The organism is Halomonas sp. B23F22_3 (assembly GCF_043496965.1).
In the GTDB taxonomy this organism is placed as follows: Bacteria; Pseudomonadota; Gammaproteobacteria; order Pseudomonadales; family Halomonadaceae; genus Halomonas.
On record NZ_JBIEKG010000006.1, the window covers coordinates 167334 to 277062 of the forward strand.

108 protein-coding genes, 4 tRNA genes and 1 riboswitch (1 of these 113 running past the window's edge) are annotated in these 109729 nt (G+C 67.7%); of the genes, 55 read left to right on the top strand and 57 right to left on the bottom strand.

The window, feature by feature from the left end:
- From ACGTNG_RS15090 to ACGTNG_RS15110, 5 genes are all read right to left on the bottom strand, one after another.
- A partial coding sequence (locus ACGTNG_RS15090; RefSeq protein ID WP_394797348.1) for a retention module-containing protein occupies positions 1-1321 on the bottom strand: 1321 nt, incomplete at its 3' end.
- A 180-nt stretch (positions 1322-1501) separates the two neighbouring features.
- A complete protein-coding gene (locus ACGTNG_RS15095) occupies positions 1502-2107 on the bottom strand; it encodes a response regulator transcription factor (protein WP_394797349.1) in 606 nt (201 codons plus the stop codon).
- Complete coding sequence (locus ACGTNG_RS15100) at positions 2107-3534, bottom strand: HlyD family type I secretion periplasmic adaptor subunit (RefSeq protein WP_394797350.1); 1428 nt, start codon at positions 3532-3534, stop codon at positions 2107-2109. Before ACGTNG_RS15100 ends, ACGTNG_RS15095 begins: the two co-directional genes overlap by 1 nt.
- Entirely contained in the window at positions 3534-5705 is a 2172-nt protein-coding gene (locus tag ACGTNG_RS15105) for a type I secretion system permease/ATPase (protein ID WP_394797351.1), read from the bottom strand. Before ACGTNG_RS15105 ends, ACGTNG_RS15100 begins: the two co-directional genes overlap by 1 nt.
- An 86-nt stretch (positions 5706-5791) precedes the next feature.
- Positions 5792-8017: a TolC family outer membrane protein gene (locus tag ACGTNG_RS15110; RefSeq protein ID WP_394797352.1), complete on the bottom strand. Its 2226-nt coding sequence runs from the start codon at positions 8015-8017 to the stop codon at positions 5792-5794.
- 433 nt (positions 8018-8450) lie between these two features.
- On the opposite strand from ACGTNG_RS15110, the gene ACGTNG_RS15115 reads away from it, so the two are divergent.
- A complete protein-coding gene (locus ACGTNG_RS15115) occupies positions 8451-8732 on the top strand; it encodes a hypothetical protein (protein WP_138179719.1) in 282 nt (93 codons plus the stop codon).
- Positions 8733-8880: 148 nt separating this feature from the next.
- Positions 8881-10362 carry a tRNA uracil 4-sulfurtransferase ThiI gene (gene thiI / locus ACGTNG_RS15120; RefSeq protein ID WP_394797353.1) on the top strand — a complete coding sequence of 494 codons (1482 nt, stop codon included), beginning with the start codon at positions 8881-8883 and terminating at the stop codon, positions 10360-10362.
- Positions 10363-10442: 80 nt separating this feature from the next.
- On the opposite strand, the gene ACGTNG_RS15125 is transcribed toward thiI, so the two are convergent.
- Both ACGTNG_RS15125 and ACGTNG_RS15130 read right to left on the bottom strand, forming a co-directional pair.
- On the bottom strand, positions 10443-11141 hold the full coding sequence (locus ACGTNG_RS15125) for a TVP38/TMEM64 family protein (RefSeq protein WP_394797354.1): 699 nt from the start codon (positions 11139-11141) through the stop codon (positions 10443-10445).
- A 350-nt stretch (positions 11142-11491) separates the two neighbouring features.
- Positions 11492-11761, bottom strand: a complete 270-nt coding sequence (locus ACGTNG_RS15130; protein WP_394797355.1) for a hypothetical protein — start codon at positions 11759-11761, stop codon at positions 11492-11494.
- A gap of 357 nt (positions 11762-12118) precedes the next feature.
- Between ACGTNG_RS15130 and metG the strand changes: the two genes are divergently transcribed.
- The 5 genes from metG (at position 12119) to ACGTNG_RS15155 (ending at position 16815) form a co-directional block, all read left to right on the top strand.
- Entirely contained in the window at positions 12119-14155 is a 2037-nt protein-coding gene (metG, locus tag ACGTNG_RS15135; RefSeq protein WP_394797356.1) for a methionine--tRNA ligase, read from the top strand.
- A 9-nt stretch (positions 14156-14164) separates the two neighbouring features.
- Positions 14165-14965 carry an electron transport complex subunit RsxB gene (rsxB, locus tag ACGTNG_RS15140; protein WP_394797357.1) on the top strand — a complete coding sequence of 267 codons (801 nt, stop codon included), beginning with the start codon at positions 14165-14167 and terminating at the stop codon, positions 14963-14965.
- A 76-nt stretch (positions 14966-15041) separates the two neighbouring features.
- A complete protein-coding gene (nth, locus tag ACGTNG_RS15145; RefSeq protein WP_394797358.1) occupies positions 15042-15677 on the top strand; it encodes an endonuclease III in 636 nt (211 codons plus the stop codon).
- Between the two features lie 57 nt (positions 15678-15734).
- The gene (locus ACGTNG_RS15150) at positions 15735-16493 is read left to right on the top strand and encodes a YdcF family protein (protein ID WP_394797359.1); all 759 of its coding nucleotides are present in this window, start codon (positions 15735-15737) and stop codon (positions 16491-16493) included.
- A gap of 52 nt (positions 16494-16545) precedes the next feature.
- The gene (locus ACGTNG_RS15155) at positions 16546-16815 is read left to right on the top strand and encodes a hypothetical protein (protein WP_394797360.1); all 270 of its coding nucleotides are present in this window, start codon (positions 16546-16548) and stop codon (positions 16813-16815) included.
- A 101-nt stretch (positions 16816-16916) separates the two neighbouring features.
- Here the strand turns inward: ACGTNG_RS15155 and ACGTNG_RS15160 are convergent, their stop codons facing one another.
- Positions 16917-17840 (bottom strand): sulfurtransferase, encoded by a 924-nt coding sequence (locus tag ACGTNG_RS15160; protein WP_394797361.1) that lies wholly within the window; start codon positions 17838-17840, stop codon positions 16917-16919.
- Positions 17841-17958: 118 nt separating this feature from the next.
- Positions 17959-18636 (bottom strand): glutathione S-transferase, encoded by a 678-nt coding sequence (locus ACGTNG_RS15165; protein ID WP_394797362.1) that lies wholly within the window; start codon positions 18634-18636, stop codon positions 17959-17961.
- Between the two features lie 208 nt (positions 18637-18844).
- Between ACGTNG_RS15165 and ACGTNG_RS15170 the strand changes: the two genes are divergently transcribed.
- The 4 genes from ACGTNG_RS15170 to ACGTNG_RS15185 are packed head-to-tail and all read left to right on the top strand — an operon-like array spanning position 18845 to position 24278.
- A complete protein-coding gene (locus ACGTNG_RS15170; RefSeq protein ID WP_394797363.1) occupies positions 18845-19216 on the top strand; it encodes a response regulator transcription factor in 372 nt (123 codons plus the stop codon).
- Positions 19216-21285, top strand: coding sequence for a 3'-5' exonuclease (locus tag ACGTNG_RS15175; RefSeq protein ID WP_394797364.1), 2070 nt, complete (start codon positions 19216-19218; stop codon positions 21283-21285). Before ACGTNG_RS15170 ends, ACGTNG_RS15175 begins: the two co-directional genes overlap by 1 nt.
- Positions 21282-21476, top strand: a complete 195-nt coding sequence (locus ACGTNG_RS15180; protein WP_394797365.1) for a hypothetical protein — start codon at positions 21282-21284, stop codon at positions 21474-21476. Before ACGTNG_RS15175 ends, ACGTNG_RS15180 begins: the two co-directional genes overlap by 4 nt.
- 6 nt (positions 21477-21482) lie before the next feature.
- Entirely contained in the window at positions 21483-24278 is a 2796-nt protein-coding gene (locus ACGTNG_RS15185) for an ATP-binding protein (protein ID WP_394797366.1), read from the top strand.
- 31 nt (positions 24279-24309) lie between these two features.
- On the opposite strand, the gene ACGTNG_RS15190 is transcribed toward ACGTNG_RS15185, so the two are convergent.
- From ACGTNG_RS15190 to ACGTNG_RS15200, 3 genes are all read right to left on the bottom strand, one after another.
- Entirely contained in the window at positions 24310-25440 is a 1131-nt protein-coding gene (locus ACGTNG_RS15190) for a DUF294 nucleotidyltransferase-like domain-containing protein (protein WP_394797367.1), read from the bottom strand.
- A gap of 224 nt (positions 25441-25664) precedes the next feature.
- Positions 25665-25979 carry an HlyU family transcriptional regulator gene (locus ACGTNG_RS15195; protein WP_394797368.1) on the bottom strand — a complete coding sequence of 105 codons (315 nt, stop codon included), beginning with the start codon at positions 25977-25979 and terminating at the stop codon, positions 25665-25667.
- Between the two features lie 49 nt (positions 25980-26028).
- Positions 26029-27249, bottom strand: a complete 1221-nt coding sequence (locus ACGTNG_RS15200) for an argininosuccinate synthase (RefSeq protein ID WP_394797369.1) — start codon at positions 27247-27249, stop codon at positions 26029-26031.
- Positions 27250-27395: 146 nt separating this feature from the next.
- Here ACGTNG_RS15200 and rnt point away from each other — a divergent pair, with 146 nt between their 5' ends.
- Positions 27396-28061, top strand: a complete 666-nt coding sequence (gene rnt, locus ACGTNG_RS15205) for a ribonuclease T (RefSeq protein ID WP_394797370.1) — start codon at positions 27396-27398, stop codon at positions 28059-28061.
- 104 nt (positions 28062-28165) lie between these two features.
- On the opposite strand, the gene grxD is transcribed toward rnt, so the two are convergent.
- Positions 28166-28516: a Grx4 family monothiol glutaredoxin gene (gene grxD / locus ACGTNG_RS15210; protein WP_394797371.1), complete on the bottom strand. Its 351-nt coding sequence runs from the start codon at positions 28514-28516 to the stop codon at positions 28166-28168.
- Positions 28517-28690: 174 nt separating this feature from the next.
- Between grxD and argF the strand changes: the two genes are divergently transcribed.
- From argF to ACGTNG_RS15245, 7 genes are all read left to right on the top strand, one after another.
- Positions 28691-29611 (top strand): ornithine carbamoyltransferase, encoded by a 921-nt coding sequence (gene argF, locus ACGTNG_RS15215; RefSeq protein ID WP_394797372.1) that lies wholly within the window; start codon positions 28691-28693, stop codon positions 29609-29611.
- A 98-nt stretch (positions 29612-29709) separates the two neighbouring features.
- A complete protein-coding gene (locus ACGTNG_RS15220) occupies positions 29710-30009 on the top strand; it encodes a hypothetical protein (RefSeq protein ID WP_394797373.1) in 300 nt (99 codons plus the stop codon).
- A gap of 90 nt (positions 30010-30099) precedes the next feature.
- A riboswitch (TPP riboswitch) is annotated at positions 30100-30222 on the top strand.
- A 62-nt stretch (positions 30223-30284) separates the two neighbouring features.
- Positions 30285-31385: a glycine oxidase ThiO gene (gene thiO / locus ACGTNG_RS15225; protein WP_394797374.1), complete on the top strand. Its 1101-nt coding sequence runs from the start codon at positions 30285-30287 to the stop codon at positions 31383-31385.
- Positions 31382-31591: a sulfur carrier protein ThiS gene (gene thiS, locus ACGTNG_RS15230; protein WP_394797375.1), complete on the top strand. Its 210-nt coding sequence runs from the start codon at positions 31382-31384 to the stop codon at positions 31589-31591. Before thiO ends, thiS begins: the two co-directional genes overlap by 4 nt.
- On the top strand, positions 31591-32391 hold the full coding sequence (locus tag ACGTNG_RS15235) for a thiazole synthase (protein ID WP_394797376.1): 801 nt from the start codon (positions 31591-31593) through the stop codon (positions 32389-32391). Before thiS ends, ACGTNG_RS15235 begins: the two co-directional genes overlap by 1 nt.
- Positions 32392-32532: 141 nt before the next feature.
- Positions 32533-33669, top strand: a complete 1137-nt coding sequence (locus tag ACGTNG_RS15240) for an alcohol dehydrogenase catalytic domain-containing protein (protein ID WP_394797528.1) — start codon at positions 32533-32535, stop codon at positions 33667-33669.
- A complete protein-coding gene (locus ACGTNG_RS15245) occupies positions 33666-34718 on the top strand; it encodes a proline racemase family protein (protein WP_394797377.1) in 1053 nt (350 codons plus the stop codon). Before ACGTNG_RS15240 ends, ACGTNG_RS15245 begins: the two co-directional genes overlap by 4 nt.
- A gap of 35 nt (positions 34719-34753) precedes the next feature.
- Here the strand turns inward: ACGTNG_RS15245 and ACGTNG_RS15250 are convergent, their stop codons facing one another.
- The gene (locus ACGTNG_RS15250; protein ID WP_394797378.1) at positions 34754-35857 is read right to left on the bottom strand and encodes a DUF4236 domain-containing protein; all 1104 of its coding nucleotides are present in this window, start codon (positions 35855-35857) and stop codon (positions 34754-34756) included.
- Positions 35858-36164: 307 nt separating this feature from the next.
- Positions 36165-36240: transfer RNA gene (locus ACGTNG_RS15255), tRNA-Ala, on the bottom strand.
- 225 nt (positions 36241-36465) lie between these two features.
- Here ACGTNG_RS15255 and uvrY point away from each other — a divergent pair.
- From uvrY to nadB, 8 genes are all read left to right on the top strand, one after another.
- Entirely contained in the window at positions 36466-37113 is a 648-nt protein-coding gene (gene uvrY / locus ACGTNG_RS15260; RefSeq protein WP_138182138.1) for a UvrY/SirA/GacA family response regulator transcription factor, read from the top strand.
- A 67-nt stretch (positions 37114-37180) separates the two neighbouring features.
- The gene (gene uvrC, locus ACGTNG_RS15265) at positions 37181-38995 is read left to right on the top strand and encodes an excinuclease ABC subunit UvrC (RefSeq protein ID WP_394797379.1); all 1815 of its coding nucleotides are present in this window, start codon (positions 37181-37183) and stop codon (positions 38993-38995) included.
- 65 nt (positions 38996-39060) lie between these two features.
- Positions 39061-39612 carry a CDP-diacylglycerol--glycerol-3-phosphate 3-phosphatidyltransferase gene (gene pgsA / locus ACGTNG_RS15270; protein ID WP_394797380.1) on the top strand — a complete coding sequence of 184 codons (552 nt, stop codon included), beginning with the start codon at positions 39061-39063 and terminating at the stop codon, positions 39610-39612.
- A 73-nt stretch (positions 39613-39685) separates the two neighbouring features.
- A tRNA-Gly gene (locus ACGTNG_RS15275) sits at positions 39686-39760 on the top strand.
- A gap of 125 nt (positions 39761-39885) precedes the next feature.
- A tRNA-Cys gene (locus ACGTNG_RS15280) sits at positions 39886-39959 on the top strand.
- A gap of 32 nt (positions 39960-39991) precedes the next feature.
- Positions 39992-40078: transfer RNA gene (locus ACGTNG_RS15285), tRNA-Leu, on the top strand.
- Between the two features lie 57 nt (positions 40079-40135).
- Entirely contained in the window at positions 40136-41278 is a 1143-nt protein-coding gene (locus ACGTNG_RS15290; RefSeq protein ID WP_394797381.1) for an FUSC family protein, read from the top strand.
- Positions 41275-42855 (top strand): L-aspartate oxidase, encoded by a 1581-nt coding sequence (nadB, locus tag ACGTNG_RS15295; protein WP_394797382.1) that lies wholly within the window; start codon positions 41275-41277, stop codon positions 42853-42855. Before ACGTNG_RS15290 ends, nadB begins: the two co-directional genes overlap by 4 nt.
- A gap of 27 nt (positions 42856-42882) precedes the next feature.
- On the opposite strand, the gene ACGTNG_RS15300 is transcribed toward nadB, so the two are convergent.
- Positions 42883-43182 (bottom strand): hypothetical protein, encoded by a 300-nt coding sequence (locus ACGTNG_RS15300; protein WP_394797383.1) that lies wholly within the window; start codon positions 43180-43182, stop codon positions 42883-42885.
- A 58-nt stretch (positions 43183-43240) separates the two neighbouring features.
- Positions 43241-43534: an FAD assembly factor SdhE gene (locus ACGTNG_RS15305; RefSeq protein WP_394797384.1), complete on the bottom strand. Its 294-nt coding sequence runs from the start codon at positions 43532-43534 to the stop codon at positions 43241-43243.
- Positions 43535-43671: 137 nt separating this feature from the next.
- Here ACGTNG_RS15305 and ACGTNG_RS15310 point away from each other — a divergent pair, with 137 nt between their 5' ends.
- From ACGTNG_RS15310 to lapB, 3 genes are read left to right on the top strand one after another with little or no spacing between them, the layout of a single operon-like run.
- Positions 43672-44034, top strand: coding sequence for an integration host factor subunit beta (locus ACGTNG_RS15310; protein WP_275668753.1), 363 nt, complete (start codon positions 43672-43674; stop codon positions 44032-44034).
- A gap of 52 nt (positions 44035-44086) precedes the next feature.
- Positions 44087-44392 (top strand): lipopolysaccharide assembly protein LapA domain-containing protein, encoded by a 306-nt coding sequence (locus tag ACGTNG_RS15315; protein ID WP_394797385.1) that lies wholly within the window; start codon positions 44087-44089, stop codon positions 44390-44392.
- Positions 44393-45568, top strand: a complete 1176-nt coding sequence (lapB, locus tag ACGTNG_RS15320) for a lipopolysaccharide assembly protein LapB (RefSeq protein ID WP_394797386.1) — start codon at positions 44393-44395, stop codon at positions 45566-45568.
- 7 nt (positions 45569-45575) lie between these two features.
- On the opposite strand, the gene pyrF is transcribed toward lapB, so the two are convergent.
- Positions 45576-46277 (bottom strand): orotidine-5'-phosphate decarboxylase, encoded by a 702-nt coding sequence (gene pyrF / locus ACGTNG_RS15325; protein ID WP_394797387.1) that lies wholly within the window; start codon positions 46275-46277, stop codon positions 45576-45578.
- A gap of 213 nt (positions 46278-46490) precedes the next feature.
- Between pyrF and ACGTNG_RS15330 the strand changes: the two genes are divergently transcribed.
- Positions 46491-46781 (top strand): ComEA family DNA-binding protein, encoded by a 291-nt coding sequence (locus ACGTNG_RS15330; RefSeq protein ID WP_394797388.1) that lies wholly within the window; start codon positions 46491-46493, stop codon positions 46779-46781.
- Between the two features lie 182 nt (positions 46782-46963).
- Here ACGTNG_RS15330 and ACGTNG_RS15335 read toward each other — a convergent pair whose 3' ends face one another.
- A complete protein-coding gene (locus ACGTNG_RS15335) occupies positions 46964-47725 on the bottom strand; it encodes an SDR family oxidoreductase (RefSeq protein ID WP_394797389.1) in 762 nt (253 codons plus the stop codon).
- 211 nt (positions 47726-47936) lie between these two features.
- On the opposite strand from ACGTNG_RS15335, the gene ACGTNG_RS15340 reads away from it, so the two are divergent.
- The 4 genes from ACGTNG_RS15340 to ACGTNG_RS15355 all read left to right on the top strand — a co-directional run bounded on the left by ACGTNG_RS15340 (position 47937) and on the right by ACGTNG_RS15355 (position 51621).
- Positions 47937-48461 (top strand): FxsA family protein, encoded by a 525-nt coding sequence (locus ACGTNG_RS15340; RefSeq protein ID WP_394797390.1) that lies wholly within the window; start codon positions 47937-47939, stop codon positions 48459-48461.
- Between the two features lie 209 nt (positions 48462-48670).
- Positions 48671-48964, top strand: a complete 294-nt coding sequence (locus ACGTNG_RS15345; RefSeq protein ID WP_394797391.1) for a co-chaperone GroES — start codon at positions 48671-48673, stop codon at positions 48962-48964.
- Positions 48965-49026: 62 nt separating this feature from the next.
- Positions 49027-50673: a chaperonin GroEL gene (gene groL, locus ACGTNG_RS15350; RefSeq protein WP_394797392.1), complete on the top strand. Its 1647-nt coding sequence runs from the start codon at positions 49027-49029 to the stop codon at positions 50671-50673.
- Between the two features lie 168 nt (positions 50674-50841).
- Positions 50842-51621: an RNA methyltransferase gene (locus tag ACGTNG_RS15355; RefSeq protein ID WP_394797393.1), complete on the top strand. Its 780-nt coding sequence runs from the start codon at positions 50842-50844 to the stop codon at positions 51619-51621.
- 84 nt (positions 51622-51705) lie between these two features.
- Here ACGTNG_RS15355 and ACGTNG_RS15360 read toward each other — a convergent pair whose 3' ends face one another.
- From ACGTNG_RS15360 to ACGTNG_RS15460, 21 genes are all read right to left on the bottom strand, one after another.
- A complete protein-coding gene (locus tag ACGTNG_RS15360; protein WP_394797394.1) occupies positions 51706-53055 on the bottom strand; it encodes a Na+/H+ antiporter family protein in 1350 nt (449 codons plus the stop codon).
- A 284-nt stretch (positions 53056-53339) separates the two neighbouring features.
- Positions 53340-53972, bottom strand: coding sequence for a PASTA domain-containing protein (locus tag ACGTNG_RS15365; protein WP_394797395.1), 633 nt, complete (start codon positions 53970-53972; stop codon positions 53340-53342).
- Positions 53965-55095 (bottom strand): PASTA domain-containing protein, encoded by a 1131-nt coding sequence (locus tag ACGTNG_RS15370; RefSeq protein WP_394797396.1) that lies wholly within the window; start codon positions 55093-55095, stop codon positions 53965-53967. Before ACGTNG_RS15370 ends, ACGTNG_RS15365 begins: the two co-directional genes overlap by 8 nt.
- Positions 55092-55739, bottom strand: coding sequence for a hypothetical protein (locus tag ACGTNG_RS15375; RefSeq protein ID WP_394797397.1), 648 nt, complete (start codon positions 55737-55739; stop codon positions 55092-55094). Before ACGTNG_RS15375 ends, ACGTNG_RS15370 begins: the two co-directional genes overlap by 4 nt.
- Positions 55736-56470 carry a hypothetical protein gene (locus ACGTNG_RS15380; protein WP_394797398.1) on the bottom strand — a complete coding sequence of 245 codons (735 nt, stop codon included), beginning with the start codon at positions 56468-56470 and terminating at the stop codon, positions 55736-55738. The genes ACGTNG_RS15375 and ACGTNG_RS15380 overlap by 4 nt, the downstream gene beginning before the upstream one ends.
- 4 nt (positions 56471-56474) lie before the next feature.
- Positions 56475-57017: a hypothetical protein gene (locus ACGTNG_RS15385; RefSeq protein WP_394797399.1), complete on the bottom strand. Its 543-nt coding sequence runs from the start codon at positions 57015-57017 to the stop codon at positions 56475-56477.
- The gene (locus tag ACGTNG_RS15390; protein WP_394797400.1) at positions 57017-57925 is read right to left on the bottom strand and encodes a hypothetical protein; all 909 of its coding nucleotides are present in this window, start codon (positions 57923-57925) and stop codon (positions 57017-57019) included. The genes ACGTNG_RS15385 and ACGTNG_RS15390 overlap by 1 nt, the downstream gene beginning before the upstream one ends.
- Before the next feature lie 35 nt (positions 57926-57960).
- A complete protein-coding gene (locus ACGTNG_RS15395; protein ID WP_394797401.1) occupies positions 57961-58428 on the bottom strand; it encodes a hypothetical protein in 468 nt (155 codons plus the stop codon).
- On the bottom strand, positions 58425-60161 hold the full coding sequence (locus tag ACGTNG_RS15400) for an OmpA family protein (RefSeq protein ID WP_394797402.1): 1737 nt from the start codon (positions 60159-60161) through the stop codon (positions 58425-58427). The genes ACGTNG_RS15395 and ACGTNG_RS15400 overlap by 4 nt, the downstream gene beginning before the upstream one ends.
- Position 60162: 1 nt before the next feature.
- The gene (locus tag ACGTNG_RS15405) at positions 60163-60747 is read right to left on the bottom strand and encodes a hypothetical protein (RefSeq protein ID WP_394797403.1); all 585 of its coding nucleotides are present in this window, start codon (positions 60745-60747) and stop codon (positions 60163-60165) included.
- A complete protein-coding gene (locus ACGTNG_RS15410; protein ID WP_394797404.1) occupies positions 60744-61844 on the bottom strand; it encodes a hypothetical protein in 1101 nt (366 codons plus the stop codon). The genes ACGTNG_RS15405 and ACGTNG_RS15410 overlap by 4 nt, the downstream gene beginning before the upstream one ends.
- Positions 61845-62029: 185 nt before the next feature.
- A complete protein-coding gene (locus ACGTNG_RS15415; protein ID WP_394797405.1) occupies positions 62030-63028 on the bottom strand; it encodes an Lnb N-terminal periplasmic domain-containing protein in 999 nt (332 codons plus the stop codon).
- 76 nt (positions 63029-63104) lie between these two features.
- Positions 63105-64073 carry a branched-chain amino acid transaminase gene (locus ACGTNG_RS15420; protein ID WP_394797406.1) on the bottom strand — a complete coding sequence of 323 codons (969 nt, stop codon included), beginning with the start codon at positions 64071-64073 and terminating at the stop codon, positions 63105-63107.
- Between the two features lie 57 nt (positions 64074-64130).
- Positions 64131-65264, bottom strand: coding sequence for a histone deacetylase-like amidohydrolase (locus ACGTNG_RS15425; protein ID WP_394797407.1), 1134 nt, complete (start codon positions 65262-65264; stop codon positions 64131-64133).
- Positions 65261-66202 carry a bifunctional Delta(1)-pyrroline-2-carboxylate/Delta(1)-piperideine-2-carboxylate reductase gene (gene lhpI, locus ACGTNG_RS15430; protein WP_394797408.1) on the bottom strand — a complete coding sequence of 314 codons (942 nt, stop codon included), beginning with the start codon at positions 66200-66202 and terminating at the stop codon, positions 65261-65263. Before lhpI ends, ACGTNG_RS15425 begins: the two co-directional genes overlap by 4 nt.
- Before the next feature lies 1 nt (position 66203).
- Positions 66204-66560 carry a RidA family protein gene (locus ACGTNG_RS15435; protein ID WP_394797409.1) on the bottom strand — a complete coding sequence of 119 codons (357 nt, stop codon included), beginning with the start codon at positions 66558-66560 and terminating at the stop codon, positions 66204-66206.
- Positions 66561-66586: 26 nt separating this feature from the next.
- Positions 66587-67621, bottom strand: a complete 1035-nt coding sequence (locus ACGTNG_RS15440) for a histone deacetylase family protein (protein WP_394797410.1) — start codon at positions 67619-67621, stop codon at positions 66587-66589.
- A gap of 12 nt (positions 67622-67633) precedes the next feature.
- On the bottom strand, positions 67634-68911 hold the full coding sequence (locus ACGTNG_RS15445; RefSeq protein WP_394797411.1) for a TRAP transporter large permease: 1278 nt from the start codon (positions 68909-68911) through the stop codon (positions 67634-67636).
- Positions 68908-69453, bottom strand: a complete 546-nt coding sequence (locus ACGTNG_RS15450; RefSeq protein WP_394797412.1) for a TRAP transporter small permease — start codon at positions 69451-69453, stop codon at positions 68908-68910. The genes ACGTNG_RS15445 and ACGTNG_RS15450 overlap by 4 nt, the downstream gene beginning before the upstream one ends.
- Positions 69454-69556: 103 nt before the next feature.
- Complete coding sequence (locus ACGTNG_RS15455) at positions 69557-70633, bottom strand: TRAP transporter substrate-binding protein (protein ID WP_394797413.1); 1077 nt, start codon at positions 70631-70633, stop codon at positions 69557-69559.
- Positions 70634-70802: 169 nt separating this feature from the next.
- Positions 70803-71582 carry a helix-turn-helix transcriptional regulator gene (locus tag ACGTNG_RS15460; RefSeq protein WP_394797414.1) on the bottom strand — a complete coding sequence of 260 codons (780 nt, stop codon included), beginning with the start codon at positions 71580-71582 and terminating at the stop codon, positions 70803-70805.
- 239 nt (positions 71583-71821) lie between these two features.
- On the opposite strand from ACGTNG_RS15460, the gene ACGTNG_RS15465 reads away from it, so the two are divergent.
- The 4 genes from ACGTNG_RS15465 (at position 71822) to ACGTNG_RS15480 (ending at position 74987) form a co-directional block, all read left to right on the top strand.
- On the top strand, positions 71822-72928 hold the full coding sequence (locus tag ACGTNG_RS15465; protein ID WP_394797415.1) for a pyridoxal phosphate-dependent aminotransferase: 1107 nt from the start codon (positions 71822-71824) through the stop codon (positions 72926-72928).
- 51 nt (positions 72929-72979) lie between these two features.
- A complete protein-coding gene (locus tag ACGTNG_RS15470) occupies positions 72980-73405 on the top strand; it encodes a DUF2784 domain-containing protein (protein WP_394797416.1) in 426 nt (141 codons plus the stop codon).
- Positions 73406-74012: 607 nt separating this feature from the next.
- Positions 74013-74603: a VOC family protein gene (locus ACGTNG_RS15475; RefSeq protein ID WP_394797417.1), complete on the top strand. Its 591-nt coding sequence runs from the start codon at positions 74013-74015 to the stop codon at positions 74601-74603.
- A gap of 72 nt (positions 74604-74675) precedes the next feature.
- A complete protein-coding gene (locus tag ACGTNG_RS15480) occupies positions 74676-74987 on the top strand; it encodes a hypothetical protein (RefSeq protein ID WP_394797418.1) in 312 nt (103 codons plus the stop codon).
- Positions 74988-75097: 110 nt separating this feature from the next.
- On the opposite strand, the gene ACGTNG_RS15485 is transcribed toward ACGTNG_RS15480, so the two are convergent.
- The 8 genes from ACGTNG_RS15485 to ACGTNG_RS15520 are packed head-to-tail and all read right to left on the bottom strand — an operon-like array spanning position 75098 to position 82152.
- A complete protein-coding gene (locus ACGTNG_RS15485; RefSeq protein WP_394797419.1) occupies positions 75098-75778 on the bottom strand; it encodes a lipoyl protein ligase domain-containing protein in 681 nt (226 codons plus the stop codon).
- Between the two features lie 39 nt (positions 75779-75817).
- On the bottom strand, positions 75818-76588 hold the full coding sequence (locus ACGTNG_RS15490) for a 2-oxo acid dehydrogenase subunit E2 (RefSeq protein WP_394797420.1): 771 nt from the start codon (positions 76586-76588) through the stop codon (positions 75818-75820).
- Between the two features lie 11 nt (positions 76589-76599).
- Positions 76600-76836, bottom strand: a complete 237-nt coding sequence (locus ACGTNG_RS15495; protein WP_315584999.1) for a biotin/lipoyl-containing protein — start codon at positions 76834-76836, stop codon at positions 76600-76602.
- 14 nt (positions 76837-76850) lie between these two features.
- Positions 76851-77873 carry an alpha-ketoacid dehydrogenase subunit beta gene (locus ACGTNG_RS15500; protein WP_394797421.1) on the bottom strand — a complete coding sequence of 341 codons (1023 nt, stop codon included), beginning with the start codon at positions 77871-77873 and terminating at the stop codon, positions 76851-76853.
- Positions 77870-78958 carry a 2,3-butanediol dehydrogenase gene (locus tag ACGTNG_RS15505; RefSeq protein WP_444875024.1) on the bottom strand — a complete coding sequence of 363 codons (1089 nt, stop codon included), beginning with the start codon at positions 78956-78958 and terminating at the stop codon, positions 77870-77872. Before ACGTNG_RS15505 ends, ACGTNG_RS15500 begins: the two co-directional genes overlap by 4 nt.
- Positions 78959-78998: 40 nt before the next feature.
- The gene (locus tag ACGTNG_RS15510) at positions 78999-79985 is read right to left on the bottom strand and encodes a thiamine pyrophosphate-dependent dehydrogenase E1 component subunit alpha (protein WP_394797422.1); all 987 of its coding nucleotides are present in this window, start codon (positions 79983-79985) and stop codon (positions 78999-79001) included.
- Between the two features lie 14 nt (positions 79986-79999).
- Positions 80000-81580 carry a GMC family oxidoreductase gene (locus ACGTNG_RS15515; protein WP_394797423.1) on the bottom strand — a complete coding sequence of 527 codons (1581 nt, stop codon included), beginning with the start codon at positions 81578-81580 and terminating at the stop codon, positions 80000-80002.
- 56 nt (positions 81581-81636) lie between these two features.
- Entirely contained in the window at positions 81637-82152 is a 516-nt protein-coding gene (locus ACGTNG_RS15520; RefSeq protein ID WP_394797424.1) for a gluconate 2-dehydrogenase subunit 3 family protein, read from the bottom strand.
- Positions 82153-82505: 353 nt separating this feature from the next.
- Between ACGTNG_RS15520 and ACGTNG_RS15525 the strand changes: the two genes are divergently transcribed.
- Complete coding sequence (locus ACGTNG_RS15525) at positions 82506-84494, top strand: sigma-54-dependent Fis family transcriptional regulator (RefSeq protein WP_394797425.1); 1989 nt, start codon at positions 82506-82508, stop codon at positions 84492-84494.
- Between the two features lie 170 nt (positions 84495-84664).
- On the opposite strand, the gene ACGTNG_RS15530 is transcribed toward ACGTNG_RS15525, so the two are convergent.
- Positions 84665-84976, bottom strand: a complete 312-nt coding sequence (locus ACGTNG_RS15530) for a hypothetical protein (RefSeq protein WP_394797426.1) — start codon at positions 84974-84976, stop codon at positions 84665-84667.
- Positions 84977-85014: 38 nt separating this feature from the next.
- Positions 85015-85212, bottom strand: a complete 198-nt coding sequence (locus ACGTNG_RS15535; protein ID WP_089849084.1) for a hypothetical protein — start codon at positions 85210-85212, stop codon at positions 85015-85017.
- A gap of 377 nt (positions 85213-85589) precedes the next feature.
- On the opposite strand from ACGTNG_RS15535, the gene ACGTNG_RS15540 reads away from it, so the two are divergent.
- From ACGTNG_RS15540 to ACGTNG_RS15570, 7 genes are all read left to right on the top strand, one after another.
- Entirely contained in the window at positions 85590-88382 is a 2793-nt protein-coding gene (locus ACGTNG_RS15540; protein WP_394797427.1) for a monovalent cation/H+ antiporter subunit A, read from the top strand.
- Positions 88382-88720 (top strand): Na+/H+ antiporter subunit C, encoded by a 339-nt coding sequence (locus tag ACGTNG_RS15545; protein WP_089849080.1) that lies wholly within the window; start codon positions 88382-88384, stop codon positions 88718-88720. The genes ACGTNG_RS15540 and ACGTNG_RS15545 overlap by 1 nt, the downstream gene beginning before the upstream one ends.
- Positions 88717-90246, top strand: coding sequence for a monovalent cation/H+ antiporter subunit D (locus ACGTNG_RS15550; RefSeq protein WP_394797428.1), 1530 nt, complete (start codon positions 88717-88719; stop codon positions 90244-90246). Before ACGTNG_RS15545 ends, ACGTNG_RS15550 begins: the two co-directional genes overlap by 4 nt.
- A complete protein-coding gene (locus tag ACGTNG_RS15555; protein ID WP_394797429.1) occupies positions 90243-90749 on the top strand; it encodes a Na+/H+ antiporter subunit E in 507 nt (168 codons plus the stop codon). Before ACGTNG_RS15550 ends, ACGTNG_RS15555 begins: the two co-directional genes overlap by 4 nt.
- Entirely contained in the window at positions 90746-91015 is a 270-nt protein-coding gene (locus tag ACGTNG_RS15560) for a K+/H+ antiporter subunit F (RefSeq protein WP_394797430.1), read from the top strand. The genes ACGTNG_RS15555 and ACGTNG_RS15560 overlap by 4 nt, the downstream gene beginning before the upstream one ends.
- Complete coding sequence (locus tag ACGTNG_RS15565) at positions 91012-91356, top strand: Na+/H+ antiporter subunit G (protein ID WP_394797431.1); 345 nt, start codon at positions 91012-91014, stop codon at positions 91354-91356. The genes ACGTNG_RS15560 and ACGTNG_RS15565 overlap by 4 nt, the downstream gene beginning before the upstream one ends.
- A gap of 78 nt (positions 91357-91434) precedes the next feature.
- Positions 91435-91839, top strand: a complete 405-nt coding sequence (locus ACGTNG_RS15570) for a hypothetical protein (RefSeq protein WP_394797432.1) — start codon at positions 91435-91437, stop codon at positions 91837-91839.
- Between the two features lie 22 nt (positions 91840-91861).
- On the opposite strand, the gene ACGTNG_RS15575 is transcribed toward ACGTNG_RS15570, so the two are convergent.
- On the bottom strand, positions 91862-92755 hold the full coding sequence (locus ACGTNG_RS15575; RefSeq protein ID WP_394797433.1) for a substrate-binding domain-containing protein: 894 nt from the start codon (positions 92753-92755) through the stop codon (positions 91862-91864).
- A gap of 144 nt (positions 92756-92899) precedes the next feature.
- Here ACGTNG_RS15575 and ACGTNG_RS15580 point away from each other — a divergent pair, with 144 nt between their 5' ends.
- From ACGTNG_RS15580 to ACGTNG_RS15590, 3 genes are all read left to right on the top strand, one after another.
- On the top strand, positions 92900-93604 hold the full coding sequence (locus tag ACGTNG_RS15580) for an ABC transporter permease (RefSeq protein WP_394797434.1): 705 nt from the start codon (positions 92900-92902) through the stop codon (positions 93602-93604).
- Positions 93601-94326: an ATP-binding cassette domain-containing protein gene (locus ACGTNG_RS15585; RefSeq protein ID WP_394797435.1), complete on the top strand. Its 726-nt coding sequence runs from the start codon at positions 93601-93603 to the stop codon at positions 94324-94326. Before ACGTNG_RS15580 ends, ACGTNG_RS15585 begins: the two co-directional genes overlap by 4 nt.
- Positions 94327-94401: 75 nt before the next feature.
- Positions 94402-95220, top strand: a complete 819-nt coding sequence (locus tag ACGTNG_RS15590; protein WP_394797436.1) for an ABC transporter substrate-binding protein — start codon at positions 94402-94404, stop codon at positions 95218-95220.
- Positions 95221-95339: 119 nt separating this feature from the next.
- Here ACGTNG_RS15590 and idi read toward each other — a convergent pair whose 3' ends face one another.
- The 3 genes from idi to ACGTNG_RS15605 form a co-directional block, all read right to left on the bottom strand.
- On the bottom strand, positions 95340-95888 hold the full coding sequence (gene idi / locus ACGTNG_RS15595; protein WP_394797437.1) for an isopentenyl-diphosphate Delta-isomerase: 549 nt from the start codon (positions 95886-95888) through the stop codon (positions 95340-95342).
- 64 nt (positions 95889-95952) lie between these two features.
- Complete coding sequence (locus ACGTNG_RS15600) at positions 95953-97101, bottom strand: phytoene/squalene synthase family protein (RefSeq protein WP_394797438.1); 1149 nt, start codon at positions 97099-97101, stop codon at positions 95953-95955.
- 176 nt (positions 97102-97277) lie between these two features.
- Positions 97278-99242, bottom strand: a complete 1965-nt coding sequence (locus tag ACGTNG_RS15605; RefSeq protein WP_394797439.1) for a serine hydrolase domain-containing protein — start codon at positions 99240-99242, stop codon at positions 97278-97280.
- Positions 99243-99521: 279 nt separating this feature from the next.
- On the opposite strand from ACGTNG_RS15605, the gene ACGTNG_RS15610 reads away from it, so the two are divergent.
- From ACGTNG_RS15610 to ACGTNG_RS15630, 5 genes are all read left to right on the top strand, one after another.
- A complete protein-coding gene (locus ACGTNG_RS15610) occupies positions 99522-100691 on the top strand; it encodes an isovaleryl-CoA dehydrogenase (RefSeq protein WP_394797440.1) in 1170 nt (389 codons plus the stop codon).
- Between the two features lie 12 nt (positions 100692-100703).
- Positions 100704-102311: a carboxyl transferase domain-containing protein gene (locus ACGTNG_RS15615; protein ID WP_089849054.1), complete on the top strand. Its 1608-nt coding sequence runs from the start codon at positions 100704-100706 to the stop codon at positions 102309-102311.
- A gap of 7 nt (positions 102312-102318) precedes the next feature.
- The gene (locus tag ACGTNG_RS15620) at positions 102319-103164 is read left to right on the top strand and encodes an enoyl-CoA hydratase/isomerase family protein (protein ID WP_394797441.1); all 846 of its coding nucleotides are present in this window, start codon (positions 102319-102321) and stop codon (positions 103162-103164) included.
- Entirely contained in the window at positions 103161-105197 is a 2037-nt protein-coding gene (locus ACGTNG_RS15625) for an acetyl/propionyl/methylcrotonyl-CoA carboxylase subunit alpha (protein WP_394797442.1), read from the top strand. Before ACGTNG_RS15620 ends, ACGTNG_RS15625 begins: the two co-directional genes overlap by 4 nt.
- 150 nt (positions 105198-105347) lie before the next feature.
- Positions 105348-106247 carry a hydroxymethylglutaryl-CoA lyase gene (locus ACGTNG_RS15630; RefSeq protein WP_394797443.1) on the top strand — a complete coding sequence of 300 codons (900 nt, stop codon included), beginning with the start codon at positions 105348-105350 and terminating at the stop codon, positions 106245-106247.
- Positions 106248-106382: 135 nt separating this feature from the next.
- On the opposite strand, the gene ACGTNG_RS15635 is transcribed toward ACGTNG_RS15630, so the two are convergent.
- The 3 genes in view from ACGTNG_RS15635 to ACGTNG_RS15645 are tightly spaced (each overlapping or abutting the next) and all read right to left on the bottom strand, a layout consistent with a single transcriptional unit that may run on beyond the window.
- Entirely contained in the window at positions 106383-108404 is a 2022-nt protein-coding gene (locus ACGTNG_RS15635) for a DUF3732 domain-containing protein (RefSeq protein ID WP_394797444.1), read from the bottom strand.
- Positions 108401-108853 carry a three component ABC system middle component gene (locus ACGTNG_RS15640; RefSeq protein ID WP_394797445.1) on the bottom strand — a complete coding sequence of 151 codons (453 nt, stop codon included), beginning with the start codon at positions 108851-108853 and terminating at the stop codon, positions 108401-108403. Before ACGTNG_RS15640 ends, ACGTNG_RS15635 begins: the two co-directional genes overlap by 4 nt.
- Positions 108850-109729: the 3' portion of an adenylate cyclase gene (locus tag ACGTNG_RS15645; RefSeq protein ID WP_394797446.1), read on the bottom strand. It continues 248 nt past the right edge of the window; the window shows 880 of its 1128 coding nt (coding positions 249-1128); the start codon falls outside the window, past its right edge; it ends in the stop codon at positions 108850-108852. Before ACGTNG_RS15645 ends, ACGTNG_RS15640 begins: the two co-directional genes overlap by 4 nt.

Here is a 109729-nt window from a genome sequence, read left to right on the forward strand (position 1 = left end):
CCAGGGTGCTGCCCACCGCCGCTTCGGTGACGTTGACGGTGAAGATGGCTTGGTCGCCTTCGTCGACGACCTCGCCCTGGGCGTCAACCGCCGGATCCACCGACACGCCCGGCTCATCATTGTCCACGATCGTCGCCGTACCGGTGTCGCTGACCGTGCTGGTGCCGTCGCTCAGCTCGGCGGTCAGCTGGTAGGTCTCGTTCGGCTCGTCGACGTTGTCGTCGAGGGTCTGAGTACGGACCTGCACTTGCTGATCGCCGCCCTGCGGCAGGCTGATCGGCGCACTGTAGTCGAACCAGTCGGTGCCGTTGAGGCTGTACTCGAACGCCGCCTCGTAGTCGTCGCCGACGGCGGCCGTGCCGTCGTTCAGGGTCAGGGCCAGGGTGCTGCCCACCGCCGCTTCGGTGACGTTGACGGTGAAGATGGCTTGGTCGCCTTCGTCGACGACCTCGCCCTGGGCGTCAACCGCCGGATCCACCGACACGCCCGGCTCATCATTGTCCACTATGGTGCCGATGGCAGTCTGGCTGCCCACGGTCAGAACATAAGTCTCCGCCAGTTCGGCGATGTCATCACCGAGGCCGGCGAAGCTGACGCTAAAGCTGGTAACACCCGCCGGGACGGTGATAGTGCCATTGCTGCTGTCGTAGGTGACACCGTTGCTGAAGGTCGGCGGCTGACCGTAATCACTACCACCAATCGCCTCTACATCATTCCAGCTGAAGGTAAAGGTGACCGGCACAGTTGGGGGACCACTGAGGGTGACCACGTGGACAAGATCGGTGCCTTCCACCTCTGTGGCATCTGTGATGGAAAGGATGCTGGGCGGTGCATCAGGCACTTCATCGAGCGCCTGACTCTCGAGTTCGGATGGTTCATCCAGGGAGGCCAGGCCGTATTCGAAGGCGAGCGGATCGACGTTCTCGGTGATACGCGCCAGGCGCACGAAGTCATGGCCGCCCCCCGGTCCACCGGCGCCCCCGGCGCCTGCTGCGGTGGCATCGAGCCCCTCGAGCAGGTCGCCCTCGCCCTCCTCGAGGGCCGCCAGCAGCGCTTCCAGGTCCTCATCCTGTACGCTCGCCTCCTCCGCGACCACCGGCTGCTCGGCGTCGAGGTCGGCTGAGATGGCGACTTCCTGACCTTCGCCGATGACGGTGGGGTCGAGGCCATCGGCGAAGTCGAGGAGCACCCGGCCATTATCGGAGGTCACGAGGGTCTCGCCCTCCTGCAGGGTGTCGCCCACCCGCAGCTCGCGAAGATCGCCCGAGGCATCGCGCGCCCAGGCCTGGCCAGTGATGGAGATGATGGTAGCGATGGTCATGAGTCGACTCCCTGCGTACGAAGCGCTTGCGAGGCCGCCCAAGAGAAGAACGGCTGATACTCAGAAACTAGAGCAGCCGGAAAGGCCACACTATTGTACCGATGGCCATGGTCCCGCCTCTGGCCAACGGCATGCGGCGAGGCGCTGGATGCGACCTCGGTCATGAGAGACGGCCAAGGATCAGGCGGTTTCCCGCTGCCCAAGCTTCAGGATCAACTGCAGCCGATCGCGCACGCCGAGCTTGCGGAAGATGGCACCGAGGTGCGCCTTGACCGTGCGCTCGGTGATCTCGAGTCGCCGCGCGACCTCCTTGTTGCTCTGCCCCTCGGCCACGGCCAGCGCCACGGCCCGCTCACGCTCGGTCAGCTCCGAGAGGACCTCGTCCTGCTGTCGCGACTCGCCACCGAGGGCCCGGTAGGCACTGCCCATGACCTGGGCCAGCAGCTCGGGGGGCACCCAGATCCCCCGATGGCTCGTCACCAGCGCCATCTGCCGCAGCAGCTCGGGGGGCGACAGGGCATGGGCATAGCCGCGGGCCCCGGCGTCGAGTGCCCGAAGCGTCTCGAGCGGGTCGGGCGCATAGCTCAGCACCTTGACGATGGCTCCCCGGCCGCTCAGCAGGGTGACCAGGTTTGGCCAGGCCTCGATATCACTCATCACCCACACGCTGTCGCCCTCTCCGGCCTGGGCGCGAGCCTGCTGGCGACTGAGCAGGCGCGCCTCGCCGAAGGCGCCACGCCAGCGCGGGATATCGTCATGTCCGTGACAGACGAACAGCTGTGTCATCATCGTTCTCCCATGGAGTTCTCCCAGGCCCGCAGCACGGGCTTGAGCAGGTACTGCATCACGGTGCGCTTGCCGGTCAGGATGTCGACCTGGGCCGTCATGCCCGGGATCACCTCGAGCTCGCGGTGCTGCTGGGCATCCTCCCGTGTGCGCACCCGGACGAGGTAGAAGGTATTGCCCTCGTCGTCGGTGATGGTGTCGGCGCTGATGTGATCGAGCTCGGCCTCGAGGCCACCATAGATGGCGAAGTCATAGGCGGTCAGCTTGATGGTCGCCGGCTGGCCGGGCCGCAGGAAGGCGATGTCCTGGGGGGCAATCCGCGCCTCCACCAGCAGGGCATCGTCGCTGGGCACGATGTCGATTACCTCCTGGCCGGGCTGCACCACCCCGCCGAGGGTGTTGATCCCGAGGCGTTGCACCACCCCGTCGACCGGCGAACGGATCTCCGAGAGGCGCACCCGATCCTCGAGCCCGGCGCTCGACTCATCGAGTGCGGCCAGCTCGCCCAGGGTCCGCGACAGCTCGGTTCGCCACTCGTTGCGGGCGTTCAGCTCCACTTCACGAAGCTGGGCCTGAGCCTCGTCGATCGCCGACTGCAGGCGTTCCACCTGGGCGGCCGCCTGGGTGCGTTCACCGCTGGCCCGTGACACCTCGCGCCGCAGTCGCAGCACCTCGACCTCGGAGACGGCACCGGACTGCAGCAGGGGCCGCGTGAGGTTGAGCTCCTGGCTGGCCATGCCGAGTTCCCGGCCCGCGGTATCCCGCCGCGACTGCGCCTCGTCGAGCTCGGCGCGGCGCTGGGCGAGCCGCTCCTGGAGAATGCTCTGCTCCTCGGCCAGCTTGTCGAGGGCGTTCTGGTAGAGCTCACGCTCCTGATCGACGATCCCCGGAGCCTGCTCGGTGAGCGCCTCCGAGGGCGAAAACGTCGACCCGGTGGCGAGTGCCCTCAGGCGCTCCGCACGCGCCTGCAGCGATTGCGCGGTGGCGCGGTTCTCGCGAAAACTGGACAGAAACCGCGTGGGGTCGATGCGCATCAGCAGTTCGCCGGTCTCGACGCGCTCGCCCTCGCGCACCAGGATCTCCTGCACCACTCCGCCATCGAAGGACTGCACCCGCTGCAGCTGGCTGGAGGGAATCACCCGGCCCGTGCCACGCGTCACCTCATCGATGGGCGCCAGCCAGGCCCAGACCAGCAAGGCCGCCACGGCCAGCACCACCACGTAGAGGAAGGCCCGGGCACGGATCGGGTCCTGCTGCAGTCGCGCCCAGTCGGCGTCGCTCGCCCAGTCGCGGTTCAGGTGCGCCGCGCTGACCCGGCGGGCGAAGACTCGGTCGATGAAGGGACGAAACGGTCGCCCGCCCGTCTCGGAGAAACAGCCGATGGCCTCGAAGCCCTGCTGCTCGGCGCTCTTGTGGGAATCGGCCATCAGCTGGCCCTCCCGATCTGTCCCTTGCGCAGGGCCTCCACCACCTTGTCCCGTGGTCCGTCGGCCACCACCTTGCCGGCATCGATGACCAGGATGCGGTCGACCAGCGACAGCAGCGAGGTCCGATGGGTGACCACCACCAGAGTCTTGCCCTGGCCGTAGGCCTTGAGGTTGGCCTTGAAGGCCTCCTCGCTGGCGTGATCCATGGCGCTGGTCGGCTCGTCGAGCAGCAGGATGCGCGGATCGTGGACCAGCGCCCGGGCGATGGCTACGGCCTGGCGCTGGCCGCCGGAGAGCATCTGGCCGCGCTCCCCGACCGGCAGGTCGACGCCCTGGGGATGCCCATTGACCAGGCCGTCGAGCCCGCTCAGCTTGATCGCCCGCAACAGCGCCTCGTCGTCCACGCCGTCGCTGCCGCCCCCGGCGAGGATGTTGTCGCGCAGCGAGCCGAAGAACAGGCTGACGTCCTGGGGCACGTAGCCGATGTGGCGGCGCAGCTGAAGGGGATCGAACTGGCGAATATCCACGTCATCGATCATCACCGCCCCCGCCGTGGGCTGATAGAGCCCCAGCAGCAACTTGTTGAGCGTGGTCTTGCCACAGCCCACGCGCCCCAGCAGCGCCACCCGCTCGCCCGGCTCGATGGTCAGCGTGACGTCGCGCAGGGCGTCGCGCTCCGCCTCGGGATAACGCAGCGACACCTTGTCGAAACGGATCTCGCCCCGCACCACCGGGCGGTCGATGAAGGTCTTGCCGTCGGGTCGCTCCACCGGACGCTCCATCACCGCGTCGAGCGACTGCAGCGCCGTGGAGGCCTGGTGATACTGCGCCAGCAGCGCCGCCGCCTGGCTGATCGGGGCCATGGCGCGCGACGACAGCAGGTAGGCCGCGATCAACCCGCCCTGGGTCAGGTTGCCCTCGATGATCTGGTAGACCCCGATGACGATCACGCACACCGCCACGCTGTGCTGGGCCCAGAGCGCCACGCTCGAGACCGACGAGCTGACCAGGCGCAGCTGGGCGGAGGTGCGCGACAGGAAGGCCGAGGCCTTCTCCCAGCTGCCCTGGATCCGGCTCTCGGCGCGCAGCGACTTGACCGTCTCCAGGCTGGAGAGGGATTCGACCAGGGTGGCATTGCGCTGGGCCCCCACCCGCCAGGTGGTCTCGGAGAGCTCATGGAGCTTGCCCTGGGCGGCCATGGCATAGAGCAGCACGAAGGCGATGCCGACCAGCAGTGGGATCACCAGCGGCGGGCCGATCAGCGCGATGATGCCCACGAACAGCAGCACGAAGGGCAGATCGACCAGTGCCACCACCGTGGCCGAGCCGATGAAGGCCCGTACCGACTCGAAGGATTGCAGGGTGGCCGCGAAGGAACCGGTGGAGGCCGGGCGCGCCTCCATGCGCAGCCCCAACACACGCGCCATGATCGACGACGACAGCTTGACGTCGGCCCGACTCGCCGCCAGGTCGACGAAGGCGTTGCGCATCAGTCGCAGGGCCAGATCGAAGCAGAGCACGATGAAGATGCCCGCCGCCAGCACCCAGAGCGTCTCCGTGGCGTGGTTCGGCACCACCCGGTCGTAGACGTTGAGCACGAACAGCGGCATCGCCACCGCGAAGAGGTTGATCACCACCGAGCCCGCGATGACGTCGCGATAGAGCCTGCGATTCTCACGGACCACGCCCCAGAACCAGTGGCGCGAGCGCTGTCGGTTGACCTCGGGCCCGCGGGTGTCGAACCGAAAGCGCGGGCGCACGTAAATTGCCTGGCCGCTGTAGCTCGCCTGCAGGCCATCGAGGTTCACTTCGGTCTCGGCATCGCCGAGTTCGGGAAAGATCACTCGCGCACGGCGCGCCTTCAGATCCAGGGCCACCAGCACGCAGGCACGTCCCGGCTCGAGCAGCAGCACGGCGGGAAACAGCGCGGGATTGAGCTGCACCAGGCGGCTCTCGGTGATCCGCGCGGTCAGCCCGGCGCGGGACGCGGCGCGAGCGAACACGCCGGGCGTCAGTCGCCCCTGCTCGAGGGGCAGGCCGGCCAACAGCGACTCGGCCGTGGCCGCCCGATCATGCACCTGCGCGATGGTCTGCAGGCATTCGAGCAACTCGTCAGGCACCGCCGACCGAGAGGGCCCTGGGCCCGGGTCCAGCTCTTCTTTCTGTGACACAGCCACCTCATACGTCGAGTCGCCCCACCGCGATCACGGTGGGGCGCGGCATTCCGACAGGCCGTGCCTGCCCGTTTGCCGTCCGGTCAGCCGCGCACCGCATAGCTGCCAGCGAAGCCCATGGCTTCGAGCCGCTGACGCAGCGACGCCATCGCGGCGCGATCGACGATCGGGCCAAGCTGAACGCGGTGCAGCGTGCCGGCAGAGTCGAGCCGGACGGGAAGGTCGAATTCGCTTTCCAGGCGCTGTCCCAGGCCGTTGGCTCGCGCCTCGCTCGACAGGGCCGCCACCTGCAGGAAGGCGCCCTCCCGGCGTGGCAGTGTCACTGGCTCTGAGACTCGCACATCGACCTCGCCGTACAGATGGTCGGGCGCGGCGCGCCAGGCACTCCCGAGGCGGTCGGCCATGGCCGGCGCTGCCTGGTCACGCTCGAGGGCGCGACCGCTCAGATCCAGGTTCTCGCCGACGCGCTCGAGGGTCACCTCGACGCGGCGGTTCTGGCGGCGTCCGTCCACGGTGGCGTTGCTCGCCACCGGCTGGCGGGAACCGAACCCGCGGGTCTCGATCAGCCCTCGCTCGACTCCCTGGCTCACCAGGTAGCGCGCCACGCTGTCGGCACGCGCCTGGGAGAGCGGATCGTTGATGGCGTCACTGCCGGTGATGTCGGCATGGCCGGCGATGAAGACCCGGGCGAGGTTGTTCATGCCCCGGACCTCGGCGGCCAGCGCATCGAGCTCGGCTCTGGCATCGCCGCTCAGCTCCGCGCTGTTGATCTCGAAGAGGGCATCGGCGGAGAGGGTCACGTCCGGCGCTCGGGCCGGCGCCTCGATGCCACCGGTGAAGTCGGCCAGGGTGAAGCCCTGGGGGCCCGGGGCGGGACAGATCACGTCGGGATCGATCGCCACGCCGTCGCTGCCCAGTTCGGCGAGGCTCGGCATGTCGTCGCGACGCACCTGAAGCGCCTGCATTAGCTGGCCCATGGCGGCCAGGGTGCGGGCATCGGCCAGCGCCACGTCGTACTGGGCATTGGCATAGGCGCGACTCGCCTCGAAGTATTCGTTCTCGCTGTCCAGGACGTCGAGCAGGGTGCGCTGGCCGATATCGAACTGCTGCTGATAGGCCCCGCGGACGCGGTCGATCGACTGACGATGCTGGTTGAGGTACTGCAGCTGCTCGCGCAGGCGCTGGGTATCGTTGTAGGCAATCTGGGTGGTCTGGCGCACGTCGACGCAGGCCTTCTCGCGCAGGTTGACGGCCTGCTCGACCCGCTCGCTGGCGGCGAGGAAGGAGGCCCGATCGCTGCCGCCGCGGTAGAGGTTCATGCTGGCCACCAGCTCGATGCTGTGGCGATCCCGGTGCTCGCCATCGGCGACCAGGTCGTAGTTGCCGTCGTTGTTCTCGTAGGTGCCGGTGCGCCCGCGCAGGTCGAGGCGCGGATGGAAGGCCGAGCGGGCCCCACGCTGCTCGGCGCGGGAGGCCTCGATGTTCTCGATGGCGGCGTGGAACTCGGGGTTGCCCTGGAAGGCCAGATCGAGGGCCCGGCCGACGTCTGCCGGCAGGCGCTCGTCCATCTCCGGCACCGGCGCCAGGGTCTCGGCCGGCAGGTCGCCGACGATGCGCTGGAAGCGCGCCGTCACGTCGTGCAGGTTGGAGGCCTCGGTCAGCAGGTTGGACTCGGCCAGCGCCAGACGGCCGCTGATCTGCTCGAGATCGACGCGGCGCCCCGCGCCCGACAGCGCCCGCTCCTCGATCTGGTTGTAGACCCGCAGGTGCTCGCGATAGTTGTCCTGGGCCAGACGCACCAGCTCACGACGGCGCTGCACGTCCAGGTAGGCGCGGGTCGCTTCCAGCGCCACCTCCTCGCTCGCCCCCAACAGCTCGTAGTAGCGCACCAGCTCGGCCCGGTCGAGGCGCTCGACCTCGCTGGCCGTGGCCAGGCCGTCCCAGAGCATCTGGGTGATGGTCAGCTCGGCATAGCTGGTATCGTAGCTGCCTCGCCCATCGAGCTGGCGATCCTCCAGGCCGATGCCCGCGGCCACATCGACGCTGGGCAGGTAGTTGCCCCGCGCGACGCCGATGTCGTTGCCGGCGGCCTGGAAACCGTTCCAGGCCGCCATGACCTCGGGATTGGTCGAGATCGCCTGCTGCACGACCTGGCGCAGGTCGCTGCTCCCTGGGGACGCCAGGCCCTGAGGCAGCGACTGGGCCACCGCCGCGGTAATCGGCGCAAGCGCGAGGGACGCCCCCATGAGAACGGAGCCGACGAGACGGCGGGCATGATTGAGTTGCACGGGATCGGCGGTGACGTTCATGGGCATTCCCTTTCGAAGAGCGGCGGCGTGTCCGTGGAGCGGAACGGTCGGCCTGGCGATGATGAGATGCAGCTCCTGTCTTCGCGGCGATCACCGGCCGCTCACAGGATCAACTGAAACCTCTCGTCAGTCGTGGATCGCATCCACCCTCCCCATCGAAGAAATCGACCATCGCGTCACGCGAATTAGTGTCAGGAGAATGGGGCAGACACGACATCAAGCGCTTCATGCCTTTGCATCACGTGTTCCTTTGTAATCAATAGTAACTGAGCGACGGGATTTGTCCATCTTCCGACTGAGCGACATGGCGTCATACCTTGGCCAGTCGGCAGGGAGCGGGCCCCAGCGCGGGCGCTCTCGCGGCACGCGCGCCGGCAAACGTGGTATCGTCTGCCCGTCCCCGAAACGGCGTGGTTACACCAAGGAGAACGTCATGGCCTCATCGGAAATCCAGAAGACCCGCGTGATCAACGAGCTGCGGGGCTTCATCAAGAAACTTCTGCAGGATCCGAAGATTCTCGAGCAGTCACTGGACATCACCCGCCGCCAGCTCACCGAACCGGGCGATGGCGACGTGATGGCACGGATCGCCAACGAGATCTCCGAGACCACCAGCGTGCACATCCCCGAGGACCCCACCGAGCACTCGGAAGCCGACCGGCTGTTCCTGGAACTCCTCAAGGAAGTCGCCAGGGAGGAGCAGGCGCTCTACTGAACCCTGTCGCTTGACGGTACCGTCATGATCGCGCCCGGCCCCTGTGCCGGGCGCGGTGGTCTAGCCCCCACGGATCCAAGACGCGCCGTGCGGGCGAGGCACGTCATTGGTAGAATGCCCGCCACATCGTCACTGCTGCTCCCTTCGAATGACCTATCTGCTCAAGCTCCACCCCGAAATCACCATCAAGTCCCGCTCCGTTCGTCAACACATGACCCGCTGCCTCGCCAGCAACGTGCGCAATACCTTGCGCCTGCAGGAAGCCGGCGTGCGCGTGAAGGCAAGCTGGGACGCCCTGCGCGTCAGCTTTCCGGAGACGCTGCCTGCCGAACGCGAACGGGAGCTGGAAGAAAGCCTGACGCGCATCCCCGGCATCCACGAGGTGCTGGCGACGCAAGAGGTCTCCTGCGGCTCGCTCGACGAGGCCGCCGAATGGATCGTGCCCCATTGGGCGCCGGCGATCGCCGGACGCCGCTTCCGCGTCCGCGCCAAACGGCGCGGCGAGCACGCCTTCTCGTCGATGGATCTGGAACGCCACCTCGGCGGCGCCCTGCTGGCCGCCGAACCCTCGGCGCGGGTCGACCTGAAGCATCCCGAGGTGGTGGTGTCGGTGGAGCTGACCGGAAAGCGACTGCAGCTGATTCGCTCACGCCGCCCCGGCCTCGGTGGCTACCCGCTGGGCGTGCAGGGCGAAGCCCTGGCGCTGGTCTCGGGGGGCTTCGACTCGCCCGTGGCCGCCTGGCGCATGCTGCGCCGCGGCATCAAGACGCACTATCTGTTCTTCAACCTGGGCGGACCGGCCCATGAGGCCGGGGTCAGGGAGGTGACCCACCACCTCTGGCAGCGCTACAGCGCCTCGCACAACGTCGACTTCACCTCGGTGCCCTTCGAGGGCGTGGTCGCCGAGATCCTGCGCAGCATTCCGGACGGCCTGATGGGGATCATCCTCAAGCGCATGATGGTGCGGGTGGCCAGCCGCGTCGCGGCGCGTGCGAACATCCCGATGCTGGTCACCGGGGACGCCATCGCCCAGGTGTCGAGCCAGACGCTCACCAACCTGGCGTTGATCGACGCGGCCAGCGAACGGCCGATCCTGCGTCCGCTGGTCACCGAGGACAAGCAGGAGATCATCGACACGGCCCGCCGCATCGATACCGCCCGCTTCGCCGAGCAGATGCCTGAGTACTGCGGGGTCATCTCGCGGCGCCCCCACACCAGCGCGCCCACCGACAAGGTGCTGGCCGCCGAGGCCGGTTTCGACTTCTCGGTGCTGGAGGCCGCCGTCGACGCCGCCACCGTGACCCGAGCCAATCGCCTGGGGGAAAAGCCGCGCGAACCCGGCGAGGTCACCGTCGTCGACGGGCCGGCGCGACTCGCCGAGATGCCGGCGGTTAGCGTGATCGACATCCGCCGTCCCGACGAGTGCGAGGAAACGCCGTTGTCGCTTCCCGACGTGCCCTGCCTGGAGATCCCCTTCTACGAGCTTCAGGACCAGGCACAGCACCTGCCTGCCGATCGCGAGTACCTGCTCTACTGCGATCAGGGGGTGATGAGCCGCATGCAGGCGCTGCATCTCGCCGACCGGGGGCTCGATCACTTCGGGGTCTATCGCCTCGCGGCGACGGGCTGAGCCCCAGGGGCCGGGGCGACAAGAGCGAAAGCCGCGGCGGCCGATCTCGACGCGCGACCAGCGATGACGCTCGGGGATGCCTAGTGAGGGTGTCTGAGATGATCGACGAAGGCTCGCCAGCTCGCCGGCAGCGGTATCCAGCCGGCATCGACCATCTTCGGCAGCGCGACCAGCAGGCAGACGACCACCGCCCCGACCGCCATCGCCCAGCCGCTGTCGATGGCGATGCCCTTTCCGGCCAGCACGTAGATCAGGGTCATCGGCGACATGCCGAGCGCCGTCGCCACCAGGAAGCGACGCGTGGTGAGCGCCGTGAGCCCCGCCGCATAGCTGATCAGCGCGAAGGAGACGACGGGAATCAGCCGGGCCACGAGCACCATGCTGAAGAGGATGTGCTGCGGGCACTCGGGAAACAGGGCGACATGGCCATGCAGCAGCCGCTCGATGACCGGCCTGCCCGCCAGCCGGGCGATCCAGAAGCTCAGCCCGGCGCCCGTCAGGGCCCCGCTCATGCTGATCAGAAAGGCCAGCGGGGGATCATAGATCATCCCCGCCGCCACGCTGACCACCATGGTGGGAATGGGCCCGACCACCACCGTGAGCGCCATCACGCCCGCCAGCATCGGCGGCCCCCAGGGCCCCAGTCTCAGGCCGAGCCGCTCCAGGTTCACGGGATCGATCCAGCCCGCCTGGTAAACCCAGAGCCCCAGCGCCACCAGCCCCGCCAGCAGCAGCAGTGCCAGCAGCGCCTGCTTCCCATGCCGCGGCTCGATTCTCATGATGCCATTGTCATCCCTTGCGCGTGCGCTGATGTGGTGTGACGGGCGATCCGAGGTTCCGGCAACGGCCATCGATCAGCTCACCGCCCCGTCGCCTGGTTGGCCCCCGATCCCAGGAACGTCCGGGGCCGTTCGTTTTCTCCCGTCGGCACCCGGGATGGCACGGGCCTTCTACTCATTCTAGCCCTGTCTATCCGTCGGCCCGAGACGCCACGCACCGCCACGCGACCGTGTCGCCAGGCGACCGGACCGTCACGATCGGGCCCCATCGACCAGGCGCAACACACGAAAAGGCCCGGTGCACGCATGCACCGGGCCCGAGCCGTCATGAGACGATGGGCAGACCTGACTCAGTTGCAGGGCACCACGGTGCGCTGGGTGCTCAGGGCCCAGAGCCTCTGGCCATCTGGCGTCTCGCCCTGCTCACTCCAGGTCTCGGTGACCTTGACGCAGTAGGAGCCGAGGCTCTCGGTGGTCACCTGGGGATCGGCGGGACGCTCGTTGCCGATGCGCATGATGTCGGGATTCTCGCTGGTGTAGTTCGGGGCGATGGCCCCGCCGGCACAACCGGTGAGCAGCGCGACAACGCCCATGACGGGCAGGATACGGCGAAATGCCATGGGAGATACCTCCGTGAAGAACATTGGGGTCCCGCGAAGGTGACGTCAGGCTGATGAGTCCGCCGGCAGGCCGCGCCATCCACTGGGGCCCCGCCGCAGGAGAGGGGACTCTACCCGAGTCGTCGGGCCGTGCCAAACGTCGCCCGCCGGCGACGACGAGCCCGGGACCCCGTCCCCGTCAGGCGACGCGGCGGACGTCGGCGCTCCCCGAGGGCCGACCGCCAGGCGGGTGCAGCAGGGGAGGAAGATGCTACAATCCCAGCCCTGATTTCACGGATATGTCGCATGGCGGCCTCGACTTCGCCCCGGCGTCGAGTCGGCCGCCATCTACCACGCTTACGGAACCTCAGAGCCACCATGTCGAATACCGCCCCGCGCAAGATCCTGGTCACCAGCGCCCTGCCCTACGCCAACGGCGACATCCACCTGGGCCATCTGCTGGAGTACATCCAGACCGACATCTGGGTCCGCTTCCAGAAGAGTCGCGGCCATGAGTGCCACTATGTCTGCGCCGACGACGCCCACGGCACCGCGATCATGCTGCGCGCGGAGCAGGAGGGCATCACCTCGGAGGCGCTGATCGAGCGCGTCTCCCGCGATCACCAGACCGACTTCTCCCGCTTCGGGGTGGCCTTCGACAACTACCACTCGACCCACTCCGAGGAAAACCGCCACTTCAGCGAGCTGATCTACACCCGGCTGCGCGACAAGGGGCACATCGCCACCCGCGACATCGAGCAGATGTACGACCCGGCGAAGGGGCTGTTCCTGGCCGATCGCTTCATCAAGGGCACCTGCCCGAAGTGCAAGACCGAGGATCAGTACGGCGACAACTGTGAGGCCTGCGGGGCCACCTACACGCCGGCCGAGCTGATCGATCCGGTCTCGGCGATCTCCGGCGCCACTCCCGAGGTGAGAAGCTCCACCCACTACTTCTTCAAGCTGCCGGACTTCGCCGACTTCCTGAAGGCCTGGATCGACGACGATCACGTCCAGCCGCAGATCCGCAACAAGCTGATGGAGTGGTTCGAGTCCGGCTTCAACGAGTGGGACATCTCCCGCGACGCGCCCTACTTCGGCTTCGAGATCCCCGATGCGCCGGGCAAGTACTTCTACGTCTGGCTCGACGCGCCGATCGGCTACCTGGCGAGCTTCCAGAACCTCTGCGAACGCGAGGGCCTCGACTTCGACGCCTACTGGCGCAAGGACTCCGATGCCGAGGTCTACCACTTCATCGGCAAGGACATCGTCTACTTCCATGCGCTGTTCTGGCCGGCCATGCTGCACGGCGCCGACTTCCGCACCCCCACGGCCGTGAACTGCCACGGCTTCGTGACGGTCAATGGCGCCAAGATGTCCAAGTCCCGGGGCACCTTCATCAAGGCGGCCACCTACGCCGATCACCTGAACCCCGAGTACCTGCGCTACTACTTCGCCGCCAAGCTCACCTCGCGGGTCGATGACCTGGACCTCAACCTCGAGGACTTCGCCGCGCGGGTGAACAGCGACCTGGTCGGCAAGGTGGTCAACATCGCCAGTCGCTGCGCCGGCTTCGTCAAGAAGCTCGGCGGCGGCCAACTCTCCGCCCACTGCAGCGAGCCCGACATGGTCGCCCGCTTCATCGCCGCCGGTGACGAGATCGCCGAGGAATTCGAGGCGCGCGAGTTCGGCCGCGCCATGCGCCGCGTAATGGAGCTCGCCGACGAGGCCAACACCTACATCGCCGAGGCCGAGCCCTGGGTGCTGGCCAAGCAGGAGGGCCGCGAACAGGAGGTGCTCGACATCTGCTCGGTGGGCATCAACCTGTTCCGCCAGCTGATGGTCTACCTGGCCCCGGTGGTGCCGGCCATGGCCGACCAGGCCCGCGACTTCCTCAAGCTCGAGAGCCTCGCCTGGCACAGCCGCCATGCCCTGCTGGTGGATCACGAGATCGCCAAGTTCAAGCCGCTGATGACCCGCGTCGAGCGCGAGAAGATCGATGCCATGATGGAAGCGTCGAAGGAGGATCTGGTGGAAGAGCAAAAACTGAAGGAGGCCGCCAAGGGCCCCCTGGCCGAGGCGCCGATCGCCGAGGAGATCGCCTTCGACGACTTCGCCAAGGTCGACCTGCGCATCGCGCGTATCGCCAAGGCCGAGTACGTCGAGAAGGCCGACAAACTGCTCAAGCTGACCCTGGACCTGGGCGGCGAGAGCCGCACCGTGTTCGCCGGCATCCGCGCTTCCTATGCGCCCGAGGCCCTGGAGGGGCGCCTGACCGTGATGGTGGCCAACCTGGCCCCGCGCAAGATGCGCTTCGGCGTCTCCGAGGGCATGGTGCTCGCCGCCGGCAACGACGAGGGCATCACCCTGCTGAGCCCCGACGCCGGCGCCGAGCCGGGCCAGCGGGTCTGCTGAGCAATCGTGGTGACGGGAACCGCTGGCGCCTCGCGTGCCGAGCAGATCGAGGCGATCGACGCCCTGCTGCCCCAGACCCAGTGTGGCAAGTGCGGCCAGCCGGGCTGTCGCCCCTACGCCGAGGCGATCGTCGACGGCGAGGCGATCAACCGCTGCCCGCCCGGCGGGCAGGCGACGGTGGCCCGGCTCGCCGAGCTGACCGGCCGCGAGCCCGTGCCGCTCGCCGAACCGGCCCAGACGCCCCTGGTGGCCTGGATCCGCGAGGACGAGTGCATCGGCTGCACCAAGTGCATCCAGGCCTGCCCGGTGGACGCCATCCTCGGCGCCGCGAAGCGGATGCACACCGTCATCGCCGACGAGTGCACCGGCTGTGAGCTCTGCGTGGCGCCCTGCCCCGTGGACTGCATCGACCTGCTGCCCCATCCCGCCTGGGAGGCCGCCGAGAGCGAGGCGGAACGCGAGGCCTACCTGGCGCGGCGCGCCACCCTGGGCCGGCGGCGTCATCGGGCCCGCGAACGGCGCCTGGCAAGGGAGGCACGCGAGAAGCGTCTGGAGCGCCAGAAGCGGCTGATCCAGCAGCGCCAGCGCGCGGGCAGCACGCCGGCGGCTGGCCCCACCCCCCAGCGCCAGCGGCAGATGGCCGTCAAGGCGGCGGAGCAGGCGCTGCGCCGCGCCCGCCAGCAACTCACCCACGCCGAGCGCCAGGGCGACGCGGCCGCCCGGGAGGCGGCGCGCCAGCAGCTCGACGCCGCCCAGCGGCTCCTCGACGAGGCCCGCCGGGCGCTCGCGCCATCCGCCGCGGCAGAATGACACCCGACACCTTCCCGCACCATCGCGTGGGGCTGACGCCGGCTACTGCCGCCCCTCGCCCTTGCCAGGGACAGCCATGAACGCCAAGAAACGCTTTGACATCTTCGCGCGGCTGCGCGACCACAACCCCGAGCCGACCACCGAGCTTCACTGGTCCACCCCCTTCGAGCTGCTCGCCGCGGTGCTGCTCTCGGCCCAGGCCACCGACGTGGGCGTCAACAAGGCCACGGCCCGACTCTTCCCGGTGGCCAACACGCCCCAGGCGATCCTCGACCTGGGCCTCGACGGCCTGAAGGAGCACATCCGCACCATCGGCCTCTACAACACCAAGGCCGAGAACCTGATGAAGGCCTGCCGGATCCTGGTCGAGCAGCACGCGGGCGAGGTCCCGCGGACTCGCCAGGCCCTGGAGGCGCTGCCGGGCGTGGGCCGCAAGACCGCCAACGTGGTGCTCAACACCGCCTTCGGCGAGCCCACCATCGCCGTGGACACCCACATCTTCCGCGTCTCCAACCGTACCGGGATCGCCAAGGGCAAGGACGTGGTCGAGGTCGAGCAGAAGCTGCTGCGCCACGTGCCCAGGGAGTTCCGCCAGGATGCGCACCACTGGCTGATCCTGCACGGGCGCTACACCTGCCTGGCCCGCAAGCCGCGCTGCGGCAGCTGCGTGATCGAGGACCTCTGTGAATTCAAGGACAAGATCGACCTGTAGGGCGCACCGGCGAGACCCTCACTACGACATCACCACAACAACAAGAAGCCCCTCATCATGGCGATACTCGAGACCCTGCTGTTCCCCCCGCTGATCAATGTGCTGCTGACCCTGCTGGGGCTCGCCCTGTGGTCTCACCTGCGGCTGCTCGGCGGCCTGCTGGTGGTCCTGGGCCTGGGCGGGCTACTGATCCTGGCCACTCCGGTCGCCAGCCACGCCCTGCGCCAGGGCCTCGAACCGCCGGCGCTGGTCGGCCCGAGCCAGCTTCGCGAGGCCCAGGCCATCGTCATCCTGGGCGGCGGCCGCGACTTCGATGCCCCGGAGTTCGGCTGGGGCGACGCCCCGGCCAATGCCAGCTGGCGGCGACTGGCCTACGGCGCCCACCTGCACCGCCAGACCGGGCTGCCGATCCTGGTCAGCGGTGGCCGAGGCCATGACGAACACAGCGCCGAGGCGAGCCTGATGGCCGCGGCCCTGCGTGAGGTGTTCGAGGTGCCGGTGCGCTGGATGGAGGGGCGCAGCGGCGACACCGCCCAGAATGCCCGCTTCAGTACCGAAATGCTGGGCGCGAGCGGCATCGACCACGTCGCCCTGGTCTCCCAGGCCTGGCACCTGCCCCGGGCGCAGGCCGCCTTCGAGCGGTCGGGCCTTGTCGTCACGCCGGCCCCGACCGAGTTCGCGAGCCCTCCACCCGCCGGCCTAGGCGCCTGGATGCCACGGGTCTACCACCTGCACCAGAGCACCCGCGCCCTGCACGAGTGGCTGGGTCGCGCGGAACTCGCCCTGCGCGAGCAGCTGCTGCGCCGCGGTGAGTAAGCCCGCGCCCTCGCTTTTTCCCTCGCCCCCTTCTCCGACAAAGAGACTCGACATGCTGGATCTCCTGCTCCCCCTGAGCCTGTCCGCCGTCTTCGGCACCGTGGTCGGCACGGCGTTTCGCCTCTCCCGCCTGCCGGGCCGCGAGCGCCCCCTGCGCTTCCCGCTGGTGGGCCTCACCGCCGGCGTCACGGCCTTCTTCCTCCACCTGGTGCTGAACGCGGTGACCGGCGCGCCGGTCTGGCTGCTGCCGCTGCTGGTGATCCTGCAGGTCTGGCTGTGGCTGGGGCCACTGGGACCGAGGGTCGACCGGCCCAGGGACTGAGCGCCACGCTGACCGGGCGACATCCCAACGAACCCCGCCGCGGCCTAGCCGCGGCGGGGTTCAGGTGACGCCTTCGCGTCATGACGATGACGCGTCGATCCCTACTCGGCCAGCGCCAGCGGGAGATCCTCGCCCCGGGTCCACTCGGCCATCGAGCCGTCATACAGGCGAACCTGGTCGAACCCCGCCACCTCGCTGAGCACGAACCAGTCGATGGCCGCCCAGTGCCCGGTGTTGCAGAACGCCACGGTGGGCACCTCGCGATCCAGCTCGGCGGCGTTGATGCGCGCGCCGAGCACCTCGTCGTCCAGGTACCAGGCCTGCTGGCGCTGGGTGAGCAGGCGATGGAACGGCAGGTTGCGGGCACCGGGAATGGTCCCCGGCGCGGTGGCCGCCGGGGACTGGGTCTCGCCGCGGAAGTAGTCCGCCGGCCGGGCGTCCACCAGCTGCGCCTGGCTCTCGCGGGCGGCCTGCACCTCCTCGGTGGTGGCGATCAGCGTCGTGTCCAGCCGGCCCTGGAAGTCGGCGGCGTCGGGGGGCGGGGTCGCGCCGCTGGCGACCTCCTGCTCCTGGGCCCGCCAGCCGGCGAAGCCGCCGTCGAGGATCGCCACCTCGTCATGCCCCAGCACCTTGAAGGTCCAGTAGACCCGGGCGGCGCTGCCGAAATCGGTGGCGCCGGTGCCGGCGGGCACGATGACCACGGTATCGTCGTTGTCGATGCCGAGCCCGCCGATCAGCGACTCGAGTCTCTCAACCGACGGCAGCAGGCCGGAGACCTCGTCTCGAGTCTCGCGCCAGCCGGCCTCGGTGTAGCTGCTGTAGACGCTACCGGGGATGTGCGCCGCCTCGAAGCTGTCGCGGTCGCCGCCGTCGTCGATGCCCGAACGCACGTCGAGCACCACGAGATCCTCGTCGCCCAGCCGTTCGGCGAGCCAGTCGGCCCCGACCAGCGGCGAGACATCGGCGGCGATCGCCTGGGACGTGGCCATCGTCAGGCCCAGCCCCATGATCACGGACTTGAACATATTCCTGACCTCTTCACTCGGATTTAGATGCCCCCATTATCCGGGCGAGACCCGGGACCACAATATGAACAAATAGAATGAATGATCAGAAGCTTCTAGGAAAAGCTCATAAGAGCGTTCACGGCAAGCTGAACTCCCCCACCGCCTCGACCGTGCGCCGGTAAGCGGGGCGCTCGCGACAGGCGGCCAGGAAGGCGCGCAGTCGCGGATAGTCGGCCAGGCCACCGCCGGCTTCCAGCGCCAGCAGCGGGAAGCTCATCTGGATATCCGCCGCGCTGAAGGTCTCGCCGGCGAACCAGGGGGCGCGCTCGAGTTCGGCCTCCCAGTAGTCGCTCAGGCGGCGAATCTGCGGCGCGAGAAACTGCTGCTCCACGCCGCGGGCGAAGAGCCGGCCGAGGGGCCTGGCGAGTGCCGGTACCGGAGGCTTGCCGAGGCTCGCGAAGACCAGCCGCATCACCAGCGGCGGCATCGCCGAGCCCTCCGCGTGATGGAGCCAGAAACGATAGCGCTCGCGCGCCTCGCTGCCCGCCGGTGGCACCAGGGCGTCATGCCCCTCGAAGCGCTCGACCAGATACTCGAGGATCGCCCCCGACTCCGCCACCACCCGGCCGTCCCGCGCCTCGTCGGTGATCACCGGCGACTTCCCGAGCGGATGCACCTCGCGCAGGGCGGCGGGCGCCAGCAGGGTGCGCGCGTCGCGCCGATAGGTGACGATCTCGTAATCGACGGCCAGCTCCTCGAGCAGCCACACGACCCGCTGCGAACGGGAGTTCTCCAGATGATGAACCTTGATCATGCCTCTCTCCTTGCTGCCTGCCCCGGACGGCCGGGGTGATCCCGGCCACCCTAGCACGCCGTGGCGACTCGTCTCCTGCCAAGGTCGTCTTTGCCCGCCTCCGGGCGGCCACTAAACTGATCGGTAACGCTGCATGAACGCAGGCAGGCAAGACCGCCACGCCGGGACCTCACGCAGTGGAGCCTTCACAACGATAAAGGAGAGCACCATGGCCAAGGTGCTGGTGGTGGATGACGAGCCCAACATCGTCCTGTCCCTGGAGTTCCTGATGCAGCAGGCCGGCTTCGAGGTGGACACCGCCGAGGATGGCGAAAGCGCCCTGGCACGCATCGCCGAGGCGGCCCCCGACCTGCTGCTGCTCGATATCAGCCTGCCGGGCATCAGCGGCTTCGATGTCCTCGAGCGCCTGCGCGCCGACCCCGACCACGCGCGGCTGCCGATCGTCATGCTCACCGCCCACGGCCGCGAGGTGGAACGCGAGAAGGGCCTCGCCCTGGGCGCCGACGACTATGTCACCAAGCCCTTCTCGACCCAGGCGCTGGTCGAGAAGGTCAAGACGCTGCTCGCCGAGGCCTCCTGATGGCCCGGCGAAGCAAGAGCCTGCCCCGCCGCCAGCGGCTGATCGGCCTGTGGCTGCTGCTAAGCGGCGTCAGCATCTTCGGCGGTACCGTCTTCGCCCTTTGGCTCGACGGCCTGGCCGGGCTCTCCGGCATGGCGCGCGTCTGGCTATGGCTCGGCTGCCTCTCCGGCGGCGGTACCATCTTCCTGGTCGGCCTGCTGCTCGAACGCCAGCTGTTCACGCCGCTACGCCACCTGCAGGTGCAGCTGGCCCGCCTGGTGGCCAATCCCGATGCGCGGCAGGACTATCCGCCCGAGGGGTGGCTCAAGGGCCTCGGGCCGGACCTGATGCGCGTTCGCGAGGCCTGGCGCGCCGACCGCGAACGTCTGGCCACCGCCCATGCCGAGGGGGCGCTCAGCGCGACCCGCGTGCGCCAGGAGCTCGAGACCCTGCTGCAGGTCCTCGACACCCCGCTGCTGCTCTGCGATCACCACCGCCGGCTGCTGCTCTTCAACCAGGCGGCCGAGACGCTCTTCGAAGGCCACCCTGGTCTCGGGCTCGGCAAGCGGCTCGACGCCCTGCTGCCGATCACGAGCCTCGAGGATGCCCTGGGCGAGCTGCCCGACGACGGCACCCCCCGGGAGATCCTGGTGCCCTGCGACGAGCGCTGGCTGCACGCGGTGCTGCGCCGCGTTCCCCACAGCCACCAGGAGACCCTGCTGACCCTCACCGATACCACCGCGGCCTGGTCCAGCGAGATGGGCGCCCGCGCCGAGCTGGCCGAGATGCTGCCGCCCCTGCGACGCCACAGTGCCAGCCTCTCCAGCGCCGCCGATGCCCTGGTCGGCGTGCGCACGTCATCGCCGACCAGCGAGCTGGGGCAGCGCCTGGAGGCGGTGATCGACGAGGAGGGCCGGGCGCTGGCTCGCCAGCTCGAGCAGATGGGCAAGGTCATGGAGGACATGCATCGACAGGGCGAGCGGCTGGTGCCCCTGTGGTCCAACGACCTCTGGTCCTCGCTCGCCGCCCGCCACGGCAGGAACGGCGTGCGGATCACCCCCATCGGCATGCCCGCCTGGCTCAAGGCCGACGCGCCGGCGCTGCTGGCCCTGCTCGATTCGCTGCTGCCCCGACTGGCGACCCACGCGGGTCAGGGTGAGCTCGAGGGCGAGGTCTGCCTGGGCAATCGGCGCGTCTACCTGGACCTGATCTGGCAGGGCGGCGTGCTCGGCGAACCCCAGCTGGAGGCCTGGCGCAGCGAGCGACTGGACGCCCTGCCCTTCGCGCCGCGGGTCGGCGACGTGCTGCGCCAGCACGGCAGCGATGCCTGGAGCCTCGCCGACGATGACGGGCACCATGCCCGGCTGCGCCTGCCGCTGCCGGCGGCCGACCGGGTCGCCCCGCCCCGCCCACGCACCCCGCCGCGCCCGGAGTTCCACGACTTCGGCATCGCCGAGATGCCGGCCCCGGACGCCGAGCTGGCGGCGCGCCCCCTGCGCACCCTCGACGTGGTCGCCTTCGACACCGAGACCACCGGCCTGGAGCTGCGCCGCGGCGACACAGTGGTGAGCATCGGGGCCTGTCGGATCGTCAATGCCCGCCTGCTGGCCAGCGACGTCTTCGACCTGTACGTCGACCCCGAACGCCCCATCCCCCCGGCCAGCACCGCCATTCACGGCATCACCGATGACGACGTTGCCGGCGCCCCACCGCTCTCCGTGGCCCTGCCGCGCTTTCGCGACTATATCGGCGAGGCGGTGATCCTCGCCCATAACGCCGCCTTCGACCTGCTGGCCATCCAGCCGCCGGGGGGCGGCGTCGAGTTCGACATGCCGGTGCTCGACACCCTGCTGCTGTCGCGAGCGCTGGACGAGAGCCTCGACGGTCACGACCTGGACAGCCTGGCCGACCGCTACGACCTGAGCTTTCCCCCCGGCACCCGCCATACCGCCCTGGGCGATGCCCGGGTCACCGCGGAGCTGTGGCTGTCGCTGCTGCCGCGCCTGGAGGCGCGGGGCATCGAGACCCTCGAGCAGGCGCTGGCCCTCCAGGCCAGCGCCTTCGACCGGGAGGATGCCTTCGCCTCGTGAACGCCCCTCGCCGCAAGGAGCGCCTGGTCGCCCTGATCGTGCTGGCGGCGCTGCTGTTCTCGCCGCCGCTGGTGCTGATCGCCACTCCATCGGCGGACGGCGTGAGTCGGCTGGTGCCCTATGTCTTCCTCGCCTGGGGCCTGGTGATCGGCCTCATGGCGTGGCTGATGGAGCGTCGGGATGAGGACTGACGGGCGATGACGAGCGGTCTCGTGGTGGTGATTCTCGCCTTTGGCTACCTGGCGCTGCTCTTCGTCATCGCCGCCTGGGGAGATCGGCGCGCCGCCCAGGGCCGGTCGCTGATCGGCTCCCCGACCGTCTACGCGCTCTCCATCGCCGTCTACTGCACCGCCTGGACCTTCTACGGCAGCGTCGGGCGGGCGGCCGAGTTCGGCCCCAGCTTCCTGCTGATCTACCTGGGCCCGACCCTGGCGATGCTGATGGCGCCCTTCGTCATCGGCAAGATGGTGCGCATCGCCAGCGCCCAGCGCATCACCTCCATCGCCGACTTCATCAGCGCCCGCTACGGCAAGAGCTCGAGCCTAGGGGCGCTGGTCGCACTGATCGCCCTGATCGGCATCACCCCCTACATCGCCCTGCAGCTCAAGGCGATCACCGTCAGCCACGCCGTGCTGGTCAACTACCCCCAGGCCGCCGATCTGCCGCTGGCCGACGAACGATTCTGGAGCGACCGGTCGTTCTGGGTCGCGCTGGTCCTGGCGGTCTTCATCATCCTCTTCGGCACCCGCCACCTGGATGCCAGCGAGCGCCACGAGGGCATGGTCGCCGCCATCGCCTTCGAATCGCTGGTCAAGCTCATGGCCTTCCTCGCGGTGGGCATCTTCACCGTGTTCGTGCTGTTCAACGGCCCCGCCGACCTCTTCGCCCAGGCCGGCGAACGAGCCGAGCTCACCCGCCTGCTGAGCCTGGACGCGGTGCCCGGCGGCGCGCTCGGCTGGGTGGGCATGCTGGTGCTGGCCTTTCTCGCCTTCCTCACCCTGCCCCGGCAGTTCCAGGTGCTGGTGGTCGAGAACGTCGACGAGCGCCATATCAAGCGGGCCAGCTGGCTCTTCCCGCTCTATCTGCTGGTGATCAACGTGTTCGTGATCCCCATCGCCCTGGCCGGGCTGCTGCTGGGCGGCGGCGACTCCGACAGCTTCGTGCTCACCCTGCCGCTCTCCGCCGGCCTGGAGGCCCTGCCGCTGCTGGTCTTCATCGGGGGGCTCTCGGCCGCCACCGGCATGATGATCGTCGAGACCATCGCCCTGTCGACCATGGTCAGCAACCAGCTGGTGATGCCGCTGCTGCTGCGCTCGAACCGACTGCACCTGAGCACCCGGGGCGAACTGGCCGGGTGGCTGCTGGGCATCCGCCGCGTCAGCATCCTGCTGATCCTGCTGCTCGGCTATCTCTATCATGCGCTGATCGGCGAGACCTACAGCCTGGTGACCATCGGCCTGGTCTCGTTCGCCGCGGCGTGCCAGTTCGCCCCGGCGCTGCTGATCGGCCTGTACTGGCGCGGCGCCCGGCGACGCGGGGCCGCGCTCGGCATGAGCGCGGGCTTTCTGGTCTGGGCCTGGACCCTGCTGATCCCGGGCTTCGCCCAGTCCGGCTGGCTCGACCCGGGCTTTCTCGACCAGGGCCCCTGGGGCATCGGCTGGTTGCGGCCCTATGCGCTGTTCGGGCTCGAGGGCTGGGACATCTACACCCACTCGCTGCTGTGGAGCCTTACCGCCAATGTCGGCCTGCTCGTGGGGGTGTCGCTCTTCACCCGCCCCTCGGCCCTGGAGCAGACCCAGGCGGCGCTGTTCACCGAGGCCATGCCGCCGGGCCTGGTGCCGACCTCGCTGTGGCAGGGCCTGACCACCCGCGGCGAGCTGCGCGCCCTGCTCGACCGCTACCTGGGCGAGGCCGCCAGCCAGCGGGTCTTTGCCGCTCACTCCCTCGAGGCCGACGAGGGTGACGATGACCAGCCCGCCCCCGCGGCGCTGACGCTGCGGGTCGAGCAGGCCCTGGCCGGCTCGCTGGGCAGTGCCTCGGCCCGGGTGCTGATCGACTCGGTGGCCCGCGGCGAGGCGCCGGATCTGGAATCGATCCTGCGCATCCTCGATACCACCTCCGAGACCCTCGAGATGAACCGCCGCCTCGAGCAGAAGTCGAGCGAACTGGCCCGCGCCAGCGAGGAGCTGCGCGCGGCCAACGAACGGCTGCGCGAGCTCGACCGGCTCAAGGACGAGTTCGTGGCCATGGTCAGCCACGAACTGCGCACGCCGCTCACCTCGATCCGCGCCTTCGCCGAGATCCTGCGCGACAACCAGGCGCTGCCCGACGAGAAGCGCGAGCACTTCCTCGATGTGGTGGTGCGCGAGAGCCAGCGCCTGTCGCGACTGATCGAGGAGATCCTCGACCTGGCCCGGCTGGAGAGCGGTCGCCTGACCCTGTCGCCGACACGCCTCGACCTGGTGGCGCTGACGCGCCAGAGCGTCGAGGCGGTGCAGCGGCTCCAGGAGGACCGCGGCGTCACCCTCGAGGTGGAGATCACGCCCGAGACCGCCTGGGTCATCGGCGATGCCGACCGTCTCGAGCAGGTGACCATCAACCTGCTCGACAACGCCGGCAAGTTCGCCGCCGATGACGCCCCCCGGGTGCTGCTGCGCCTGGCGCGCCACAAGAACCACTACCGCCTCGCCGTCGAGGACAACGGCCCCGGCATCGCCCCCGACGAGCGCGAGCGGGTCTTCGAGAAGTTCCACCAGATCCAGCATCAGGAGAGCGGCGAGACCCGGGGGCGCCCGCGCGGAAGCGGCCTCGGCCTGCCCATCAGCCGCGGCATCGTCGCCCATCTCGGCGGGCGGTTGTGGATCGAGGAAGCGAGTCGCCTGGGCGGCGCCTGCCTGGTGATGGAACTCCCCGAGGCCCCGGCAGCCGCCGATGATCCCGGCGGCGCTACTCAAGAGGACCGGAACTCGGGCGACACGCCGGCCACGACGTGAACCGACGACGCGCCAGAGCGAAGGCGACGGCTCAGCCTCCCCGTCGGGCGCGGCGAAGCAGCGCGCGGATCTCACGCAGGTCGTGACGCAGCAGCAGGCGCTGATCCTCGCGCAGCCGGCTGGCGTCCACCCAGCCGTCCGGCCTGCGCCCCTCGGCCAGCGCCTGGCGCTGCTCCGCCAGGATAAGCCCCTGCAACCGCTCCAGCGCGGCGCTCAGCGCCTCGGCCCGCTCGGCAGCGATCGCCTCGCGCATCACCAGCGCGACCAGCCGCGTGCGGGTATCCGGCGGGCGGACGCCGTGGCGAAGGGCCAGCAGGCGTACCGCCCCGACCAGCGGCAGCAGGCCCTGGCGCTTGAGGTTGATGGCACGCTCGTGGGGCGCCTCTTCGTCACCGCCACGCAGCCGCCCGAAACGGTCCAGGGCCACGGGCAGTTCATCGAGCAGGCTGGCCATCTCGTCGAGGAACAGGTGTGCCGCGGGCAGGCGCTCGGCCACCCGATCGGCGAGTCCCTCGGCCAGCGCCGGCTCGCCGAAGACCGGGCGGAAATCGAGCAGGATGTTGGCCTGCTGCACGCGCTTGATGCGTCGCTCCGCCGTCCAGATCGCGATCTGCGCCCGCCACTCGGAGAGCCGCTTGCGCCACATCGGAAAGCGCGCCATGACGTGGCCCTGGCAGAGCGGAATGCCGGCCGCATCGAGACGCGCGGTGAAACGCTCGCCCAGCGACTGGAAGTAGCCGTCGATCTCGGTGTGCCGCGCATCGGGATAGTCGGCGATGATCATGGCATTGTCCTGATCCGGCGCCAGCAGGCTCTCGTCCCGGGCGCCGGAGCCCAGCACCAGCACGCAGAAGGCCGCCGGTGGCGCTCCCCAGCCCTGGGCCCGCATCTCGGAAAGCGAGAGTTCGATGGCGCGCCGATAGAGCCAATCGTTGTGGTCGCTGAGCAGCTGGCTGATGCGTCCGGCGGGCAGGTCGAGGCGGTCGAGCGCGGAAACGAGTTCGCCCTGCCAGGCGTGGGCCGCGGCGAGGTCGGGGTGCGGACCCAGGCGCTCGAGGGCGGCGCGCAGCGGATCCAGCAGCGCCGGCCAGGCGGCCAGGTCGAGGTGCGCCTCGTCGGCGAAGAGCGCCCGCCAGGACGAGGAACGGTGCAACAGGCGCATGGACTCTCCGTGTCATGTCACGAATCGGCAGTGGCTCGAGTCTACCGAGCACGCCCGTCCTCCACACTTGGGCGAAAGGCCAAGGCGGAAGGAGACGAAGACGGGACACCTCGGAGCAGGAGGACCGCGGTACCGCAGGGGTGTGCGCACAGGGCCGTCGAGGAGGCTGAAACGAGCGACACCCCCGGGCGGGGGCGTCGTCGGTGCTGGGTGCCGAGCGTCGCTCAGCGCGGCGAGAACATGTCGTCGCCGACCTCGTCGATGAAGCGCTCGGCCTTGCGGACCATCAGGGTGTCGCAGGCCTCGCGGCCGGGCACCATGTCGGAGCGCTCGAAGCGGTGCTCGAGCATCTCGCCGGCCTGCTCCTCGCTCGAGGGGACCGGCTTGCGGATCCAGCCGCTGACGCGATACTGCCCGCCCTGGTCGGCGGGCTCGGAGACGATCAGATAGCCCTTGTATTCGACCGGCTCGGCGGCGGGCGCGCCCTTGGGCTCGCCCTCGTGGCCCCCGAACAGGCCGGACAGCAGCTTCTTCAGCATGGAACCTCCTGACAGAAAGACGCCGGCACGAAGCCGGCGTCGGGGTGGTTCAATCCTGGCGGCGACCCTTGCCGGCGGCGATGCGCAGGCGCAGGGCGTTGAGCTTGATGAAGCCCTCGGCATCCTTCTGGTCGTAGGCGCCGGCATCGTCCTCGAAGGTCGCGATGGACTCGTCGAAGAGCGAGGCGTCGGACTTGCGACCGGCGACGATGGCGCTGCCCTTGTAGAGCTTCATGCGCACCACGCCGGAGACATTGCGCTGGGTCTCGTCGATGGCCGCCTGCAGCATGCGACGCTCCGGGCTCCACCAGTAGCCGTTGTAGATCACCTCGGCGTACTTGGGCATCAGCTCGTCCTTGAGGTGCGCCTCCTCGCGATCGAGGGTCAGCGACTCGATGGCGCGGTGGGCACGCAGCATGATGGTGCCCCCCGGCGTCTCGTAGCAGCCGCGGGACTTCATGCCCACGTAGCGGTTCTCGACGATGTCGAGACGGCCGATGCCGTTGTCGCCGCCCATCTTGTTGAGCTTCTCGAGCACCTCATGGGGCTTCATCGGCACGCCGTCGATGGCCACGATGTCGCCCTTGTCGAAGGTCAGCTCGACGTAGGTCGGCTGGTCCGGGGCGGCCTCCGGCGAGACGCTCCAGCGCCACATGTCCTCCTCGGCCTCGGCCCAGGGGTCCTCGAGGAGGCCGCCCTCGTAGGAGATGTGCAGCAGGTTGGCGTCCATGGAGTACGGCGACTTCTTCTTCTTGGAGGAGAAGTCCACCGGGATGTCGTGCTGATCGCAGTAGGCCATCAGCTTCTCGCGGGAGTTGAGGTCCCACTCGCGCCACGGGGCGATCACCTTGACGCCCGGCTTCAGGGCGTAGGCGCCGAGCTCGAAGCGCACCTGGTCGTTGCCCTTGCCGGTGGCACCGTGGGAGATGGCGTCGGCGCCGGTCTGGTTGGCGATCTCGATCAGGCGACGGGCGATCAGCGGGCGCGCGATGGAGGTACCGAGCAGGTACTCGCCCTCGTAGATGGTGTTGGCGCGGAACATCGGGTAGACGTAGTCGCGCACGAACTCCTCGCGAAGATCCTCGATGTAGATCTCCTTGACGCCCAGGGCCTGGGCCTTGGCGCGCGCGGGCTCGACTTCCTCGCCCTGGCCGATGTCCGCGGTGAAGGTCACGACCTCACAGTCATAGGTTTCCTGCAACCACTTGACGATGACGGACGTGTCCAGGCCGCCGGAATAGGCGAGCACGACCTTCTTGACATCGGACATGCTGAGGCTCCTTTAGGCTAACGATCATGAAAGGGGGGATTATAGCGCGACGAGCCTCCAGCGAACACCAGCGACGGGACGCGCTGCGGCCAAGCTGGTAGACTGCCGCGGTCTAGAGATACGATGCCCCAGACAAGGAGAGGTGCATGAGCGAGGCGATGGCCCGCGAACTCATGGCGCAGCGGTTCCGCAGCTTTCTGCCCGTGGTGGTGGACCTGGAGACCGGCGGCTTCAACGCGCAAGGTGACGCGATCCTGGAGATCGCCGCGGTAACCCTGACCATGGACCCGGAAGGCAACCTGCTGCCCGATGCCACCTATGCCTACCATGTCACGCCCTTCGCCGGGGCCAACGTGGAACAGTCGGCACTGGACTTCACCGGCATCCGCCTCGACGACCCGCTGCGCCAGCAGGTCGCGGTCAGCGAGGCCGAGGCGCTGGGCGAGATCTTCCGCCCGGTGCGCAAGGCCATCAAGTCCCACGGCTGCACCCGCGCCGTGCTGGTCGGCCACAACGCGGCCTTCGACCACGGCTTCCTGAACGCCGCCGTGGCGCGCTGCGGCATCAAGCGTAACCCTTTTCATCCCTTCTCGAGCTTCGATACCGCGTCGCTGGCCGGCCTGGTCTATGGCCAGACCGTCCTCGCCCGCGCCTGCCGGGCCGCCGGCATCGAGTTCGACAACAGCGCTGCCCACTCGGCCCGCTACGATACCGAGCGCACCGCCGAGCTGTTCTGTGCCATGGTCAATCGCTACAAGGACCTGGGCGGCTGGGACCTTGCGCAGCGCGAGCAGGGCCTGGAAGAGGCCTGACGCCCGCTCCCGCCCCTGCCCTGCTGTTGCTCAGGTCCGAACACGAAAAACCCCCGCCGGCGTGCCGGCGGGGGTTTTTCATCGCCTGGAAGGCGGTGCCGACCTCAGGCCTGGGCGTCGCCCTCGCCGTCCTGGGCACGCGCGGCCGCGGCCTTGATCAGCGTCTCCAGCTCGCCGGACTGGTGCATCTCGGCGACGATGTCGCAGCCGCCGACCAGCTCGCCCTCGACCCACAGTTGCGGGAAGGTCGGCCAGTTGGCGACCTTGGGCAGCTCGGCGCGGATATCCGGGTTGTCCAGCACGTTGACGAAGGCGAAACGCTCGCCACAGGCCATCAGGGCCTGGACGGTCTGGGCGGAGAACCCGCACTGGGGCAGCTGGGGCGTGCCCTTCATGTAGATCAGGATGGGGTTCTCGCCGATCTGGCGCTGGATGTTCTCGACGGTAGTGCTCATGACGTCTCCCTTACTCGTTTACTGGACTCGCCTGCCGGGCGACCCGGGGGGATTCGGGCAATACCCGACCGTGCGGGTCGGCCTTGTGGATACCGCCATTCTACTGATGCCGGGCGCGTTGCGCATCCCCCGTGGGCTGGCTAGGATGGTCGTTTTTCCCCGTGGAGCGACCCCATGGCCATCCGCCATTTTCTCACCCTGCTCGATCTCAGTCCTGACGAGCTGCGCTACCTGATCCAGCGTGCCATCTCGATCAAGAACGGCCTGAAGACCCACGGGCCCACCTACACCCCGTTCGCCAACCGTACCCTGGCGATGATCTTCGAGAAGTCCTCGACGCGCACCCGGGTCTCCTTCGAGACCGCCATGGCGCAGTTCGGCGGCCACGCGCTCTTCCTGTCGTCGCGCGACACCCAGCTCGGCCGCGGCGAGCCGATCGGCGACACCGCCCGGGTGCTCTCGGAGATGGTCGATGCGGTGATGATCCGCACCTTCTCCCACCAGGGCCTGGAGCAGTTCGCCTCGGCAAGCGCGGTGCCGGTGATCAACGCCCTGACCGACGACTACCACCCCTGCCAGCTGCTCGCCGACGTGATGACCTGGACCGAGCTGCGCGGCAGCGTAAAGGATCGCACCGCGGTGTGGATCGGCGACGGCAACAACATGTGCCACTCCTGGATCAACGCCGCCCGCCAGTTCGATTTCCGGCTACGCATCTGCTGCCCCGAGGGCTACGAGCCGCGCCAGGACATCCTCGACGCCGCCGGCGATCGGGTGAGCATCGTGCGCGACCCGCGGGACGCCGTCGCCGAGGCCGACCTGATCACCACCGACGTCTGGGCCTCCATGGGCCAGGAAGAGGAACAGGCCAAGCGTGAGGCGGACTTCGCCGACCTGCAGGTCAACGAGGCGTTGCTCGATCACGCCCGGGAAGACGTGCTCTTCCTGCACTGCCTGCCCGCCCACCGCGGCGAGGAGATCAGCGAGACCCTGCTCGACGACCCCCGCGCCGTGGTCTGGCAGGAGGCCGGCAATCGCCTGCACGCCCAGAAGGCGCTGATCGAGTTCCTGCTGCTGGGGCGCGTGGAGAGCTGACGGCGGTGCGACGAGGGTCGTCTTATACCTTGGTATGACATCGACCTTCGTCGCATGTATAATGCGCTGCAGCAATCCCGTTCAGGAGATGCGGCAGCATGAATCACCCCACTACCAGCGGCATGCAGCGCAGCCTGCGACAGTGCCTCTCTCACATGGCCGCCATGCTCTATCGCCACGGCCACGTGCTCGAAACGGTCACCGTCAGCCACCGCGGCCTCGATCGCCAGGCCCTGAAGGCCCTGGGGTCGGCCTCGAGCGACTGGTCACAGTGCCAGAAGGTCCTCGAGAACAGCCAGGCCGCCACCTGGAACGACCAGCAGCGCCTGGTGCTGACCGGCCTCGGCCGCGAGCTGCTGTTCGACATGTTCGGCGAAGGTGCCGCCGACTGCGCCTGAGCCCAGGCCCTGCTCGAACGCAGACAGTGACAGAAGACGATGCCCGGGCGCGCCCTCGATTGCGCGCCCGGGCATTTTTGGTTACGTTGTGACGACTTGTCGGGGAGCCCCGGCACGCTCATGGAGACGTGCACGGGGGCTGAGATCGGTACGGCCGAACCCGTTGAACCTGATCAGGTTGATGCCTGCGGAGGGAACAAGCTGTCGTCTCGCCTAGCAGCCCCCTGTCGTCATCCAGCCTGTTCCTCCACGTCTTCTGCTGGATGGACAACGCCATGACACACCCCACCGAGAGCACCATCGCCGTGGCCGGCGCCGGCCTGCTGGGCCGTCTGGTGGCCTGGCAACTCCTGCGCGACGGTCATGCCGTCACCCTCTATGACGCCGGCGACCTCGAGCACCCCGCCGCCGCCGCCTGGACGGCGGCCGGCATGGTGGCGCCGCTGTGCGAGACCGCGGTCTCCGAACGCAGCGTCTATGAGATGGGCCGCTTCGCCCTGGCCCAGTGGCCGCGCTGGCTGGAGGCGCTCGACGCCGGCTCGCTATGGCATCACCAGGGCAGCCTGATGGTGGCCCATGCCCAGGACATGGGCGAGCTCACCCAGTTTCGCCGCGACCTCGCCCACGTGCTCGGCGACGAGCCGCCCTGCCAGGCGCTCGACGACGCCGAGATCCACCGCCTGGAACCCGACCTGGCGGCGGGCTTTCGCCAGGGGCTCTACCTGCCGGACGAGGCGCACCTGGACAATCGCGCCCTGCTCGAGCGGCTGCTGACCGAGATTCGCCGACTGGGCGGGACCTGCCATGCCCACTGCCCGGTGGACACCTTCCCCGGGGAGATCGAGACCCGCGATGGCCGCCATGCCTTCGATCTGGTCATCGACTGTCGCGGCACCGGCGCGCGCCAGCATCATCCCGGCCTGCGCGGCGTTCGCGGCGAGACACTGCACGTGCAGACCGCGGAGATTCGGCTCTCGCGCCCGGTCCGCCTGATGCATCCCCGCTACCAGCTCTATGTGGTCCCCAAGCCCGACCAGCGCTTCGTCATCGGCGCCACCCAGATCGAGAGCGAGGACCGCTCCCCCGTCTCGCTGCAGTCCTCCCTGGAGCTGGGCAGCGCCCTCTACACCCTGTCGCCGGCCTTCGCCGAGGCGCGCATCCTGGAGCAGGGCGTCAACCTGCGCCCCGCCTTCCGGGACAACCTGCCCCACGTCACCCGACGTGACGGCCTGATCACCGCCAACGGTCTGTTCCGCCACGGCTACCTGCTGGCACCGGCGGTGGCCTGCCACCTGCTGGCCAGCATCCGTGGCCGCGGCGAGCAGCCCTTCGCCGAGACCCTCACCGTACATCCGCCCCAGGAGAGTGCCGCATGACCGAGATCACCCTGAGCCTCAACGACGAGACCGCCCGTCTGCCGGCCGACACGACCCTGGCCGATGCCCTGGACGCCTGGCATTACGCCGAGCGGCGCGTGGCCGTGGCGATTAACGGCGAGTTCGTGCCCCGCTCGGCCTACGCCGAACGCGTCCTCGATGACCGCGATCGCATCGATATCGTGGCCCCGGTGGGAGGCGGCTGATGAACGCACTGCAAGACGATACCCTGACCCTCTACGGCGAGAGCTTCTCGAGCCGCTTCCTGCTCGGCACGGCACTCTATTCGTCGCCCGCGGTAATGGAGGCCTCCATCCAGGCCGCCGGCTGCGACATGGTGACCCTGGGGCTGCGCCGCCAGAACCCCGCCGAGGGCGACGGCGACGCCTTCTGGCAGATCCTGCGCGACAGCGGCTGTCGGCTGCTGCCCAACACCGCCGGCTGTCACTCGGCCCGGGAGGCCATCACCCTGGCCCAGATGTCCCGGGAGATGTTCGACACGCCCTGGATCAAGGTCGAGGTGATCGGCGACGACTACAACCTGCAGCCGGACCCCTTCGGCCTGCTCGAGGCCTGCCGGACGCTGATCGACCAGGGCTTCAAGGTGCTGCCCTACTGCACCGACGACCTGGTGCTCTGTCAGCGCCTGCGCGATGCGGGCTGCCAGGCACTGATGCCCTGGGGAGCGCCCATCGGCACCGGCCGCGGCCTGATGAACCGCTACGCCCTGGAGACCCTGCGCCAGCGCCTCGACGTGCCGCTGATCATCGACGCCGGCCTCGGCGCTCCCTCCCAGGCCGCCGAGGCCATGGAGATGGGCTTCGACGGGGTGCTGCTCAACACCGCCGTGGCCAAGGCCCACCGGCCGCCGCTGATGGCCGAGGCCTTCGCCGAGGCGATCACCGCCGGGCGCAAGGCGCATCTCGCCGGGCTGATGCAGCAGCGCCAGACCGCCAGCCCCAGCACGCCGACCGTCGGGCAGCCGTTCTGGCATAGCGGCGGCTGACGGGCAGCCCCACCCCGCACACACACCGCCCCGCGACGCGCCGAAAGGGATGACGGCGGGCCGGGGATGTCTGCTATCGTCGGGTGAATCGACACCAACGACAGGAGGCACCCCGTGAGCAGCGAACGCGTTCCCGAGACCATGGCGGCCATGCTGCTGACCGGGCATGGCGACGTCGACCGCCTGGTCTATCGCACCGACGTTTCCGTCCCGACCCCGGCCCGCGGCGAGGTGCTGGTCAGGGTCACGGCGACGGCCAAGAACAACACCGACCGCAAGGCGCGCGAAGGCCTCTACCCCACCAAGGACAAGGGCGAGGTGACCTCCTTCGCCATGGGCGGCTCGCCCACCCTGACCTTCCCGCGCATCCAGGGGGCCGATGTGGCCGGCCGCGTCGTCGCCGTGGGCGAAGGCGTGCCAGCCGCACGCCTCGGCGAGCGCGGCCTGCTCGATTTCAACCTCTACCCCGATGCGCGCCGCGATCTCAACCTGATGCCGGACTACTACGGCCACGGCGCCGACGGCGGCTTCGCCGAGTACGTCGCCGTGCCGGCGGACCAGTTCCATCACGTGCCCAATCCCGAGCTCGCCGATGCCGAGCTCGCCGCCATGGGCATGTGCTCCTACCAGACCGCCTATCACATGATGACCTCGGCCCGCGTCGCCGCCGGCGAGCGAGTGCTGGTCACCGGCGCCAGCGGCGGCGTGGGCACGGCGCTGATTCAACTCTGCCGAACCGTCGGCGCCATCCCCTATGCGGTGAGCCAGCCCGACAAGGCCGACGCCCTGCGCTCGCTCGGCGCCGAGGCGGTCATCGACCGCGGCGACCTGCCGACCTTCGTCGACCGGGTGCTCGAGGCCACCGACGGCACCCCCATCGATGCGGTGATGGACCTGGTGGGCGGCGAGATGACCGACCGCTTCATCGACACCATGATCGTCGACATGGCCAGGCGCACGACCTACCCCCGCCTCTCCATCGCCGGCGCCAGCGGCGGCAACCTGAGCGAGCTGATGTGGACGCGCATCTACCTCTATCAGGTGCAGATCTTCGGCGTCTCCCACGGCACCCGCGAAGAGGCCGAGCAGCTGGTGGCCTGGATACGCGAGGGCCGGCTCAAGCCGGTGCTGCACGCCGCCTTCAAGCTCTCCGAGCTCCATGAGGCCGAGCGCTACTTCGTCAATCGCGGCAGCCACTACCTGGGCAAGATCGTGATTGTCCCGGATGCCCAATGGCAGGAACACGGTGCACCCTTTGCGCTGGAGGGAACGAAATGAGCAAGGAAGACCTGACGATCCGGCTGATGGACACCCATGCCGGCGGCGACGTCAGCCGCATCGTGCTCGGCGGCATCGACCCGCTGCCCGGGGCCACGGTGCGCGACCAGATGCACTACCTGCGCGACGACGCCGACGGCCTGCGACGGCTGCTGCTCGAGGAGCCCTACGGCATCCCCGAGATGTCGGTGGACCTCATCGTGCCGGCCACCGACCCCGAGGCCGAGGTCGGCTACATCATCATGGAGGTGATGGGCTATCCCATCTATTCCGGCTCCAACACCATCTGCACCGCCACGGCGGTGCTGGAGGCCGGCCTGGTACCCAAGCGGGAGGGACGCCAGCGCTTCATCCTGGAATCGCCGGCGGGCCAGGTGCACATCGAGGCCCAGGTCGTCGATAACGTGGTGGAGGCCATCACCTGCGAGGGGCTGCCCAGCTACATCGACACCCACCGGGCCAGCATCCACGTGCCGACCATCGGCGACGTCACCTACAGCGTGGCCTACAGCGGCGGCTTCTATGCCCTGGTAGATGCCACCGAGCTCGGCTTCTCGCTGATTCGCGAGGAGGAGCGGGCGCTGTCCGACTGCGCGCACAAGATCGTCGAGGCGCTGCAGGCCGAGCGCGGCTTCTCCCACTACACCCTGGGCGACGTGGGGCCCCTGCCCTTCCTGCACTTCATGGGCCCGGTGGAGCGGGTCGCCGACGACTTCTATCGCTCCCGTTCGACCACCTACGTGCACCCCGGCGTGATCTGTCGCAGCACCACCGGCACCGGCACCTCGGCACGCCTGGCACTGATGAACCACGAGGGCCGCATCCAGCCCGGCGACAAGCTCGAGACCGTCTCGCTGCGCGAGACCGGCTTCATCGGCGAGTTCACCGGCACCCGCCAGGAAGGCCCCCACCAGGTGGTGGAGAACACCATCACCGGCAAGGCCTATGTGCTGGCCCACTCGGATATCGTCATCAACCCCGAGGACCCGCTGGTGGATGACGGCAGCCTGCACCATATCCTCACCTCCCGCCAGACCGGCGACGACTGAGGGGCGCGCACGGCGACGTAGACTCCCGTCCTGCGCTAGCGCCAGCGCCAGTCGGGCTCGAAGGGGGTGATGGCACAGAGCTCGCCGCCGCGGGTCATCTCGCGACGCAGGGCAAAGCCTGCCAGGGCCTCGCCGGGGTCGAGGCTCGCCAACTCATCGAAGGCGAGGTCCTGCCACTGTTCGCGTGTCACCTTGACGCTGAACAAGTAGTGGCGCTCGCCCCCTTCGGCTGCCGCATCATCGAGGCGCCGGTAGCCGGAGACCAGCGCCAGCTCGATGCGCGGCAGACGAGCGAAGGCCGCCCCGAGCACGCGAAAGGCCAGGCCATGCAGGTAATCCCGGTAGAGCTGGCGCTGACGCGTGACCGTGAGCCGGTGTGGCGACAGCTTGATGCGCTTGGCCGGCATGCTCCAGCGACGGTCGGGCATCTCCCCCGGGCCCGGCAGGTCGATATCCAGAGCGATGGTGCGGCAGTCGTCGACCAGCTCGAAGTCGATCAGCGTCTCGCGCGGCCAGTCGAGCTCCTCCAGCCGCTCGACCAGCGTCTGCTGCATGGCATCGGGATCGTCCCAGCTCGCCTCGTCCTCGCGCTGCTGCCGCTGGAATTCCCGGGCGTCGAACTCTGCCTTGCGCCACTCCCAGGCCCGGTAGGCCTCCGCATGCAGGGCCTCACGCCGGGCGTTCTCACGGTGATGCCGCTGGCGGGCCGGCCCCCAGAGGCTCTGCCACCAGGCGGGACGCGCCTCGGCCATCGGCGTCGGGGGCGGTTCGGGATAGCTGCGCGGCTGATAGCCGGTGGCGCTCGGGGCCGGGGCCTGCTCGTGGAGGCGAGCGAGCCGGTCGAGCTGTGCATTGAGGGCCTCGCAGTGCGCGCCGAGGGCCTCGCGCAGCTCCCCCTCGGCGCAGCGCCGAACCTCTCGGGCCTCGGCCGTGGTCATGCGCGTGCCATCGGCATGCCGGTAGCGGATCTCTCCGCTGGCAGTGATCTCCAGATCGACCGGCAGCGACTCGCCCTCCCCATCGCGCCTGATCAGCAGGCTGATCCCGGGCGGCCCCAGCGAGAGCCCCGGACGCAGGCGAGTGGTGTTAAGGCGCACGCCGGGTGCGAGACGAATACGACGCTGGAAGCGAAACTCCACGGTGATCTCCCCGACGGCCTGTCCATAGCAATGGCCTACTGTAACCCCTATTAGCCATGAAGTAAGGGCGCCATTGAGGGAAGACGCCGTGCGGGGAGCGCCTCGATGATCGTCCACCCGGCGTCGAACGCCCAGCCGGCGACATGCCCTTGCTGGCAGCAGCCGAAGGATCCGGGCAAGGAGTCACTCGTGCTGCCGGGCAGCGCCTGATGCGGACAGAGCCGCGTGGAGCTTCCCCAGCTTTCCCCCAGCGCACGAAAAAGCCGCCTAGCGGAGTGCGCTAGGCGGCTGATTCGAGATGTCTTGTTGGTGGAGCCTAGCGGGATCGAACCGCTGACCTCAACACTGCCAGTGTTGCGCTCTCCCAGCTGAGCTAAGGCCCCACGTCGTTCCCGCCTTGCGAGAACGAGAGGAATATTACGGAGTTCCTTAGCACACGTCAAGCCTTGGATGGCATTTTCCCGGCTTCGCCCTTATGCCAATTTCACTTAGGCCCATAATGTGCCACCCTTGCCTTCTTCTTCCATCCGGCCAGTCGACATGCAGGCGAACCTTCTCGCACACTCGCCTCGCGCCGATTCTCACCACCACGTTTCAGGAGCGTCCGAGTGATCAGGGTTCTCGTCGCCGATGACCACCACCTGGTACGGATCAGCATCGCCCATCTGTTGAATGCCGAACGCGGAATCCGCGTGGTCGGTGAAGCGGCCAATGGCGAAGAGGCGATCAGCCAGGCACGTACGCTCGAGCCGGACATCGTGCTGATGGACATCCGCATGCCGGGCATCGGGGGCCTGGAGGCGACCCGCAAGATCCATCGCTTCGCCAGCGATATCCGCATCCTGGTGCTGACGGCCTTCATCGAGGAGACCTTCGCCCAGCGGCTGCTGGAGGCCGGCGCCCACGGCTTCATCAGCAAGGGCTGCCAACAGGACGAGATGGTCGAGGCCATCCACTGCGTGTTCGACGGCAAGCGCTATGTCAGCCCGGAGATCGCCCAGCGGCTGGTGCTGTCGCGCATCGATGCGCCGGACAACCCCTTCGACCAGCTCTCCCAGCGCGAACTCCAGGTGGCCATGATGGTCGTCAACTGCCAGCGAGTCGCCGATATCGCCGACCGCATGTTCCTGAGTCCGAAGACCGTCAACACCTACCGCTACCGGATCTTCGAGAAGCTCGGCGTGGCCTCCGATGTGGAGCTGACGCATCTCGGCCTGCGCCACGGCCTGGTCGACGGCTTCAGTGACGCCGACTGAGTCCTTGAGGGGCGCTCGCATCTGGTAGAATCACGGTCTCGTTTCCTTCTTCCGGCACGCCGCAACCATGAGCTTCGATTCCCGCGACTTCCTCGGCAGCGTCAGCCAGTCCCCCGGGGTCTATCGCATGCTCGACGAGCAGGGCGAGACCCTCTACGTGGGCAAGGCCCGACGGCTGCGGGCGCGCCTGGCGAGCTACTTCCGCGGCGCGCACAACGCCAAGACCCAGGCCCTGGTGGGCCGCATCGCCGACATCCAGGTCACGGTGACCAACAGCGAGACCGAGGCGCTGATCCTCGAGCAGACGCTGATCAAGGAACTGCGTCCGCCCTATAACATCCTGCTGCGCGACGACAAGTCCTACCCCTTCATCTTCGTCACCGACCGCCACCCCTTTCCGGCCCTGGAGTACAAGCGTGCCCGGGTGCGGCGGGACGACGGGCGTTATCTCGGGCCCTACCCCAGCAGCGGCGCTGTGCGCGAGAGCCTGTCGCTGATGCAGAAGATCTTCCGCATCCGCAACTGCGAGGACAGCGTCTTCGCCCATCGCACCCGGCCCTGCCTGCAGTACCAGATCCAGCGCTGCAGCGCGCCCTGCGTCGACTACATCAGCGAGGCGGACTATCGCCGCGACCTGGAGCATGCGGTGATGTGCCTGGAGGGCAAGAGCGAGGCGGTGACCCGGGAGCTGACCGAGGCGATGGAGGCCGCCAGCACCCGGCTGGACTTCGAGGAGGCCGCCCGGCTGCGCGATCAGGTCCAGGACCTGCGCCAGCTGCAGCAGCGCCAGTTCGTCGATACCGGCGGAGGCGACGCCGACGTTTTCGCCCTGGCGAGCCGCCCCGGGGCGCTGTGCATCTCGGTGCTCACGGTGCGCCAGGGCCGTCTGTTGGGCGCGCGACACCACGCCCCGCCCAATGGGCTCGATCTCTCCCCCGAGGCACTGCTCGGCGACTTCCTCAGCCAGTTCTACCTGGGTCAGGCACGGGAGATTCCCGCCGAGGTGATCACCAGCCACCCGACCCCGGAGGCCGAGCTGATCGCCCAGGCACTGACCGAACGCGCCGGCAAGCGCATCCGCGTGACCGACCAGGTGCGCGGCCACCGCGCCCAGTGGCGGGAGCTGGCGCGCACCAACGCCGAGCAGCAGCTGGCCAGCCAGCTGGCGAGCCAGAACCAGCTCTCGAAGCGCTTCGCCGCCCTGCACGAGGTGCTCGCCCTCGACGCGCCGCCCCGTCGCCTGGAGTGCTTCGACATCAGCCACAGCCACGGGGAGGCCACCGTGGCCTCCTGCGTGGTCTTCGACGAGAACGGCCCCCGCAAGTCCGACTATCGGCGCTTCAACATCGAGGGCGTGACCGCCGGCGACGACTATGCCGCCATGCGCCAGGCGCTGACGCGCCGCTTCCGGCGCCTGGCCGAGGGCCAGGGCGAGCGGCCGGACATCCTGATCGTCGATGGCGGCAAGGGGCAGCTCAACATGGCCCGCGAGGTCTTCGCCGAACTCGGCGTCACCGGCGTCACGCTGCTCGGGGTGGCCAAGGGCACGACCCGCAAGGCGGGCCTGGAGACGCTGTTCGTCGAGACCGTCGATCGCAGCCTGGACCTCGATGGCGCCTCGCCCGCCCTGCACCTGATCCAGCACATTCGCGACGAGTCCCACCGCTTCGCCATCGCCGGCCACCGGGCGCGTCGCGACAAGACCCGGCGCACCTCGACCCTGCAGGACATCCCGGGGGTCGGTCCGCGCCGGCGGCGCGAACTGCTGCGCTTCTTCGGCGGCCTGCACGGCGTCAAGCAGGCCAATCGCGAGGAGCTCGCCCGGGTTCCCGGGATCAGCGCGACGCTGGCCGAGACGATTCATCGCGCCCTGCATGGATGACCCGAGCGCGGGCGGATAGAATGAAGGACTTTTCCGGCACCCCAAGGCAAGGACCGCATCTCCCGATGAACATACCCAACCTGCTCACCCTGGCCAGAATCGTCTTCATCCCGCTGCTGGTGGTGCTGTTCTACCTGCCGTTCTCCTGGAGCATGCCGCTGGCCGCCGCGCTGTTCGCCCTGGCCGCCGTGACCGACTGGCTCGACGGCTACCTGGCCCGCCGCTGGAACCAGTCCACGCCCTTCGGCGCCTTCCTCGATCCGGTGGCCGACAAGCTGATGGTCGCGGTGGCCCTGGCGCTGCTGATCGAGCGCTACGACGCCATCTGGCTGACCCTGCCGGCACTGGTGATCATCGGCCGCGAGATCGTCATCTCCGCTCTGCGCGAGTGGATGGCCGAGATGGGCAAGCGGGGCCAGGTGGCCGTCTCCTGGATCGGCAAGGTCAAGACCACGCTGCAGATGACCGCCCTGCTGCTGCTGCTGGCCTTCACCCCGGGTACGCCGATCGCCATGCTCGGCGTGATCACCCTGCACGTGGCCGCCCTGCTCACGCTGTGGTCGATGATCCTCTACCTGCGCGCGGCCTGGCCACACCTGAGCAGTTCCATGCGCTGAGGGGATTGCGCGCGAGAGATCGAAAAGCGTTTGACAGTCACCGACTTATCCGTATAATACGCACTCGAGTCAGGCGGGAATAGCTCAGTGGTAGAGCATCGCCTTGCCAAGGCGAGGGTCGCGAGTTCGAATCTCGTTTCCCGCTCCAGACTCGATGCAAGACAGAGCACCGAAGTGAGTCAATGCGAGTGACAACCGAGGTCGCGAGCCGGAACGCCGGACCGATCGAAGCCCGTTTCCCGCTCCATTCCCCACGAATGGCACGACTCTTGAGGCTGGATGGCAGAGTGGTTATGCAGCGGACTGCAACTCCGTGTACGCCGGTTCGATTCCGACTCCAGCCTCCACTATTCCCTGGTTGCCCGCTCGTGAACGAGCCGCCCGGATGGCGAAATTGGTAGACGCAAGGGACTTAAAATCCCTCGGTGGCAACACCGTGCCGGTTCGAGCCCGGCTCCGGGCACCAGCTCACTAGCACTCTCCGGCAAGCGTCGGGCGCGACCCTCCAACGGGACGCCATCTCATGATCCTGCCGCGCCTGCGCGACCCCTATTTCAATTATCAGCATCGACGCAAACTCTACGTCTTGCGCATCGTGCTGGCCCTCTGCGTCACCTTCACCCTCATCGAAGCGTTCGCCATCCAGCACAGCGGCTGGGCCCTGGTCAGCACCATCATGGTGATGGGCAACCTGCCGCACATCGGCGGCGTGCTCGACAAGGGGCGACAGCGTCTGCTCGGCACCGTGCTCGGCGCCAGCGTCGGCCTGCTGCTGATCATGCTGCCGCTGCCCTGGCCCTACCTGGTGCCCCTCGGGGCTCTGATCGGCATCGCCATCGCCACCTGGCTGACCTTCGGCAACCGCCACGGCTACAGCGGCCTGATGTTCGCCATCAGCCTGCTGCTGGTGATCGGCGGCGGCCAGCCGGAGCTCGGCATCGCGCTGTGGCGTGCCTTCGATGTCCTGCTCGGCACCCTGGTGGGTATCGCCGTCACGGTGCTGGTCCTGCCCCAGAAGGCCACCGACATGCTGCGCTTCATGCTGGCCGACAACCTCGATCGCATGGCGCGCCTCTACCATGCCCACACCACCGCCACGGCCGCCCACGACATCGACACCCGCGAGCTGCTCAAGGCCACCAGCAGCCTGTTGATCAAGCAGCGCGGCCTGGTGGATGCCATCCACCGCGAGCGACGCCTGACCCGCCACGAACTCGACGACATCATCTCGCTGCAGCGGCGCATGCTCTCCACCATCGAGCTGCTGCTGGAGACCCACTGGAACAGCCGCGACGGCCACGAGCTCATCGAGGCCATGGAGGGACTGCGTGAACAGCAGCACACCCTGGCCCGCGGCATCGGCACCCTGGCCTTCCAGGTGCGCACCGGACGGCCGGTCGATGTCACCATCACCCCCTTCGCCCTGGAGCGTCACGCCGAGCTGGCCGCCAATGCCCGGGCCAGCGATGGACGGCGGCTCTTCAGTCCCGGCGGCTATCTGTGGCTCAATCGAGAACTGGCCCGACTCACCGACGACCTGACCCGGCGCCTGGGCGACCTGGATCGTCTGCCCAGCCGGCGACTGCGCCGCCGAGCCCCCCACCACGGCCTCACCGACGCCCGCTCGGCCGCCGTGGATCACCACGCGAGAAGGAAAGGCAGATGACTGACGGCAAGCATGAGGTGCTGGTCATCGGCGGCGGCGTCGCCGGACTGGTGCTGGCACTCGAGGTGGCCGACCACCGCCGGGTCACGCTGCTGCGTCCGACCAGCGACGACCAGGGCGCCAGCCGCTGGGCCCAGGGGGGCATCGCCGCCGTGCTCTCCCCCCAGGACGACATCGAGGCTCACGTCGCCGACACCCTGGTGGCCGGCGATGGGCTGTGCGATGAGGCGGCGGTGCGCTTCACCGTCGAGCAGGGCCCCGACGCCATCGAGTGGCTGCTGTCGCTGGGCGTGCCCTTCACGCCGGATGTTAGCCCCGATGCCGGCTATCCCTATCACCTGACCCGCGAGGGGGGCCATGGCGCCCGGCGCATCATTCATGCCGACGACGCCACCGGCCGCGCCGTGGTCGAGACCCTACGGCAACACGTGGACGCCCACCCCGGGATCACGCTGCGCGGCGACCTCACCGCCATCGGCCTGATCGGTGACGCCCAAGGCCACTGCCGGGGGGCACGCTGCCTCGATGGCGACGGCCGCGTTCACGAGCTGCTCGCCGCGGATACCGTGCTCGCCACCGGCGGCGCCAGTGGGCTCTATCGCCACACCACCAGCCCCCAGCCGGCCAGCGGTGAGGGGATGATGATGGCCGCCGAGCTCGGCGCCGAACTGATGAACCTGGAGTTCCAGCAGTTCCACCCGACCTGCCTCTTCGACCCCGACGGCCCGGCCTTCCTGATCAGCGAGGCCGTGCGCGGCGAGGGCGGCCAGCTGCTCAACGCCGACGGCGAGCGCTTCATGCCGGGCATCGACCCTCGCGCCGAACTGGCGCCCCGGGACGTGGTCGCCCGGGCCATCGATGCCGAGATGCAGCGCACCCACACCGACCACGTTTTCCTGGATATCCGCCATCTCGGCGAGACCGCCATCCGCCAGCACTTCCCGACCATCCACGCCCACTGCGCGGGGCGCGGGCTGGACATCGCCCGAGAGCCGATCCCGGTGGTGCCGGCCGCCCACTACAGCTGCGGCGGCGTGAGCACCGACCTCGATGGTGCCACCAGCGTGCCGCGCCTCTACGCCATCGGCGAGGTCGCCTGCACCGGCCTGCACGGCGCCAATCGCATGGCCAGCAACTCGCTGCTGGAGTGCCTGGTCTATGCGCGCAGCTGCGCCCGGCGACTGCACAAGGCCGAGAAGGCCCCAACGGCCGAGCTGCTGCCGGCGCGTTTCGGCGATCGGGTGGAGTCCCCGGAGACCCTCACCGCCATCCGCGAGGCGATGCGCCAGCTGATGAGCGCCCGGGTGGCGATCGTGCGTACCGACCAGGGCCTCGACGAGGCCGCCAGGGAGCTGACCCAGCTGCACCGCGATCTCGCCCTGCGGGTCCGGGAGGCCGCCCCGTCGGTGGCGCTGTCGAACCTGTGGCACGCCCTGCGCCTGGCGCGCCTCACGGTGGCCTCGGCGCGCGCGCGTCGCGAGTCCCGCGGGCTGCATTTCAATCCCGGCTGTGAGGTCCATGGCGACGCCGATCCGCACCCCTCGCGTATCCATCTGACGGCGCTCGAGGGGGCCTGACCCCCGCGCCACCCGGCCCGGGGCCGCTCAAGGCAGCGGCAGCAGCTCCCTACGCAGTCGGCGCAGCGCGTCGCCGTCGCTGCTGTCCGGCCATAGCCAGAGTCGTTGCCCCTCGACCCGCAGCCCGATCAGCCAGGGCCCGAGGTAGTCACAGCGCAGACTGACCGGCCGCCAGGCCTCGTCGACGTGATCGCGCCAGACGGTGATCGTCTCGCCGGCCGCCGTCGGCGTCAGGCGCAGCTGCCCCGAGCGGCGGTCACGCGCCACCAAGCCCAGCGTCCCGGCCAGCAGGCCCGCCGCCAGGGCGCCTGCCCAGGGGGCCGCCACGACGCTGACCAGGCCGGCGACCGAGACGGCCAGGCATCCCTGAGCCGCGAGCGCGACCCTAGAGGTTGCGATAGTGATCGTTGTCGGTGGTCTCGGCATGCTCGACGATCAGCTTGACGATGCGGCGCCGCGACGGATCCTCGGGCCATTCGCGGCGCATCAGCCAGACGAACAGGTCCTGATCCTCCTCATCAATCAGGGCCCTGAACGCCGCCTGGTCCGCCTCGTCAAGATCGCCGTAGCGCTGCTCGAGGAAGGGAATCAACAGCAGGTCCAGCTCCCACATGCCGCGACGCGAGTGCCAATAGAGGCGTTTGCGCAGGGCGGCTTCCGGAGACGAATCGTCGTTCAAGGTCGGCCTCGTTGGGTCGGATGGATGTGCGGGCAGTATACCCGAGCCCCCAGCCCGGCGGCAGCCCGCCTCCGGCTCACGCTCCACAGTGCTCGACAAAAGGTCGTAGTGCGTTGTTTTCTCGAGACTTGCCCAGTATGCTTTGGAAAAACAACAACGCCGGGATCACGCCGACCCAGGCAGGACCGCACGGAGACGAGTCGATGACCAAGTCCGAACTGATCGAGCAGATCGCCATGCGACAGCCGGAGCTGTCGGTGAAGGAGGTCGAGGCCGCGGTACGCCTGATCCTCGATGACATTACCGACACCCTGGCCGAGGGAGGACGGGTAGAGATCCGCGGCTTCGGCAGCTTCTCGCTGCACTACCGCGAGCCGCGGGTGGGCCGAAACCCCAAGACGGGGGAACCGGTCGCACTCGACGGCAAGTTCGTGCCACACTTCAAGCCCGGCAAGGAGCTGCGCGAACAGGTGGATGCCAGCCGCGCACTCGGCTACTGAACGGCGTCCGACGATCGCCGTCCCTCCTTCAACCGACACGGGAACATTGCACATGCGTTGGCTCAAAGGCCTGATCCTGGCCATCATCCTGTTGGCGGTGCTGCTGATCGGCATCCTCTTCGCCGTCAATAACCAGCAGACCCTGCCCCTGAACCTGATCTGGATCGAGCTGCCCGCCGTCTCGCTCTCCGTCTGGCTGCTGGCCTCGCTGACCGTGGGCGTGCTGCTCGGCATGCTCGCCATGAGCGGCGTCTACCTGCGCCTGCGCACCCTGCTGACCCGCGCCCAGCGCCACAACCAGCAGCAGCGCAAGGAGCTCGATCGCCTGCGCGTCCAGGAGATGAAGGAACTCTCCTAGATGCCCGATGCTCTCCTGCTGGCCCTGTTGGTGGTGGCGGTTGCCGCCGGCTGGTGGCTGGGCCGACGGGAGCGCCGGGAGGGCGCCGCCGCCGCGCCGCCCTCCCTGGCGCGCGACTACTTCGTCGGCCTCAACTACCTGCTCAATGACCAGCAGGACCAGGCCATCGAGACCTTCATCGGGGCGCTGGAGGTCAACAGCGATACCGTCGAGACCCACCTCGCCCTGGGCAACCTGTTTCGCAATCGCAGCGAGGCCGACCGGGCGCTGAAGATCCATCAGAACCTGCTCGCCCGCCCGACGCTGACCACCGATCAGAGCGAGCGCGTGCAGCTCGAACTCTCCCGCGACTTCCTGGCACTCGGCCTGCTCGATCGCGCCGAACGCCTGCTGGAAGGGCTGGTACGCGACACCCAGGACGACGAACTACGCGCGTCCGCCCGGCGACTGCTGATCGACCTGCTCGAACGCGAGCGCGAATGGCAGGCGGCACTGGACGTGGCGCTCCCCAAGCTGACCCGCCAGCATGACGACATCCGCCGCGCGGCAGCCCACTGGCTCTGCGAGCTGGCCGAGGAGGAGCGCCACTCGGCGAGCCCGGTGCTGGCCCGGCGCCACCTGCGTCAGGCGCTGGCCACCGATGCGGGCTGCGTACGGGCCAACCTGCTGCTGGCCGCCATGGCGCAGGACACGGGCCAGTACAAGCAGGCCATCAAGCTGCTGCGACGCATTCCCGAGCAGGACGCGACCTTTACGCCGCTCATGCTCGAGCCGCTCGCCCATGCCTATCGGCTGCTGGACGACGAGGAGGGGCTGATCCACTGCCTGCGGGAGCTGATCGACCAGGCGCCCTCCCCGGCGGTGATCACCCTGCTGGCCGAGACGCTCTACCACCAGGGGCAGGAGCAGGACGCCATCGCGCTGATCCGTGAGCAGCTCGAGCGCCAACCGAGCCTTGACGCGATTCACCAGCTGCTGTCGCTCTCCCGACGTCACGCGCGGGAGGAGGACGAGCACACCGCACTGCTCGAGCGGCATACCCTGACGCTGGTCCGCGCCCGCCCACGCCACCGCTGCCGGCGCTGCGGCTTCGCCACCGAGACGCTGCACTGGCAATGCCCCCGCTGTCGCAACTGGGGCACCACTCAGCCGATCGACGCGCCCGAGGGCGACTAGGCGAGCCTCAACCCGCGGCCAGCTCCGCCTCGATCGCCGCCAGCGCCGCCATGGGATCCTCCGCCTGGGTCACGGGCCGCCCCACTACCTGATGCGTGCTGCCGGCCCGCAGGGCGTCGAGGGGCGTCATCACGCGGCGCTGATCCCCGGCGGCGGCGAAGCTCGGCCGAATGCCGGGCGTCACCTTGAGGAAGTCTGCGCCGCACAGCGTGGTGAGGCGACTCGCCTCCTGCGCCGAGCAGACCACGCCATGCATGCCGCTGTCGCGGGCCAGCACGGCCAGGCGCTCGACCTGCTCGGCGGGAGACGCCGAGACCCCCACCTCGGCCAGATCCTCGGCCCCCATGCTGGTCAGCACCGTCACCGCGATCAGGTGGGTGGAGAGGCCATGACGATCCAGACGGTCCCGGGCGGCCTCCATCATCCGCCGCCCCCCGCCGGCATGCACGTTGACCATCCACACGCCCTGCTCGGCCGCGGCCTGGACCGCTCCGGCCACGGTGTTGGGGATGTCGTGGAACTTGAGGTCGAGAAACACCTCGAACCCCCGCCCGTGCAGCGCCTCGAGAATGTCCGGGCCACTGCGAGTAAACAGCTCCTTGCCCACCTTGAGCCGGCAGCGCGAGGGATCGAGGCGATCGGCCATGCACAACGCGGCGTCCAGGGAGGCATAGTCGAGGGCGATGATCAGGGGAGAGGCGGTGGACACGATCGGGCTCCTGTCGGGTGAAGGGATCGCCCCAGTATATCAGTGATGGCCTACGTCGCAGGTGGCCAAAGACGCCGTCACTGCCTCCGGAATGGCTGACGCCACGCGGGCACGATCGCTGACGCGGGTTTGGCGAAGAGCCCGCTAGCTTGAAGGAGGCGAGCCGGTGCAAAACGGCAACGGCTCGCCCCTTCGGACTCAAGGAGAGCCACCATGACCATCGCCATCAAGACCCGCCTGTCCTGCCTGCTGCTGACGATGCTGCTGAGCCTCGCCCCCCTCGTCGCCAGCCAGGCCCTGGCCCAGGAGATGTCACCGATCGACATCAACGCCGCCGATGCAGCGCTGCTGGCCGAACTCCCCGGCATCGGCCCGAGCAAGGCCTCGGCGATCGTCGAGGACCGCGAAGCCAACGGTCCCTACGAGAGCGCCGAGGATCTGACGCGCGTCAGCGGCATCGGCGAGGTCACGGTAGACGGCCTGGCCGACCAGATCACCTTCTGATCGATGCCGGTCGATGAAGGCGCAGCGATGACCGTGCACCGCTCCTCCTTCATCGACAACCCGACAGCGACGCCGGCCGAGAAGCGGCCGGCGTCGCCGTGCAAGGGCCGCGCCACGCTCCCCCCCCCCCCATGGGCCTGGCGACGAGAGCGCGCACGGCGAGGAGGTGGTGAGCCCCTACCCTAGAGGCGCAGCCCGCCGTCGCACTCGATCACCCGGCCGGTGAAGTACGCATTGGTCATGATGAAGGCGACGCTCTCGGCGATATCCTCGGGCTGGCCGAGGCGACGGAGCGGCACCCCCGAGGTCAGTTTCTCGAGCATGTCCTCGCGCATCGAGGCGGTCATATCGGTCTCGATGAAGCCCGGCGCCACGGCGCCCACGCGAATGCCGTAGCGTGCCAACTCCCCGGCCCAGGTGGTGGTCAGGGCCACTACGCCGGCCTTGGCCGCAGCGTAGTTGCTCTGTCCCATGTTGCCGGCCCGGGAGATGCTCGAGATATTGACGATCACGCCCTCGTGACCCGCCTCGATCATCTGCGTGGCCGCCTCGCGACCGCACAGGAAGACGCCGGTGAGATTGACGTCGATCACCTGCTGCCACTGCTGAAGGGGCAGCGTCTTCTCCACCTGGCCGTCCTTCGCCTTGACCAGCAGTCCGTCCTTGACGATGCCGGCATTGTTCACGAGGCCGTGGATCGGCCCCAGCGACGCGCGGATATCGCCGAACGCCTGCTGCACCGAAGCCTCGTCGGCGACGTTGACGATGAAGCCCCGCGAGGTGATCCCCTCGCCGTGCAGGCAGGAGACCGCCTCGTCCAGGGCGGCGCCGTCGAGATCCATCAGGGCGAGGCGAGCCCCCTGGCGGCCCAGCCGGCGAGCCATGGCCAGGCCCAGGCCACGGGCGCCACCGGTGATGGCGATAACGGAATTGTCGAGTGTCATGTGCGCTTCTCCAGGCGTCAGGGGCTCGCGGGGTCAAGAGGGCCGGGCGGCCCATTCGTCGTGCCGCCCGGCATAACCTTATGAACTTGCAGTTAACGCCACTTTACCGAAGCATGGAATGATATTCCACGACGCCACTCTCCCGCCCCGGCGGCTTGAAATCTGACCCTCTGCCCCCATCACCAGCGCAACTGTCATCCGCGGAGCCATCATGCCCATTCTTCTCATCTTCACCCTCTTCGCCCTGCTCGACTTCGTCATCCTCTTCTCGGTGGGCAGCCAGATCGGGCTGCTCACCACCCTGTTGCTGGTGCTGGCGACCGGCTTCATCGGCCTGCACCTGATTCGCCGCGAAGGCGTGGCCACCTTCGCCCGCGCCCAGGAGCGCATGAACCAGGGGGAGATCCCCTCGGGCGAGCTGTTGACCGGGGCGGCGCTGATCTTCGGCGGTGCCCTGCTGATGGCGCCGGGCTTTCTCTCCGACGCCCTGGGCTTCATGTGCCTGATCCCCAATGCCCGGCGCCTGCTGGCCAAGTCACTCACCTGGCTGGGCGTGCGCATGAAGGGGCTGCACGTTCATGCCGGGACCTATCGCCCGCGCCAGGGCAGCGATGCCGACTGGCAGCAGGCGAGCCCTCATGGGGACGGCACGACCGAGCATCGGGACGAGCCGGGTGGCGCCGGCAGTGATCGCCCACTGGAGGGCGACTTCATCTCCCGGGACGAGCGGCGCTGATCGAGGCAAAAAATTTTCATGGCTGCCCTTGAAAGCGCCCTGCCGAGCCCCACCTATCCGACAGCATCGGGATTCGGTCCGGGGAAGATCCTCGGGCCATCGACAAGGAAGGCGATAACCGCCTCCACCCCGCAGCCTGGCTGCGGGTTGATGATGAAAACCGCCGGACAACAGTGCCGGCACAGCAAACCATCAGGAGAACGTGAGCAATGAACATCCGTCCCTTGCACGATCGCGTCGTCATCCGTCGCGTTGAAGAAGAGCAGAAGACTGCAGGCGGCATCGTGCTCCCGGGCAGCGCCCAGGAAAAGCCGACTCGTGGCGAAATCCTCGCCGTCGGTAACGGCCGGATTCTGGACAGCGGCGACGTGCGCCCGCTCGACGTCAAGGTCGGCGACACCGTGATCTTCAAGGATGGCTTCGGCGTCGAGAAGCAGAAGATCGACGGCGAAGAAGTGCTGATCATGAGCGAGTCCGACATCCTGGCCGTCGTCGAAGGCTGAGCCGCGACCCGCCAGCAATCGCACGATACTGACGTTCACGAACTCACAGGAAGCATACGAAAATGGCAGCGAAACAAGTCAAGTTCTCCAGTGATGCACGCACTCGCATGGCGAAAGGCGTCGACACCCTGGCCAACGCCGTCAAGGCGACCCTGGGGCCGAAGGGCCGCAACGTGGTGCTCGAGAAGTCCTTCGGCGCGCCGACCGTGACCAAGGACGGTGTCTCCGTGGCCAAGGAGATCGAGCTCAAGGACAAGTTCGAGAACATGGGCGCACAGATGGTCAAGGAAGTCGCTTCCAAGACCTCCGACGTCGCCGGTGACGGCACCACCACCGCCACCGTGCTGGCCCAGTCCATCGTGACCGAGGGCCTGAAGGGCGTGATCGCCGGCATGAACCCGATGGACCTGAAGCGCGGCATCGACCAGGCCGTCGCCGCCGCCGTCAAGGAAGTCAGTGAGCTGGCCGTGCCCTGCACCGACTCCAACGCCATCGCCCAGGTCGGCACCATCTCCGCCAACGGCGACAAGCGCATCGGTGAGATCATCGCCGAGGCGATGGAGAAGGTCGGCAAGGAAGGCGTCATCACCGTCGATGAAGGCCGTGGCTTCGAGGACGAGCTGGACGTCGTGGAAGGCATGCAGTTCGACCGCGGCTACCTGTCGCCGTACTTCGTGACCAACCAGGACACCATGGCCGTGGAACTGGAAGATCCGTTCATCCTGCTGGTGGACAAGAAGATCTCCAACATCCGCGAGCTGCTGCCGACCCTCGAGTCCGTCGCCAAGGCCGGCAAGCCGCTGGTGATCATCGCCGAGGACATCGAAGGCGAGGCGCTGGCCACCCTGGTGGTCAACACCATGCGCGGCATCGTCAAGGTCGCGGCCGCCAAGGCCCCGGGCTTCGGCGACCGTCGCAAGGCCATGCTGCAGGACATCGCCATCCTCACCGGCGGTACCGTGATCTCCGAGGAAGTGGGTCTGGACCTCGAGCAGGCCACCCTGGACCACCTGGGCACCGCCAAGCGCGTGACCATGTCCAAGGAGAACACCACCATCATCGATGGCGCCGGCAACGACAATGACATTGAGGCCCGCGTCAGCCAGATCCGCGCCCAGATCGAGGAGACCTCCTCCGATTACGATCGCGAGAAGCTCCAGGAGCGTGTCGCCAAGCTGGCCGGCGGTGTCGCCGTCATCCGCGTCGGTGCGGCCACCGAAGTCGAGATGAAGGAGAAGAAGGCCCGGGTCGAGGATGCCCTGCACTCCACTCGCGCCGCCGTCGAGGAAGGCGTGGTGCCCGGAGGCGGTACCGCCCTGGTGCGCGTGCTGACCCGTATCGCCGGCCTCAAGGGCGACAACGAGGACCAGACCCACGGCATCGCCATCGCCGTGCGCGCCATGGAAGCCCCGCTGCGCCAGATCGTCACCAACGCCGGTCAGGAGGCTTCCGTCATCCTGAACCGCGTCAAGGACGGTGAGGGCAACTTCGGCTACAACGCCCAGACCGGCGAGTTCGGCGACCTGTTCGAGATGGGCGTGCTGGACCCGGCCAAGGTCACTCGCTCCGCGCTGCAGTCCGCTGGCTCCGTCGCCGGCCTCATGATCACCACCGAGTGCATGATCGCCGACGATCCGGACGAGAAGGATGCCGGTGGCGCCGACATGGGCGGCATGGGCGGCATGGGTGGCATGGGCGGCATGATGTAAATCGCCCCCGCCCCCAGGCCTCGCCTGATCGAGACCCCCGCCGGGAGACCGGCGGGGGTCTTTCATTGTGGGGGCCCGACGTATCGAGAGGCCTTACTCACGCGCGCCGAGCTGGGTACACTCCCCCCGCTTCGCCCCTCTTTCAGACCTCATTCAGACCGGCTCGCCATGCTGTCCAATATTCGTATCGTCCTCGTCCAGACCTACCATCCCGGCAATATCGGGGCCGCGGCCCGCGCCATGAAGACCATGGGCCTCAGCGACCTGGTGCTGGTCAATCCGCGCTGCTTCCCCGACCCGGAGGCCTCACGCCTGGCCGCCGGGGCCGAGGACCTCATCGACACGGCCCGGGTGGTGGGCTCACTCACCGAGGCCGTGACCGACTGCGTGCAGGTGGTCGGCGCCAGCGCCCGGCTGCGCAGCCTGCCGCTGCCGCATTTCGATGAGCCGGCCGACATGGCACGCGACCTCGTCGACCAGGCCGCCAACGACCCGGTGGCGCTGGTCTTCGGCCGCGAGCGCTTCGGACTGACCAACGATGAGATCCGCTGCTGCAGCCATCAGGTCAGCATCCCGGCCAACCCGGACTACGGCATCCTCAACCTCTCCCAGGCGGTGCAGGTGCTCGCCCACGAGGTGTTCACCGCCTGGCGCCGGCGCCCGGAGAGCGACTTTCGCCTGGCGCGCCCGAGCCAGGATCGCCAGCCGCCCCGCGAGCAGCTGGGCCACTTCCATGATCACCTGACCCGCGTCATGCAGCGCAGCGGCTTCATCACCCAGCCCCACGCGCGCACCGAGGCGCAGCTTCAGGCGCTGTTCGCCCGGGCGCGACCGTCGCGCAAGGAGCTCTCGCTGCTGCGCGGCCTGCTCGCCTCGCTGGAGCAGCATCTTCCCGATGACCGTCTCGCCGAGGACCGACTCCCCGACGACCGGCCCGGCGAGGACTGACGCAGGCTCGACGGATCGGCACAAACGACGACGGCGGCCCGAGGGCCGCCGTCATCAAAGGAACTCATCACGCCGGGCGCGCGATCACAGGGTCATCGCCGCCAGCCAGCCGAAGCCGATCAGCGGAATGTTGTAGTGCAGGAAGGTCGGCACCACGCTGTCCCAGATGTGGTCGTGCTGGCGGTCGACGTTGAGCCCGGAGGTCGGCCCGAGGGTCGAGTCCGAGGCCGGCGAGCCGGCATCGCCCAGCGCCGCCGCGGTGCCCACCAGCGCCACCGTGGCCAGCGGCGAGAAGCCGAACTGGACCGCCAGGGGCACGAAGATCGCGGCGATGATCGGGATGGTCGAGAAGGAGGAGCCGATCCCCAGGGTGATGAACAGACCCACCAAGAGCATCAGCAGCGCCGCCAGGCCGCGGTTGTCGCCGATGATCTCGGCGCTGGCGGTGACCAGGGTCTCGACCTCGCCGGTGGCGGTCATCACCGCGGCGAAGCCCGAGGCCGAGATCATGATGAAGCCGATCAGCGCCATCATGCGCATGCCGCTGGTGAACAGATCGTCGGCCTCTCGCCACTTGAAGATCCCGCCCAGCGAGAGCAGCGCGAAGCCCACGAGGCCGCCCAGCACCATCGAGCCGGTATAGAGCTGGATGCCCAGCGCCGCGACGATGGCGACGATCGACATCGCCACGCCCAGCGCATGGGGCTCCTGGGCCTCGGGGTGGTGGTGCGGCACGTTGGTGGTGGCGACTTCCGCCGCCTCGTAGTCGCGCGGCTTGCGGTAGCTCACGAACAGCGCAACGAGCAGCCCCAGCGCCATGCCGCCCACCGGCACGCCCATGGCCACGGGCACCATGCCGCGGGTGATCTCGAGGCCCAGCGCCTCGCCGGCCTGGTTGATGTTGGCCAGCAGGATGTCGTTGAGAAAGATCGCCCCGAAGCCCACCGGCAGCAGCATGTAGGGCGCCGTCAGGCCGAAGGTCAGCGCACAGGCCACCGCACGGCGATCCAGGCGCAACTGGTTCATCACCTTGAGCAGCGGCGGGATCAGGATCGGGATGAAGGCGATGTGCACCGGGATCAGGTTCTGCGAGGAGATCGCCACCAGCAGCACCGAGCCGAGCAGCAGGTACTTCACCGTGGCCTGGCGGCTGTCCGAGGCCTCCTGGCCGAGCAACGCGATCAGCCGCCGCGCCAGCAGGTCGGGCAGCCCCGAGCGCGAGATCGCCACCGCGAAGGCGCCCAGGGTCGCATAGGCCAGGGCCACCTTGGCGCCGCCGCCGACCCCGTCGTTGAAGGCCGCCAGGGTGTCGGTGACGGAGAGCCCCCCGACCAGCCCACCGGCCAGCGCCCCGACCACCAGGGCGAAGACCACCGAGACCCGCGCCAGTGATAGCCCCACCATCACAAGCACCGCAACAATTACCGCATTCATGAGAGATTCCCGAAAATGGAGTTGGATTCAGACGAGACGGCGCGGGATTCTACCAGATGGCAACCGGTCCTGCCGGATGCCGGCTTCGGGAATGTCATCGCGACGTCATCGAATCCTCATGACGCTGTCACGGGCATCGGCGATAACGAGAGGACCCGGCAAGGGAGACTGCCGAGGTCGGTGACAGGGACGCAAGGGGCAGGAAGCCCCGCAGGGAGCATGGCATCACGACGATGCCCAGGGAGGAGTGAGACCGCCACGGCGCCCGCGCCGTGGCGTTTTTGTCAGCTATCGGGCGCCGACGCCAGGGTGACCGTGACAACATCGCCACGCCGCAGCACCTCACCCGGCGATGGAGCCTGCGTCAACACCGTCCCCGACGAGGCGCCGGACGGATCGACCTCCATCTCGAGGCGGAACTCGGCGAGCAGCTCCTGCGCCGCCTCACGCGGCAGCGAGATCAGCCGGGGCACCGCCACGATCGGCATCTCCTCGACCTCCGGGGGAGGCGGCACCGGCACGATGCGAAAACGCAGCGATGCCCCGATCGTGGCCTGATACCCGAAGCGATTCTGATACCCCGCATCCACGGGAGCCGCGTAGAGGGCGATCCGCGACGCGCCTGGCCGTCCCAGCGAGGCGCTTGCCGATCGAGTCGCCTGTGCATTCCCGGAGAGCGAGAGCGCCACCTTCACCTCCCCCTCGGTCTCGGGGAGGGTATAGAAGGTCGGCTGCCAGCCGCTTTGCCGCAGCAGCGTCATCGCCTCGTCGTTGTCCCGATACAGCGCTTGCAGCTGAGCCAGCGCCTGCTCGTCCAGGGCGCGTTGCGCCTGTGCCACCCCCTGGCCCACCGAGGCAATGATCTGGCCGAGGGGCGCGGCCGTGGTGTCGTTGATCAAGCGCTTGATATCACTCATGGCCTGCCTCCTCGGTCTCGGGTCCCACGGCGACAACGACCCCGAGGCGCCCGTTGGCCTCGGACAGCGCCGCCCCGGGGGCCGGCCGCTGTTCGACGATGGCCCCGGAGGGATGACGCTCGCTATGCCGCTCGATCACGTCCAGTCGCAGCCCCGCGGCCAGGGCCTGTCGCCGGGCCGACTCGAGGGTCTGGCCGATCAGGTCGGGCACCTCGGCAGACGCGGGCGCGCCGCCCTGGCGTGGCGGATTGAGCCTCAGCACCAGCTCGGAGACGTTGTCCGCCAATACCTCCCTGGCCTCGGCGCTGTCGAGCGGGTGGAAACGCTTGCCGCCCTCCACGACCAGCCCGCGAATGCGCAGCTCGGCGGAGGCCAGTTCCATCCCCTGCTCGGCCCGGGCCAGGTCCAGGGCCCCGGAAATGGTCGAGGTCAGCCGCTCCATGGGCGGCGACGTCGCCGCCGTCTTGCGCAGCTGATCGAGCTGACGACCCAGCCGCTCCCCTTGCGCCTCACTCTTCTGCAACGCCTGGTCGAGCTCCTGGATGCGCGCCTGTCGCAGATCGACCTGGACCTGCAGCTGCTCGCGCTTGGCGGTCTCGGCACTGAGCATCTCCATGACCACCGCGGTCTTGCGAGACTCCAGGCCGCCGGCCTCCGGCCTGGCCGCATCGATGGTCGCCCCGGCGCCCGGCCTCAGGTCGTCAGGCGGGAGGGTATGAATCGGCATCTCCAGCACCAGGTCCGCCATGTTGAGGTTCATCCCGGCGAGCCGTTCGGGACGACGGCGCGAGACGGCGGGCGCCGACACGCCGGCCCCCGGCAGCATCACCACCTCGCCGAACGAGACATTCAGCACGGTACGCGCCATGTGGTAGCTGCCCTGCTGGGCCAGCACCTCGGCCGGATCGGTATTCGCCTTGACCAGCCGCAGCGCCGGCGCGAGCTTGCCCTCTCCCTGCAGCCCGGTGGCGATGGCCAGCCGGCCCTCGTCGTTGGTCACGGACCGGTTCAACCCCTGCCATCCCCTGCCGAGCTGATAGACCTGGAGCTCCACAACCTGATGGGCGGCGGGCTTACGGGCGGCATCGAGCAGGCTGGCGGTCACGCGAAGCTTGATGGTCATGAAGGATCTCCCGGCAGCAGCACCCGACCGATCGCTCCGCGCGACTCCACCTGCACGACCACCTGCTTGCCTCGCAGCGAGGCGAGCTCGACGACCAGCTGGGCGCTGCCGTCCTCGCGGGTGGTCAGTCGCTGCGACGACAGCAGCGACAGGCGCTGCTGGGCCGAGGGCCGATAGCCGAGCAGTCGCTCGGTCATCTCGACGTCCACCTGCAGGGAGACGGGGACGCCTCCCAGGCGCTCGCCGGCCATGCTGGAGACCTGGATATCCAGCCGCTCGCGCTTGGCACGTCCCTCCACGGCGGACACGCCCAGGTCCAGCAGCGTCTCCGGGCGACCGCCATGGGCCGGCACCGTGGCCAGGCGACCGGAGATCGACGAGGTGATGCGCGTTTCCCGACCGGTCTCATCGCGGTCCCGCCGCGCCTTGGGAAGCAGGCGCAAGCGCATCGGCTGGTTCGCCTCGGCCTCCTCGTGAAACTCCACCTCGAAGGCGAAATCGAGATAGGGGATCTCGTAACCCTGCCCGCCGTCGCCGGTACGCGCCGCTTCCGACAGCGTGCCCTGAGCATCCTGCAGGGCATCCGCGAGCCCCACCAGCATGTCCCGAACCGCGTCGGCCGCGATCTGGCCTCCCTGGCTCATGACTCATCCTCCTGCGCTTGTCGTTGCTGGCGCGCCCGGGTCAGGCGACGCTCATCGGCCTGCTGTTCGCGCCGCTGCCATCGCCTGCGCTCGAGCGCCACTTCCCGGGCCCGTTCGGCCCGCTCGTCCAGGTCACCGCAGCCCCCCGCCACCACCGAGAGCAGCCGTTCACGCCGCGCCTCATAGGCACGCGTGGGGGTGGTCATGCTCGGCAACGGCGCCTCGAGGGCCTCTCGACCACGACGCTCCCACGACTCGAGCGCCCCCGTGACGCGACGCGTCCCGGCATCGAGCGCGTTCGTGTCGGTCCACGATCGGCCGCCCTGCTCGCGCAACCCGGTTCGTGCCGGGGGATCGCCCAGCAATCGCTGGCCGGTGCGCAGCGGCAGCGACGGGGCGTCGTCGGCGGGCTCGAACGATCGCGCCGGGGCCTGCGTGAGCTCGCGAAGCGGGGAGCGATCGCTCTGGGCGTCACGCCGTGACGCCCAGTCCGCATCGGCCCGGCGGCGCTGCGAGAGAGGCGTGACGGGAAAGCGGGCATCGGCGTCCCCGGTCGGCTCGGCACCGCCTCCGGCGAGGCGCTGCATCCTGGCCTCGAGCTCCGCGCGCTCCCGCTGGAGGGCCACCAGTGACGCCGGCAGGGGCGTTGCCGCGGCCTCCGGCGCCACGGCGTCCGGGGTCGTGTCCGATGCCGTCTCCTCCTGAAGGGACGCCCAGCTGTTTCGCGGCATGGGGCTACTCCGGTTCCGACTCGGTGGACAGCATGGCGCGGATGCGCTCCTCGAGGATGGCCGGCGCGGGCACGGTCACCAGCTTGGTGCGCATCAGCGAACTCCCCTCGGCGGAGTACTGGTACTTGCTCGAGAAACTGGCCGAGACGGTGGAGACCTTCATCTTGGCGCTCGCCGACAGGAACCCCACCTTCCCGCTCACCGAGGCGTTGACCGTGGTGCTGCTGCGCTTGCTCTCGCTCTCGGTGGCCATGGAGATCGACATCTTGACCTCGATGAGCGTATCCACGAACTGGTAGAAGGTCGGCGTGAACCCCAGCTCCAGCAGCGAGTAGCCGTCCGGACTGTCGTCCCCGATCTTGACCAGGTTGGCTCGCTCGCTGGAGGCCGTGCCCTCCTCCTCGTTTTCCGGCGCGTAGCCGGCCATCAGCCGCGCGATCTTCAACGAGGTGAGGTCGAGCTCGTACTGCGCCTCGGCGATCCCCACCCCCATCGACTTGACCATCTCCGGGAAGGGGACGTTGAGCAGATCCTGTCCGACGGCCATCACGGACCTCCTTCGCCGTCATCGGCGTCCGGGTAGAGGGCCTCCATGCGCCGCCGACGGGCCTCCTCCTCGACCTCCATGTAGCCGCGGATACGCTCGTTGAGCACGGCGGGAGGGGGCACGGGCACCATCTTGGTGCGCAGCAGGCTCGCGCCCTCGGCGCTGTAGCTGTACTTCTGGGAGTAGGTGGCATCCACCTGGGTCGTCTGCACGGAGGTGTTGCTGCGGTAGGATTTCGACTTCCGGACCCCCGGCGGCCAGGTCAATCCCACCCGGGTGCTGCGACCGGCACTGCGCTGCCGGTCGCTGGTGGCGTTCGAGGTCGTACGCTCGTAGGCCCGCTCGCGGATCATGCGAATGGCGATCTTCACCTCGATGATGGTGTCGACGAACTGGTAGAAGGTGGGCGTGAAGCCCAGTTCCATCATCGACAGGCGCGTGGGCACCCGAATCACCTTTTCGGCCAGCGTTTCCCCGCCGACCTCGGTGTTGAGTGCCGAGGTCACATCGTTACGCGAAGAGCTCCCGGTGATCGCCCTCAGGGGCTGTATGGCGGAAGTGGCGCTGCTCTCGCTGCCGGTCTCCGTCTGCACCATCTCGCGAATGATCTCCAGTACCACCTCTTTCAATCGTATGGAGTCCTCGTCCAGTGCCCCGGTGAGTGAGTCGTCGAAGATGGCATAGTAGAGCGCCTGCTCGACGGTCATGTACTCGTAGCCGAAGAAGACCCGACTGTCGTCGAAGGTCTGATTACCTCGGCTGTCGATCACCGACTGCAGGCCGCCCATCATCTCGGCGGTGCGCATCGAGCTCTGATCGAGCTGATACTGGCTGTCCGCGATGGCGAAGGCCATGTCGCGGATCATGTCCCCCATGGGAACATCGAGAAGGTCCTGTCCAATGCTCATGGTCGTTCTCCTTCTTGTTGACCGGTGAGGCCGGCTCACTCGCTGTCGGCGTTGCGCTGCTGGCGTAGGAGCGCCATGAACTGCTCGGGCGGGGGCAGCGACACCAGCCGGGCCGCGATGGATGACATCCCGGAGGCCTCCATGGCGTACTTCCTGGCGTAGCTGACCGAGACGGTGGCGGCCGCCATGAAGACCCCGGTGTTGACGCCGCCGGTGACGGAGGCGCCGACGGAGGTATCGGTCGACTCGCTCACGGTGAAGCTGAGCCGCGCCTCGACGGTCGCCTCGGTGTAGGCGTAGAAGCTCGGCGTGAAGCCCAGCGCCAGCAGGTTGTAGGTCTCTCCGCCGACCTCGACCTCCGTCTCCCCCATCACCTTGGCCATCTCCACGGCGTTGCGATCGAGGGCGAACTGCCCCTCGGCGATGGCCATGCCGAGGCGCTCGACGATCTGCGGCAGCGGCGCCGTGACCAGGGCACGGGTCGTCTGGGTCCCGGCACTCATGAGCGGCGCTCCCGCTGCAGGGCGTGAATCGCCTCGACGAAGAGCTCAGGCGCCGGCACGGAGGCCAACCGGGCGGAGATCTGGCTGTTGCCGGTCACCGCCATGTTGAACTGCCGGGACTCCCGCTTGTCCACGCTGACGCCGATCGCCACGGCGGTGCTCGAGCCCTCGCGACTCTCGACCTGGCGTGACCGCGAGCGAGAGAACTGCTGGGTCACGGTGAGCCCCTCGCTGCCCGTCAGCTCGAGCTGTTCGCTGGTGGCGCTGAACAGCTTGATCTCATAGGTATCACTTGCCCGCATCACCTCGACGACGTGGCCCAGCTGGTTGGCACGCAGCGTGCCAGTGGCATTGAGGTCGGCCGCCAGGTGGTGCGCGTAGGCCTCGGCGGCATTCGCCGCATGTCCCGCCACCGCCGCGCCGTTGAGGCCGAACGCCTGCCCCTCGACGGTCACGGAGAAAGCCGACAGGTCGGGCGAGGCCGGCTGCCACAGGAACACGAAGCCGTTACCATCGCCTCCCCCCTGCAGGTCGGGCGCGACCCCGTCCAGCAGCGCACTGCCCTCGCTGCGAAGCGACAGCCAGTAGTAGTCGCGTTCCGGTGTCGCGATCGAGGTGACCCGCCACTCCTGGTTCGGCGTGCCGTCGTCGTCGTTGGCGCGCGCCGCTCGCTGCTCGCCCTGGCTATCCACCAGATCGATCTGGCTCTCAGGGACACCGTTGGCGATCATGAAATCGCGCACGAAGCGCCCCCTGGCCTCACCCAGCGCCAGGTTCTTCTGCGCCGAGCCCTGCCGGTCGGTCATGCCTTCCAGGCGGACCCGCGTGCCCGTCGCGGCGAAGGCGCGAGCCAGCTCGGTCAGGGAGCGTCGGTCGTCCTCGCTGCGAAACTCCGCCTTGCCGGTGTCGAAATAGACCCCGAACCGGGGCTCTCCCGCCTGATGCGGTGGATGCAGGGTGGTAGTGAAGCCGCCGGCCGCGTCGACCTGGCTCCTGACATGCTCGGCGTAGGCCCCGAGGTCCGCCTGGGCGGTGGTCGAGACCGTCGTGCCGCTATTCAGCACATAGTCGGTGTCGGCGTTGTCGCGGATGGCGATCAGCCCGTTGGCCGTGGCGGTAAAGGTGAAGGCTACCGAGCGGGAGGTCGTCACGACCTGGTGGCCGGGCGCATCGCTGGAGATGCTGAGCGCCGTATCCGGCGGCGAGTAGACCATGGCATCGACATCCTGGTGCTCGGTCAACTGGTCCAGCAGGCTGCCCAGTCGCGCCCTGGGCTCCTGCCCACTCGGCACCACCTGGGTCCCGTTCACCGAGAGCGTGCCGGTCGCATCGGCGCGATACTCGAGCCGGGCCTGACGCGTCTCGACCCTCGTGCCGCTCTCGCTCTCCGCTTCGGAGGCCGACGACGAGGCACTCTGCTGGCGGGTATCGCCCAGGCTCGCGGTGGCGGAGAAACCAAACTCGTCGCGCTTGCCCACCTCGAGGCGCAGCTGGAGGGACACCGAGACATCGGCATGCTGGTAGTGGTAGAAGGCGGGCATCAGGCCCAGCTCCAGCAGCGAGCGCTCGCCCAGGCCGTCGTGAATCTCGGTGAAGGCCTGCATCTGGCGCACCGAGTTGTCGTCCAGCTCCTTCTGCGCCTTGGCGATGCCCAGCCCGAGTTCCTTGATGAACTCGGCCACGCTGGCATCCGCCAGCACCTGGCCGGGCGTCATGCCGTCGTAGTTGGCCATGTCATGTCACCTCCTGTCGGGAGACGTCGGGCGGCAGGGTCGCCCTGCGCGCCAGATCGGGCCGCACCCTGGCGCGGCGAACGGTGTAGTAGCCGTGGCGAGACAGCGCCTCGGACAGCGTCTGGGCGGTGATGGTCAGCGCCCGTCGCCGCCAGGCCTGGAGCTCGGCGGCCAGGGCGAGCCGGTCGGGATGGGCGATGGCCACCGCCTGTTCCAGTTGATGGTCGGCCTCGGCCTCGCGCCCGAGGAACAGCAGCAGGATCGCCCGCCTAAGCGTCAGGGTCGCGTGATCGCGCCGCTGCAGGGGGGCGTGCGTTCCGCGCCGCTCCAGTTCCTCGCAGGCGGCCACGGTGAGCGCCAGGGCATCGCCGTGCCGGCCCTGGCGCTCGAGGCTCTCGAGGATGCAGTCGGTGTAGTGGCGAGCGAAGGGCGTCGGGGCCGCCATCTCACTGGCCAGTCGCAGGGCCGTCCGATAGAGCTCGAGGGCACGCCCGTGGTCGCCGGCCAGCGCGGCCAGCTTGCCTTTCTCCGCGATGGCCAGGTGTTGAAGGTGGGGCGACACACGATCGGGGTTCGTTGCCGTCATGTCATCTCTCCGGAGGGGGTAGTCGACTCGACGAAGCGGGTCCGTGCGCCGGCCGCGGCCAGCTCATGGGCCAGCACCCGGGCCTCGAGGTCCGACAGGTCGGCCACGATGAGCGAGGGAATCCGCACCGTCTGGCTCAACCCGAAACGGCTCAGCACGGCCTGCAGCCGAGACGCATCGCGAGCGGCCAGCAGCTCGATGCCGGCACGCCCGAAGCCGCTCGGTTCGCGCTCGACCGAGAGCCCCAGCGCGCGCGCCTCATCGAGACGTTGACGTGCCTGGGCCACGTCGCAGGCCTCGGCCAGGGCGAGGGGCGGCTGGGCGAGGACGCGAGGCGCCACCGTTGACGGAATGCCGAAGCGCTCCTCGAGCCAGGCCAGCAGCTCGCTCGTGGGTGTCGCCTCGCCGGTCAGGACCAGGTCCCAGCGCATCAGGGCACGGTTCACCAGCCGGATGCCGCCCTCCCGTCCAAGCGAGGACCAGAGCGAGCGCGCCTCGGCGTAGGACAGCCTCAGCGGGAGCCATCCGGGCCGGAGCGTCTGCTGCTTCTCACGCAGGCGGGCCTGAAGCCAGGCCGGCACGCTGGTATCCGGGGCGAGATGAAGATCGAAGGGCCCCGCGTCGCTGGGGGCCCGGGAGACCAGGGCGCCCTCGCCGAGACGTCGGGCGAGGCTCTCCACCGCCGCCGCTCCGACCCCACCCAGTACCACGCCCGGCGGTGTGGCCAGCAGCCCGAAGGCGCGCTGCGCCGAGACCCCGAGGAAGTCGGCGAGTGACTCGGTCACGGTCGCGATGCGCGCGACATCCTGGACCTGAACGGCCACGTCGAAGTAAGTCACATCGGGCGGCGCCTCCCCGTGGGGAGCCACGCGGGATTCCAGGCCCAGCGAGGCCAGCAGCCGGTCGAGGGCCGTGGCGGTATCGGCGTCGAGGTCGTCGACGAGGACGGTCGGGGCTCGGAAGATCGCTTCGGCCACGTCGGCGACGGGTCTGGCGAGACCGTCGGCGACGGCGCGAAGCGCAGAAGGCGACACGTCACCGGGCGAGGTGACGACCACCTGATGACGCGACGGGTAGATGGCCGAGCTGCTTGTCACCCCACTCCTCCTTCCACGAATGGCTCGTGGGCCTGGAGATAAGGCGCCTCGTAGGGTGCACATGGCCGTTGACGGTCATCGGCGAGGCGGGGCGCCGAATCAGCACATCATGCGTTGAAGCTAAGTTCACGTCATCAGATCCGTCAAACTCCAGTAAGCGGATTTGTCATGCTCCTCGGTGCAGATCAGTCACACCACCCCGGCACGCCGCGGCGGATCCGCCTGGAGAAATCGGGGGCGTCATGGGCCTGGGCGGCGCGCTCGGTGATATCGCCGAGACGGCGCAGCTCACCGAGGCGATAGCCGTCGACGAGGCCGCCATGCTCATGGACATAGCCCGGCAACAGGCCGCTCAGCAGCAGGCGATGATCGAGCGGCAGCCCCTCGATGATCTGGCGCATCATGACGAACACCAGGGTCGTACAGTTGGCGGTGACGGTGTGATAGAAACGCGGCTCGCGGGCCAGGTCGTTGGCGGAGGCCACCAGCGCCAGCAGCAGACGGCGACGCGCCTGGGCCGAGAGGGTGACGTGGTAGAGGGTGACGCGCTCGCCGCGCACGTTGCTGCGCAGGCGCACCGCGTCCCGCTCATCGGCCGCGATGATCGCCAGCTCGTACTGCTTGAAGAAGCCGCCGATCTCCGAGAAGCGCTCGTGGCTCGCTCGGCGCACCTCCACCGAGAAGGCGACGAAGTCGTCGACGCTGCCGTCGTCACCGGCGAAGCCGAAGGAGATCAGCACGTGGGCGATGCCCGGCCGCCCCCAGCTCGAGACGATCAGGTCCACCGTGCTCAGGCGCTCGAGGTCATAGACGCGCCGCTCCCAGCCGCCCCGGGCGGTGTCCCGGGTCTGCCAGTCGAAGTGACGCACATGGTGCAGGGTCAGCCGTTTCCCCGTGACCCGGCCGGTGGCGAGATGGGCGACGTCCTCGGCCCAGTCCCGATCCTTCTGTGGCACGAGCCGCCGCCACCAGGCCAGCAGCCCGGCCAGCTGCACGCCGATGCCGACAAGCGCCGCCAGCGACGCGCCCTGCCAGGCGAGCCACAGCCAGCTCGCTCCCGCCGCCAGCCAGAGCCCCACCCCGCTCCATCGCCAGGGCCGCGGCAGGCGATGGCCCAGGGCCAGCACTCCCCACAGCGTGGAGATCGCGATCCCCAGCAGCAGCAGGCCGTTCAGCAACGCCATGATCATCGTCGTCCTCGCGAGCATGATGGCGCGAGGCTACCACGGCCGGACTGCCGGGGAGCAGTGCGGCCAAGGCTCAGACGGCGGTCAGCCAGCCGGCGAAGCCCTGCAGATCCTCGCCAAGCTCGCCCCGGGTGACCCGGTGGTAGAGCCGCTGCAGCCGAGCGGTCAGCGAGTCGTCGGGGATGGGGCGATCCGGCGTCGGCGCCCCGGAGCGGGCGCCGATGTGGCGCCCGTCGAGTTCGCGCAGCGGCAGGATCTCGGCGGCGGTCCCGGTGACGAAGGCCTCGTCGGCGATATAGAGCTCGTCGCGAGTGATGCGTCGCTCGCGCACCTCGATTCCCAGCACCTCGCGGGCCAGGCGAATCACGCTGTCCCGGGTGATGCCCTGGAGGCAGGAGGTGACCTCGGGGGTATGCAGCACGCCGTCGCGAAGCAGGAAGACGTTGGCCGCCGAGGCCTCGGCCACGTAGCCCTCCGGGTCGAGCATGATCGTCTCGTCGAAGCCCGCCTTGATGGCGGTGTTCAGCGCCAGCATGGCGTTGACGTAGTGGCCGTTGGTCTTGGCCCGGCACAGGCTGATGTTGACGTGGTGGCGCGCCCAGGAGGACGTCAGGGCGCGCAGGCCGATGGCGGCGGCCTCGGGCGAGACGTAGTCGCCGAGGTCCCAGGCGGGGATCATCACGTGGGTGGAGAGCCCTCTCGCCCGCAGACCCAGCCCCTCGGCGCCGAAGTAGACCGTCGGCTTGAGATAGGCGTTGAGCAGGCCGTTTCGCGTCAGGCACTGACGCTGGGCCTCGATCAACTCGTCCTCCCCGACGGGCAGCGGCATGTCCAGGGCATGGGCGCTGTCGGCCAGGCGACGGGTATGCTCCGCCACCCGGAAGAGATGGGTGCCGCCGGGACCGTGATAGGCGCGCACGCCCTCGAAGCAGCCCATGCCGTAGTGCAGGCTGTGGGTCAGCAGGTGGGTGCGGGCGTCGCGCCACGGCAGCCACTCGCCGTCGTGCCAGAGCCAGCCGTCGCGATCACAGAGCGGTGTCATGGTACTCGTTCCTGTCGTTAAAAGACCGGCCGTCAAGACGGTCATCGAAACCGGGCGTCAGAGCCGATCGGCATCGAACCAGGCCGCTCGCCAGCCGTCGATCAGTTCACGCTGATGAGGTTGCAGGGCCTGATAGGCCCAGGCGGCGATCTCGTCGTTCTGGGGATCGGGCACGGTGATCGCGTCGCCCGCGAGCGCCTCGATCACCGCATGGCCACACAGCGGCACGTAGCCCTCCGAGTAGCCGCCCTCGTGGACCATCACCAGCCGGCCGTCGCAGACCCGCTCGGCGAGCGCCATCAGCTGCCGGGTCATGTCGCCGAAGGCCGCGCTGTTGAGCAGCATCTTGCCCAGCGGGTCCTTGGCGCAGGCGTCATAGCCGCAGGCCACCACGATCAACTCGGGCCGGAAGGCCTCGAGGGCCGGCAGCACCAGCTCGCTCATGGCGTGGGCATAGGCCCCGAGGCCGCAGCCTGGCGGCAGCGGCAGGTTGAGGCAGGCCCCCTCGCCGGCCCCCTCCCCCTGCTCCTCGAAGGTACCGGTGTCCAGCGGGTAGTTGCCCGCCTGGTGGATCGATACCGTGAGCACCTCGGGGTCGTCGTAGAAGGCAGCCTGCTGGCCGTTGCCGTGGTGCACGTCCCAGTCGAGGATCGCCACCCGCCCCACCTGCCCCAGGGCCCGGGCGCGCATCACCGCGACCGGGATGTTGCCCAGCAGGCAGAAGCCGCGGCCGCGATCGGCCTCGGCATGGTGGCCGGGCGGCCGGCAGAGCGCATAGGCGCGCGCGAGCTCGCCGGTGGCCACGGCCTCCACCGCCGCGATGGCCAGTCCCGCCGACTGGCGCGCGGCGGCCAGGCTGCCCGGCGTATAGGGCGCGCAGTCACCGCCGTTGCCACCCAGGGCGCGATCCCCGGCCTCGAGCGCGTCGAGGTAGCGCGGCGAGTGGAAGCGCTCGAGATCCTCGCGGCCGGCGGGCCCCGGTTTTCGCACGCGGAGCTCATCGATCAGCCCGGAGACCTCCAGCAGGTTCTTGAGGCGCCGCTTGCTCTCGGCGCTCTCCGAGGCCGGCTGGGGCTGCAGGAACTCGCCCGGCGCCGAGAAGACCCCGATGGCCCCGGGGTCGTGCCAGAAGCAGCGCTCGTGCCAGTAGAAGCCTACAGGCGGTCTTCTTTTCGCGTCACCCGCCGTCATGCCCCGCCCTCCAGCCGTTCCCATACCTCGATGGCCGCGGCCAGGTCCTCGAGCGAGGCGCCCACCGACTTGAACAGGGTGATGGCCTCGCGGGCGCTGCGCCCCGAGCGCTCGCCGCGCAGCAGCTCGACGAGCTCACCCTGGATATCGTCGAAGGCGAAGCGGCCCTCGTCAATCGCCTGCAGGATGTCCCCCGCCTCGCCCCGGGCGCCGGGATAGGTGTCGACGAACACCTCGCTGCGGGCCAGGCACTCGGCGTCGGTCTCGCGCATGCTCGGCCGAAAGGCGCCGATCAGGTCGAGGTGCGTGCCGGGCGCGAGCCACTCGCCGCGGATCAGCGGCTCGGTGGAGAGGGTCACGCAGCTGATCACGTCGGCCTCCCGGGTCGCCGCCTCGAGGTCGGTGACGGCGGCCGTGTCGAAGCGATCGGCATACTCGGCCGCTAGCCGCTCGGCCTTCTCGGGATGGCGCCCCCAGATCCGCACCCTGGTGATGGGGCGCACCGCGGCGTGGGCCTCGATCACCATCGGGGCAAGCTTGCCGGTGCCCACCACCAGCAGGGTCGAGGCGTCGTCGCGGGCCAGCTCCCGGGCGGCCAGCGCCGAGGCGGCGGCGGTGCGCCGCCGGGTCAGCTCGCCGCCGTCGAGGCACGCCAGGGGCCGCCCATGGTCCCCCTCGCTGAGCAGGTAGACACCGGAAATGGCCGGCAGGCCGTGATCGGCGTTCTGGGGAAAGACGTTGACCATCTTCATGCCGATGTAGCCGGCCCGCTCCCAGGCCGGCATCAGCAGCATGGTGGCCTCGCCGTCCGGCCGATGCATGGCGTGGTGGTGACGCGGCGGCGACTCCACGCCCTCGCGAAAGGTCGTGGCCAGCCGCTCGACCAGCGCCGACCAGTCGAGCGCCGCCGCCACTTCCGTGTCGGTGATGATGCGCATCTCAGCCCTCCGGGAGTGCCGCGGTGACCATGATCTCCACCTTCCACTCGGGCTTGGCGAGCTTGGCCTCGACCGCGGCCCGCACCGGCGGACGCCCCGGCACCACCCAGCTGTCCCAGGCGGCGTTCATCTGGTCGAACTCCGCCATGCTGGTCACCCAGATCTGGGCGGCGATCAGCTGCTCCTTGGAGGTGCCGGCGCGGGCCAGCAGGTCGTCGATGCGCGCCAGCACCTGCTCGGTCTGGCCGCGCATGTCGGCGCTGGCGTCCGTCGGCACCTGGCCCGCCAGGTAGACGGTGCCGTTGTGCACGGTGATCTGGCTCATGCGGGCATTGCTGTCGTGATGGGTGACGGTCATGGCGTGGTCTCTCGTCGTGATGGCAGTCAGGCTGCGGTGAAGCCGCCCAGGAAGGCGGCCAGGTTGTCGCCCAGGTGCTCGGTGGGGTAGCCCCCCTCCTGCACCAGCACGATGGGCAGGCCGAGGGCGGCGATGCGCCGGCCCACGGCGGTGAAATCTTCGGTCTCCAGCGCCAGGCCGGCGAGCGGGTCGTCCTTGTGGGCATCGAGCCCCAGCGCCACCACCACGGACTCGGGCCGGAAGGCCTCGAGACGCTCGATCAGGCGATCCAGCTGGGCCAGGAAGGCCGCGCCGTCGCTGCCCAGGGGCAGTGGCAGGTTGACGTTGGCGCCGGCCCCCTCGCCCTCGCCCGTCTCGTCGGCGCCGCCCCAGAAGAACGGATAGAAATCGGCGGGGTCGGCGTGCAGCGAGCCGGTCCAGACATCGCCGCGGCGATAGAAGATGTCCTGGGTGCCGTTGCCATGATGCAGGTCGACGTCGAGGATCGCCACGCGTTCGTGCCGCTCGCGCAGCACCGTGGCGGCCAGCGCCGCGTTGTTGAGGAAGCAGAAGCCCCCGGCCCGCTCCGGTCCCGCATGGTGACCCGGCGGTCGACACAGGGCATAGGCCGCGTCCTCCCCGGCGAGCACCGCATCGGCGGCGGCCTCGGCACAGGCGGCGCTCGCCAGGATGCCGGCGAAGCTGTCGGCGGTCATCGGGCAGGCCATGTCGTGCATGTGCCAGCCCACCAGCCCCACCGGATGACGGGGGTAGTGATGGCCGCCGCCGCAGGGGTGGACGTTGGGCGCCACGATCTCGGCGGCATTGGGCAGCGCCTGCCAGCGGGCATGGATGGTCTCGAGGAACTCGAGGTAGCGCGGGGCATGGATGGCGGCCAGGCGCTGCCGCAGCCGCGGGCCGTCGACCACGGTGGGCGGCGTCATCGCCAGTCCCATGGACGCCAGGCCCCGGGTCAGCAGCTCGGCGCGCACCGGCCCCTCCGGCGAGTCCACCGCCCGGCCGCGCAGCAGGAATGTCGGCGGCGCGTGGCGTTGCTGGTCGGGGTGATAGAAGAGCTTCATCGATGGCAGTCCTTAGTCCAGAAGCGAGGGGATCCAGGTGGAGAGCGCCGGAAAGGCCGCGAGCATCACCACCACGGCGATGAAGGCACAGTAGAACGGCAGCGAGGCGACGATCGCCCGTTCATAGGGAACCTCGGCGATCCTCGCCGCGGTCATCAGGGTCATCCCCACCGGAGGCGTCACGTTGGCGATGTTCAGGGTAACGATCATCACGATCGCGAAGTGCAGCGGGTCGAAGCCCAGCGAGACCATCGCCGGCACCACCACCGGGCCGATCACCACCAGCGCCGGCAGCACGTCCATCACGGTGCCCAGCACGATCAGCAGCAGGCACACCAGCATGATCTGGACGAAGGGCACGTCGCTCAGGGTGGTGATCAGCTCCGCCGCCTCGCGGGCGATGCCCGAGCGGGTCACGAACCAGCCGAGCACCGCCGAGGTGGCGAGCAGGAAGAACACCACGCCGGAGAACTTCACGGTGGTCACCAGCGCCTGCCAGATCTTGTGCCAGGTCAGGTTACGGTAGAACACCACGCCGATGAAGATCGCATAGACGGCGGCGAAGCCCGACGCCTCGGTAATCGTGGTCATCCCCGAGAGGATACCGCCGAGGATGATCAGCGGCACCAGCATCGCCGGCAGGGCCGACAGGAAGGCGAGGATCGCCGCGCGGATCGGCGTGGCGCCCTGCTTGGGATAGCCGCGCAGCCACGCCAGCACGATGCTGGTCAGCAGCAGCGCCAGGGTCATCAGCACGCCGGGCAGGATGCCGCCGGCGAACAGGTCGATCACCGAGATGTCGCGCAGCAGGGTGGCGTAGACCACCATCACCACGCTCGGGGGTATGATCGGCCCGATGATCGACGAGCAGGCGGTGATCGCCGCCGCGTACTCGGCGTCGTAGCCCTGCTTCTTCATCTCCGGGATCATGATCTTGCCGATCGCCACGGTATCGGTGATCGCCGCCCCGGTCAGGCCGGCGAAGAACAGCGATACCGTCACGTTGACGTGGGAGAGCGCGCCGCGCACGCGGCCGAACAGGGCATTGTTGAAGGCGATCAGCTTCTGGGTCAGGCCGCCCTGGTTCATCAGCTCGGCGGTGAAGATGAAGTACGGCACGGCGATCAGCATGTAGCCGGAGACCCCGGAGAACATGCGGTCGGCGATGATGCCCATCAGCCGCTCGCCGCCCAGGGAGTAGACCCCGGCGACGCCGGAGATGGCCATGACCACGGCCACCGGGGCCCCGATCAGCAGCACGATGATGAAGGCAAGAATGGCGGGGGTCATGAGCGGGCCTCCTCGTCAGGCTCGCCGATCACGTCCTCGATGAGCGCCCTGTCGTCCCGGAAGTGCTCCAGCAGGCTGAAGCCCTGCACCAGGTGCAGCAGGAAGATGACGCCGGAGAGCGGCACGGCCACCGCCGTCCAGCGGCGCGAGATCTGGATGTTGTCGGAGACCATGTAGACCTGGGTGGCATTCTGGAAGAAGCTCCAGCCGTACCAGATCATCAGCAGCGCGAAGACCACCATCACCGCCAGGGTCAAGGCCGCGGCGAGCCGGACCAGGGGCTCGGGGAGCAGCTTCACCAGCAGCGTCATGGCGACGTGCTCACCGGAGTGCAGCGCGATGGTGGACGAGAGCAGGCCGATCCAGGGCAGGAAGAGCCGCGCCAGGGAGTAGGTCCAGCTCAGGGCATCGCCAGTGAACAGGGTATAGAGAAAGCCCGTGAAGGAGATCGCCAGCATGCCGAGCACGCAACTCACGCAGAACACGATCACGAGTTGGTTGACGACATCGCTGAGTCGACGGGCCTGGTGGAGTAGGCTCATGAGAAGTATCCGGCTCGGGGAAAGGGGCTTAAGCAGCGGCAGCGCGGATCACGCGGCCGGGGCGGCCTGACAGCCGCCGCCCCGACCTCGGATGGCAGTCGGCTCACTGCCCGTAGCGCTGGTAGGCCTCCTCGGGCAGGGACTCACGCAGCGACTCCACCTCGCTCAGCATGTCCTCGACCAGCTGGGCATCGGCCCCGAAGTCGTCGACGATCCAGGTCTTCCACGCCGGGCGGGCGATCTCGGCCATGCGCTGACGCTCCTCGGTGGGCATCAGGTAGCACTCCTCGAACAGCTCGCAGGACTTCTGCCAGCTGGCCGTCGCCAGCATCGCCGAGGCCCCGTGGCTCAGGGTCACCGCTTCCCGGGCGGCGTTGGTGATGACGCGCTGGTGCTCCTCCGGCAGCTCCTGGAACCAGGCTTCGCTGACCACCCAGCTGGCGCTGTTGTACACGTGCCCGGTCAGGGTGGTGTAGTCGGTCACCTCGTCCAGCCCGTAGGTGGTGTTGATCACCGGCGCGTTGAACTGGCCGTCGGCGAGCCCGGTCTCCAGCGCGGTGATCAGCTCGCCCCAAGGCAGCGGCGTGGCCGAGGCACCGAGCGCCTTCATCGTCGCCACGTGGGCCGGGTTCTCCTCGGTGCGGATGTTCAGCCCCTCGAGGTCGTCGACGGTCTTGATCAGCCGCTCGTTGTTGGTGAAGGCCACGAAACCGCCGCCGTCGTCGAAGGTGCCGAGGTAGCGCATGTCGGCAGCCTCGACGGTGCCCGACATGAAATCGGCGAACCACTCACCGTCGAAGAAGGCCCAGGCCTGGCGCCAGTCGTCGAACAGGAAGGGCGCGGTGACGACCTGGTAGTCGGGATAGAACGAGGACATGGCGCCGGAGGTCAGGATGCTCGACTGCAGGGCGCGGCCTCCCGCCTGCACCTGGGAGCCGGTCTCGACCTCGGACCCCATCTGGCCGCCGCCGAAGATCGTCACCGCGACGTCGCCGTCGGTACGCGACTCGACCAGCTCCTTGAAGTGCACCAGGCCGGGATAGATGCTGTTGTTGGTGAGGTTCTCGGGGATCAGGGTGGCGATCGCCATCTCGTAGGACTGGGCCTGCGCCTGGGTGCTGGCGATGGCCAGCGGCAGTGCGGCCAGCACCGCCACCTGAGAGAGTGCCTTCGGCATCATGGGTCTCATCCTCGCGTCATGTTGTCATTGTCGTTGTCGGCCCTTCTCACGGCGCCGGGGACACCGCAGCGGTGCAAGCCCGGCCAGGGCACTGCCCCTCAGACTAGGCCGCCATCGGCAGGGACGCTTGCCCGGGACTGCGACGCCCTTGCCCGGGACTCGGGAATGCTCAGCCGGCTCGGCGACCTTGGGAGGGCGAGACGGCGAAGCGCCGACGGTAGGCACGGGAGAAGCTGCCCTGGTCGTGAAAGCCCACCAGGGAGGCGATATGGCCGAGACTCAGGCCGCTGTGCATGACCAGGGTGCGGGCATGGTCCAGCCGGCGTCGCTGCACATAGGCGAGGGGCGTCATGCCGGTCAGTTCCCGAAAGCAGGCATGGAAGTGCCCGGCGCTCAGGGCGCAGAGCGCGGCCATCCGCTCGACGCGGATCTCGTCGGCGAGGTGGCGGTCGATCCAGCCGTCCAGGCGTGTCAGGTCGAGACGCTCGCTGATCCCCGGCGTGGCGAGGCCCTCGAGCGTCGCCGAGAGGGGTTCGGCCTCGAGATGCAGATAGAGGGCCCGCAGCAGCAGCGCGGCGATCTCGCTGTGCAGGGCCGGGCAGAGCTCGAGCTGGCGCATCAGGCTCGCGGCCAGTCGATTGAGGCGCGGCGGCACGCCGAAGAAGCGCGGCCGGTCGAAGAGCCGCTCGATCTCGTCTCCGTCGCGCAGCGCCGGCAGGCTGTCGGCCGGGATATCGAGCACGAAGGTACGGTTGCGGCCGTCGCCCCGGTAGTCGTGATGACGGCCGCTGGGGATCAGGCAGCCACGGCTGCCGGTGATACGCCCCCCCTGCCCTTCGATGGAGAGCTCCGTGGCGCCTCGCGTGGCCAGGATCAGCTGGTGATGGCCATGATCGTGCGCCACGTGCTCACGGCCCAGGGTGGCGGTTCGCAGATCGAGAAAGGGCATCGGCATCATCGGCTCGCAGTCACCATCGACGAATTCAACATGCCGAGGCGGATCGTGAAACGCAAGCCGCGGTCCGGGCGCCGCCGGGGAATCCGTCCCGCCCGGCGCAGATGCTATGGTATCGCCAGGTCCATCGCCTCAACCGGGGAGTCGACCCTGCGCCCTCCGAGCCCTCCTCTCTTGGGCATCGACAGGGGCAGGCCGTGCCTCCTCATCGACCACCTGACTGGGAGTTCCCGATGCCCCGTTACCCCGACCACCTGACCGGCGACGGCCCGACCAATCCCTTCCCCGGCATCCGCGTGCTGGAGCGGCGCCTGGGCCGGGAGATCCCCCACCGCCTGGGCTCCAACGAGGGGCTGGACATGCCCCATCGGGCCCTGCGCGAGCACTTCGGCGACGCCATGGTCGAGCACGCCTACTGCTACGGCGACTCCGAGGCGCTGGGCGTACGCCAGCGCCTCGCCGAGCAGCAGGGTATTCCCCTCGAGGCGCTGCTGGTCGATGCCGGCGCCGACAGCCTGATCGCGCTGGCCCTGCGCACCGTGGCCGAGCCCGGCACCACGGTGGTCGCCACCGCCGGCACCTACCCGACCTTCGGTTACTTCGCGAGGGGCCAGGGCTGCCGGCTGGTCGAGGTCGCCTACGAGGAATCGCCCGGACGCCTCGCCCCGGACCTCGAGGCCCTGGCGGCCGCGGCGCGCGAGACCCAGGCGCGGCTGGTCTATCTGGCCAACCCCGACAACCCCAGCGGGCATCTCCACGGTGACGATGCCGTGCGCCGGCTTCGCGAGGCCCTGCCCGACGACTGCTGGCTGCTGCTCGACGAGGCCTATCACGACTTCCGCGAGGACGCCGACAGCCCCTTCTCCCGCGAGGTGCTGCCCGGCGTGATCCGCCTGCGCACCCTCTCCAAGGCCCACGGCCTGGCCGGGCTGCGCATCGGCTATGCCATCGCCGTGCCCGAGACTCTGGCGATGATGATGAAGGTGCGCATCCACTACGCGGTGTCGACCCTGACCCAGGCCGCCGCCGAGGTCGTGCTCGACCATCCCGACGAGACCCGCGAGCACATCGCCGCCGTGCATCGGCGCCGGGAACGCCTGGCCGAGCACCTGCGCGGCCAGGGTGCCGAGGTGCTGCCCAGCGCCACCAACTTCATCGGCGTGCAGATGGAGAGCGCCGAGCTCGCCGAGCGGGTCAACCGGGAACTCCTCGAGGCCGGACGCCTGATCGCCCGCCCGGCTCATCCGGATCTGGGGCACGTGCTGCGCATCACCGCCGTGGAGGACGCCCTGGTGCCGGGCCGGCTGGCGATACTCGAGGAGGCCCTGCGCCAGGCCTAGTGACTCGCCCTCTAAGCGCATCGACCCCAGACCCAGAAGAGGCGTGACACGATGGAACCTCGCCTGCTCTATTCTCTGGCAGCGGACGCCATCCTGGTGGTTCATGCGGCCTTCGTGCTGTTCGTGGTACTGGGTCTGGCGCTGACGCTGGTCGGCAAGGGACGCGCCTGGCGCTGGGTGCGTCATCCCGGGTTCCGCCTGGCTCACCTGGTGGCGATTGGCATCGTGGTGCTGCAGGCCTGGCTGGGTGCGCTCTGTCCCCTCACCGCCTGGGAAATGGCGCTGCGGGAGAAGGCAGGAGATGTAATGTACACCGGCTCCTTCATCGCCTACTGGCTGCACGAGCTGCTGTACTATCAGGCCCCCGCCTGGGTCTTCACCGTCGTCTATACGCTATTCGCTGGTCTCGTGATCCTCAGCTGGTTCTGGGTTCGCCCTCGCTCCTTCCGCCGCAAGGGACGCCGTGACGCCCGCTGAGGCGTGATATCGCGGTCCGAGTGACTCCCCCCGGGTCATCGCGGAGGAATATCTCCTCGGCCGCGAATTCAGCGTGGCCGTGCTGGGCGCCAGAGGGGCCGGCGAGGAGCCGATATACCAGCCACCGCTGGAGATCGAGGACTAGATCCAACGCAGCTGGAGATCCGGCCGGGAGACCCTCCAGGCCTATCGCTTGGGCTACTTCAGCGCCCCTGAAGGGGCAACGATTCGAGATCCCATTAAGCGGGGCCTTCTACGCTAACCGCCTGACCCGTGGATCGACTCTCGCCTCCGTCGGTCGTACCCGCGCACAGCCGAGCTTGGCCTTACCGGCCACCTCCCCGGCATCGTGACGGCAAAGCGAGACACGACTTTTGGCGAAATGACAGTCGTGACAGGTGTCACGTGACAGGTGTAGCACCGGCGTATCACCATGGCCGACTCGAATCCTCCCTTTTCCTTAAACCCCGTTATAACTCAGCACATTAAACAGCGATCGCGATACACCAGCTTCTTGGCATGGCCCTTGCTCAAAGTATCCATGTCGCCCGTGACATACCGCGGTGACCATCAATACAAAACAACTCATGAGACACGGAGTCATGCCATGACTTTCACTCTGAAGCGTAAGATGCTTACCCTTCCCCTGTTATTGGCCGCCCAGGCCGCCCAGGCCGAACTGCCCGGCATGCAGGGGCCCCAACACTTTGGCTTTACCGTTCCCGACCGTCAGGCCGCCGTCGACTTCTTCGTCGAGGTGATCGGCTGCGAGGCCTACTTCACCATCGGCCCCTTCGGCCCCTTCGAGGACGACTGGATGACGGTGAACCTGAACGTCCAGCCGGAGGCCACCATTCCCGCCGCCCACCTGGTACGCTGCGGCGACGGCACCAACCTCGAGATCTTCGAATACACCGCGCCGGACCAGCGCACCGAACAGCCCCGCAACAGCGACATCGGCGGACATCATATCGCCTTCTATGTCGACGATATGGATCAAGCCGTGGCCTATCTGAAGGAGAACGATGTGAAGGTACTGGGTGAACCCCACACCTTCACCGAAGGCCCGATGGAAGGCCTGACCTGGGTCTACTTCATGGCGCCCTGGGGCATGCAACTCGAGATGGTCAGCGTGCCTTTCGGCAGCATGGGGTACGAAGAAGAGAACAGTGGCCGCCTCTGGGACCCCAGACACTAACCTCTGATCGCCTCTCAACCCATTCTTCGAGAGGGCCGCGAACCGACACCGGCGAGACAGCGAAAAAAGGAGATGGCCGATTGGCCATCTCCTTTGTATTACCCGCGGCACGCAAGGACATGCCAGGGCAGCGCCCGCCCAAGCAAGGATCACATCGATCTGGATGATCGGTTGAACATGGGTAAAGTTCGGCAGATCGCCCAGCATTTCCTGGCCGTGATGCGCGAGTGCGGCCTGAAATTCTTCTGCGGAGTTTCTCCAGACATTCACCAAACAGACGAGTGGCACGGCCGAGCCATCGGCCGCGACGATGCCCTAGCGCACCTCGGTGCGAGCCCTGTTGTTACCCCAGAAAACCGTTCACCAACGCCAAGTGTTGGTTGAGGGAGTCATCGACGTCGAACCTGACCCCGTTTTCGTTCGGGTAGGACATGGAAGCACAGAAAATGGCGCTTCGCCTCTCGTTGCTGGCGTCGTATCAATAGGTTGTGTGACTATCCCCGGTAACGCGCCAGCAAGGTGTCAAGGGTCTCTGGTTGGAAGCCGGGGATCGCCTCGCGCAACGCGATGTGTCGCTCGGCCCGGAAGCGCATGGGGTCACCGATACCGGCCTGGAAGTCGTTGACGACTGCCACCAGCTCCGCGGGATCCCCCTCGACCTGCATGGCGCCATGCACCAGCAGAGCCATGTCGCGACAGCCCCGTACCCGGCGCCAGCGCTGGGCAGTGCCGACCAGCTTGCGCCCGGTGATGCGCACGTTGAAGCGCCCATCGCAGTAGGAACCGGCGACCGGGCCGAGATCGGCGTCCGCCACGCCCAGATGACCGAGCCAATCGCACCAGGGATCGCCCAGGCGGTGGTAGCCCCACTCCAGGTGAGCCGCCGAGCCGCCCACCCGGCAGCGCTGGGCCAGGGCGACATTGATCACCTGGGGCGACTGGGGCACCGGCGTCCCGCCGGTGGCACGGAAGCGAACCGGCCAGCCCCGCTCGACCAGCCGTGCCCGGGCCTCGGGAAAGTCCGCCAGGCGCTCGTGGCGGCGCGGCATCACCAGGCCTCGGTCCCGGGGCGACCAGGCCAGCCAGCCGAGCGATAGCTCCCCCTGACAGACCATATCGAGGAGGGCCTCCTCGGCGAGGAGACCCTCCTCCACCGTGGGGCGTTGCAGGGTCATGCTGGAGATCTCTAGCGGAACGGCCATGGCTCCCCCGGGTCAGCAGCGCAGTTCATGGTCGAAGGCATCGGGCGCGATGCGCTCAATGCGCTCGACGAGTCTATCGAGAAAGGCCGCCGCCGGCGCGCCATTGACCGCGCGATGATCGAAGGTCAGCGACAGGCCGATCACTTCGGCCGACCGAACACCACCCGCCTCGTCGGGCACCACCCGCGCCTCGATGCCACCGATGCCAAGAATCGCCACCTGGGGCAGGTTGAGGATCGGCGTGAAATGGTGCACCCGGGAGCGCCCCAGGTTGGAGACGGTGAAGGTGGCCCCGGTCAGCTCACGGACCGAGAGCTTGCCGGCGCGGGCCTGCTCCACCAGGTCACGTCGTGCGCCGGGCAGTGCCCCCAGTTCGACCGATTGGGCATCGAACAGCGCCGGGGCCACCAGCAGGTCGTCAGGCAGCGGCACGGCGAGTCCCAGGTGCACCGCAGGGTGCTCGGTGATGCGGTTGTCTTCCAGGGTCGCATTCAGGGCCGGAAAGTCCTGGAGGGTTTGCACCACCAGGCGTAACAGGATGTCCTGCACCGAGGGCGGCGCGAGCCCGGCGCTACGACAGTGGGCGCGCAGCGCCTGCACGGCGCCGAGCTCGGCACCCGCATGGTGGGTCAGCTGGGCGGTCGACTGCAGGCTCTCGCGCATCTTGGTGGCGATCATCCCGCGCATGCCGCGCAGCGGGATCTCGCGAGGCTCACGTCTTCCGCCCGCCGGCGAGTGAGCCGCCCCCCCGGGGGCGGCGGCATTCTGGGTGTCGAGTGGCATGGAGAAACTCCTCAGGTTTCCAGGCTGGCGATGGAGGTGCCCTTGGCGACCACCTCGTCTTCCTGCTTGGCGATGGTCAGCACTCCGGAGACCGGGGCCTCGATCTCGTACTGGGCCTTCTCGACCATTACCTCGGCCACCAAGTCGCCCTGGGCGACCTCGCTGCCGTCATCCACCAGCCAGGCGGTGATCACGCCTTCGCCGGCGCCTTCCCAGAGGTCCTCGGGTACGGTAATCGCAGTGTTCACAGGTCTCTCCTCGGTCAATGGTTTCGCAGCATCTGATGGAAAGCGGCGACGATCTTGTCGGCATTGGGCAGGGCCCACTGCTCCATCGTCGGCGCGAAGGGGATCGGGATATCCGGGTAGGTCACACGCGCCGGGGCAGCCTTGAGGCGATGGTCGTGTTCGACCACGCTGGCGATGATCTCGCCGCTGACGCCGAAGCTGTGGTAGTCCTCATCGACCACGATCAGCCGGCCGGTCTTGGCCACCGAGGCACGCACCGTCTCGCGGTCCAGCGGCACGAGGCTTCTCAGATCGACGACCTCGGCGTCGAAGCCTTCGTCCCCCAGCGCCTTCGCGGCACGCAGGCAGTGGTGGACACCCGCGCCCAGGCTGACGAGGGTCAGGTCTTGGCCTTCCTTGACCACGGAGGCCTTGCCGATCTCGACGGTGTAGGGCTCCTCGGGTGTCGCCACGGTGGCGCCCTTCTCGGTGCCCAGCCAGCCCATGCCCTGCAACGACTTGTGGTACATGAAGACCACCGGGTTGTCGTCGCGGATCGCCGCGGTCATCAGGCCCTTGGCGTCATAGGCGTTGCTCGGCACCACCACCTTCATGCCCGGCAGGTGGGCGAAGGTGCCGTAGAGGCACTGGGAGTGCTGCCCGGCGTCCGAGTAGCCGCCGCCGGTGGAGGTCATCAGCACCATCGGTACCTTGACCTTGCCGCCGGAGAAGTAAGTGTTCTTGGCCATCAGGTTGTAGATGGCGTCCATGCACACGCCGAAGAAGTCGACGAACATCAGCTCGACGATGGGGCGCATGCCATCGGAGGCGGCGCCCACGGCGGCGCCGATGAAGGCGGTCTCGGAGATCGGGGTATCGCGCACACGTTCGGCCCCGAACTCCTCATGCAGGCCTCGAGTGTTACCGAAGACGCCGCCGAGTGGGCCCACGTCCTCGCCCATCACGAAGACCGACGGGTCCTGGCGCATTTCCTGGGCCGTGGCCTCGGCCATGGCCCGGGCGATGGTGAGCTTGCGAGAGCCGGTGACAGTATTCATGACATGACTCCTTCGCCCAGCCGCTGGCCGGGCCGTACGATGATCTTGATGTGCGACTTGTCATTGAGCAGGGTCTCGAACCCCTGCTCGACCACATCGTCCAGCACGATACGTGCGGTAATCAGGTCCTCGGCGCGAAAATAGCCCTGCTGCATCAGGGCCATCACGGCGGGATAGATGTGCCGGTAGGCGATGATGCCCTTCAGGGTGCGCTCCTTGATCACCAGGTCGTTGGGTTGGAAGGCCGCCTCGGTTTCCCAGATGCTGACGATCACTGTCTCGCCGCCGGCATGGGTGGCATTGATCGCTTGGTCCAGCACGGCGGAAATGCCGGTCACCTCGAAGGCGAAGTCGGCGCCACCCTGCGTCAAGGCATGCACCTGCTCTACCGCGTCCTGCTCTCGGGGGTCCACCACCTGGGCACCCAGCTCCCTCGCCTTGTGGCGGCGCGAGTCAGAAGGCTCCACGGCCACGATGCTGGCAGCCCCGGCGGCCTTGAGCGCCTCGATGATCATCAACCCGATGGGGCCTGCACCGAAGACCACGGCACTGTCACCGGCTTTCAGCGCGCTCTGACGCACCGCATGCAGGCCCACGGCAGCCGGCTCGATCAGTGCCCCCTGCTCATAGGAGAGGTCATCAGGCAGGGGGTGAACCATGTGCTCGCCGACGACCGTATATTCTGAGAATCCGCCCCCGCCACCCGAGAGACCATGGAACCCCAGCAACGGCGTCAGGTTGTAGCGCTCCATGAGATAGTGGCCATCTCGATTTGGCGAAAGGATGGGCTCGATGGCGACTCGGTCCCCCGGCTTGACTCGGGTGACACCTTTGCCCACTTCCACGACCTCACCGGCGAACTCGTGGCCCATGATGATGGGGGCCTGCTGCTGGCTGAGAGGATGCGGGGCATCGACCGGGATAAAGATGGGGCCGGCGCTGTACTCGTGAAGGTCGCTGCCGCAAATGCCGCAGGCCGCGATCTTCACCTTTACCTGGTGCGGCTCCTGGACGGTCGGGACCTGGACCGTTTCGACGCGGAGGTCTTTGGCTCGGTGCCAGACTGCCGCTTGCATCATATTCATGACGTTACTCCTGATTGTCGTTTTCGGTTCTTCGTGGCAATCAGACGAAGACGGTCTCGAGGGCCGCCTCGGCGGGCAGGAAGTCGCTCTCCCGAGCGAAGTGGATGGCCGCCTCGACACGTTCGTGAGCCTCGTCGACCAGGCGGCTGTCGGCGGCCTCGTCGAGCAATCCGGCCTCGATCAGCGCCTGGCGATAGCGCGGGATGGGATCATGACTCTGGAGCCCGGCCTTCTCTCCTTCGGGCCGATAGTCCTCACTGTCCCCCATGAAATGACCGGCCAGCCGCGAGGTCTCGATCTCGATCAGGGTCGGCCCTTGACCGTCACGGGCCCGGGCGATGGCCTCGCCGGCCGCGGCGAACACGCCCTCGACGTCGTTATCGGCGACATGCACCCCGGGCATGTTGTAGCTGCTGGCGCGCAGGTCGTTGCGCGGCACCGCGGTGGAGGCCTGCTTGGCCACCGAGATGCCCCAGGCGTTGTCCTCGATCACGAACACCACGGGCAGCTGCCAGACCGACGCCAGGTTCAGGGCCTCATGGAAGGCGCCCTGATTGGCCGCCCCCTCCCCCAGGAAGGCCACCGCCACCCCGGGCTTGCCCTGTATCTTCCGGGACAGGGCGGCGCCGGCCGCAGGCCCCAGGCTCTCGCCGATGATCCCCGAGCAGGAGAAGTTCACGTCGGCATCGAAGATGTGCATGTGGCCGCCACGCCCGCCGGAGAGGCCAGTCGCCTTGCCGAAGATCTCGGCGACCATGGCATTGAGGTCGACGCCCTTGGCCACGGCGATATGGTGCGGCCGGTGGGTGGCGACGACGACGTCCTCGGCGCCGAGGTGGGCGCAGACCCCGACCGCACAGGGTTCCTGGCCATTGGAGAGGTGCATCTCGCCGGGAATCGGCCCCTTGGCCATGTTGAAGACCGGCGTCTTGCCTTCCATGTAGATCGTCTCGATGCGCTCCTCGAGATGACGGCTGGTCACCATCTGACGGTACATCCACAGCCGCTGGTCATTGGTCGGTTGCATGGGGAGTCCTCCGCTCAGAGTTCTTGGCGCTGCATGCGCTCGGCGATGTGATCGGCCTGGCGCAGCGCCAGGGCGACGATGGTCAGGGTCGGGTTCTCGGCCCCGCTCGAGGTGAACTGGCTCCCGTCAGAGATGAACAGGTTGTCGATGTCGTGGGTCTGGCCCCACTGGTTGACCACCCCGTCCTCGGGCCGGGCGCTCATGCGGTTGGTGCCGACGTTATGGCTGGTGGGGAAGTCCGGCACCTTGAAGATGCGCTCGGCGCCCGCGGCCTCGTAGCAGCGCCGCGCCTGCTGCTCGCCATGGCTGCGCAACTTCACGTCGTTGGGGTGATCGCCCTTGTAGACGACGGGAACCGGCAGGCCGTACTGGTCCTTCTTGGTGTCGTGCAGAGTGATGCCGTTGCGCTCCATGGGCAGATCCTCACCGCAGATCCATACCCCGGAGAGGTGGTCGTACTTGTCCAGGGCGGTGGTGATATCGCGTCCCCAGCCGGCATTGGTGGGATCCATGAACTTGGCGAAGAAGGGCACGCCCAGCGACATCACCTCCAGGGTGTAGCCGCCGACGAAGCCCCGGGACGGATCGAGGCGCGCCTCATCGGAGATGATGCCCGCGAAGGTGGTGCCGCGATGCATGTGCACGGGCTTGGGCATCACGCCGAAGATGCAACTGGTGGCGTGGGTCATGTAGTTGCGACCCACCTGGCCGGAGGAGTTGGCCAGGCCATCCGGGAACATCGAGGAGTGAGAATTGAGCAGCAGGCGCGGCGACTCGATGGAGTTACCGGCGAGGCACACCGCCCTGGCTCGCTGACGGTGCTGGTTGCCATCGCCATCGGCATAGACCACCGCCGAGGCCCGGCCCTGATCGTCGTGCTCGATCTTCAGGGCCATGGAGCGCGGCCGCACCTCGCAGTGCCCGCTGGCCTCGGCGCGGGGAATATCGGTGTACATGGTCGACCACTTGGCACCGAAGCGGCAGCCCTGCATGCAGAAGCCGGCCTGCATGCAGCGGCTGCGCTCGTCGTACTCCTCGGTGTTGATGGCCATGGGACCGGAGCGCAGCTGGGTATAGCCGATGCGCTCGGCGCCGGCGGCCAGCACCTTGAAGTTGTTGTTCCACTGGTGATAGGGCATGCCGGTGGAGTCCCCGGTTACCCCCATATGGCGTTCGGCCTTTACATAGTAGGGCTCCAGGTCCTCGTAGGAGATCGGCCAGTCAAGCAGGTTGGCACCCTCGAGATCGCCGATCTCGCTGTGCAGCTTGAATTCATGGGGCTGGAAGCGCAGCGAGACGCCGGCCCAGTGGATGGTGCTGCCGCCCACCCCCTTGACGATCCAGGCCGGCAGGCCGGGGAAGGTCTCGGTGAGCTGGCGGGGACCGGCGGTGATGCGCTCATCGAGCCAGGAGATCTTCTTGAACATCTCCCATTCGTCATTCTCGATGTCGTTCATCTGGTAGCGCTTGCCGGCCTCCAGCACCACGCTGTCGATGCCCTTCTTGGCCAGGGCATGGGCCAAGGTGCCGCCGCCGGCCCCTGAGCCGATGATCACCACCACGCTGTCATCGTCATGGTCGAAACGTGTTGCCATGGCGTGTTTCCTCTCGAATCGGTTGTTGTTATCGGGTCACACCGGGATATCGGGCGTCACAGCCAGTCGATCTTCAGGTCATCGAAGCCGCGATGGAGGTATCCCCCCTGCTGCCACGACGATCCCTCGTAACCGAAATGCGGCTCCCAGAGCGCGGGGTTGTCGTAGAGCCCCACCACCAGGGTGCCCCTCACCGTCTGGAAGAAGTCGCCGTCCTCGATCTCGCGCAGCAGCGCCGCCCGGTCGGCCTCCTCGCCGATGTCGCCGTAGTCCTTCCCGTGGGCGTCACGCGCCCGCCGGTTGAGCTCGGCCAGGCCGTCGGCGATCAGCGCCCGCTGATTCTCCAGCAGCGGCTCGAGGGGGGTGAGGTAGTAGGTGTCGGGAATGGCATCGTGGGGGTAGATGTCACGGCCCATGCGCAGCAGGCCGGCGGCGAGGTCGGGTTCGGCCAGGGCCCAGCGTGGCCAGAGGCCGCCGGCGCCGAGCGCTGCTCCGGCAACCAACGCGCCTTGGCCGGTGAGGCTGAGGAAGCGACGCCGGCTCAGCGGCATCGCCTTGGGAGAAGAGGTCATGGCGTGGCTCCTGTTGTTGTGCAGCGCGATCGTCGCGCCGGTGGTCAGCCAGAGCGGCCATGGGGCCGCACGCCCCTTCCCTCGCAGATTCCGTGCCAGAAAGGGCCAGAAACGAATCAAGCCATTGTTTATAAAAGAAAAGGATAGCGAAAAAGGACGAAGGCAGACGTCTCCCACGCCGAGGGGGACGGCGACTATTACACTCGGCGTGACAACCCCGTTTACAGGAGGCGTTACAGGTGTAACGGGGGCGACCAAGGTCGAATCACCGTTGGTCTCTCCGGGGCGTACCTTGAATGAAAGGACAACGACAATAACCTGACACGCCGGCTCGCCGGCCACAGGCCATGACCATGAGTACCGCCCAGGCACAACGACAACACGTACAGACAATCCTGCACGCACGCGAGCATCCCGGCGCCGACGAAAACGCCGTCATCGAGCGTTCCTGGCGTCGCTGCATCGACCGCTACGGCCTCGACCCGGCAGCGCCCAGCCCTCCCCGCTATGTCCCCGACCGTACCCTGCGCGAGCATCAGGACCAGGCCGACGCCCTGATCCAGGTGGCCCGGGCCGGAGTGGAGCAACTCTATCGCCAGGTGAGACCGCTGGATTATGTGGTCCTGCTCACCGACGCCAGGGGCATCGCCGTGCAGTTTCTCGGCGCGAGCAGCGCCCAGCATGAGCACCAGCGCACCGGCCTCTATCTGGGGGCCGACTGGAGCGAGGAGCATGCCGGCACCTGCGCGGTGGGCACCTGCATCCATGAGCGAGTGCCGCTGACCTGCCACCACAGCGATCACTTCAGTGCCCACCACATTCGCCTGACCTGCACGGCGGCGCCGGTCTTCGACCCCGACGGCCAGCTGCTGGCGGTGCTGGACATCTCCGCCTATCGTTCCCCGGAATCCAAGACCTCCCAGACCTTCGCCCTGCAGGTGGTCAAGCACTATGCGCGGATGATCGAGGATGCCTACTTCCTGCAGCGCTTCAGTGGCTACCACATCGTCTGCCTGGACCGCTCTCGGGAGTTCGTGCAGATCAACCGGCGCTACCTGATCGCCATCGAGGAGGACGGCACCCTGCTGGCCGCCAACACCGCCGGCCGCAAGCTGCTGCGCCATCACGAGTTGCCACTGGCCGGCGCCGGTGACGCGCGGCCGTTCAAGGCCTGGCACATCCAGGACCTGATCGACGCCGAGATCGACGAGGTGCTCGACATCCACCGCTATGGAGACGACCGGGTGCGGGCCTTCCGTACCCACCGCCATCACGAACTGCACTTCGCCACCCTGCTCGAACCGCAGCGCCGCCGCGCCCCCAGCGGCCAAGCGCGCCCGGGCGAAAAAAGCAGCCTGGCCCCGCTGGAGGCCCTGGCCGACGATGACCCGGCGATGCGCGACACCCTGACCCGCGCCGCCCGGCTGCGCAACGAGCCGATCAACCTGCTGGTGATCGGCGAGACCGGCACCGGCAAGGAACGCATGGCGCGGGCGCTGCATGACTCCAGCCGTCGACGCGACCAGTCCTTCGTGGCGATCAACTGCGCCGCCATGCCCGAGTCGCTGATCGAGAGCGAGCTGTTCGGCTACGAGCCCGGCAGTTTCACCGGCGCCAACAGCAAGGGCATGAAGGGGCTGATCGCCCAGGCCAGCGGCGGCACCCTGTTCCTCGACGAGATCGGCGACATGCCGTTACAGCTGCAGACCCGGCTGCTGCGCGTGCTGGCCGAGGGGGAGGTGCTGCCGATCGGTGCCAACCGGCCGGTGAAGGTCGATCTGCGCGTCGTAGCGGCTACCCACCGCGACCTGCGTGGGCTGATCGACCTGGGACAGTTCCGCGAGGACCTCTTCTATCGCCTGAACGGCGCCAGCCTGCGGCTGCCGCCGCTACGTGAGCGGGCGGACCAGGGCTACCTGATCCGACGGCTCTTCGAGGACCTGAAGGCCGAGCGCGGCGACTCGCGGATACGGTTGCGGGGTGACGCCATGAGCGCCCTGCTCGCCTACCCCTGGCCGGGCAACATTCGAGAGCTGCATAACGCCCTGCGTTATGCCCTGGCCACCTGCGAAGGCGACGAGGTGGTGGTCGGCGACCTGCCGGAGGAATGCATCAGCGGTCACCTGGCGCATCCGGCGGCACGTCCCGCCGAGACGCCCGACGAGCTCGTCGCAGGCCACTCGGCGGTGTCACGCTCCATGGATCCACTCCACGAGGCCCTGCGACGCCAGCAGTGGAACATCAGCGCCGTGGCCCGCGAGCTCGGCCTCTCACGGCCGACCATCTACCGGCGCATGAAACGCCTCGGGATCACACCTCCTCACCAGCTGGATGCCCTGTGATACCGGAGCCCGCCCATCGACCCCGGTCGATGGGCTGTCCTCTCTGACGCGCAAGACACCCTGGTGCCGGGCCGGCTGACGATACTCGAGGAGGCCCTGCGTAAGGCCTGACCCTTCGAGCAAGGCCCAGGTGCGGCGGAATGAGGCGCAGGGAGTGACGGGGCGTGCGCTCAGCAGCGCCCCTGCATGGCAAGGCCGGGTGGACAGAAGCGCGAGCGCTGCCGATGGTGATGGCGGTCACGGTCGCGCCGACCATCGTGGTAATGGTCGCGGTCGCGGTGATGGCCCTCATAGTGCCGATAGTCGTAACGGTCGCGATCGTGGTGATCGTGGCGCTCATGACGACGGTGATGACCGCCGTGGTAACCGTCGATCTCGATCAGCGGCTCGGAGAGGATGCGCGGTGGCGTATAGCTACACCCCGCCAGGAGCAGGGCGCCGGCCAGCAGCACCACACACCCCGCCGTTCTGGAACCGTTCATGACGCTCCCCCCGTCTGGTCACGAGCGGGCCTGCCGGATCAGCAGCGCCCTTTCTTGGCCTGGCCAGGCGGGCAGAAGCCGCCACCGTGGCTGCGACGATCGTGGTCGTGACGATCGTGGTGATCGCCGAACTCAATCAGCGGCTCGGAGGTGATCCGCGCCGGCGTATAGCTGCAGCCCGCCAGCACGGTCGTGGCGATCAGCAGGAGGGACAGCAGGAGGACTCGACGGGTCATAGGGTCTCTCGTGAATGGAGAATGAAGGATCGCCATTCTAACGAACCAGTGCCCTCTCCCCCATGTGGCGTAGCCGCGACGCTGATGTCGCCGTAAAGAGACAATCATTGCCCTGGCCCACCATGAGGACGCGACCAGCGATGAGCGTTGACGCCCGACACGCGCAGGGCCAGGCCCGCCCACTATAGTGAAGGCACGGGTAGTGTAAGGACCGGCCGTGAAAGTGCCGGTCCCCGCGTGCTTCAGGGAGCCTGACCCATGACAGGGACGATCACCCAGCATCGAGCCGCCCTCATCCCCACGCTCGCGTCAGGCCACGGGGAGACGTGCCACCCCGCCTCACGGCACGTTTCCCGTCGCTAGCCGGGAGCGCTCGCATGACACTGGCCCTCATCCTGCTGTTGCCGATGCTCGGCGCGCTGCTGCCGGCGCTGTCTCGACGCGGCAGCTGCCGACGACTGGCCAGCCTGGCCGCCCTGCCCACGGTCGCGAGCCTTCTCCTGCTGCTGAGCCTGCTGCCGCGGGTCTCACGCGGCGAGACGATCATTACCGAGCTTGGCTGGCTGCCCTCGCTGGGGCTCAACCTGGCGCTGCGCCTCGACGCCCTGGGGCTGCTGTTCGCCCTGCTGATCACCGGCATCGGCGGCTTGATCCTGCTCTTCGCGCGCTACTACTTCGAGGGCAGCGCCTCGGCCGCCCGCTTCTTCACCCTGGTACTGCTGTTCATGGCGGTGATGCTCGGCATCGTGCTGTCCGAGAACCTGCTGTTCATGCTGGTGTTCTGGGAGCTGACCAGCCTGGTGTCGTTCCTGCTGATCGGCTTTCACAGTGACCGTCAGGCGGCCCGGCTGGGCGCGCGAATGTCGCTGGTGATCACCGGCGGCGGCGGGCTGGCCCTGCTCGGCGGCATCGTGCTGCTCGGCCAGGCCGCCGGCAGCTACGAGCTCTCGGTGGTGCTCGAGGCCGGCGAGCGGATCCGTGCCCACGAGCACTATGGCCTGATGCTCAACCTGATCCTGCTCGGCGCCTTCACCAAGTCGGCCCAGTTCCCCTTCCACCTCTGGCTGCCCCACGCCATGACGGCGCCGACCCCGGTCTCCGCCTACCTGCACAGCGCGACCATGGTCAAGGCGGGGCTCTTCCTGCTCGCCCGGCTGCATCCGGCCCTGGCCGACACCGAGCTCTGGTTCCACCTGGTCACCCTGACCGGGATGCTGACGCTGATGGTGGGGGCCTTCGTGGCCATGTTCATGCACGACATGAAGGGGCTGCTGGCCTACTCCACGGTCTCCCACCTGGGGCTGATCATGCTGCTGCTGGGGCTGGGCACCCCCATGGCGCTGGCGGCGGCGCTCTTCCACCTGGTGTGCCATGCGCTCTTCAAGGCGCCGCTGTTCATGATGGCGGGATACGTGGATCGCGCCACCGGCACCCGCGACATGCGCCGCATCAACGGCATGTGGCGCTTCATGCCGACGCTGATGGCACTCTCGGCGATCCCCGCCGCCGCCATGGCCGGCCTGCCGCTGATGAGCGGCTACCTGAGCAAGAAGATGCTGTTCGGCGAGAGCCTGCGGGTGGTCGCGCCCGAGTGGGCGACGCTGGTGATTCCCGCCTGGGTCACCCTGGCCGGGCTCTTCTCGGTGGCCTACTCGATTCGCATCTTCCATAACGTCTACTTCAACGGGCGCCCCATCGACCTGCCCGTCTGGCCGCCCCGCGAGCCCCGCAAGGCGGCCCTCACGCCCATCGCGCTGCTGGCCCTGGCCACGCTCCTGGTGGGCCTGGCGGCCCAGGGGCTCTACACGATGCTCGTCCACCCGGCGTTCGAGGCCGCCCGCCAGGCCGAGCTTGCCGCCTTCGACTTCGCGACCCTGGGCGGCCCCCGGACGGGGCTGATGAGCCTCGTCGCCCTGGCGGGCGGCGCGCTCTTCTATGCGATACGCGACCCGCTGTTTCGCCTCCACGCCCGCCTGCCCGAGGTGGATGCCAAGGAGATCTTCGACTGGGCCATGCGCCGCGCCATCGAGCTCTCCCAGCGCCGCGTCTTCCAGCTCGAGAACGGTTCGCTGCAGCGCTACCTGACCTTCATCATGGTCACCGTGGTGGTGCTGGTCGGCGTGGAGCTGCTCGCCGTGGCGCGCTGGAACGGCGGCATGCCGCTGGGCGCCCTCGATCCGCTTACCGTGCTGGCCGCCGGCCTGCTCTGCCTGGCAGCCATCGGCGTGGTGGTCTTCCACCATTACCGGCTGCCGGCCCTGCTGCTGCTCGGGGTGACCGGGCTCTTCGTGACCGTCGCCTTCGCGCGCTTCTCGGCGCCGGACCTGGCCCTGACCCAGCTGATGGTGGAGGTGATGGCGGTGGTGATCATGATGCTGGCGCTCTCCTTCCTGCCCCAGCAGTCGCCCCGGGAGTCCACGCGCCTGCGGATGGGTCGCGACCTGGCCATCGCCGGCCTAGTGGGCGCCGGCGTCGCGGCCTTCAGCTTCGCCATCCTGACCCGTCCGCAGCACACCATCTCCGACTTCTTCCTCGCCAACAGCCTGCCCGGCGGGGGCGGCACCAACGTGGTCAACGTGATCCTGGTGGACTTCCGCGGCTTCGATACCCTGGGCGAGATCACGGTGCTCGGCATCGCCGCCGTGGCGGTCTTCGCCTTCACCCGCGACCTGCACCTCAAGGAGCGGGTGGTCGACACCAACCCCGGGCACTGGGTGGCCGAGCCGCACCCGATCATGCTCAGCACCGTGGCGCGGCTGGTGCTGCCGATCGCCCTGCTGGTCTCGGCCTACATCTTCCTGCGCGGCCACAACCAGCCCGGCGGCGGCTTCATCGCCGGGCTGATCACCGCCGTGGCCTTCACCCTGCAGTACATGGCGGGCGGCCTGGCCTGGGCCCAGACCCGCATGCTCACCGCCTTCCGGCCGCTGATCGGGGCCGGCCTCTTGATCGCCGTGGCCACGGGGCTCGGCAGCTGGCTGTTCGGTGTCCCGTTCCTCACCTCGGCCCACGGGCACTTTCACCTGCCGCTGATCGGCGAGTTCGAGCTGGCCACCGCCATGCTCTTCGACCTCGGCGTCTATGCCACCGTGGTCGGGGCGACGCTGCTGGTGCTGGCCAACCTCGGCAAGCTGATGACCGTGGCCGGCCCCGGCAAGGAGATCGGCTGATGGAACTGCTCTATGCGATGACGCTAGGCGTGCTGACCACCTGCGGGGTCTACCTGCTGCTGCGCGCGCGCACCTTCACGGTGATCCTGGGCCTCACCCTGCTCTCCCACGCCGTCAATCTCTACCTCTTCGCCTCGGGACGACTGGTCGCCGGCGCGCCGGCCATCGTCGGCCTCACCGAGCGCTCGGCCGACCCGCTGCCCCAGGCCCTGGTGCTCACCGCCATCGTCATCGGCTTCGCCATGACCGCCTTCGTGGTGGTGCTGGCCCTCAAGGCGGCGGTGGAGCTGCGCAACGACCACGTCGACGGCGAGAACCCCGACGAGGATCGCCTATGACCCATGCGCTGATCCTGCCGATCCTGCTGCCGCTGATCACCGGGGCGAGCCTGCTGCTGCTCTATCGGCTGCCGTTCGGAGTGCAGCGCCTGGCCGGCCTCGCCAGCACCCTGGGCCTCGTGCTGCTGGGCGCCTGGGCCCTGGGCGCGGCCAGCGGCGGGGAGTATCGGCTCTATCATGCCGGCGACTGGCCGGCGCCCTTCGGCATCGTGCTGATCCTCGACCGGCTGAGCGCCCTGATGCTGGCGCTCACCGCCGCCCTGGGGCTTGGCTGCCTGCTCTACGCCAGCCGCGGCATCGACCGCCGCGGGGCGCACTTCCACGCCCTCTTCCAGTTCCAGCTGGCCGGCCTCAACGGCGCCTTCCTGACCGGCGACCTGTTCAACCTCTTCGTGTTCTTCGAGATCCTGCTGATCGCCTCCTACGCGCTGCTGCTGCACGGAGGCGGCCGGGCGCGCAGCCGTGCCGGCCTGCACTACGTGATCATCAACCTGGTGGGCTCGGCGCTGTTCCTGGTCGCCCTGGGCACGCTCTACGGGCTCACCGGCACCCTCAACATGGCCGACCTGGCCCTCGAGGTGGCCGCCGCTCCCCCGGGCGACGCGCCGCTGCTGGCGGCGGCCAGCATGGTGCTGCTGGTGGTGTTCGGCATCAAGGCCGCCATCCTGCCGCTGCTGTTCTGGCTGCCCCGCGCCTACTCGGCCGCCAGCGCCCCGGTGGCCGCGCTCTTCGCCATCATGACCAAGGTCGGCGTCTACGCCATCCTGCGGGTCTTCCTGCTAGTCTTCGGGCTGGGCGAGGCACCGGTCAATGCCGCCGCCTGGCAGTGGCTGTGGCCGCTGGCGCTGGCGACCCTGGCGCTGGGCGGCGTCGGGGTGCTGGGCTCGGACAGCCTGCGCACCCTGACCGCCTACCTGGTGATCATCTCGGTGGGCACCCTGCTCGCCACCCTGAGCCTCGTGACGCCGGCGACGCTCGCCGCCGCGCTCTTCTACCTGATCCACAGCACCGGCATGGCGGCCGCCTTCTTCCTGCTCGCCGACCTGCTGGGCCAGCAGCGCGACGAGGGCTACGACCGCTTCTCGGTGGCGGCCCCCGTGGGGCATCGCGGGATGCTCGGCAGCCTGTTCTTCCTCGCCGCCATCGCCGCCGTCGGCCTGCCGCCGTTCGCCGGCTTCGTCAGCAAGGCCTGGATCCTCCAGGCGAGTGCCGGGGAGCCCGGGGGGCTCTGGCTGTGGGGCGTGCTGCTCGCCGCGGCGCTGCTGACCCTGATCGCCGTCAGCCGCACCGGCAGCAGCTGGTTCTGGCGCCCCGGTGGGGCGGGCAAAGCAGAAGCGCGCCCGCTGGATCGCGGCTGCCTGGCCATCGTCTGTGTCATGGTGGCCCTCAACGGCGCGCTCTCGGCGCTGGGCGAGCCGATCATGGGGTATCTCGCGCTGACCGCCGAGCAGCTGCTCACGCCCCGGGCCTACATCGCCGCCATGCTGCCGGAGACGCTGGCCGTCGCCACGGAGGTCGCGCCATGACGCCGAACGTCCGCTCCCGGCAGTTCTGGCTGCCGCACCCGCTCTTCTCGCTCTTCCTGGCCCTGCTGTGGCTGCTGATGGTCAACGACCTGAGCGTCGCCCACGCCCTGCTGGGGCTGGCGCTGGGCGTGGCGATCCCCCTCGTGACCCACGCCTTCTGGCCGGAGGAGGCGAAGATCCGGCGACCGCTGCCGCTGCTGCGCTACCTGGGGGTGCTCTTGATCGACATCCTGCGCTCCAACCTGGTGGTGGCCCTGCGCATCCTGCGCCCCGCCCGCGAGCTGCGGCCGGGCTTCTTCACCTATCCGCTGACCCTGGACGACGACTTCGCCATCACCCTGCTGGCCAGCACCATCTCGCTGACGCCGGGCACCGTCTCGCTCCACTACGACGGCGAGGCCAACACCCTGCTGATCCACGCCCTGCACCTGGAGGACGAGGCCGAGGCCATCGCCGCCATTCGCACGCGCTACGAGCAGCCCCTGGAGGAGATCTTCCGATGATTGCCGTCGTCATCCCCATCGCCATGACGCTCTTCGCCGTCGCCGCCCTGCTGAACCTCTACCGCCTGGCCATCGGCCCGGACATCGTCGACCGGATCCTGGCGCTGGATACCCTGATGATCAACAGCATCGCGCTGATCGTGCTCGCCGACCTGAGGATGGGCCTCGGCGTGCTCTTCGAGCTGGCGCTACTGATCGCATTGATGGGCTTCGTCGGCACCGTGGCCATGAGCAAGTACCTGCTGCGGGGGGACGTCATCGAATGAGCCCCCTCGACATGCCGGCCGCCCTGCAGCTCGTCGTCGCCGCCTTCCTGCTGGTCGGCGCCCTGGTGGCGCTGATCGGCTCCTGGGGCCTGGCCAAGCTGCCCGACTTCTACACCCGGCTGCACGGCCCCACCAAGGCCAGCACCCTGGGCGTCGGCTGCACCCTGATCGGCTCGCTGCTCTTCTTCAGCCACCAGCAGGACGGCGTCTCGGTGCAGGAAGCGCTGGTGACGATCTTCCTGTTCGCCACCGCCCCGGTCAGCGCCCACATGATGGGCAAGGCCGCCCTGCGCCGACGCCTCGGGGGCGTGCCGGGTACCCGAAACCCGCCCGACCGCTAGCCTCAGCCATCACCATTTGACTTCTGGGCCCCAATGGTCAGAATGATATTCACTCTCATTTGAGCCTCATGGTGCACTATGAACGCGGAACGCTCCCAGCTCTACTACGCCTGCGTTTTCCTGCACGTCTCCTTCCAGGCGATCCAGCACTCGGTCGCCTGCTCCTCCCGCCGGGACGACACCCCCTGCTGGCTGGATGCGCAGACGATGAGCCTGCTGCTTCGCGAGTTGCAGCGCTGCCGTCGACAGGCGGGCCCATTCAAGGAGGTCTATCCGTCCCTGGACACGGCCTTCTATCACTGCGGCCTGCTGATGGCCCTGTGCCCCGGCGCCCTCAACCGTCCGCTCTGCCAGCACCACCTCGAGGCCATCATCGCGCCGCTCAAGGAGGCCACGGCGCAACTCTCGGGCAAGGTGGACCCGGCGCCTGGAAGCCGCGCCCCGTCGCCCGGGCAGCGGCTGCGTCGCTGGCTCGGGTGGTAGAGGCGGCGGCCTGCCGGCCGACTCAGGCGTTGTGCACCACTCGCCCCAGCTCTGCGATGTCGTAGCCGCCCAGCGCCGCAGCCCGCTCGGCGAAGCGCGGCGCCTGGGCGAAGGCCAGCAGGCGCTGCATCGGCGGCTCGAAGACGCTGCGTCGCCGCAGGGCCAGGTCGAAGGCCTCCTCGTGAAGCGGCACGAAGGCGAGCCCCTGGCGGCGAGCCGCGGCCTCCACCCCCAGCCCCACGTCGGCCTCGCCCTGGCGGATGGCGAGTGCCAGGTCGTCCTCGCTGAGCGAGGGATGGGTAACGAAGCGCGGCTCGCCCGGATCGATGCCCGCCCGCTCCAGCAGCCAAAGCAGCAGCCGATGGGCGCCGGCATCCGGCTGACGATGGGCGACCCGCACCCGCCGATCCGCCAGATCCTTCAGCGCGGCAATGCCCAGCGGGTTATCGGGCGCCAGCAAGAGCCCCTGGCGGCGCGTCGCCCAGCGCAGCGTCACCAGGTCGCGCATGCCGGAAAGGCCCAGCGCCTCGGGGCGGTTGTAGTCGCCGCTGCGCTGCTCCAGCAGGTGAAGCCCCGCCACCATCGCCTCGCCCGAAAGCAGGCGCCGCACCCCGTCGCCGCTACCGTGACACAGCAGCGCCAGGCCCGCGCCGCTCTCGCGCACCGCCCACTCCAGCAGCGGGTCCTGGCTGCCGGCGAGTACAAGGGGCACGGGGCGGCTGCTCGCCTGGTCGCCCTCCAGGTGGCTCATCAGCCACAGGTCGATGGCCTGGCGCGGGAAGAGCAGCTTCCCGGTCACCCGCACGCAGGGGATACCGCCCTGGCGCACCAGGTCATAGACCTTGCGCTCCTTCAAGCGCAGATAGTCGGCCACCTCGGCGGTGGTCAGGTAGGCGTGGTGCGGGCCGAGTGCCATGAGACTCCCCTTATTACAGGTACGGGTACAGTTACAGGCTAGGCTGAATTCGTCGTTTTCCTGCATCTTACTGCATGAATTCCCGCTCCGGGTGCATCAGCTCGTTTTAACGCACAAGATGCCAGTAGAACGCAGGAGAGCCCGATGCCCGACGATGCCAACGCCTTCCAGACCGCCCTGGCCCTGATCCTCGGGCTCGATCCCGACCTGATCGGGATCGTCACGCTGTCGCTGAAGGTCTCGCTCTCCGCCGTGCTGATCGCCGCGCTGATCGCCCTGCCACTGGGCGCGGCGATCGCGCTGTGGCGCTTCCCCGGCCGCGGGGTGCTGATCGTGGCGCTCAATGCCCTGATGGGGCTGCCGCCGGTGGTCGCCGGGCTCGCGGTCTACCTGCTGCTCTCGCGTGCCGGCCCGCTGGGCGAACTGGGTCTGTTGTTCACGCCCGGGGCCATGGTGATCGCCCAGGTCATCCTGGTGCTGCCGATCATCGCCGCGCTGACGCGTCAGCAGGTCGAGGAGCTTCACGGCGACTATCGCGAACAGCTCACCTCCATGGGCGTCTCCCGGGCGCGGCGCATCCCCACCCTGCTGTGGGACGCCCGCTTCGGCCTGACCACCGTGCTGCTCGCCGGCTTCGGCCGCGCCAGCGCCGAGGTCGGGGCGGTGATGATCGTCGGCGGCAACATCGACGGCGTGACCCGGGTGATGACCACCGCCATCGTGCTGGAGACCAGCAAGGGCGACCTGCCCCTGGCGCTGGGGCTCGGCATCGTGCTGCTCGCGCTGGTCGCACTGGTCAACGCCGCCGCCCACCTGGTCGGCGAGACGGCACGGAGACGGGTCGGATGAACGAGCTGACCCGCCTGGACGTCACGGCCATCCCCCCGCTCGCCCTCGAGGGGGTCGGCTTCAGCCACCGCGGCCAGCCGCTGCTGCACCCCGTCGACCTGCGCCTCAGCGGCTGCCACTGCACCCTGGTGATGGGCCCCAACGGCGCCGGCAAGAGCCTGCTGATGCGCCTCGCCCACGGCCTGGTCACGCCGACGACCGGCCGCGTGCGCTGGGAGGGCCGCCCGCCGCGCCAGGCCATGGTCTTCCAGCGCCCGGTGCTGCTGCGCCGCTCGGCCCTGGCCAACCTCACCTATGCCCTGGCGATCGCCGGCACGCCCCGCCGCCAGCGCAAGCCGCTGGCCCGGGAGGCGCTGGCGCGCTTCGGGCTGGCCGCCCTGGAGGCGCGCCCGGCCCGGGTGCTCTCCGGCGGCGAGCAGCAGCGCCTGGCGCTGGCCCGGGCGTGGCTGGCCCGGCCCGAGGTGCTGTTCCTCGACGAGCCGACCTCGGCGCTGGACCCCGCCGCCATCAAGGCGGTGGAGGATGCGGTGCGCGACTTCCACCGTCGCGGCACGCGCATCGTGATGACCAGCCACGACCTGAACCAGGCGCGCCGGCTGGCCGACGACATCGTGCTGATGGTGGACGGACGGCTCGTCGAGCACGGCCCCTCCGAGACCTTCTTCACGGCTCCCGCCTCCCACGAGGCGCGGGCCTTCATCCGGGGCGAGCTGATCTGGTGACGGCCCGCCCATCGCAGCGTGTGACATCTCACTCGGCAGTAAAAAAGGAACGGCATCATGAGAAGGAAAGGCACCATGCAACCGGCAGGACTCACCCTCGTCGCCCTCGGCCTGATGGCCGCCTCGCTCGGCGCCAGCGCCCAGGATGAGGAGCGCCATATCACCCTGGCCTCGACCACCTCCACCCAGAACTCGGGGCTCTTCGACGCCATCATTCCCCAGTTCAGCGAGGCGAGCGACATCGAGGTGCGCGTGGTCGCCGTGGGCACCGGCCAGGCCTTCGAGATCGCCCGCCGCGGCGATGCCGACAGCCTGCTGGTCCACGATACCACCGGTGAGGAGCGCTTCGTCGCCGAGGGCTACGGCACCGAGCGCGCCAACGTCATGTACAACGACTTCGTGATCGTCGGGCCGAGCGACGACCCGGCCGGCATCGCCGATGCCGAGAGCATCGAGGAGGCGCTGTCCGACATCGCCGAGGCCGAGGCGCCCTTCGCCTCCCGCGGCGACGACAGCGGCACCCACCGCGCCGAGCAGCGCCTGTGGGACGCCGCCGGCGTGGAGCCGGGCGGTGAGTGGTACCGCGAGCTCGGCAGCGGCATGGGCCCGACCCTGAACACCGCCGCCGGCATGGACGCCTACGCGATGAGTGACCGCGCCACCTGGGTCGCCTTCGACAACCGCCAGAACCTCGATCTGCTGTTCGAGGGCGACGAGGCGCTCTTCAACCAGTACGGCAGCCTGCTGATCTCCGCGGAACGCCATCCTCACTTGAAGCACGATCTCGCCGAGCAGTGGCACGAGTGGCTGCTCTCCGAGGATGGCCAGGCCGCCATCGCCGACTTCGAGGTCAAGGGTCAGCAGCTGTTCTTCCCCAACGCCCACGCCGACTGACTCGGCGATAACATCGCCTCACCCGCAGACCCGCCAGTGCCCGGCCACATACGGCCGGGCCACGCTTGGCCGGGCCACGTTTGGCCGGGCCATCACAGGCCTGCGCTTCACCGTCGGGCCTAGCGGGAATATCGCTGGAGCTCCTCGGCGAATTCACTTCGCAATCGCGTCCACTCCATCTTGAACCAGGGCGTATAGTGCTCCGGGCGGGTGGCCAACGCGGCATCGAGCTCGGCGGGTGATATCCAGCACCAGTCGGCGATCTCCTGGCGGTTGGGGCGTGGCGTATCGTCCGTGACCCCAAGATATACCCAGCAAAGCTCGTGCTCGGCGCCGCTTGAACCGTACTGGGCCTGATAGCGGAACTTGTAGAGGTAGGCGAGTGGCGCCTCGATGCCGACCTCCTGCCAGAGTCGCCGGTGAATCGCCTCTGCCATGGGCTCGCCTCGGCGGGGGTGACTGCAGCAGCTGTTGGACCAGTACAGCGGCCAGAGGCGCTTGCCTTCCGCTCGCTGCTGCAGCAGAAGCTCCCCGTTACGGTTGAACACGAACAGCGAGAAGGCGCGATGCAGCACACCGCTTCCTTCGTGGCACCGGGCCTTGCTCAAATGCCCCAGCTCCCTGTCCTCGTCATCGACCAGGATCAGCTCCTCGTCGTCGAAGGACACGGTCTCGTCGCGTCCGCTTGCGCCAGTGCTAAGCAATGGTCACCTCCTTGGCCATGATATCGGTCTACTCCTCGTCATTGCCTAGCCGAAGGCCGCAGCGCGCCGCCGAAGCCCCCTTACCCTCGGAAGGCTCAAACGTCCATGCACTGAGTGCCGGGTGGTGGCCCGCGGGCGGCGCGAGGGGCAATCCCCGGGTCACACCGCCGAACAGCAGCTTGAGCACGCCATCATGACGCGTGGCCAGACGGGTACTCGCGATGGCGGCCTGGACCGTGCGGCGTGACACCTTGACCTGCTGCCCCGTGCAGTAGGTCGGCCGGGCGTCAATCCGCCTGAGCGTGAGCACGGCCAGGCCGATGGCCCATAGGCAGAAACGTCGGATCCCCGCTTCCTGCGCTGGCACCATCAGGGTGAAGCGAAAGGCTTGACGCAGATGCGCATGCGCGATGCCGATCATGTAGCGCAGGGCGGTGGCGAACGCCGGATCACTGCGTCCCGGCGCCAGGCTCGCCACGTCCACGCCGAACTCCCGAAATTCCCGACGGGGCAGCCAGCAGACGCCTCGCTGCCGATCATCCCAGAGGTCCTTGAGGATATTGGTAAGCTGCAGCCCCTGCCCGAACGAAGGGGCCAGGGCCAGCATCTCGGCACGCTGCTCATGCATGTCGCCTGAATACTGACAGAACAGCTCGGTGAGCATCTCCCCCACGACGCCGGCCACGTGATAGCAGTAGCGATCCACCTCGCCCAGGTCGGCCAGGCCCTCCAGACTGGCATTCTCCTGGTAATGGCCCATGCCCCGGCACATGATGCCCACACACTGGACCAGCGCCTGCTGCTGGGGCGCGGCGAGGCTATGGGTGCAGCGGACGACCAGTGGCGTGTTGGCCAGCAGCCCTCGCTCTTCCGGTGACGTGGCCTGCGAGAGTAGCGGCGTGACCTGCCTGGCGAAACGCTGGGCCTCCTCCTCCCCTCTCAGCACCGCCAGAAACCGTTCGTGCAGGAGGCCCTTCTGCACCGCGGAAAGCGCCGGTTCATCCTCCAGGGTGTCGGCGATACGGCAGAGCAGGTAGGCATTGGTCACCACCTTGCACAGCTCGAGCGGAAGCTGAGGGATGGTGAGGGCGAAGGTGCGGGACACCCCGCCAAGGACCTTGCGCTGATAGGCGTCTGCCTCTGCAATGTCAGAAGCCGTCGCAAGGACCTTGGCCATGGCAGTACACCCATTCATGTGTGGCGATTGACCGACCCGCGCGACGTGCCAGTGTCGAGACAGAGTTTCAGGCAAGCTATCACGCTGGCCCTGGGAGACTAACGACGCCCAGCCAACGTCGAGGCCCCTCCCCAGCAGCCTGTTGTGACCCTGGCGCGGCGGGCGTGTCTCTGGCTTCAGCCCATCAGCACGAAGCCGTTGAACTGCCAGACCGTCACCAGGGTGAGGGCCAGCACTATCGCGAGCCCCGCGTGGCGCAGGCGCCGGCCCCGGGACCAGCCATCGTCGGCGAGCGCCGGTACCAGCAGGACGAGACTCCCCAGGCTTGTGGCACCGGCAAGCATGGCAATGACCTGAGCGGCCACGAAGGGCGGCGGCGGAAAGCCGAAGAAGACCAGGCTCACGTCTCGCGTGATGGGCAGCACGCCGGCCAGCGCCAGTCCCATGCTCGCCACCCATAGCCCCGCGGCCAACACGGTCAGCCGTGCGGCCCAGCGTGCCATGGGCCGACGTGCCGGCGCCCGGCGCCAGCCAAACAGCGCCACCAGCAGCGTGCCGGCGAACACCGCCCCGGCCAGGCCCAGGAAGGCGAGCCGCCAGCGCGGGTTGGCCAACGGCCCGACCCGCTCCATCACCATGATCGGCTCCGGCACCGCCAGATGGGACACGGCGCCGCTGTCATCGACCAGGAAGCGCAGCGCCTCGCCGCTATCGGCCTGGCGGAAGTGCCCCTCGTCAGGCGCCGGCACGAGGCGCACCTGGCGCCCCCGTCGGCTGAGGACCAGCTCTCCCTCCCGATCCACATGAACGCTGGCCATGTCATGATTCATTAGCGCCTCGACCGTGGTGTAGGCCCGACGCGTGGAGAGGTAGTCCCCGACATAGCGCGTCGGATCGGTGGAGGGGTCGACAGCGGCGGCCGACGGGGACGGGGCCGGAAAGTAGCGGCGCACCAGTTCCTCGACGAAGCCGCGGATCAGCGCCTGGCCGCCGTTGCTGTTGGTGGAGATGAACACGCCCAGTCCCAGTTCGGGGATCAGCTGCAGGTCGGAGACGAAATGCACGGTGCCCCCGCCATGGCCGAGGGCACGGTAGCCGGCGATCTCGCTCTCGATGAAGCCGTGGGCCATGCCGGGCTGCCTCGGCGCCACCCGATAGTGGGTCCGCTGCATCTCGCGGGCCGTGTCCGGCGCGAGCAGCACCCCATCACCGAGTCGGCCCTCGTTGAGGTGGGCGCGCATGAAGCGCGCCATGTCGGTCGCCGTTGTGGAGAGGCTCCCCGCCGGCCCGATGCCGCCGACGAAGGTGAAGCCGCCCGGCCGAAGGGCGCCATCGACCCACTGATAGCCCGCGCTGACTCGCTCGCGCAGGTGCGGTGACATGGGCCGCCCCTCTCGCTGCGGCCCCCAGGGCTCGCGAAAGGTGCTGTCTCGCATGCCCAGCGGCGCCAGCAGATGGCGCTCGGCATAGGCTTCCCAGGACAGGCCGCTCACCTCGGCAACCACCAGACCGGCCAGTGCCACCCCGTAGTTGGAGTAGGCCGGCCAGCTGCCCGGCGCTCGCACCTGGGCCGGAGCATGGCGACGCAGGTAGTCACGCAGCGACAGCACGGCATCGGGGTCATCCTCGAAGAGATGGCCCATGGCGGTGTCCTCGAAGCCCGGGGTGTGGGCCATCAGCTGGCGCAGGGTGATGGGAGAGGGATAGCGCGTCTCGAGCGGGAAATCGGGCAGATAGTCGCGGACGTCGGTGTCCAGGTCCAGCCGTCCCTGCTCCACCAGCTGCATCACCGCCGTCCAGGTGAAGAGCTTGGAGATCGACCCCGGCCGGAACAGGGTCCGCTCGGCCACTACCGGACGCCCGGCCTCGATGTCGGCCGACCCGAAGCCCCTGGCCAGCACCAGCGCATCATCCTTGACCACCGACACCGTGACGCCGGCGACATGGTGAGCCTCCATGCGCGCGGTGATGAAGCCGTCGACGAAGGCCTCGAGGTCCTGGCGCTCGAACGCCTGTTGCTCGAACCCCGGCCGCTCGCGTGGCTCCCGTTCACGATCCTGCCCATCGATGCCCGCGCCCACGGCCACTCCCACCCACAGCAGGACCAGCAGACCGGTCAAGGCCCCTCGCATGCGCCCCATGATCGCCTACCTCCCTGGATCGCCCCGTTTTCCTTCGCCTGGTAGGGATGGTCGCGCAACGCGCGCGGAAAACCCAGGGGACCGCCACGCCAAAAACGCCTGTACAGCGGTTCGGCGCCTCACGATTGCCACCTTGGTCTAAGCCGGGCAATGCTGCACTTTACGTTAACGTCAACCTCGCCTAGTCTTGTCCCATCTGCTATTTCGATGACACCAGTTGGCCGGTCGCGCCTCCGCGAGAGCACAAGGCGCGCCACCTGACACAACGGGAGCCCCGCCATGCATACGCCTTACCAACCCCTCGACTTCGGCCTCGACGACGAGATGAACATGCTGCGCGATCACGTCAACGCCTTCGCGCGTGACGAGATCGCCCCGCGCGCCGCCGAGATCGACGAGAAGAACGAGTTTCCGAACGATCTGTGGCAGAAGTTCGGCGACATGGGTCTGCTCGGCATCACCGTGCCGGACGAGGACGGCGGCAGCGGCATGGGCTACCTCGCCCACTGCATCGCCATGGAGGAGATCTCCCGGGCCAGCGCCTCGGTGGGGCTCTCCTACGGCGCGCACTCCAACCTCTGCGTGAACCAGCTCAAGATCAACGCCTCGGCCGAGCAGAAGGCCAAGTACCTGCCGAAGCTGATCAGCGGCGAGCACGTCGGGGCGCTCGCCATGTCCGAGCCGGGCGCTGGCTCCGACGTGGTCTCCATGAAGCTGCGTGCCCGCAAGGAGGGTGACAAGTACATCCTCAACGGCAACAAGATGTGGATCACCAACGGCCCCGACGCCGACGTGCTGGTGGTCTACGCCAAGACCGACCCCGAGGCCGGCTCCAAGGGCATCACCGCCTTCATCATCGAGAAGGGCATGCCCGGCTTCTCCACCGCCCAGAAGCTCGACAAGCTCGGCATGCGCGGCTCCAACACCTGCGAGCTGGTGTTCGAGGACTGCGAGGTGCCGGAAGCCAACGTGCTCGGCGAGGTTGGCAAGGGCGTGCGCGTGCTGATGAGCGGCCTGGACTACGAGCGCACCGTGCTCGCCGCCGGCCCCATCGGCATCATGCAGGCGGCCATGGACATCGTGGTGCCCTACGTCCACGAGCGGCAGCAGTTCAACCAGTCGATCGGCGAGTTCCAGCTGGTGCAGGGCAAGATCGCCGACATGTACACCACCCTCAACGCCTGCCGCGCCTACCTCTACGCGGTGGCGGCGGGCTGCGACCGCGGCCGCACCTCGCGCAAGGACGCCGCCGGCGTGATCCTCTACTGCGCCGAGAAGGCCACCCAGGTGGCGCTGGACGCCATCCAGCTGCTCGGCGGCAACGGCTACATCAACGAGTACCCCACCGGGCGGCTGCTGCGCGATGCCAAGCTCTACGAGATCGGTGCCGGCACTAGCGAGATCCGTCGCATGCTGATCGGCCGCGAGCTGTTCAACGAATCCAAGTAAGGGCGGCGTTCCATGAGCATCCTCCAGACCCAGATCAATCCGCGCAGCGAGGCCTTCCAGGCCAACGACGTCGCCATGCGACACGAGGTCGGCAAGCTGCGCGAGCTGACCGCCGCCATCCACCAGGGCGGCGGCGAGAAGGCCCGCGCCCGCCACGAGTCCCGCGGCAAGCTGTTCGTGCGCGACCGCATCGACCACCTGATCGACGAGGGCTCGCCCTTCCTCGAGTTCTCGTCCCTGGCCGCCCATGAGGTCTACGACGGCCCGGTACCCGCCGCCGGCGTGGTGACCGGCATCGGCCGGGTCTCGGGGGTGGAGTGCGTGATCGTCGCCAACGACGCCACGGTCAAGGGCGGCACCTACTTCCCGCTGACCGTGAAGAAGCACCTGCGCGCCCAGGAGATCGCCCGCAAGCATCGCCTGCCGTGCCTCTACCTGGTCGACTCCGGCGGCGCCTTCCTGCCCCGCCAGGACGAGGTCTTCCCGGATCGCGACCACTTCGGGCGCATCTTCTACAACCAGGCCACGCTCTCCGCCGAGGGCATCCCGCAGATCGCCGTGGTGATGGGCTCCTGCACCGCCGGCGGCGCCTACGTGCCGGCCATGGCCGACGAGTCGATCATCGTCCGCGAGCAGGGCACCATCTTCCTCGGCGGCCCGCCCCTGGTGAAGGCCGCCACCGGCGAGAGCATCAGCGCCGAGGACCTGGGCGGCGCCGACGTGCACGCCAAGGTCAGCGGCGTGGCCGACCACTACGCCGAGAACGACGCCCACGCCCTGCAGCTGGCCCGCGCCTGCGTGTCGCGGCTCAACTGGCAGAAGCGCGGCGAGCTGAAGATGCAGCCCTCCAGGCCGCCGCGGCTCGACCCGACGGAGCTCTACGGCATCGTCGGCACCGATCTCAAGAAGCCCTACGACGTGCGCGAGGTGATCGGGCGCATCGTCGACGACTCCGACTTCGACGAGTTCAAGCGCACCTATGGCGACACCCTGGTCACCGGCTTCGCGCACATCCACGGCCACCCGGTGGGCATCGTCGCCAACAACGGCGTGCTGTTCTCCGAGAGTGCGGTCAAGGGCGCGCACTTCATCGAGCTGTGCGCCCAGCGCAAGATCCCGCTGGTGTTCCTGCAGAACATCACCGGCTTCATGGTCGGCTCCAAGTACGAGCACGAGGGCATCGCCAAGCACGGCGCCAAGCTGGTCACCGCAGTGGCCTGCGCCCGGGTGCCCAAGTTCACCGTGCTGATCGGCGGCAGCTTCGGCGCCGGCAACTACGGCATGTGCGGCCGCGCCTTCGAGCCCAACCTGCTGTTCATGTGGCCCAACGCCCGCATCTCGGTGATGGGCGGCGAGCAGGCCGCCGGCGTTCTCTCCCAGGTCAAGCGCGAGCAGATCGAGCGCGAGGGCCGCGAGTGGACGAAGGACGAGGAAGAGGCCTTCAAGGCGCCGACCCGCGAGCAGTACGAGCACCAGGGCCACCCCAACTACGCCAGTGCGCGGCTGTGGGACGACGGCGTGATCGACCCGCTGCAGACCCGCGAGGTCCTCGGCCTGTCGCTCGCCGCCGCCCTCAATGCCGAAGTGGAAGAGACGCGCTTCGGCGTGTTCCGGATGTGAGGTCGAGATGACGCCGACATATTCCCGACTGACGATCGACGACCGCGGCGTGGCCTGGCTGACGCTGGACCGCCCGGACGTTCACAACGCCTTCGACGACCATCTGATCGCCGAGCTCAATGCCCATCTGGAGCGCCTGCATGATGGCGCCCACCACGGCGAGGTCCGCGTGGTGGTGCTGGGCTCCGAGGGCAAGAGCTTCTCCGCCGGGGCCGACCTCGGCTGGATGAAGCGCATGGTCGAGTACGACTTCGACGGCAACCTCGCCGACTCGCGCAAGCTCGCGACCCTGATGCACCGCCTGGACACCCTGCCCTGCCCCACCCTGTGCCGAGTGCAGGGCGCGGCCTTCGGCGGCGCCGTGGGCCTCGCCGCCTGCTGCGACGTGGTGGTCGCCTCCGAGAAGGCCAAGTTCTGCCTCTCCGAGGTGAAGATCGGCCTGTCGCCGGCGGTGATCAGCCCCTACGTGCAGCGCGCGCTCGGTGAGCGCCAGGCGCGCCGCTACGCGCTGACCGCCGAGATGATGGATGCCGCCACCGCCCAGGGCCTCGACCTGGTGCATCGGGTGGTCGCCCCCGACGAGCTCGACGCCGCCGTCGACGCCATGCTCGAGACCCTGCTGGCCGGCTCGCCCCAGGCCCAGCGCGCCACCAAGGCGCTGCTCGCCGAGGTCGCCCGCGAGCCCGACAGCAAGGCCACCCGCGAGCACACCTGCCGGGTGATCGCCGAGCTTCGCGTCAGCGCCGAGGGCCAGGAGGGGCTCGCCAGCTTCTTCGACAAGCGCCGCCCCGCCTGGACCACCGACGCCCCCCAGAATAATCCCGACACGACCGCCACGGAGCGCCGCTCATGAGCCGTTCGACCCCCTTCGACACCCTGCTGGTCGCCAACCGCGGCGAGATCGCCTGCCGGGTCATGCGCACGGCGCGTGCCATGGGCCTGCGCACCGTCGCCGTCTACTCCGATGCCGACGCCAACGCCCGCCACGTGCGCGAGGCCGACGAGGCGATCCGCCTCGGCCCCGCCGCGGCCCGCGAGAGCTACCTCAAGGTCGAGGCCGTGGTCGAGGCCGCCCAGCGCAGCGGCGCCGGCGCCATCCACCCCGGCTACGGCTTCCTCTCCGAGAACGGCGCCTTAGTCGAGGCGCTGGACCAGGCCGGCATCGTCTTCGTCGGCCCGCCCGCCTCGGCCATCGCCGCCATGGGCGACAAGTCCGCCGCCAAGGCGCGCATGGCCAACGCCGGCGTGCCGCTGGTACCGGGCTACCACGGCGACGACCAGGACGACGGCCTGCTCAAGGCCGAGGCCGACAAGATCGGCTACCCGGTGCTGCTCAAGGCGAGCGCCGGCGGCGGCGGCAAGGGCATGCGCGTGGTGGAGTCCAGCGAGGGCTTCCAGGCCGCGCTCGACGGCTGCCGTCGCGAGTCCCAGGCCGCCTTCGGCGACCAGCGCATGCTGATCGAGAAGTACCTGACCCAGCCGCGCCACGTGGAAGTGCAGGTGTTCTGCGACAGCCACGGCGCGGGGGTCTACCTCTTCGAGCGCGACTGCTCCGTGCAGCGCCGCCACCAGAAGGTGCTCGAGGAGGCCCCGGCCCCGGGCATGAGCGAGGGCCTGCGCCGCGAGATGGGCGAGGCCGCGGTGCGCGCCGCCAAGGAGATCGGCTACGTGGGCGCCGGCACCGTCGAGTTCCTGCTCGATGCCGACGGCTCGTTCTACTTCATGGAGATGAACACCCGCCTGCAGGTAGAGCACCCGGTCACCGAGATGATCACCGGCCAGGACCTGGTCGAGTGGCAGCTGCGCGTGGCCATGGGCGAGGCCCTGCCGCTGGCGCAGGAAGACCTCACCATCACCGGCCACAGCTTCGAGGCGCGCCTCTACGCCGAGGATCCGGAGCAGGACTTCCTGCCCGCCACCGGCACCCTCACCCGCTTCGCCATGGACCTCGAGGGCGCCGAGCTGGACCCGGCCCGCGTGCGCCTGGACAGCGGTGTGGAGACCGGCGATGCCGTCTCCATGCACTACGACCCGATGCTCGCCAAGCTGATCGTGCACGGCAACGACCGCACCCAGGCCCTGGCGACCCTCAACCGCGCGCTGGCCGCGCTAGACGTGCAGGGCGTGGTCACCAACCGCGCCTTCCTGCAGCGCCTGGCCACCCACCCGGCCTTCCAGGCCTGCGAGCTCGACACCCGCTTCATCGAGAAAAACGAAGCCACCCTCTTCGCGCCCAAGCAGTACAGCACCGAGGAGTACGCCGGGGCCGCCCTGGTGGGCCTGCACCAGCTCGCCCGCGAGTGCGAGAGCGACTCACCCTGGGACCGCCACGACGGCTTCCGCCTCAATGCGCCGCACACCATTCGCATCGCCCTGTGCGACCCCGCCCACGCCCAGGATGACGACGATTCCGAGGACGTGGTGGTGGTCGAGGGCACCCGTGAGCGCGAGGACGCCGCCTGGCACCTGACCATCGGCAGCGAGACCCTCACCGCGCGCCTCGATTCGCTCCAGGGCGACGCCGTGGCCATCACCCTGGACGGCCACCGTCGCCGCCTGCAGGCGCGCCGCGACGGCAACGTGGTGGTGATCGTCGACCCGCGCGGCGAGACGCGCCTCTTCTGGCGGCGCATCGACGCCATCGACCACGGCCGCCAGGAGGCCGAATCGACCCTCACCGCGCCCATGCATGGCACCGTGGTGGCACTGCTGGTCGAGCCCGGCGCCCGCGTCGAGAAGGGCATGCCGCTGATGGTGATGGAGGCGATGAAGATGGAGCACACCATGACCGCCCCCGCCGACGGCCACGTGGCGAGCTTCCACTTCCAGGCCGCCGACACCGTGGGCCAGGGCGACGTGCTGCTCGACTTCGCCGCCGACGAGTAAGACAACGCGCGCAGGCGGGCGACGCCGGGGACAGGTCGAAGCGGAGGTCCTCTGCCAGGGATGGCAGAGGTAGCGCCCAAGGATGGGTTCACAGCGCCTCCGCGATAGGACCTGTCGCCGGAAGATCGCCAGATTGACAGGAGAGAAGACATGGCATTTCCCAAGAGCGTGCGCCTGGTCGAGGTCGGCCCCCGCGACGGCCTGCAGAACGAGCCCGAGCCGATCGGCACCGAGACCAAGCTCGCGCTGATCGACCGCCTCGGCGCCGCCGGCCTCACCCACATCGAGGCGGCGAGCTTCGTCTCGCCCAAGTGGGTGCCGCAGATGGCCGATCACCGCGAGGTGATGCAGGGCCTGACGCACCGCAATGGCGTCACCTACTCGGCGCTCACCCCCAACCTCAAGGGGCTGGAGGCCGCGCTCGAGTGCGGCGTCGAGGAGGTCGCGGTGTTTGGCGCCGCCTCCGAGGCCTTCTCGCAGAAGAACATCAACTGTTCGGTGGCCGAGTCGCTCGAGCGCTTTGCCCCGGTGCTGGAGCGCGCTCGCGAGGCCAACGTGCGCGTGCGCGGCTACGTCTCCTGCGTGCTCGGCTGCCCCTACGAGGGCGAGATCGCCCCGGCCAAGGTGGCCGAGGTGGCAAAGGCGCTGTATGACATGGGCTGCTACGAGGTCTCGCTCGGCGACACCATCGGCACCGGCACCCCGCTCAAGGCCAAGCGCATGATCGAGGCCGTGGCCCGCGACGTGCCGATGGCGAAGCTCGCCGCCCACTTCCACGACACCTACGGCCAGGCGCTCGCCAACCTCTACGCCGTGCTCGAGGAAGGCGTGGCGGTGATCGACAGCTCCGTGGCGGGCCTCGGCGGCTGCCCCTACGCCAAGGGCGCCTCGGGCAACGTCGCTTCCGAAGATGTGGTCTACCTGCTTGACGGCCTCGGCATCGAGACCGGCATCGACCTCGAAGCACTGGCCGCCACCGGCGACTGGATCACCCAGACCATCGAGCGCCCCAACCGCTCCAAGGTGGGGGTGGCGCTCTCCGCTAAGTAACACCAGAGCAGAAACGAAAAAGCCCCCGAGCCGGGTAAGTGACTCGGGGGCATGTATCAGGTGAGAACTGCCTCTGTATAGATTTTATTAATCTAACTCGATTCCAGCACCTCCTCCATACGATTTAGTGTGCATTTATTCTTCCGCAGGATAAATCAAGCCGCGCATTCGCCATCTGTTGCCGTTAACCAAAGACTCAAACGAAACCCCGTTTGACAACGTCAAATTGTCCGCATGATCAGTCACAATGATTTGTGGGCTAAAACCGTTGACCTGCTCAAGCTCATTGCAATAAATCGAGAGCTGGCTGAATAGATTTTCGACAGCTTTGATGTCTTCATCAATATTTTGACCAACATTTAGCGTCTTACGCTGCTCAGCCTCTTGATTTTTCTGCTCTTCAAAAGTATCAGAGTTGTCTCGATTAAAATTAGGGAAATATACTTGGGTTGGCTGATCAAGAAATAGCACCGAAGGAATAGCGCACTTATCACTCAGCTCAGCAAAATATTTATGCAATGCTAAAAATAGCGTTACGTGGCAGTATAGCCAGTTCGCCCCACTACCCATTGATCTTAAGTAGATTTTTTCGTTTTCTTGCGATAAATGATAGAGGTCAAATGTCTCAAAAGAGAAGTGAAGGTTAATAGGCTTATAGCTGGACTCAAACTCAAAGTGGCTGCCAATTTCAGCCATATATTCATTTATTTTTGCAGAGGCTTCCTCTAATCCTTTTTTAACATTGTAATTTTTAAGGTCGTTGTTGATATCTGCAAGCTGTTTTTTTAGATCTTTGATTTGCTTTTCAAGCTCAACATCATCAGCCATGTTGAGAGTATCTAGAAGAATAAAAAGCTTAGCCTTTTGCATCAGAATGCTTTCATACACGCTCTTGTTTTTCGCCAAGTTTTTTTCTGTCTTCTCAATTTCCGTTATTTGCTGGTTTAATGCTGTCAAATCCCTGCTAATAACTTCAGTATTACGCTGCACCTCTACCAAGAAGGATTCAAATTTTGCTTTCATAGGACGTGCTTGCGCAAGGTTACCCGACACCTTAGTGATGGCTTGCTGTAGTTTTTCTGCACTTTCTCGCAATGTGTCTTTTTCAGTATGACAAAATGGGCAGACTGAAGCGGATATATGAACATGCTTTGGTGAGCTAAACTGTTCTACGTTCTCAACAAAACGCTCCTCTTCTTGAATATGCTTATTAATTGATGAAGCTTGGCGCTGCAATTTTCTTAGCTCGGAAGTCTTTTGGTTACGCGCCAGTTTGAGCTGATTGTAATACTTGGTAGCAGCGTCAGAACTATAATTGATTTCTTCAGGTACGATAATTTTATCCAACTGGTCTTTTGCATCTTGCGGGTGGTTTAGCACCTTTTCCAAAGGTATCGGTTCATTTTCAAACCCCATCGAAGCATATAGCTGACTTAAAACCGGGCCGACGTTTTTCTTATAGCTTTCAGAGGTGCGTTTGTTTGTCTCTTTTTGACGCTCCAAACGTCTTACATCAGCGCTTAATCGTTCTTTCTCTTGTGACAAATGAAAGTACTTCTGGTCAACTAAACCTAAAAATATCTTCGTATGATCAATCGCCTGATCACGCTTTTCCTTTTCATCGAACCTGTAAAACAGCGCATGTTTATTAGCAACAAGGTTTTGATGCTGAAGCATGAACGATGAAAAGCTGCGTATAGATGGAGTGGCCGCCTTAGCGTTAAACCGCCTAGTGGCTCTGACGGCTAAAGATTCATCCACATCATCTATATCTAGAAAAAAGTCTCTTAGGTGCTTCTTAAACTCGCCTAATGGGCGGAAATAAGTGCTGTTAAAATAATCGCGAACAATATCATCGGAACTGAACGACGCAACGCGACGGAAAAAGGCCTTAGTAGGAATGTCAGGATCACGCGCAATCACCATGTCTTGTTCATTGACAGAAAGTGCAACATAATAAATAGCTGCATTCGCGGTAATAACGCCTTTGGGAATTGTATTTTCACCACTGCCAAAGCAATAATCAAAGATTTCAATTAAGGCGCTTTTTCCAGTCGATGACTTACCAGTAACAACATTTAGCCCCTTTTTAAAATTAACAGGGTGCTTGTTTCCTTGCTTATCAATAACGCCAATTTCATAAATCAATGTTTTCATCGCGGCTTCACTCCTAAAAACGCATAAATCTCGACCACTGAGTGACCGCTGAACAATCGCCCCAACTTATCTGCACTTTTTTGATAATTAAACGTTGAATCAGAACCAGCACATGCCAGAATGGATAAATTATGTTCGTTTACGGATAGCCAATCATTAACTAAACAATACTGAATGCATTGCTCTGTTAATGATTGAAATCCGCGAATTCTTTCTTGTAGGTCATAGAGCTTGGTACGATTGTCAAAAACTGTCCAAATAGTACTTTTCTTGTTAGAGTTAAATAACTTTTGGCCAAAAAAAGGGTGACTACACAGAGGGATCACCAAAGGGGAGAGTAATAGATTGTTTTCTGACTCGCCTATAACAGTGTAAAATGAAGCTATGTGCGCCCCATATTCAAAGGGATTGTACTTTAACTCGTAGAGGGTATTGACAATGCTGCTCATGGCCCAACCTTCCATTTTAAGTCACGTTCTTCATCATCCATGGCATCATGTATTAGGCCGTTTTTGTATTCAATAGGCGGTATATCATTCCCAAGGTTCAGCGGCTGTTCACCTATGGTTTTGTTGTACAGCAATTTCGAACTTTTAATCGTCTCAACTGCTTCAAGCTGCGCACTTGAATAGGCAAGCTTATATTTTTTAACCAATTGATCCTGGTAGCTAATTGTTTTTTCTTTATAAATCGCCGACTCATCGAGCTCTTCAAACAATGAGTTTTGTAGCTCAAGCCAGTTACCTACTGCATCAGGAATCATTTCGTGATGCTCAATTTCAGCAATTTTTTTCACAAATGGTCTGCATTCGTATAATTCAACCTCTGGTTCAGATGCCGCATAGCCGGAAAACACCGGAAAGGTGAACTCCTTTTTACATAGAAGTGCGGTTAACTCTTCGCACTTCGCCGAAAACTCTTGGTGTTTGACGCTCCAGCATTGCTGGGTTGCTTGTGCGTAAACAAAACCAATAAGCCCATGAAGGTAACTTTTCAGGTTATTTTTCGGAATTCCTACAGGTTTCGAAAGTATCTGCATTTCCAGTTCTTTCTCACTATCTGATTCCGTAAATAACGTAACCTTGCCAAGCACGCTTTTAAGCAATAACTCATCAACTGCCATCACTGCCTTCTGCAGCTTTATTATTTGTGATGGTTTTTCGACATTAAGTTGATCTTCGGTGCGCTCTGAAAAAATGTCCTTTAGCACTTCTAAGCGCTGTTCTGCACTTTGAGTGTTCCAGTCCTTTAGGCGAGTAGTTGCGCCAAATGCTTGAGTGGTGTGGAGCACTAAAACGCCGTATTGGGCATGGTCAAACTCTGGA

What these genes read in the sequence shown, in the direction of transcription:
- ACGTNG_RS15095 (WP_394797349.1), bottom strand. Translation starts at nt 2,107, where the DNA reads ATGACACAGCTGTTCGTCTGTCACGGACATGACGATATCCCGCGCTGG.
- ACGTNG_RS15100 (WP_394797350.1), bottom strand. Translation starts at nt 3,534, where the DNA reads ATGGCCGATTCCCACAAGAGCGCCGAGCAGCAGGGCTTCGAGGCCATC.
- ACGTNG_RS15110 (WP_394797352.1), bottom strand. Translation starts at nt 8,017, where the DNA reads ATGAACGTCACCGCCGATCCCGTGCAACTCAATCATGCCCGCCGTCTC.
- ACGTNG_RS15115 (WP_138179719.1), top strand. Translation starts at nt 8,451, where the DNA reads ATGGCCTCATCGGAAATCCAGAAGACCCGCGTGATCAACGAGCTGCGG.
- thiI (WP_394797353.1), top strand. Translation starts at nt 8,881, where the DNA reads ATGACCTATCTGCTCAAGCTCCACCCCGAAATCACCATCAAGTCCCGC.
- ACGTNG_RS15125 (WP_394797354.1), bottom strand. Translation starts at nt 11,141, where the DNA reads ATGAGAATCGAGCCGCGGCATGGGAAGCAGGCGCTGCTGGCACTGCTG.
- ACGTNG_RS15130 (WP_394797355.1), bottom strand. Translation starts at nt 11,761, where the DNA reads ATGGCATTTCGCCGTATCCTGCCCGTCATGGGCGTTGTCGCGCTGCTC.
- metG (WP_394797356.1), top strand. Translation starts at nt 12,119, where the DNA reads ATGTCGAATACCGCCCCGCGCAAGATCCTGGTCACCAGCGCCCTGCCC.
- nth (WP_394797358.1), top strand. Translation starts at nt 15,042, where the DNA reads ATGAACGCCAAGAAACGCTTTGACATCTTCGCGCGGCTGCGCGACCAC.
- ACGTNG_RS15150 (WP_394797359.1), top strand. Translation starts at nt 15,735, where the DNA reads ATGGCGATACTCGAGACCCTGCTGTTCCCCCCGCTGATCAATGTGCTG.
- ACGTNG_RS15155 (WP_394797360.1), top strand. Translation starts at nt 16,546, where the DNA reads ATGCTGGATCTCCTGCTCCCCCTGAGCCTGTCCGCCGTCTTCGGCACC.
- ACGTNG_RS15160 (WP_394797361.1), bottom strand. Translation starts at nt 17,840, where the DNA reads ATGTTCAAGTCCGTGATCATGGGGCTGGGCCTGACGATGGCCACGTCC.
- ACGTNG_RS15165 (WP_394797362.1), bottom strand. Translation starts at nt 18,636, where the DNA reads ATGATCAAGGTTCATCATCTGGAGAACTCCCGTTCGCAGCGGGTCGTG.
- ACGTNG_RS15170 (WP_394797363.1), top strand. Translation starts at nt 18,845, where the DNA reads ATGGCCAAGGTGCTGGTGGTGGATGACGAGCCCAACATCGTCCTGTCC.
- ACGTNG_RS15175 (WP_394797364.1), top strand. Translation starts at nt 19,216, where the DNA reads ATGGCCCGGCGAAGCAAGAGCCTGCCCCGCCGCCAGCGGCTGATCGGC.
- ACGTNG_RS15185 (WP_394797366.1), top strand. Translation starts at nt 21,483, where the DNA reads ATGACGAGCGGTCTCGTGGTGGTGATTCTCGCCTTTGGCTACCTGGCG.
- ACGTNG_RS15190 (WP_394797367.1), bottom strand. Translation starts at nt 25,440, where the DNA reads ATGCGCCTGTTGCACCGTTCCTCGTCCTGGCGGGCGCTCTTCGCCGAC.
- ACGTNG_RS15195 (WP_394797368.1), bottom strand. Translation starts at nt 25,979, where the DNA reads ATGCTGAAGAAGCTGCTGTCCGGCCTGTTCGGGGGCCACGAGGGCGAG.
- ACGTNG_RS15200 (WP_394797369.1), bottom strand. Translation starts at nt 27,249, where the DNA reads ATGTCCGATGTCAAGAAGGTCGTGCTCGCCTATTCCGGCGGCCTGGAC.
- rnt (WP_394797370.1), top strand. Translation starts at nt 27,396, where the DNA reads ATGAGCGAGGCGATGGCCCGCGAACTCATGGCGCAGCGGTTCCGCAGC.
- grxD (WP_394797371.1), bottom strand. Translation starts at nt 28,516, where the DNA reads ATGAGCACTACCGTCGAGAACATCCAGCGCCAGATCGGCGAGAACCCC.
- argF (WP_394797372.1), top strand. Translation starts at nt 28,691, where the DNA reads ATGGCCATCCGCCATTTTCTCACCCTGCTCGATCTCAGTCCTGACGAG.
- ACGTNG_RS15220 (WP_394797373.1), top strand. Translation starts at nt 29,710, where the DNA reads ATGAATCACCCCACTACCAGCGGCATGCAGCGCAGCCTGCGACAGTGC.
- thiO (WP_394797374.1), top strand. Translation starts at nt 30,285, where the DNA reads ATGACACACCCCACCGAGAGCACCATCGCCGTGGCCGGCGCCGGCCTG.
- thiS (WP_394797375.1), top strand. Translation starts at nt 31,382, where the DNA reads ATGACCGAGATCACCCTGAGCCTCAACGACGAGACCGCCCGTCTGCCG.
- ACGTNG_RS15235 (WP_394797376.1), top strand. Translation starts at nt 31,591, where the DNA reads ATGAACGCACTGCAAGACGATACCCTGACCCTCTACGGCGAGAGCTTC.
- ACGTNG_RS15240 (WP_394797528.1), top strand. Translation starts at nt 32,533, where the DNA reads ATGGCGGCCATGCTGCTGACCGGGCATGGCGACGTCGACCGCCTGGTC.
- ACGTNG_RS15245 (WP_394797377.1), top strand. Translation starts at nt 33,666, where the DNA reads ATGAGCAAGGAAGACCTGACGATCCGGCTGATGGACACCCATGCCGGC.
- uvrC (WP_394797379.1), top strand. Translation starts at nt 37,181, where the DNA reads ATGAGCTTCGATTCCCGCGACTTCCTCGGCAGCGTCAGCCAGTCCCCC.
- pgsA (WP_394797380.1), top strand. Translation starts at nt 39,061, where the DNA reads ATGAACATACCCAACCTGCTCACCCTGGCCAGAATCGTCTTCATCCCG.
- ACGTNG_RS15290 (WP_394797381.1), top strand. Translation starts at nt 40,136, where the DNA reads ATGATCCTGCCGCGCCTGCGCGACCCCTATTTCAATTATCAGCATCGA.
- nadB (WP_394797382.1), top strand. Translation starts at nt 41,275, where the DNA reads ATGACTGACGGCAAGCATGAGGTGCTGGTCATCGGCGGCGGCGTCGCC.
- ACGTNG_RS15310 (WP_275668753.1), top strand. Translation starts at nt 43,672, where the DNA reads ATGCTTTGGAAAAACAACAACGCCGGGATCACGCCGACCCAGGCAGGA.
- ACGTNG_RS15315 (WP_394797385.1), top strand. Translation starts at nt 44,087, where the DNA reads ATGCGTTGGCTCAAAGGCCTGATCCTGGCCATCATCCTGTTGGCGGTG.
- lapB (WP_394797386.1), top strand. Translation starts at nt 44,393, where the DNA reads ATGCCCGATGCTCTCCTGCTGGCCCTGTTGGTGGTGGCGGTTGCCGCC.
- ACGTNG_RS15330 (WP_394797388.1), top strand. Translation starts at nt 46,491, where the DNA reads ATGACCATCGCCATCAAGACCCGCCTGTCCTGCCTGCTGCTGACGATG.
- ACGTNG_RS15335 (WP_394797389.1), bottom strand. Translation starts at nt 47,725, where the DNA reads ATGACACTCGACAATTCCGTTATCGCCATCACCGGTGGCGCCCGTGGC.
- ACGTNG_RS15340 (WP_394797390.1), top strand. Translation starts at nt 47,937, where the DNA reads ATGCCCATTCTTCTCATCTTCACCCTCTTCGCCCTGCTCGACTTCGTC.
- ACGTNG_RS15345 (WP_394797391.1), top strand. Translation starts at nt 48,671, where the DNA reads ATGAACATCCGTCCCTTGCACGATCGCGTCGTCATCCGTCGCGTTGAA.
- groL (WP_394797392.1), top strand. Translation starts at nt 49,027, where the DNA reads ATGGCAGCGAAACAAGTCAAGTTCTCCAGTGATGCACGCACTCGCATG.
- ACGTNG_RS15355 (WP_394797393.1), top strand. Translation starts at nt 50,842, where the DNA reads ATGCTGTCCAATATTCGTATCGTCCTCGTCCAGACCTACCATCCCGGC.
- ACGTNG_RS15360 (WP_394797394.1), bottom strand. Translation starts at nt 53,055, where the DNA reads ATGAATGCGGTAATTGTTGCGGTGCTTGTGATGGTGGGGCTATCACTG.
- ACGTNG_RS15365 (WP_394797395.1), bottom strand. Translation starts at nt 53,972, where the DNA reads ATGAGTGATATCAAGCGCTTGATCAACGACACCACGGCCGCGCCCCTC.
- ACGTNG_RS15370 (WP_394797396.1), bottom strand. Translation starts at nt 55,095, where the DNA reads ATGACCATCAAGCTTCGCGTGACCGCCAGCCTGCTCGATGCCGCCCGT.
- ACGTNG_RS15375 (WP_394797397.1), bottom strand. Translation starts at nt 55,739, where the DNA reads ATGAGCCAGGGAGGCCAGATCGCGGCCGACGCGGTTCGGGACATGCTG.
- ACGTNG_RS15380 (WP_394797398.1), bottom strand. Translation starts at nt 56,470, where the DNA reads ATGCCGCGAAACAGCTGGGCGTCCCTTCAGGAGGAGACGGCATCGGAC.
- ACGTNG_RS15385 (WP_394797399.1), bottom strand. Translation starts at nt 57,017, where the DNA reads ATGGCCGTCGGACAGGATCTGCTCAACGTCCCCTTCCCGGAGATGGTC.
- ACGTNG_RS15390 (WP_394797400.1), bottom strand. Translation starts at nt 57,925, where the DNA reads ATGAGCATTGGACAGGACCTTCTCGATGTTCCCATGGGGGACATGATC.
- ACGTNG_RS15395 (WP_394797401.1), bottom strand. Translation starts at nt 58,428, where the DNA reads ATGAGTGCCGGGACCCAGACGACCCGTGCCCTGGTCACGGCGCCGCTG.
- ACGTNG_RS15400 (WP_394797402.1), bottom strand. Translation starts at nt 60,161, where the DNA reads ATGGCCAACTACGACGGCATGACGCCCGGCCAGGTGCTGGCGGATGCC.
- ACGTNG_RS15405 (WP_394797403.1), bottom strand. Translation starts at nt 60,747, where the DNA reads ATGACGGCAACGAACCCCGATCGTGTGTCGCCCCACCTTCAACACCTG.
- ACGTNG_RS15415 (WP_394797405.1), bottom strand. Translation starts at nt 63,028, where the DNA reads ATGGCGTTGCTGAACGGCCTGCTGCTGCTGGGGATCGCGATCTCCACG.
- ACGTNG_RS15420 (WP_394797406.1), bottom strand. Translation starts at nt 64,073, where the DNA reads ATGACACCGCTCTGTGATCGCGACGGCTGGCTCTGGCACGACGGCGAG.
- ACGTNG_RS15425 (WP_394797407.1), bottom strand. Translation starts at nt 65,264, where the DNA reads ATGACGGCGGGTGACGCGAAAAGAAGACCGCCTGTAGGCTTCTACTGG.
- lhpI (WP_394797408.1), bottom strand. Translation starts at nt 66,202, where the DNA reads ATGCGCATCATCACCGACACGGAAGTGGCGGCGGCGCTCGACTGGTCG.
- ACGTNG_RS15435 (WP_394797409.1), bottom strand. Translation starts at nt 66,560, where the DNA reads ATGACCGTCACCCATCACGACAGCAATGCCCGCATGAGCCAGATCACC.
- ACGTNG_RS15440 (WP_394797410.1), bottom strand. Translation starts at nt 67,621, where the DNA reads ATGAAGCTCTTCTATCACCCCGACCAGCAACGCCACGCGCCGCCGACA.
- ACGTNG_RS15445 (WP_394797411.1), bottom strand. Translation starts at nt 68,911, where the DNA reads ATGACCCCCGCCATTCTTGCCTTCATCATCGTGCTGCTGATCGGGGCC.
- ACGTNG_RS15450 (WP_394797412.1), bottom strand. Translation starts at nt 69,453, where the DNA reads ATGAGCCTACTCCACCAGGCCCGTCGACTCAGCGATGTCGTCAACCAA.
- ACGTNG_RS15455 (WP_394797413.1), bottom strand. Translation starts at nt 70,633, where the DNA reads ATGATGCCGAAGGCACTCTCTCAGGTGGCGGTGCTGGCCGCACTGCCG.
- ACGTNG_RS15460 (WP_394797414.1), bottom strand. Translation starts at nt 71,582, where the DNA reads ATGCCCTTTCTCGATCTGCGAACCGCCACCCTGGGCCGTGAGCACGTG.
- ACGTNG_RS15465 (WP_394797415.1), top strand. Translation starts at nt 71,822, where the DNA reads ATGCCCCGTTACCCCGACCACCTGACCGGCGACGGCCCGACCAATCCC.
- ACGTNG_RS15470 (WP_394797416.1), top strand. Translation starts at nt 72,980, where the DNA reads ATGGAACCTCGCCTGCTCTATTCTCTGGCAGCGGACGCCATCCTGGTG.
- ACGTNG_RS15475 (WP_394797417.1), top strand. Translation starts at nt 74,013, where the DNA reads ATGACTTTCACTCTGAAGCGTAAGATGCTTACCCTTCCCCTGTTATTG.
- ACGTNG_RS15480 (WP_394797418.1), top strand. Translation starts at nt 74,676, where the DNA reads ATGGCCGATTGGCCATCTCCTTTGTATTACCCGCGGCACGCAAGGACA.
- ACGTNG_RS15485 (WP_394797419.1), bottom strand. Translation starts at nt 75,778, where the DNA reads ATGACCCTGCAACGCCCCACGGTGGAGGAGGGTCTCCTCGCCGAGGAG.
- ACGTNG_RS15490 (WP_394797420.1), bottom strand. Translation starts at nt 76,588, where the DNA reads ATGCCACTCGACACCCAGAATGCCGCCGCCCCCGGGGGGGCGGCTCAC.
- ACGTNG_RS15500 (WP_394797421.1), bottom strand. Translation starts at nt 77,873, where the DNA reads ATGAATACTGTCACCGGCTCTCGCAAGCTCACCATCGCCCGGGCCATG.
- ACGTNG_RS15505 (WP_444875024.1), bottom strand. Translation starts at nt 78,958, where the DNA reads ATGAATATGATGCAAGCGGCAGTCTGGCACCGAGCCAAAGACCTCCGC.
- ACGTNG_RS15510 (WP_394797422.1), bottom strand. Translation starts at nt 79,985, where the DNA reads ATGCAACCGACCAATGACCAGCGGCTGTGGATGTACCGTCAGATGGTG.
- ACGTNG_RS15515 (WP_394797423.1), bottom strand. Translation starts at nt 81,580, where the DNA reads ATGGCAACACGTTTCGACCATGACGATGACAGCGTGGTGGTGATCATC.
- ACGTNG_RS15520 (WP_394797424.1), bottom strand. Translation starts at nt 82,152, where the DNA reads ATGACCTCTTCTCCCAAGGCGATGCCGCTGAGCCGGCGTCGCTTCCTC.
- ACGTNG_RS15525 (WP_394797425.1), top strand. Translation starts at nt 82,506, where the DNA reads ATGAGTACCGCCCAGGCACAACGACAACACGTACAGACAATCCTGCAC.
- ACGTNG_RS15530 (WP_394797426.1), bottom strand. Translation starts at nt 84,976, where the DNA reads ATGAACGGTTCCAGAACGGCGGGGTGTGTGGTGCTGCTGGCCGGCGCC.
- ACGTNG_RS15535 (WP_089849084.1), bottom strand. Translation starts at nt 85,212, where the DNA reads ATGACCCGTCGAGTCCTCCTGCTGTCCCTCCTGCTGATCGCCACGACC.
- ACGTNG_RS15540 (WP_394797427.1), top strand. Translation starts at nt 85,590, where the DNA reads ATGACACTGGCCCTCATCCTGCTGTTGCCGATGCTCGGCGCGCTGCTG.
- ACGTNG_RS15545 (WP_089849080.1), top strand. Translation starts at nt 88,382, where the DNA reads ATGGAACTGCTCTATGCGATGACGCTAGGCGTGCTGACCACCTGCGGG.
- ACGTNG_RS15550 (WP_394797428.1), top strand. Translation starts at nt 88,717, where the DNA reads ATGACCCATGCGCTGATCCTGCCGATCCTGCTGCCGCTGATCACCGGG.
- ACGTNG_RS15555 (WP_394797429.1), top strand. Translation starts at nt 90,243, where the DNA reads ATGACGCCGAACGTCCGCTCCCGGCAGTTCTGGCTGCCGCACCCGCTC.
- ACGTNG_RS15560 (WP_394797430.1), top strand. Translation starts at nt 90,746, where the DNA reads ATGATTGCCGTCGTCATCCCCATCGCCATGACGCTCTTCGCCGTCGCC.
- ACGTNG_RS15565 (WP_394797431.1), top strand. Translation starts at nt 91,012, where the DNA reads ATGAGCCCCCTCGACATGCCGGCCGCCCTGCAGCTCGTCGTCGCCGCC.
- ACGTNG_RS15570 (WP_394797432.1), top strand. Translation starts at nt 91,435, where the DNA reads ATGAACGCGGAACGCTCCCAGCTCTACTACGCCTGCGTTTTCCTGCAC.
- ACGTNG_RS15575 (WP_394797433.1), bottom strand. Translation starts at nt 92,755, where the DNA reads ATGGCACTCGGCCCGCACCACGCCTACCTGACCACCGCCGAGGTGGCC.
- ACGTNG_RS15580 (WP_394797434.1), top strand. Translation starts at nt 92,900, where the DNA reads ATGCCCGACGATGCCAACGCCTTCCAGACCGCCCTGGCCCTGATCCTC.
- ACGTNG_RS15585 (WP_394797435.1), top strand. Translation starts at nt 93,601, where the DNA reads ATGAACGAGCTGACCCGCCTGGACGTCACGGCCATCCCCCCGCTCGCC.
- ACGTNG_RS15590 (WP_394797436.1), top strand. Translation starts at nt 94,402, where the DNA reads ATGCAACCGGCAGGACTCACCCTCGTCGCCCTCGGCCTGATGGCCGCC.
- ACGTNG_RS15600 (WP_394797438.1), bottom strand. Translation starts at nt 97,101, where the DNA reads ATGGCCAAGGTCCTTGCGACGGCTTCTGACATTGCAGAGGCAGACGCC.
- ACGTNG_RS15605 (WP_394797439.1), bottom strand. Translation starts at nt 99,242, where the DNA reads ATGGGGCGCATGCGAGGGGCCTTGACCGGTCTGCTGGTCCTGCTGTGG.
- ACGTNG_RS15610 (WP_394797440.1), top strand. Translation starts at nt 99,522, where the DNA reads ATGCATACGCCTTACCAACCCCTCGACTTCGGCCTCGACGACGAGATG.
- ACGTNG_RS15615 (WP_089849054.1), top strand. Translation starts at nt 100,704, where the DNA reads ATGAGCATCCTCCAGACCCAGATCAATCCGCGCAGCGAGGCCTTCCAG.
- ACGTNG_RS15620 (WP_394797441.1), top strand. Translation starts at nt 102,319, where the DNA reads ATGACGCCGACATATTCCCGACTGACGATCGACGACCGCGGCGTGGCC.
- ACGTNG_RS15625 (WP_394797442.1), top strand. Translation starts at nt 103,161, where the DNA reads ATGAGCCGTTCGACCCCCTTCGACACCCTGCTGGTCGCCAACCGCGGC.
- ACGTNG_RS15630 (WP_394797443.1), top strand. Translation starts at nt 105,348, where the DNA reads ATGGCATTTCCCAAGAGCGTGCGCCTGGTCGAGGTCGGCCCCCGCGAC.
- ACGTNG_RS15635 (WP_394797444.1), bottom strand. Translation starts at nt 108,404, where the DNA reads ATGAAAACATTGATTTATGAAATTGGCGTTATTGATAAGCAAGGAAAC.
- ACGTNG_RS15640 (WP_394797445.1), bottom strand. Translation starts at nt 108,853, where the DNA reads ATGAGCAGCATTGTCAATACCCTCTACGAGTTAAAGTACAATCCCTTT.